General features: G+C 41.5%; 108 protein-coding genes, 1 tRNA gene and 1 pseudogene (2 of these 110 running past the window's edge). 67 read left to right on the top strand and 43 right to left on the bottom strand.

Features of this window, described 5'->3' with window-relative positions:
• Window positions 1-1,159, top strand: the 3' portion of a protein-coding gene (locus tag AC3KVK_RS03395) for a sensor domain-containing diguanylate cyclase (RefSeq protein ID WP_490310801.1). Its footprint begins 788 nt before the window's first position; the window shows 1,159 of its 1,947 coding nt (coding positions 789-1,947); its start codon lies beyond the left edge, outside the window; its stop codon occupies window positions 1,157-1,159.
• 37 nt (window positions 1,160-1,196) lie between these two features.
• On the opposite strand, the gene AC3KVK_RS03400 is transcribed toward AC3KVK_RS03395, so the two are convergent.
• From AC3KVK_RS03400 to AC3KVK_RS03415, 4 genes are all read right to left on the bottom strand, one after another.
• Entirely contained in the window at window positions 1,197-1,634 is a 438-nt protein-coding gene (locus tag AC3KVK_RS03400) for a DUF4426 domain-containing protein (RefSeq protein WP_490310802.1), read from the bottom strand.
• Window positions 1,635-1,727: 93 nt separating this feature from the next.
• The gene (locus tag AC3KVK_RS03405) at window positions 1,728-2,261 is read right to left on the bottom strand and encodes a YggT family protein (protein ID WP_490310803.1); all 534 of its coding nucleotides are present in this window, start codon (window positions 2,259-2,261) and stop codon (window positions 1,728-1,730) included.
• Between the two features lie 9 nt (window positions 2,262-2,270).
• Window positions 2,271-3,089, bottom strand: a complete 819-nt coding sequence (proC, locus tag AC3KVK_RS03410) for a pyrroline-5-carboxylate reductase (protein WP_490310804.1) — start codon at window positions 3,087-3,089, stop codon at window positions 2,271-2,273.
• Between the two features lie 11 nt (window positions 3,090-3,100).
• Window positions 3,101-3,835, bottom strand: a complete 735-nt coding sequence (locus tag AC3KVK_RS03415; RefSeq protein WP_490310805.1) for a YggS family pyridoxal phosphate-dependent enzyme — start codon at window positions 3,833-3,835, stop codon at window positions 3,101-3,103.
• Between AC3KVK_RS03415 and AC3KVK_RS03420 the strand changes: the two genes are divergently transcribed.
• From AC3KVK_RS03420 to AC3KVK_RS03430, 3 genes are all read left to right on the top strand, one after another.
• Window positions 3,834-4,886, top strand: coding sequence for a type IV pilus twitching motility protein PilT (locus tag AC3KVK_RS03420; RefSeq protein ID WP_490310806.1), 1,053 nt, complete (start codon window positions 3,834-3,836; stop codon window positions 4,884-4,886). The two genes, AC3KVK_RS03415 and AC3KVK_RS03420, sit on opposite strands and share 2 nt — an antisense overlap.
• Window positions 4,887-4,895: 9 nt before the next feature.
• Complete coding sequence (locus AC3KVK_RS03425; protein ID WP_490310807.1) at window positions 4,896-6,026, top strand: PilT/PilU family type 4a pilus ATPase; 1,131 nt, start codon at window positions 4,896-4,898, stop codon at window positions 6,024-6,026.
• 141 nt (window positions 6,027-6,167) lie between these two features.
• Window positions 6,168-7,064 carry a hypothetical protein gene (locus tag AC3KVK_RS03430; RefSeq protein WP_490310808.1) on the top strand — a complete coding sequence of 299 codons (897 nt, stop codon included), beginning with the start codon at window positions 6,168-6,170 and terminating at the stop codon, window positions 7,062-7,064.
• Here AC3KVK_RS03430 and ruvX read toward each other — a convergent pair.
• The 4 genes from ruvX to rsmE all read right to left on the bottom strand — a co-directional run bounded on the left by ruvX (window position 7,061) and on the right by rsmE (window position 9,876).
• A complete protein-coding gene (ruvX, locus tag AC3KVK_RS03435; protein ID WP_490310809.1) occupies window positions 7,061-7,510 on the bottom strand; it encodes a Holliday junction resolvase RuvX in 450 nt (149 codons plus the stop codon). The genes AC3KVK_RS03430 and ruvX overlap by 4 nt on opposite strands.
• A 29-nt stretch (window positions 7,511-7,539) precedes the next feature.
• Window positions 7,540-8,097 carry a YqgE/AlgH family protein gene (locus AC3KVK_RS03440; RefSeq protein ID WP_490310810.1) on the bottom strand — a complete coding sequence of 186 codons (558 nt, stop codon included), beginning with the start codon at window positions 8,095-8,097 and terminating at the stop codon, window positions 7,540-7,542.
• 30 nt (window positions 8,098-8,127) lie between these two features.
• Window positions 8,128-9,075, bottom strand: coding sequence for a glutathione synthase (gshB, locus tag AC3KVK_RS03445; RefSeq protein WP_490310811.1), 948 nt, complete (start codon window positions 9,073-9,075; stop codon window positions 8,128-8,130).
• A 69-nt stretch (window positions 9,076-9,144) separates the two neighbouring features.
• Window positions 9,145-9,876, bottom strand: coding sequence for a 16S rRNA (uracil(1498)-N(3))-methyltransferase (gene rsmE / locus AC3KVK_RS03450; protein WP_490310812.1), 732 nt, complete (start codon window positions 9,874-9,876; stop codon window positions 9,145-9,147).
• Between the two features lie 166 nt (window positions 9,877-10,042).
• Between rsmE and AC3KVK_RS03455 the strand changes: the two genes are divergently transcribed.
• From AC3KVK_RS03455 to AC3KVK_RS03465, 3 genes are all read left to right on the top strand, one after another.
• Window positions 10,043-10,948, top strand: coding sequence for an ABC transporter ATP-binding protein (locus tag AC3KVK_RS03455; RefSeq protein WP_490310813.1), 906 nt, complete (start codon window positions 10,043-10,045; stop codon window positions 10,946-10,948).
• A complete protein-coding gene (locus tag AC3KVK_RS03460; protein WP_490310814.1) occupies window positions 10,941-11,942 on the top strand; it encodes an ABC transporter permease in 1,002 nt (333 codons plus the stop codon). Before AC3KVK_RS03455 ends, AC3KVK_RS03460 begins: the two co-directional genes overlap by 8 nt.
• A gap of 250 nt (window positions 11,943-12,192) precedes the next feature.
• Entirely contained in the window at window positions 12,193-12,645 is a 453-nt protein-coding gene (locus AC3KVK_RS03465) for a globin family protein (protein WP_490310815.1), read from the top strand.
• Here the strand turns inward: AC3KVK_RS03465 and AC3KVK_RS03470 are convergent.
• Entirely contained in the window at window positions 12,635-13,528 is an 894-nt protein-coding gene (locus tag AC3KVK_RS03470) for a DUF350 domain-containing protein (protein ID WP_490310816.1), read from the bottom strand. The two genes, AC3KVK_RS03465 and AC3KVK_RS03470, sit on opposite strands and share 11 nt — an antisense overlap.
• Window positions 13,529-13,646: 118 nt before the next feature.
• Between AC3KVK_RS03470 and glnE the strand changes: the two genes are divergently transcribed.
• On the top strand, window positions 13,647-16,439 hold the full coding sequence (gene glnE, locus AC3KVK_RS03475) for a bifunctional [glutamate--ammonia ligase]-adenylyl-L-tyrosine phosphorylase/[glutamate--ammonia-ligase] adenylyltransferase (RefSeq protein ID WP_490310817.1): 2,793 nt from the start codon (window positions 13,647-13,649) through the stop codon (window positions 16,437-16,439).
• 66 nt (window positions 16,440-16,505) lie between these two features.
• Here the strand turns inward: glnE and AC3KVK_RS03480 are convergent, their stop codons facing one another.
• The 3 genes from AC3KVK_RS03480 to tolC form a co-directional block, all read right to left on the bottom strand.
• On the bottom strand, window positions 16,506-17,081 hold the full coding sequence (locus tag AC3KVK_RS03480) for a TcpQ domain-containing protein (RefSeq protein WP_490310818.1): 576 nt from the start codon (window positions 17,079-17,081) through the stop codon (window positions 16,506-16,508).
• A 131-nt stretch (window positions 17,082-17,212) separates the two neighbouring features.
• Window positions 17,213-18,139, bottom strand: coding sequence for an LpxL/LpxP family Kdo(2)-lipid IV(A) lauroyl/palmitoleoyl acyltransferase (gene lpxL, locus AC3KVK_RS03485; protein WP_490310819.1), 927 nt, complete (start codon window positions 18,137-18,139; stop codon window positions 17,213-17,215).
• A gap of 99 nt (window positions 18,140-18,238) precedes the next feature.
• Window positions 18,239-19,600, bottom strand: a complete 1,362-nt coding sequence (gene tolC, locus AC3KVK_RS03490) for an outer membrane channel protein TolC (protein ID WP_490310820.1) — start codon at window positions 19,598-19,600, stop codon at window positions 18,239-18,241.
• 183 nt (window positions 19,601-19,783) lie between these two features.
• On the opposite strand from tolC, the gene nudF reads away from it, so the two are divergent.
• From nudF to AC3KVK_RS03540, 10 genes are all read left to right on the top strand, one after another.
• Window positions 19,784-20,416 carry an ADP-ribose diphosphatase gene (gene nudF / locus AC3KVK_RS03495; protein ID WP_490310821.1) on the top strand — a complete coding sequence of 211 codons (633 nt, stop codon included), beginning with the start codon at window positions 19,784-19,786 and terminating at the stop codon, window positions 20,414-20,416.
• On the top strand, window positions 20,410-20,862 hold the full coding sequence (locus AC3KVK_RS03500; RefSeq protein ID WP_490310822.1) for a DUF1249 domain-containing protein: 453 nt from the start codon (window positions 20,410-20,412) through the stop codon (window positions 20,860-20,862). The genes nudF and AC3KVK_RS03500 overlap by 7 nt, the downstream gene beginning before the upstream one ends.
• A complete protein-coding gene (locus AC3KVK_RS03505) occupies window positions 20,849-21,640 on the top strand; it encodes a metallophosphoesterase (RefSeq protein ID WP_490310823.1) in 792 nt (263 codons plus the stop codon). Before AC3KVK_RS03500 ends, AC3KVK_RS03505 begins: the two co-directional genes overlap by 14 nt.
• A complete protein-coding gene (locus AC3KVK_RS03510; RefSeq protein ID WP_490310824.1) occupies window positions 21,622-22,185 on the top strand; it encodes a YqiA/YcfP family alpha/beta fold hydrolase in 564 nt (187 codons plus the stop codon). Before AC3KVK_RS03505 ends, AC3KVK_RS03510 begins: the two co-directional genes overlap by 19 nt.
• A 109-nt stretch (window positions 22,186-22,294) precedes the next feature.
• Window positions 22,295-24,190: a DNA topoisomerase IV subunit B gene (gene parE, locus AC3KVK_RS03515; protein WP_490310825.1), complete on the top strand. Its 1,896-nt coding sequence runs from the start codon at window positions 22,295-22,297 to the stop codon at window positions 24,188-24,190.
• Window positions 24,191-24,236: 46 nt separating this feature from the next.
• Complete coding sequence (locus tag AC3KVK_RS03520; protein ID WP_490310826.1) at window positions 24,237-26,162, top strand: GGDEF domain-containing protein; 1,926 nt, start codon at window positions 24,237-24,239, stop codon at window positions 26,160-26,162.
• A 57-nt stretch (window positions 26,163-26,219) separates the two neighbouring features.
• The gene (parC, locus tag AC3KVK_RS03525) at window positions 26,220-28,526 is read left to right on the top strand and encodes a DNA topoisomerase IV subunit A (RefSeq protein WP_490310827.1); all 2,307 of its coding nucleotides are present in this window, start codon (window positions 26,220-26,222) and stop codon (window positions 28,524-28,526) included.
• Between the two features lie 174 nt (window positions 28,527-28,700).
• Window positions 28,701-29,420 (top strand): 1-acylglycerol-3-phosphate O-acyltransferase, encoded by a 720-nt coding sequence (locus tag AC3KVK_RS03530; protein ID WP_490310828.1) that lies wholly within the window; start codon window positions 28,701-28,703, stop codon window positions 29,418-29,420.
• Entirely contained in the window at window positions 29,420-29,755 is a 336-nt protein-coding gene (rraB, locus tag AC3KVK_RS03535) for a ribonuclease E inhibitor RraB (protein ID WP_490310829.1), read from the top strand. The genes AC3KVK_RS03530 and rraB overlap by 1 nt, the downstream gene beginning before the upstream one ends.
• Window positions 29,756-29,936: 181 nt before the next feature.
• A complete protein-coding gene (locus AC3KVK_RS03540) occupies window positions 29,937-31,169 on the top strand; it encodes a cyclic di-GMP phosphodiesterase (RefSeq protein WP_490310830.1) in 1,233 nt (410 codons plus the stop codon).
• On the opposite strand, the gene AC3KVK_RS03545 is transcribed toward AC3KVK_RS03540, so the two are convergent.
• Window positions 31,147-31,440: a hypothetical protein gene (locus AC3KVK_RS03545; RefSeq protein WP_490310831.1), complete on the bottom strand. Its 294-nt coding sequence runs from the start codon at window positions 31,438-31,440 to the stop codon at window positions 31,147-31,149. The two genes, AC3KVK_RS03540 and AC3KVK_RS03545, sit on opposite strands and share 23 nt — an antisense overlap.
• A gap of 357 nt (window positions 31,441-31,797) precedes the next feature.
• On the opposite strand from AC3KVK_RS03545, the gene AC3KVK_RS03550 reads away from it, so the two are divergent.
• Window positions 31,798-33,057: an outer membrane protein transport protein gene (locus AC3KVK_RS03550; RefSeq protein ID WP_490310832.1), complete on the top strand. Its 1,260-nt coding sequence runs from the start codon at window positions 31,798-31,800 to the stop codon at window positions 33,055-33,057.
• Window positions 33,058-33,142: 85 nt separating this feature from the next.
• Here AC3KVK_RS03550 and AC3KVK_RS03555 read toward each other — a convergent pair whose 3' ends face one another.
• Genes AC3KVK_RS03555 through pepA form a run of 3 tightly spaced genes read right to left on the bottom strand, consistent with a single transcriptional unit; the run spans window position 33,143 to window position 38,002 of the window.
• A complete protein-coding gene (locus AC3KVK_RS03555) occupies window positions 33,143-35,989 on the bottom strand; it encodes a valine--tRNA ligase (protein WP_490310833.1) in 2,847 nt (948 codons plus the stop codon).
• A gap of 24 nt (window positions 35,990-36,013) precedes the next feature.
• The gene (locus AC3KVK_RS03560) at window positions 36,014-36,454 is read right to left on the bottom strand and encodes a DNA polymerase III subunit chi (RefSeq protein ID WP_490310834.1); all 441 of its coding nucleotides are present in this window, start codon (window positions 36,452-36,454) and stop codon (window positions 36,014-36,016) included.
• Between the two features lie 36 nt (window positions 36,455-36,490).
• Complete coding sequence (gene pepA, locus AC3KVK_RS03565; protein WP_490310835.1) at window positions 36,491-38,002, bottom strand: leucyl aminopeptidase; 1,512 nt, start codon at window positions 38,000-38,002, stop codon at window positions 36,491-36,493.
• A gap of 156 nt (window positions 38,003-38,158) precedes the next feature.
• Between pepA and lptF the strand changes: the two genes are divergently transcribed.
• Together lptF and lptG are read left to right on the top strand one after the other, a co-directional pair.
• Complete coding sequence (gene lptF / locus AC3KVK_RS03570; protein ID WP_490310836.1) at window positions 38,159-39,271, top strand: LPS export ABC transporter permease LptF; 1,113 nt, start codon at window positions 38,159-38,161, stop codon at window positions 39,269-39,271.
• Entirely contained in the window at window positions 39,268-40,329 is a 1,062-nt protein-coding gene (gene lptG / locus AC3KVK_RS03575) for an LPS export ABC transporter permease LptG (protein WP_490310837.1), read from the top strand. Before lptF ends, lptG begins: the two co-directional genes overlap by 4 nt.
• 36 nt (window positions 40,330-40,365) lie before the next feature.
• Here the strand turns inward: lptG and AC3KVK_RS03580 are convergent, their stop codons facing one another.
• Window positions 40,366-40,863 (bottom strand): RDD family protein, encoded by a 498-nt coding sequence (locus AC3KVK_RS03580; protein WP_490310838.1) that lies wholly within the window; start codon window positions 40,861-40,863, stop codon window positions 40,366-40,368.
• Window positions 40,864-41,183: 320 nt separating this feature from the next.
• Between AC3KVK_RS03580 and AC3KVK_RS03585 the strand changes: the two genes are divergently transcribed.
• The 3 genes from AC3KVK_RS03585 (at window position 41,184) to AC3KVK_RS03595 (ending at window position 43,149) form a co-directional block, all read left to right on the top strand.
• Window positions 41,184-41,269, top strand: a tRNA-Leu gene (locus AC3KVK_RS03585).
• 711 nt (window positions 41,270-41,980) lie between these two features.
• Entirely contained in the window at window positions 41,981-42,640 is a 660-nt protein-coding gene (locus AC3KVK_RS03590) for a thioredoxin domain-containing protein (protein WP_490310839.1), read from the top strand.
• A gap of 2 nt (window positions 42,641-42,642) precedes the next feature.
• A complete protein-coding gene (locus tag AC3KVK_RS03595) occupies window positions 42,643-43,149 on the top strand; it encodes a GNAT family N-acetyltransferase (protein WP_490310840.1) in 507 nt (168 codons plus the stop codon).
• Between the two features lie 77 nt (window positions 43,150-43,226).
• Here the strand turns inward: AC3KVK_RS03595 and AC3KVK_RS03600 are convergent, their stop codons facing one another.
• Window positions 43,227-45,728, bottom strand: coding sequence for a S8 family serine peptidase (locus AC3KVK_RS03600; RefSeq protein ID WP_490310841.1), 2,502 nt, complete (start codon window positions 45,726-45,728; stop codon window positions 43,227-43,229).
• Window positions 45,729-46,137: 409 nt separating this feature from the next.
• On the opposite strand from AC3KVK_RS03600, the gene AC3KVK_RS03605 reads away from it, so the two are divergent.
• From AC3KVK_RS03605 to AC3KVK_RS03630, 6 genes and pseudogenes are all read left to right on the top strand, one after another.
• Window positions 46,138-46,626: a curlin subunit CsgB gene (locus AC3KVK_RS03605; protein WP_490310842.1), complete on the top strand. Its 489-nt coding sequence runs from the start codon at window positions 46,138-46,140 to the stop codon at window positions 46,624-46,626.
• 21 nt (window positions 46,627-46,647) lie between these two features.
• A complete protein-coding gene (locus AC3KVK_RS03610; protein WP_490310843.1) occupies window positions 46,648-48,156 on the top strand; it encodes a curlin in 1,509 nt (502 codons plus the stop codon).
• Window positions 48,157-48,189: 33 nt separating this feature from the next.
• Window positions 48,190-48,585, top strand: coding sequence for a CsgE family curli-type amyloid fiber assembly protein (locus AC3KVK_RS03615; RefSeq protein ID WP_490310844.1), 396 nt, complete (start codon window positions 48,190-48,192; stop codon window positions 48,583-48,585).
• 8 nt (window positions 48,586-48,593) lie between these two features.
• Complete coding sequence (locus tag AC3KVK_RS03620) at window positions 48,594-49,016, top strand: curli assembly protein CsgF (RefSeq protein WP_490310965.1); 423 nt, start codon at window positions 48,594-48,596, stop codon at window positions 49,014-49,016.
• Window positions 49,016-49,783, top strand: a pseudogene (locus AC3KVK_RS03625) (CsgG/HfaB family protein); the annotation flags it as partial. The gene AC3KVK_RS03620 and the pseudogene AC3KVK_RS03625, both read left to right, overlap by 1 nt.
• Window positions 49,784-49,912: 129 nt before the next feature.
• On the top strand, window positions 49,913-50,251 hold the full coding sequence (locus tag AC3KVK_RS03630; protein WP_490310966.1) for an OmpA family protein: 339 nt from the start codon (window positions 49,913-49,915) through the stop codon (window positions 50,249-50,251).
• Between the two features lie 590 nt (window positions 50,252-50,841).
• On the opposite strand, the gene AC3KVK_RS03635 is transcribed toward AC3KVK_RS03630, so the two are convergent.
• On the bottom strand, window positions 50,842-51,450 hold the full coding sequence (locus AC3KVK_RS03635; protein ID WP_490310845.1) for a PEP-CTERM sorting domain-containing protein: 609 nt from the start codon (window positions 51,448-51,450) through the stop codon (window positions 50,842-50,844).
• A 615-nt stretch (window positions 51,451-52,065) separates the two neighbouring features.
• Window positions 52,066-53,670: a response regulator gene (locus AC3KVK_RS03640; protein ID WP_490310846.1), complete on the bottom strand. Its 1,605-nt coding sequence runs from the start codon at window positions 53,668-53,670 to the stop codon at window positions 52,066-52,068.
• A gap of 225 nt (window positions 53,671-53,895) precedes the next feature.
• Here AC3KVK_RS03640 and AC3KVK_RS03645 point away from each other — a divergent pair, with 225 nt between their 5' ends.
• From AC3KVK_RS03645 to AC3KVK_RS03660, 4 genes are all read left to right on the top strand, one after another.
• Window positions 53,896-54,846 (top strand): porin, encoded by a 951-nt coding sequence (locus AC3KVK_RS03645; RefSeq protein WP_490310847.1) that lies wholly within the window; start codon window positions 53,896-53,898, stop codon window positions 54,844-54,846.
• A 252-nt stretch (window positions 54,847-55,098) separates the two neighbouring features.
• Entirely contained in the window at window positions 55,099-55,788 is a 690-nt protein-coding gene (phoB, locus tag AC3KVK_RS03650; protein ID WP_086744350.1) for a phosphate regulon transcriptional regulator PhoB, read from the top strand.
• Window positions 55,789-55,883: 95 nt separating this feature from the next.
• Window positions 55,884-57,200: a phosphate regulon sensor histidine kinase PhoR gene (gene phoR, locus AC3KVK_RS03655; RefSeq protein WP_490310848.1), complete on the top strand. Its 1,317-nt coding sequence runs from the start codon at window positions 55,884-55,886 to the stop codon at window positions 57,198-57,200.
• Window positions 57,201-57,312: 112 nt separating this feature from the next.
• On the top strand, window positions 57,313-58,281 hold the full coding sequence (locus AC3KVK_RS03660; RefSeq protein WP_490310849.1) for a PstS family phosphate ABC transporter substrate-binding protein: 969 nt from the start codon (window positions 57,313-57,315) through the stop codon (window positions 58,279-58,281).
• A gap of 116 nt (window positions 58,282-58,397) precedes the next feature.
• On the opposite strand, the gene AC3KVK_RS03665 is transcribed toward AC3KVK_RS03660, so the two are convergent.
• The 8 genes from AC3KVK_RS03665 to sfsA form a co-directional block, all read right to left on the bottom strand.
• Window positions 58,398-58,640 carry a hypothetical protein gene (locus AC3KVK_RS03665; protein WP_490310851.1) on the bottom strand — a complete coding sequence of 81 codons (243 nt, stop codon included), beginning with the start codon at window positions 58,638-58,640 and terminating at the stop codon, window positions 58,398-58,400.
• A gap of 15 nt (window positions 58,641-58,655) precedes the next feature.
• Entirely contained in the window at window positions 58,656-59,507 is an 852-nt protein-coding gene (gene panC / locus AC3KVK_RS03670; RefSeq protein WP_490310852.1) for a pantoate--beta-alanine ligase, read from the bottom strand.
• The gene (gene panB / locus AC3KVK_RS03675) at window positions 59,507-60,301 is read right to left on the bottom strand and encodes a 3-methyl-2-oxobutanoate hydroxymethyltransferase (RefSeq protein WP_490310853.1); all 795 of its coding nucleotides are present in this window, start codon (window positions 60,299-60,301) and stop codon (window positions 59,507-59,509) included. Before panB ends, panC begins: the two co-directional genes overlap by 1 nt.
• A gap of 39 nt (window positions 60,302-60,340) precedes the next feature.
• The gene (folK, locus tag AC3KVK_RS03680; protein WP_490310854.1) at window positions 60,341-60,826 is read right to left on the bottom strand and encodes a 2-amino-4-hydroxy-6-hydroxymethyldihydropteridine diphosphokinase; all 486 of its coding nucleotides are present in this window, start codon (window positions 60,824-60,826) and stop codon (window positions 60,341-60,343) included.
• Window positions 60,827-60,828: 2 nt separating this feature from the next.
• Window positions 60,829-62,202, bottom strand: coding sequence for a polynucleotide adenylyltransferase PcnB (pcnB, locus tag AC3KVK_RS03685; RefSeq protein WP_490310855.1), 1,374 nt, complete (start codon window positions 62,200-62,202; stop codon window positions 60,829-60,831).
• 198 nt (window positions 62,203-62,400) lie between these two features.
• Complete coding sequence (gluQRS, locus tag AC3KVK_RS03690; protein ID WP_490310856.1) at window positions 62,401-63,300, bottom strand: tRNA glutamyl-Q(34) synthetase GluQRS; 900 nt, start codon at window positions 63,298-63,300, stop codon at window positions 62,401-62,403.
• Window positions 63,301-63,311: 11 nt separating this feature from the next.
• A complete protein-coding gene (dksA, locus tag AC3KVK_RS03695; protein WP_490310857.1) occupies window positions 63,312-63,755 on the bottom strand; it encodes an RNA polymerase-binding protein DksA in 444 nt (147 codons plus the stop codon).
• A gap of 132 nt (window positions 63,756-63,887) precedes the next feature.
• Entirely contained in the window at window positions 63,888-64,598 is a 711-nt protein-coding gene (sfsA, locus tag AC3KVK_RS03700) for a DNA/RNA nuclease SfsA (RefSeq protein WP_490310858.1), read from the bottom strand.
• Window positions 64,599-64,689: 91 nt separating this feature from the next.
• On the opposite strand from sfsA, the gene pepB reads away from it, so the two are divergent.
• Together pepB and AC3KVK_RS03710 are read left to right on the top strand one after the other, a co-directional pair.
• Window positions 64,690-65,985, top strand: coding sequence for an aminopeptidase PepB (gene pepB / locus AC3KVK_RS03705; protein WP_490310859.1), 1,296 nt, complete (start codon window positions 64,690-64,692; stop codon window positions 65,983-65,985).
• Between the two features lie 208 nt (window positions 65,986-66,193).
• Window positions 66,194-66,757, top strand: a complete 564-nt coding sequence (locus AC3KVK_RS03710; RefSeq protein WP_086744362.1) for a phosphoribosyltransferase — start codon at window positions 66,194-66,196, stop codon at window positions 66,755-66,757.
• A gap of 75 nt (window positions 66,758-66,832) precedes the next feature.
• Here the strand turns inward: AC3KVK_RS03710 and AC3KVK_RS03715 are convergent, their stop codons facing one another.
• Window positions 66,833-67,489 carry a Crp/Fnr family transcriptional regulator gene (locus tag AC3KVK_RS03715; protein ID WP_490310860.1) on the bottom strand — a complete coding sequence of 219 codons (657 nt, stop codon included), beginning with the start codon at window positions 67,487-67,489 and terminating at the stop codon, window positions 66,833-66,835.
• 267 nt (window positions 67,490-67,756) lie between these two features.
• On the opposite strand from AC3KVK_RS03715, the gene AC3KVK_RS03720 reads away from it, so the two are divergent.
• Window positions 67,757-67,987: a uroporphyrinogen decarboxylase gene (locus tag AC3KVK_RS03720; protein ID WP_490310861.1), complete on the top strand. Its 231-nt coding sequence runs from the start codon at window positions 67,757-67,759 to the stop codon at window positions 67,985-67,987.
• 99 nt (window positions 67,988-68,086) lie between these two features.
• On the opposite strand, the gene AC3KVK_RS03725 is transcribed toward AC3KVK_RS03720, so the two are convergent.
• The 3 genes from AC3KVK_RS03725 to pdsR all read right to left on the bottom strand — a co-directional run bounded on the left by AC3KVK_RS03725 (window position 68,087) and on the right by pdsR (window position 72,701).
• Window positions 68,087-69,733 carry an amidohydrolase gene (locus AC3KVK_RS03725; RefSeq protein ID WP_490310862.1) on the bottom strand — a complete coding sequence of 549 codons (1,647 nt, stop codon included), beginning with the start codon at window positions 69,731-69,733 and terminating at the stop codon, window positions 68,087-68,089.
• 131 nt (window positions 69,734-69,864) lie between these two features.
• Window positions 69,865-72,012: a proteobacterial dedicated sortase system histidine kinase gene (gene pdsS / locus AC3KVK_RS03730; protein ID WP_490310863.1), complete on the bottom strand. Its 2,148-nt coding sequence runs from the start codon at window positions 72,010-72,012 to the stop codon at window positions 69,865-69,867.
• Window positions 72,012-72,701, bottom strand: a complete 690-nt coding sequence (pdsR, locus tag AC3KVK_RS03735) for a proteobacterial dedicated sortase system response regulator (protein ID WP_490310967.1) — start codon at window positions 72,699-72,701, stop codon at window positions 72,012-72,014. Before pdsR ends, pdsS begins: the two co-directional genes overlap by 1 nt.
• Before the next feature lie 209 nt (window positions 72,702-72,910).
• On the opposite strand from pdsR, the gene pdsO reads away from it, so the two are divergent.
• From pdsO to AC3KVK_RS03750, 3 genes are all read left to right on the top strand, one after another.
• Window positions 72,911-73,678, top strand: a complete 768-nt coding sequence (pdsO, locus tag AC3KVK_RS03740) for a sortase-associated OmpA-like protein PdsO (protein ID WP_490310864.1) — start codon at window positions 72,911-72,913, stop codon at window positions 73,676-73,678.
• A 118-nt stretch (window positions 73,679-73,796) separates the two neighbouring features.
• On the top strand, window positions 73,797-75,830 hold the full coding sequence (locus tag AC3KVK_RS03745) for a marine proteobacterial sortase target protein (RefSeq protein WP_490310865.1): 2,034 nt from the start codon (window positions 73,797-73,799) through the stop codon (window positions 75,828-75,830).
• Window positions 75,824-76,396, top strand: a complete 573-nt coding sequence (locus AC3KVK_RS03750; RefSeq protein ID WP_490310866.1) for a class GN sortase — start codon at window positions 75,824-75,826, stop codon at window positions 76,394-76,396. The genes AC3KVK_RS03745 and AC3KVK_RS03750 overlap by 7 nt, the downstream gene beginning before the upstream one ends.
• Here the strand turns inward: AC3KVK_RS03750 and AC3KVK_RS03755 are convergent.
• On the bottom strand, window positions 76,393-77,316 hold the full coding sequence (locus AC3KVK_RS03755; RefSeq protein ID WP_490310867.1) for a DMT family transporter: 924 nt from the start codon (window positions 77,314-77,316) through the stop codon (window positions 76,393-76,395). The two genes, AC3KVK_RS03750 and AC3KVK_RS03755, sit on opposite strands and share 4 nt — an antisense overlap.
• A gap of 147 nt (window positions 77,317-77,463) precedes the next feature.
• On the opposite strand from AC3KVK_RS03755, the gene proB reads away from it, so the two are divergent.
• The 8 genes from proB to AC3KVK_RS03795 all read left to right on the top strand — a co-directional run bounded on the left by proB (window position 77,464) and on the right by AC3KVK_RS03795 (window position 87,348).
• The gene (gene proB / locus AC3KVK_RS03760; protein WP_490310868.1) at window positions 77,464-78,576 is read left to right on the top strand and encodes a glutamate 5-kinase; all 1,113 of its coding nucleotides are present in this window, start codon (window positions 77,464-77,466) and stop codon (window positions 78,574-78,576) included.
• A gap of 20 nt (window positions 78,577-78,596) precedes the next feature.
• Window positions 78,597-79,838: a glutamate-5-semialdehyde dehydrogenase gene (locus AC3KVK_RS03765; protein ID WP_490310869.1), complete on the top strand. Its 1,242-nt coding sequence runs from the start codon at window positions 78,597-78,599 to the stop codon at window positions 79,836-79,838.
• 88 nt (window positions 79,839-79,926) lie between these two features.
• A complete protein-coding gene (locus tag AC3KVK_RS03770; RefSeq protein WP_490310870.1) occupies window positions 79,927-80,919 on the top strand; it encodes a GGDEF domain-containing protein in 993 nt (330 codons plus the stop codon).
• Between the two features lie 54 nt (window positions 80,920-80,973).
• Entirely contained in the window at window positions 80,974-81,333 is a 360-nt protein-coding gene (locus tag AC3KVK_RS03775) for a glutathione S-transferase N-terminal domain-containing protein (RefSeq protein WP_490310871.1), read from the top strand.
• A 178-nt stretch (window positions 81,334-81,511) separates the two neighbouring features.
• The gene (locus tag AC3KVK_RS03780; RefSeq protein ID WP_490310872.1) at window positions 81,512-83,497 is read left to right on the top strand and encodes a methyl-accepting chemotaxis protein; all 1,986 of its coding nucleotides are present in this window, start codon (window positions 81,512-81,514) and stop codon (window positions 83,495-83,497) included.
• Window positions 83,498-83,649: 152 nt separating this feature from the next.
• Entirely contained in the window at window positions 83,650-85,137 is a 1,488-nt protein-coding gene (gene gltX, locus AC3KVK_RS03785; protein WP_490310873.1) for a glutamate--tRNA ligase, read from the top strand.
• A gap of 151 nt (window positions 85,138-85,288) precedes the next feature.
• The gene (locus AC3KVK_RS03790; protein ID WP_490310874.1) at window positions 85,289-85,987 is read left to right on the top strand and encodes a DUF3581 family protein; all 699 of its coding nucleotides are present in this window, start codon (window positions 85,289-85,291) and stop codon (window positions 85,985-85,987) included.
• A 116-nt stretch (window positions 85,988-86,103) separates the two neighbouring features.
• Complete coding sequence (locus tag AC3KVK_RS03795; protein WP_490310875.1) at window positions 86,104-87,348, top strand: DEAD/DEAH box helicase; 1,245 nt, start codon at window positions 86,104-86,106, stop codon at window positions 87,346-87,348.
• Window positions 87,349-87,438: 90 nt separating this feature from the next.
• Here the strand turns inward: AC3KVK_RS03795 and AC3KVK_RS03800 are convergent, their stop codons facing one another.
• On the bottom strand, window positions 87,439-89,088 hold the full coding sequence (locus AC3KVK_RS03800) for an FMN-binding glutamate synthase family protein (protein ID WP_490310876.1): 1,650 nt from the start codon (window positions 89,086-89,088) through the stop codon (window positions 87,439-87,441).
• 154 nt (window positions 89,089-89,242) lie between these two features.
• On the opposite strand from AC3KVK_RS03800, the gene AC3KVK_RS03805 reads away from it, so the two are divergent.
• Both AC3KVK_RS03805 and AC3KVK_RS03810 read left to right on the top strand, forming a co-directional pair.
• Complete coding sequence (locus AC3KVK_RS03805) at window positions 89,243-89,821, top strand: mechanosensitive ion channel domain-containing protein (RefSeq protein ID WP_490310968.1); 579 nt, start codon at window positions 89,243-89,245, stop codon at window positions 89,819-89,821.
• Window positions 89,822-90,017: 196 nt separating this feature from the next.
• Complete coding sequence (locus tag AC3KVK_RS03810; RefSeq protein WP_490310877.1) at window positions 90,018-91,889, top strand: TonB-dependent receptor plug domain-containing protein; 1,872 nt, start codon at window positions 90,018-90,020, stop codon at window positions 91,887-91,889.
• 52 nt (window positions 91,890-91,941) lie between these two features.
• Here the strand turns inward: AC3KVK_RS03810 and rimK are convergent, their stop codons facing one another.
• Window positions 91,942-92,847, bottom strand: coding sequence for a 30S ribosomal protein S6--L-glutamate ligase (gene rimK / locus AC3KVK_RS03815; RefSeq protein ID WP_490310878.1), 906 nt, complete (start codon window positions 92,845-92,847; stop codon window positions 91,942-91,944).
• A complete protein-coding gene (locus AC3KVK_RS03820; protein ID WP_490310879.1) occupies window positions 92,844-93,287 on the bottom strand; it encodes an ATP-dependent zinc protease family protein in 444 nt (147 codons plus the stop codon). The genes rimK and AC3KVK_RS03820 overlap by 4 nt, the downstream gene beginning before the upstream one ends.
• Window positions 93,288-93,403: 116 nt before the next feature.
• Between AC3KVK_RS03820 and AC3KVK_RS03825 the strand changes: the two genes are divergently transcribed.
• Window positions 93,404-94,372: a zinc transporter ZntB gene (locus tag AC3KVK_RS03825; protein WP_490310880.1), complete on the top strand. Its 969-nt coding sequence runs from the start codon at window positions 93,404-93,406 to the stop codon at window positions 94,370-94,372.
• Between the two features lie 547 nt (window positions 94,373-94,919).
• Here AC3KVK_RS03825 and AC3KVK_RS03830 read toward each other — a convergent pair.
• Window positions 94,920-96,557, bottom strand: a complete 1,638-nt coding sequence (locus AC3KVK_RS03830; protein ID WP_490310881.1) for a methyl-accepting chemotaxis protein — start codon at window positions 96,555-96,557, stop codon at window positions 94,920-94,922.
• Window positions 96,558-96,671: 114 nt separating this feature from the next.
• On the opposite strand from AC3KVK_RS03830, the gene AC3KVK_RS03835 reads away from it, so the two are divergent.
• The 3 genes from AC3KVK_RS03835 (at window position 96,672) to AC3KVK_RS03845 (ending at window position 99,007) form a co-directional block, all read left to right on the top strand.
• A complete protein-coding gene (locus AC3KVK_RS03835) occupies window positions 96,672-97,178 on the top strand; it encodes a DUF3087 domain-containing protein (RefSeq protein WP_490310882.1) in 507 nt (168 codons plus the stop codon).
• 207 nt (window positions 97,179-97,385) lie between these two features.
• Window positions 97,386-98,246 (top strand): TIGR02285 family protein, encoded by an 861-nt coding sequence (locus AC3KVK_RS03840; protein WP_490310883.1) that lies wholly within the window; start codon window positions 97,386-97,388, stop codon window positions 98,244-98,246.
• 89 nt (window positions 98,247-98,335) lie between these two features.
• Window positions 98,336-99,007, top strand: a complete 672-nt coding sequence (locus tag AC3KVK_RS03845) for a phosphoglycolate phosphatase (RefSeq protein WP_490310884.1) — start codon at window positions 98,336-98,338, stop codon at window positions 99,005-99,007.
• 17 nt (window positions 99,008-99,024) lie between these two features.
• Here AC3KVK_RS03845 and AC3KVK_RS03850 read toward each other — a convergent pair whose 3' ends face one another.
• From AC3KVK_RS03850 to AC3KVK_RS03870, 5 genes are all read right to left on the bottom strand, one after another.
• Window positions 99,025-100,470, bottom strand: coding sequence for an FAD-dependent oxidoreductase (locus AC3KVK_RS03850; RefSeq protein ID WP_490310885.1), 1,446 nt, complete (start codon window positions 100,468-100,470; stop codon window positions 99,025-99,027).
• 88 nt (window positions 100,471-100,558) lie between these two features.
• On the bottom strand, window positions 100,559-101,743 hold the full coding sequence (locus AC3KVK_RS03855; protein ID WP_490310886.1) for a vWA domain-containing protein: 1,185 nt from the start codon (window positions 101,741-101,743) through the stop codon (window positions 100,559-100,561).
• 8 nt (window positions 101,744-101,751) lie between these two features.
• On the bottom strand, window positions 101,752-102,591 hold the full coding sequence (locus tag AC3KVK_RS03860) for an AAA family ATPase (RefSeq protein WP_490310887.1): 840 nt from the start codon (window positions 102,589-102,591) through the stop codon (window positions 101,752-101,754).
• Window positions 102,592-102,664: 73 nt separating this feature from the next.
• Entirely contained in the window at window positions 102,665-103,126 is a 462-nt protein-coding gene (locus AC3KVK_RS03865) for a hypothetical protein (RefSeq protein ID WP_490310888.1), read from the bottom strand.
• A gap of 87 nt (window positions 103,127-103,213) precedes the next feature.
• On the bottom strand, window positions 103,214-103,441 hold the full coding sequence (locus AC3KVK_RS03870) for a DUF1653 domain-containing protein (protein ID WP_490310889.1): 228 nt from the start codon (window positions 103,439-103,441) through the stop codon (window positions 103,214-103,216).
• A 126-nt stretch (window positions 103,442-103,567) separates the two neighbouring features.
• Between AC3KVK_RS03870 and AC3KVK_RS03875 the strand changes: the two genes are divergently transcribed.
• From AC3KVK_RS03875 to rpoS, 11 genes are all read left to right on the top strand, one after another.
• On the top strand, window positions 103,568-104,044 hold the full coding sequence (locus tag AC3KVK_RS03875) for a DUF2947 domain-containing protein (RefSeq protein ID WP_490310890.1): 477 nt from the start codon (window positions 103,568-103,570) through the stop codon (window positions 104,042-104,044).
• A gap of 88 nt (window positions 104,045-104,132) precedes the next feature.
• A complete protein-coding gene (locus AC3KVK_RS03880; protein ID WP_490310891.1) occupies window positions 104,133-104,759 on the top strand; it encodes a hypothetical protein in 627 nt (208 codons plus the stop codon).
• Between the two features lie 12 nt (window positions 104,760-104,771).
• Window positions 104,772-105,053: a cell division protein FtsB gene (gene ftsB, locus AC3KVK_RS03885; protein WP_490310892.1), complete on the top strand. Its 282-nt coding sequence runs from the start codon at window positions 104,772-104,774 to the stop codon at window positions 105,051-105,053.
• Window positions 105,053-105,751 carry a 2-C-methyl-D-erythritol 4-phosphate cytidylyltransferase gene (gene ispD / locus AC3KVK_RS03890; RefSeq protein ID WP_490310893.1) on the top strand — a complete coding sequence of 233 codons (699 nt, stop codon included), beginning with the start codon at window positions 105,053-105,055 and terminating at the stop codon, window positions 105,749-105,751. The genes ftsB and ispD overlap by 1 nt, the downstream gene beginning before the upstream one ends.
• Entirely contained in the window at window positions 105,748-106,227 is a 480-nt protein-coding gene (gene ispF, locus AC3KVK_RS03895) for a 2-C-methyl-D-erythritol 2,4-cyclodiphosphate synthase (RefSeq protein WP_490310894.1), read from the top strand. The genes ispD and ispF overlap by 4 nt, the downstream gene beginning before the upstream one ends.
• Window positions 106,224-107,255 (top strand): tRNA pseudouridine(13) synthase TruD, encoded by a 1,032-nt coding sequence (gene truD / locus AC3KVK_RS03900; protein ID WP_490310895.1) that lies wholly within the window; start codon window positions 106,224-106,226, stop codon window positions 107,253-107,255. The genes ispF and truD overlap by 4 nt, the downstream gene beginning before the upstream one ends.
• On the top strand, window positions 107,252-108,016 hold the full coding sequence (gene surE / locus AC3KVK_RS03905; RefSeq protein WP_490310896.1) for a 5'/3'-nucleotidase SurE: 765 nt from the start codon (window positions 107,252-107,254) through the stop codon (window positions 108,014-108,016). Before truD ends, surE begins: the two co-directional genes overlap by 4 nt.
• Window positions 108,006-108,644: a protein-L-isoaspartate(D-aspartate) O-methyltransferase gene (locus AC3KVK_RS03910; protein WP_490310897.1), complete on the top strand. Its 639-nt coding sequence runs from the start codon at window positions 108,006-108,008 to the stop codon at window positions 108,642-108,644. The genes surE and AC3KVK_RS03910 overlap by 11 nt, the downstream gene beginning before the upstream one ends.
• Window positions 108,645-108,684: 40 nt before the next feature.
• Window positions 108,685-109,263, top strand: coding sequence for a YqaA family protein (locus AC3KVK_RS03915; protein ID WP_490310898.1), 579 nt, complete (start codon window positions 108,685-108,687; stop codon window positions 109,261-109,263).
• 18 nt (window positions 109,264-109,281) lie between these two features.
• Window positions 109,282-110,109: a peptidoglycan DD-metalloendopeptidase family protein gene (locus tag AC3KVK_RS03920; protein ID WP_490310969.1), complete on the top strand. Its 828-nt coding sequence runs from the start codon at window positions 109,282-109,284 to the stop codon at window positions 110,107-110,109.
• 63 nt (window positions 110,110-110,172) lie between these two features.
• On the top strand, window positions 110,173-111,171 hold the full coding sequence (rpoS, locus tag AC3KVK_RS03925) for an RNA polymerase sigma factor RpoS (protein ID WP_490310899.1): 999 nt from the start codon (window positions 110,173-110,175) through the stop codon (window positions 111,169-111,171).
• A 109-nt stretch (window positions 111,172-111,280) separates the two neighbouring features.
• Here rpoS and mutS read toward each other — a convergent pair whose 3' ends face one another.
• On the bottom strand, window positions 111,281-113,863 hold the full coding sequence (gene mutS, locus AC3KVK_RS03930; RefSeq protein ID WP_490310900.1) for a DNA mismatch repair protein MutS: 2,583 nt from the start codon (window positions 113,861-113,863) through the stop codon (window positions 111,281-111,283).
• A 27-nt stretch (window positions 113,864-113,890) separates the two neighbouring features.
• On the opposite strand from mutS, the gene AC3KVK_RS03935 reads away from it, so the two are divergent.
• Entirely contained in the window at window positions 113,891-114,379 is a 489-nt protein-coding gene (locus tag AC3KVK_RS03935) for a CinA family protein (protein WP_490310901.1), read from the top strand.
• Window positions 114,380-114,446: 67 nt separating this feature from the next.
• Window positions 114,447-115,343 carry the 5' portion of a recombinase RecA gene (gene recA, locus AC3KVK_RS03940; protein WP_490310902.1) on the top strand. The gene runs 156 nt beyond the window's last position, so only the first 897 of its 1,053 coding nucleotides appear in the window; it begins with the start codon at window positions 114,447-114,449; the stop codon falls past the right edge of the window.

Raw genomic sequence — 115,343 nt, forward strand, 5'->3', positions numbered from 1 at the left:
ACAGCATGGGGAGTTTCAACTGGCAATTGAGATAGCGCTTGAGCAGCTAAGTATTACCTATAATTCGCGTTTTTTAGACATTCAGGCGCAGTTACAAAAATTATTAGCGGATGCCTATTTACAGCTTGGAAAAATGCGAGAAGCTTATATTTTTTTAAATCGCTACCATTTAACGGTTGTAGCCCTTGATGAGCAAAAACGAAACAATAAAGTGCTGCAGCTTGAAGCGCAGCTCAACACTCGATTGCAACAACAGCAAATACGTTTACTTGAGCAAGAAAATAAACTTCATGCAGCTCAAATCCAGCAGCAAAGCTTACAGCAACAGCAGCAACAAAAAGAGCACGAACAGACAAAAAAGAAGTGGGGCTTTTTTGCGGTGCTTATCATGGTATTTGTTTGGATTTTGTATCGCCGCTTTATTACCCAGCAATATTTAGCCAGATTAAAATCAGAAGTAACAAAGCAAACATTGGAATTAGCAGAAAAAAATAAAGAACTCGAACAGCTCAGTTATAGCGACAGTTTGACAGGGCTTCATAATCGACACTACTTTACGAATATAATTGAGGATGAGGTAGCGTTAGTCGAGCGAGCGTTTTCATCAACGAAGGCTGATGAACCCTACGGACTGTCGTTTGCCTTAATCGATATTGACTATTTTAAGCGCATTAATGATCGCTTTGGTCATGGCGCAGGAGATGAAGTGCTTAAACAGTTTTCGTCGATTTTAAAAACGGTCATTCGAGAGGGGGATTTTGTTATTCGCTGGGGTGGCGAAGAGTTTTTGATTGTTTTTCGTCATGCATTGCGTGATGACGTACCTGCAATTGTTGAGCGCCTAAGAGAGAATGTAGCCCTTAATACTTTTAACCTTGAGCAGGCTGAGTCTTTGCAAGTCAGTTGTTCAATTGGCCTTGCTACCTTTCCATTTAACAAACAAGATGTGACAGCGTTTAGTTGGCAACAAGTACTCGAATTGGCTGATTTAGCATTGTATGGCGCGAAAAAAAGTGGCCGTAATGCGTGGGTTGCGCTTGATTATCAAGCTCAAAACCATCAGAGTTCAGAGTTATTAATTCAAGAAGGGTTGGCGAAAGCTGTGGCTTCAAAGGTTATTTCTGTACGCTCAAACTTAACTCAGCCTTTGCACTTTTAAAACAGAAGGTCGTGCCTTCTGTTTTAAATAATCATGATTAGTCTACGTAGAACTTTTGCTGGAATTTTAATGTGTGTTGTTGGCGACCTTGTTTTAAACCAATGTTAAAACGATAAATTTCTTCATTGGTAAACTTAATTGGTGCAATGTAATAAACCGCGTCTCCTTCAACCACTTCTTTAAAACTAAGATCAATAGTATTTCCGAGTAGGTTTCTGGCTTGGCCTACAATTTCGACTTGCTGTGCTGGTTTGTCTTTGTGACGGCTATCTAATACAGAGATATTGATAACACCACTATATTTACTGCGCTCAAGACCATAGTGTTTAGCAATGTTTGGCTGTAAAAAAGTAGAAGGAAAAGCAATGTAATGGACTTCCCAATCGCCAAGCTGTTTAAATTGTCCGCCTTGGTCGTTGGCAAACACAGTCCCACTAAAAAGTAGCGCAATAACAGTTAGAATACGGGCTAGCATAGGGTTTCCTTTTTGAAAAAATCAATCGAGCGAATAAATAAAATAGCGAGTTAAGCCCGAACTAAAGTGGGCTTAACTCGATAATGTTCGTACTTAACGAAACAAATCCATAAATAGAATTTGTAAAAACTGTAGTGCCACAATAAGCACTAAAATTGACAAATCTAAACCACCTAGCGGAGGTAAAACTTTACGAATTGGACGCAGCATTGGCTCAGTTAACTGATGGAAAACTGCCTCGATAGGGTTATGGCCTTGGCTAACCCAGCTTAAGATTGCTCTGATGATGAGCACCCAAAAAACTAAGTTAAGTGCCTCTTTAAACAGTGTGATAACACCCCCGACTAATGCATTAATCGGATCCCAACCGTTAAAGAAAAGTAACATCACAGTGCTTATTTTGGCAAAGGCGATGATGAAAGCAAGAAACAAAGATGCTAAGTCAAAGCCGCCAAAACCAGGGATGATTTTACGCAATGGGTTTACTAATGGTGAAGTGGCTTTAATGACAAATTGACTCAATGGGTTATAAAAGTCGGCTTTGGCTAATTGCAGCCAAAAACGCAGTAGTACAACCATTAAAAATAAGTCAAACGCGATTTCTATTAAAAATTTAAAAGCATTCATGGTAGCTCCTTAAAGTTCTTGTTCCATTTGCACTGCGCGAGCAATGCAGGCATCCATCGCATCACTGACTGTTTGCTCTAAGCCATTTTGTTGAAGGTGCGCAATCGCTGCGGCTGTTGTGCCGCCTTTTGAAGTCACATTGCTTCGCAATTCACTCACTTCAATTTGCTGATTTTCAACCATCATTGCAGCGCCCATCGCGGTTTGCTGAACCAGTTGACGTGCTTGCTCTGCACTAAAACCCAACGCTTTGGCTTTTGTTTCTATCGCTTCCATAAAGAGGAAGAAATAGGCCGGTGATGACCCAGTTACGGCAATGATGTCATTAATTTGGGATTCTTTTTCAAGCCACATCGCAATGCCTGTTGAACTAAAAATATCCGTGATTATGGCATTCTCTTGTTCGCTGATTCCTGCTGCAAACAATCCAGATACACCTTTACCAAGTAACGACGGTGTATTGGGCATGCAACGCACCAGTTTTACATCGTGTTGAAGCATTTCGCGCAAACGAGCAACCGTGATCCCTGCAGCCACTGAGACAAAAACTTTGCTGCTCAAATCAATGCCTGAAACGGCAAATGTTTGGCATAAGTCGGCCATCATCTGTGGTTTGACTGACAGCACTACAATGTCAGCTTCAGCAAGGGCGACTAAATTATCGGTTTGAGTTTGCACGCCAAAATCATTGGCTACTTTGTCGAGTTTGCTTTGATTGCGATTGGTTGCAATGATGTCTGAGGCACGAAAACCACTATTGATCATGCCACCAATAATGGCATAACTCATATTTCCAGTACCAATAAATGCAACTTTTGCTTGAGACATACGAAACCTTTTTAATGTTGTTGTGTCGGGTAATCGCGGGCACCAAAGATATCGGTGCCAATGCGAACCATGGTTGAACCTGCAGTAATTGCCGCTTCGACATCACCACTCATCCCCATAGATAAAGTATCCATAGTAGGATATTGGGTTTTAAGTGTATCAAAACAAGCCCTTAATTGGCTAAAGCTTGCGATGAGCTCGGCTTCACTATCTGTTTGGGCGGGGATGGTCATTAAGCCTCTAAGGGTTAATTGGCGAGATTGAGCAATAAACTCTGCTAATTCAGCAACTTCTTCGATTGGACAGCCTGATTTTGCTTCATCTTTTGAAATATTGACTTGGATGAGCACATTGAGTGGCAGTAAGTTATTAGGGCGTTGTTTGTTCAATCTGTCGGCGATTTTTATGCGTTCGACACTTTGAACCCATGAAAAGTTTTCTGCGATGGGTTTTGTTTTATTTGATTGAATCGGACCAATAAAATGCCACTCGATATCTCGGTGAGGCAGTTGCTTGATTTTATCGACCGCTTCTTGCACATAAGACTCGCCAAATTTTCGGTGACCTGCTTGATATGCATCTATGATTAATTGAACTGGCTTGGTTTTGCTAACAGCAAGCAAGCTCACACTTTGCGCTGGTTTTTGTGCTTTTTTCTCTGCAAGCGCAATTCTTGCGTAGGCGGATTTAAGTCGTTCTGCTATTGTAACCATATAATTATCAGATAGTTGTGGAGTTAAACTCATGGATATTACCGAATTACTTGCCTTTAGTGTTCAGCATAAGGCGTCCGATTTACATTTATCATCAGGTGTATCACCTATGATACGTGTTGATGGTGATGTCAGACGCATTAATATTCCAGTGCTTGAAGCTAAAGATGTCAACGGTTTGGTGTATGACATTATGAATGATAAACAGCGCAAAGAATACGAAGAAAATTTAGAATGCGATTTTTCATTTGAAGTGCCAAATTTAGCGCGATTCCGTGTGAATGCTTTTAACTCTAATCGAGGCCCTGCAGCGGTGTTCCGTACTATCCCAAGTGATGTTTTAACACTCGATGATTTAGGCGCACCAGATATCTTTAAAACCATCTCAGATAATCCGCGAGGCTTAGTGTTGGTCACTGGGCCTACGGGTTCAGGTAAATCAACCACGCTCGCTGCGATGGTTGATTACATTAATGCAAATAAACACCATCATATTTTAACTATCGAAGATCCAATCGAGTTTGTGCATCAAAATAAATTGAGTTTGATTAATCAGCGAGAAGTTCACCGCGATACTAAAAGTTTTAGTAATGCGCTCAGAAGTGCGTTACGTGAAGATCCCGATGTCATATTGGTTGGTGAGTTACGTGACTTAGAAACCATCCGACTCGCCATGACCGCAGCCGAAACGGGTCATTTAGTGTTTGGCACTTTGCATACCACTTCAGCACCAAAAACCATTGACCGTATCATTGACGTCTTCCCAGGTGAAGAAAAGGATATGGTGCGCTCAATGTTGTCTGAATCATTGCGTGCGGTTATCTCACAAACGTTGTTGAAAAAAATTACCGGCGGGCGAATTGCCGCACATGAAATTATGATTGGTGTGCCAGCGATCCGTAACTTAATCCGTGAAGATAAAATAGCCCAAATGTATTCATCGATTCAGACTGGAGCATCTCATGGCATGCAAACCATGGATCAATGTTTATTAAACTTATTGAACCGCGGAATTATTAGTCAAGCGCAAGCGCAAGCCAAAGCCCATGATAAAGGAGCATTTGGTGGTATGGGCACAATGTAAGAGAATATTATGAGTACTTTAAATAGCTATTTAAGCCAAATGATTGAACGTAGTGCCTCAGATTTATTTGTATCTACGTTTATGCCTGTCAGTGCAAAAATAAATGGTGAATTAACCCATTTAGATGACCATGATTTAACGGAAGAAGAAGCCCTGTCTCTCGTTGAGTCAGCGATGTCTGAAAAACAAAAAAACGAATTTCATGAGTCAAAAGAGTGCAACTTTGCAATCGCGACAGATCAAGGGCGTTTTCGTATTTCTGCATTTTGGCAGCGTGATAAAGCGGGCATGGTTATTCGTCGCATCGTGAGCACCATTCCGGATGTGAACGATTTAGGCCTTCCGCCAGTATTAACCGATGTCATTATGGCAAAACGAGGTTTAGTGCTGTTTGTTGGTGGCACGGGAACAGGTAAATCAACTTCACTTGCAGCATTAATAGGTTATCGTAATCGTAATCAACGTGGACATATTTTAACCATTGAAGATCCCATCGAATTCGTTCACGAGCATCAAAAAAGTATCGTCACACAACGAGAGGTAGGCTTGGATACAGACAGTTTTGAGTCGGCTCTGAAAAGCTCTTTACGTCAAGCTCCTGATGTTATTTTGATTGGTGAGATCCGTTCTCAAGAAACGATGGAGTATGCGTTGAGCTTTGCTGAAACAGGACACCTGTGTGTCGCCACACTCCATGCGAATAATGCTAACCAAGCAATTGATCGTATCATGCACTTAGTACCAAAAGAAAAACACGATAAGTTAAAGTATGATTTGGCACTTAACCTACGTGCGATAGTGGCACAGCAGCTTATCCCGACAGCGGATGGTAACGGCCGAGTCGCTGCGATTGAGGTGCTACTAAACTCTCCAATGATTGGAGAGTTAATTAAGAAGGGGGATATTGGTGGTATTAAAGAAACTATGTCGAAGTCCCGTGAAATGGGCATGCAAACCTTCGATCAGGCCTTGTTTGAACATTACCAACGCCACCGTATTAATTATGCTGACGCACTGCATCATGCTGATTCACCTAATGACCTGAGGTTGATGATTAAATTACGTAATAATGAACAGCAAGGTGCTGGATTCTTGCAGGGGGTGACGATTGACGGTTTGGGTGGAGATAAACCAGATTAAGATTGCGCTATTTCATCGCTAAAAATGCAGCTTAGGCTGCATTTTTATTACCTCTAAAAGATAGTTGTATGGGGCATCAGTTCGCTAAATAACACTACGACGGTTATAATTGCTGTGTGTTGTATCTATTTGGTTTGAAGTTTGAAAACATATCCTATTTTATATTTTTTCTTAACGACTTGTTTGTTGAGTATATTGACTCAAGCGAAGGCAGAATCATCGGACAATAAAAAAGTCATGCTTTATTTACGTGATGATGTTTATGATGATTATATGACGTTTTTGGCTGGACGTGATCCGCTGGAGATTACAAGCTTTATCGGGCCTAAAATCCGCCGCGATGTTGTTGATATGATAATTGCGCAGCAAGCACTAAAATTGGGTGGTTATACAAAAAAATTCACCTATAAAGTAGGTAAAGTTAATTTTCGTAATACTAAGTTGATTGAGCAAGGAGCGTTATTGATCAGCTTTGATAGCTATTGGCTCTCGGATGCAGTGCTTTTACAAAATGATGTATTTATTTCTGAACCGGTGATCCGCAGAGGGGAGTATTTTGCAGGAATATACGCAAACCCAGATCATCAAACCGTGTTTAATATTCAGTCTTTATCTGATTTACACACTATGACATCGGTTTCTACACCTAGGTGGAGCACTGACTGGAGCACATTAGAAAGTTTAAATCTCAAAGAGTTATTTGTAGAAGATGAATGGCTAAGTCAAATTCGGATGGTGCACTTGAAATGGGCAGACTTTATGTTAATGCCATTTATGCCCGCTTTAAATAACTATTATAAATTGGGGAATGTTGATTTAAAGGCGGTACCTAATTTAGCTATCGTACTTGATGATAGTCGTCATTTTGTGGTTAGTCGCAATCATCCCGAAGGAGAGGCGGTGTTTACCGCATTGCAACTTGGCTTAAAACAATTACGTCTACAAGGGCGAGTTAAAAAAGCTTATTTTGAGGCCGGATTTATACCAGATTTAAGCACCACTAGGGTGCTTAATCAGGGACTTATAAAGCCAAATTAGTCTCCATAACGGCTTTCAAAATAACTTTCCAAAATTATTTGGGCAGATTTACTATCGACATTACCTTTGGTGAGCTTTTTATAGCCCCCGCTCGCAAATAATTGTGACTTAGCATCGGCAGTTGTTAATCGTTCATCCTGTGTTTCGACCACCAAGCCCGTTTTGTTATGCAGGCGGTTGGCAAATTTTTTCGCCTGAAAGGTCACTTCTTGATTAGAGCCGTCCATGTTCAGAGGTAGCCCTACGACGAGTAAATCAGGTTGCCACTGTTGCACTATATCTAAAATGTCCTCCCAATTTGGGATCCCGTCTCTGGCTGCTACCGCTTTGACGGGAGAAGCAGAGCCTGTAATTTCTTGACCTACAGCAATGCCAATGCTGCAAGTTCCAAAATCAAAACCTAGTAATGTACGTTCGCCTATTGGTGTTGATGGCTTTTTTGCCATAAATGAAAATACCTATTTCTATAGTTGATTTATGCATGGCCAACTTGATGACTAAGCATCGCTAAATCAATGCCTAACATTTCAATGGCTTTTTCCCAACGTAAATGTGCTGGGGTATTAAAGATGATCTCAGGATCGGCTTGAATGGTCAGCCACGCATTTTGTTGTAATTCAGATTCAAGTTGTCCGGCGCTCCAGCCCGCATACCCTAACGTAACTAAAAAGTTATCTGGAGATTCAGAAGTTGTCAGACTCGCTAAGACATCTTTAGAGGTGGTGATCATGATTTGCTCACTTAAAGTCGAGCTGGTAGTGAATCCGTATTTTGTACTGTGTAACACAAATCCGCGCTCTGTATCTACAGGCCCACCAGCAAACACTAAAGTTTGTGATGAGGCGGTAGATTTGTCATTATCGATTTCAACTTTATCGAGTAATTGGCCCACAGTAAAATCGGTGGGGTGATTAATGACTAACCCCATCGCACCTTCATCATTGTGTTCACAAATATAGGTTACCGATTGCTTAAAACTAGGATCAAGCATGGTGGGCATAGCGATTAAAAAGTGATTTTCTAATGATTGCATCCTGTTTCTCCTCATTTTAAGCCTTCAGGCTTACGCTAGTTTTTCTTCAATGGCATCAAATAAAATACCAGTAATGGAGATATCATAGGCCGCTTGAATCTCTCTGACACAGGTTGGGGCTGTCACATTGATTTCGGTCAGTTTGTCACCAATCACATCTAAGCCGACAAAAATAAGCCCTTTCTCTTTGAGTATAGGTGCAATTGCATTGGCAATCTTAAAATCTGATTCACTTAAAGGGCGGGCTTCGCCGCGTCCACCAGCCGCAAGGTTGCCGCGAGTTTCACCGCCTTGTGGAATTCGAGCCAAACAGTAAGGAATGACTTCGCCATTAACCACTAAAATGCGTTTATCGCCTTCTTTAATTGCGGGAATATAGTTTTGCACCATGGCAAAACGGCTGCCGTGTTCGGTGAGTGTTTCACAGATCACACCAATGTTTGGGTCATCTTGTTTGACCCTAAAAATAGAGGCGCCACCCATGCCGTCCAGTGGTTTAATGATAATGTCTTGATGCTCAGCAAGAAAGGCACGAATTTGAGTTTTATTTCGTGTTACTAAAGTATCGGGAGTATGCTCACTAAACCAAGCTGTGTAGAGCTTTTCGTTTGCATCACGTAAACTTTGAGGTTTATTAATGATCAATGTACCTGCTTGTTCAGCGCGTTCAAGAATGTAAGTGGCATAAATATACTCGGTATCGAAGGGCGGATCTTTGCGCATGAGAATAACGTCTAAATCAGCGAGCTTGACGGTTTGCTTTTCTTCAAGCTCATACCAATGCGTTGCGTCATTAAATACTTTGGCAATAGCGGTGGTGGCATAAGCTTCGCCTTGGCGCAAAAACAGATCATCCATTTCCATATAATGAATTTCATAACCTCTATTTTGCGCTTCTTCCATCATCGCAAAACCGGTGTCTTTTTTGATGTTAAAACCTGAAATTGGATCTGAAATTATGCCGAGCTTAATTGCCATGGGAGTATCCTTTAAATATTCTATTTTTCATATATGGGGATGATTGAGTAAAAACCAATTTATTGTAAATTAGGCTAAATCACCAAACTGTAACTGCAATGCACTTAAGACCGTCAAAGCCGCTGTTTCAGTTCGTAAAACTCGCGGCCCTAAACGAATATCAATAAACGCACTGTTTTTAGTTGCCAGCATTTCTGCATCGGTAAAGCCACCTTCCGGTCCAACAATAAACCTTAAACCATTTGCTGGCGCGGGAATGGTTTTGATGCTGTGCTCAGCCCTTGGGTGCAAAGTCAGTTTCAGTTCTTCGCTCGGTTGGCTCAGCCATTGTTCAAGTTTAATGGGGGGGTGAATGGTCGTGATAAAGTTCCGACCTGATTGCTCGGCTGCAGCGATGGCTATTTTTTGCCATTGCTGATGCTTTTTCTCTAAGCGATCGCCTGAAAGTTTCACTCCGCAACGTTCTGTAAATAAAGGTGTGATTTCAGTAACACCCAGCTCGACTGATTTTTGAATCGTAAAGTCCATTTTATCACCACGAGACACACCTTGGCCTAAATGAATGTGTAATGGTGACTCGACATCTTTATCAATAAAGCTTAACACTTTAACGCTGACATGTTTTTTTGATATCTCATAAAGTTCGCAGAGATACTCACCCCCTTGACCATTAAAAATACTGACATGCTCGCCAACAGACATGCGTAAAACGCGGCCGATGTGACCTGCAGCATCCTCTTCGAGGGAAATAATTTGATTGAGTGTAATGTCGCCTGGTTGATAAATGTGAGGTACGCGCATGGAGTGCCCTTTTTTCGAATAGATACAACTGAAAGTGTTGGCTCTATGGTATGAAAGGGTGCAGACCTTGGCAATGAAAAGCCACGATTGTCAGGTTTTATTTGATAAATAGTATTTTTCCCTAACAGCAATGTGCTAATTTGACGGCAGAATACAAGGAGAAAACATGGCTATTATTTTAGACGTTGCCAATTTAACTCGCTCATTTGGTCTAATAAAGGCGGTTGATGGGGTGAGTTTTTCTGTTGAGCAAGGCAGTTGTTTTGGTTTGCTCGGTCCAAATGGGGCGGGAAAAACAACCACAATAGAAATGCTTGAAGGGATAGTTAAACCATCTAGTGGGGCGATTTTGTACCAAGGTTCGCCGATTAATGACGCTATTTATCAGCAACTAGGCATTCAGTTCCAGCATACGGCCATTCAAGATCATTTAACTGTGTATGAAACACTTAAAATGTTTGCTGCTTTTTATGAGCGAACCGTACCACTTGAACAACTGATCAGTCTGTGTCAGTTAGACGAGTTTTTAAAGCAAGATCATCGTAAGTTATCGGGTGGCCAAAAGCAGCGACTTTTATTAGCGCTGGCATTAATTAATGACCCACAACTTATCTTTTTAGATGAGCCGACTACAGGGTTAGATCCACATAGTCGTCGACTTTTTTGGGATTTAGTCAATCAAATAAAGGCACAAGGTAAAACAATCATTTTAACCACGCACTATATGGACGAAGCTGAGTATTTATGTGATGAAATAGCGATTATGGATAAAGGCCGAATCATAGCTAAAGATACGCCAGATAATTTATTAAAACAGCACTTTAGCGGGGCATTAATTAAACTTAATGCAGGTGCCGTCTCTACTCAAGAAGATGCTTTGCCGTTTGATTATCAAATCGTAGCCGATAAAGTGTTAATTCAAAGTGCTGATATTCAACAGACACTAATACAACTGATCGATTTAGGGGTGTCCTTGCAAGGGTTGCAAGTTAAATCAGCAAATTTAGATGATTTGTTTTTAAAGCTGACAGGGCATGGACTGAATAACAAAGAGGAGATTCGGCATGTTTAAGCGTTTTTATGCTGTATTTCAAGCGAGAAATTATGAGTTCTTTCGAGATAGAGCCGCATTAGGTTGGAATATTATGTTCCCTGTTTTATTGCTGGTTGGTTTTGCGTTTATTTTTTCAGGTTCTGGTAAATCATTATATAAAGTTGGGATTGTTGGGAATGATGAACAACAAGCATTCACTCAAATTAAGCACATTGAGTTTGTTGAATATGCAGAGCCTACACTCGCACAAAATAAGTTAAGGCAGCATAAGTTGGACTTGTTGGTTGATTTTGATCATCAACAATATTGGGTAAATCAATCTTCAGCGAATGGCTATATCATTCAAAAGTTATTGTTAAGTATTGAACCAAGCTTTAAGCAACAAGTTATAAATGGTCGAGAAATCCGATATTTAGATTGGGTGGTTCCCGGTATTTTAGGCATGAATATGATGTTTTCATGTTTATTTGGAATCGGTTATGTAATTGTTAGGTATAGAAAAAACTCAGTGCTTAAGCGGCTCCATGCAACGCCTTTGAAGCCGATTGAGTTTTTGACTGCACAAGTTTGTTCTCGGTTGTTTATTGTTTTAGCTTTAAGTAGTGCCATTTATATTGGCTGTGATTGGATGTTTGACTTTTATATGGTCGGCAGTTATCTGGACTTATTTATTATTGCGGCTTTGGGAGCTTTTTCACTGATTTCGTTAGGCTTACTGGTGGCTGCTCGCTCAGAGTCGGAGGAATTCACTGGCGGCTTATTGAATCTCACGTCTTGGCCGATGATGATGCTCTCTGGAGTCTGGTTTTCTTTAGAAGGCAGCCCTGATTTTATTCAACATTTTGCTCAAGTGTTTCCGCTCACTCATTTGCTTGAAGCTGCCCGTCAGGTGATGTTGGAAGGCGCGACATTATGGCAAGTAAAACAGCATATTTTATCGTTAATTTTTATGAGTGTCGTCTTCTTAGCCCTTGGTTCAGTCTTCTTTCGTTGGCAAGGCCAAGCTCGATAAGAGCAAAAAGCAAAGGTGGGTGAAGCTCTTTTTCAGGGGGGGATAAATATCCGCCAAATTTTTCACGAATTAGCCAAGCTGAATTGGCTAATTTTTTAGGGATTACTCCTGTCGCTCTGAGTCGTATTAAATCTAGAAATAAACAAGCTACACTGACTTAGTTTAATTAGAACAATATTTTACCGGATTCGTTAATTCTATGGTCTAAACTAAGTGGACACTCAATGTTCGTTTAGTCAAGGATTAAAGCATGACCCCAGTACAAGTGGAGCTTGTTCAATCAAGTTGGGAAAAAGTGGTTCCAATCGCCAAACAAGCAGCTGATTTATTTTATGGGCGCTTATTTGAACTCAACCCTCAGCTGAAGCATTTGTTTAAAGATGATATTGAAGAACAAGGTAAAAAGCTCATGCAGATTTTAACGACGGTTGTACGTGGGTTAAAGCAATTTGAGCGCTTAGAAATGGCGGTGTGGCAACTGGGTAGGCGCCATCAAGTTTATCGGGTTTCGGCAGAAGACTTTAACACAGTTGCACAAGCGTTGTTATGGACCTTAGAGCAAGGTCTACAAAGTGCGTTCACGCCTGATGTTAAGCAGGCGTGGGTCGAGGCTTATACGATAGTTGCAAAGGTGATGCAAGACGGAATGGCCTTTGATTATGCAAATTTTGATAAATGGAAAGCAGCACAAGCTAAGGATTGAAAACAGCAATTAGAACTAAACCAATCGCGAGATAAATTGCCAGCTCGACGCTTGCAACACCAATATTATCTTGCTGATCGACTTCTGTTTCAGTATTGACTTTTGGTAAGGCTAAACGGGTAAAAAGGGCGCTTGAGACTTGCTGAAACAGGATAAACACCGCGCAGTAAAATAATGCGGTGAGGATATTATCAACTACAACTCCTGAGACATAAGGTATAAAAGACAAAGCGGCGTAAATAGTCATGCAGACAGATAAAGTCTGACTACTATACTTCAATCCAAGAGCCGTATTATCAAAGCTTAGATACTCTTGCAGTGAACTACCTTGATTTGCTTTTGCAAATGAATGTTCTTGCCATCGACTGTGAAATAATAAATACAGTTGAATCGCGGCAAAGGTAAGGGTAACAATGATTAATCCGTCAAGGCTTTGCGTGTGAGACCATTTATATAACCCTAAAATCACCAGAGCATTACCAAGTAAAGCACTTGATTCGACTAAGGCTGCAGATACATTGCGTTTTAAAATTTCCTGTTCTTCATTAAAGCGGCTAAGCACCCATTTATTATGAATTTGTTTGCCTGCATAGCTAAAGCTGATAGCGAGACTAATCAAGGCCGCAGCGTAGATTAAATCAGCTTGAATATCAGTGAAGCTTAAATGGCGGATTAAATAACCGACAATGAGTGTGATGGTAAAAATACGTGCTGCATAACTGATGCCTACAGCGAAGTTATCTTTTTGGGATAGCTCTTTGACTAAACCAATTTCGCTTTTTTGATTGGCGCGAAACCGCAAGAATAAAATAGCCACAAAAGTGATCAAAAAAGTCACAGTTAATGCAATTAACACTTGTTGCGACAGGGCGTTATAAGTCATAGTCAATATTGTTATCTCACTCGAATGTACTGGAGTATTCCTAACCGATTAAGGAATATAGTGAAGTATATTGAACAAAATTTAAAGTTTATATTTAAGATTCTGCTAGGACATCTACATGAAATTATCGCCTTCACTTTTGCAGCTTGGTCACCTTCGCTTTGAAACGCTATATTCAGGCGAACAGGTTGACGCTGGGATCGTCGCATTATTAGCACTGAGCGACTTTGCATTTAATGTGTTGAGCGCCGAGCCGACTTTAAAAACATGGTTACTTGATGCAAAGTTATTAAACAGTCGCGAAGTCTTACCGGTCTTTGAGCAAGATATAACGCAAATAGAAGAGCGAGAATGTTTTTCACTGTTGCGCCAATATCGGCAGCGATATTGGTTAAAAGTGGCATTTTTAGATTTAATCATGCGAAACGACATAGCCGATAGTATGGCCTATATTTCGAAACTATCAGATCAGCTTATTCATGATGCGTATCTATGGGCATACGAGCAGGTCGCTAAAAGCTGTGGTAAACCGCTCGATAAACAAGGGAATGCTTTACCTATGCTGATTCTTGGTATGGGGAAACTCGGTGGCGGGGAGTTGAATTATTCATCTGATATCGATCTTATTTTTAGTTACCCATATCAAACAGATACACAAGGTGGTCGGAAGGCCGTTGAGGCGTCAGTCTTTTATAATAAGGTTGCGCAAAAATTGATAGCGGCATTGAATCAAGTGACGCCAGAAGGGCAAGTTTTTCGAGTTGATATGCGGTTGCGTCCCTTTGGCGATAGTGGTCCGTTAGTGATGAGTTTTACAGCTATTGAAGAATATTACCAAGAACAAGGTCGCGACTGGGAGCGGTATGCGATGCTTAAAGCGCGCCTTATTGGTCAAAGAAATCAATATTGGTCGGAGTTTTATGCATTGCTTAAGCCTTTTGTTTATCGCCGATACATCGACTTTTCAGTAATTGAGTCATTACGAAAAATGAAAGCGTTAATTGCGCAAGAAGTAAGGCGCAAAGGTTTAGTCGATAATATAAAATTAGGCTCAGGTGGGATCCGCGAAGTTGAGTTTGTTGTTCAAGCATTTCAGATGATCCGCGGGGGGCGAGAAGCGGGGTTGCAAACTCAGTCTTTACTTACTGCTTTGGCTCAGCTGGTTTCATTAGGTGAAGTTGCTAACCATAATGCTAAACAGCTCCAAGACGCATATTTATTTTTGCGCAAAATTGAGCAGTATCTGCAAATTTTTGATAATGAACAAACACAAACGTTGCCCAGTGATGAGTTGAATCAGCAGCGGTTGTGCTCACTTTTATCGGTTGAAGATTATCAACAGGTTCGTTTGCTCATCGCTCAACAAATGACTAATGTGCATCAGGAGTTTCGCTTAGTTGTCGGAGAAGAAAAAGAGCAAGATAATCAAGATCTAATTGCGTTTGAAAGTTTGTGGGAGCAAGGAGACTTTGAATCATTGAAGTTGGCATGGTCAGAAGATGATTACCAACTTTGGCAGTCTCAGTTAATGACGTTTAAAGAACAAATCAATAAAAAACGTATTGGCTCCCGAGGTCGGGATATCATGGATAAGTTGCTGCCTCCGATGCTGCAGCATATTACAGCGCAAACGTCAGAGGTGAATGTACTTGCACTTACATTAGCGGTTATTGAACAAGTGGCCTCTCGTACCGCCTATCTAGAGCTTCTGTATGAAAATCAAGGAGCGCTGAAGCAATTAATTAAGTTATGCAGCCACAGTCAATGGATTGGCGAGCACATTGCGCGCTACCCGATTTTACTGGATGAATTAATCGATCCAGCCATTTTATATCGACCATTGTCTTTAGGTGCTTATCAGCGTGAAATTCGCCAGTATTTTCTGCGTATTGAGCCGGATGACCTTGAGTTACAAATGGAAGCATTGAGACAATTTAAGCAAACCCATCAATTACGTATTGCAGCGGCAGATGCAACGCATGTAATTGATATTATGAAAGTGAGCGATCACCTCACCGCGTTGGCTGAAGCGATTGTAGAGCAGAGTGTTGAGATTGCCTGGCACCAAATGGTGGCCCGCTTTGGATACCCTCAAGGCACCGATGAACAAAATAAGGGCTTTGCAGTGATTGCTTATGGCAAAGGCGGAGGGTTGGAACTGGGATATGATTCTGATCTAGATTTAGTCTTTGTTCATAATAGCGATGCGACTTCTGTCACTAACGGCGCGAAACAAATTGATTCACGTCAGTTTTATTTAAAATTAGCGCAGCGTCTAATGCATTTATTTAATACTCGCACAAGCTCAGGTATGTTGTATGAACTTGACCCTAGGTTGCGCCCTGAGGGGGCTTCAGGCTTATTGGCTATCAATATTGAGACCTTTGGGCTGTACCAAAATGAGCAAGCTTGGACATGGGAGCATCAGGCACTTGTACGAGCCCGTATGATTTATGGCCAAGCAAGTTTGCAACAACGCTTTGCGGATATCCGTCATCAAGTGTTATCCAGAGTTCGAGAGACTGATGAGCTTAAAACGCAAGTACGAGAAATGCGCGAAAAAATGCGTACACATTTAGCCAAAGGTGATCAGCATCTTTTTGACTTAAAACAAGATGTTGGTGGAATGGCGGATATTGAGTTTATCGCTCAGTTTTGTGTTTTGGCCAATGCCTACCGGTTACCAAAAATGACAATGTGGTCGGATAATATTCGTATTTTTACGGTCGCGAGTGAGCTCGGTATTATGGAACAACAACAGGCCACTCAGCTGATTGAAGCGTATTGTTTTTATCGTGAGCAATACCATATTTTAAGTTTACGCCAAGAAAGTAAATTAATTTTGACTCAAACAGTCACTGAGCACCGTAAGCATGTGAGTGCTGTCTGGCAGCAATTGTTGATATCATAAATAACGGGTTAATTTAAATAACATTGGTGTGATTGAAAAGGCCGCTAAAATTAAGCGGCCTTTTTCTTAGTGTGTATTAGCTAAAATGCAGTTATCTCTAACATATTGCGAAGGTTTTTCAGTGATAACCGCAGCTCGTTGATTGTGGCAAAAATAGGCTTTAACTTCATATTCAAAGTCGCTATCTATGGCTTTACCCAATTGATAAAGGGTAGCAACAAAGTTATCTTCAACGCGAAAATTATGTTTCACTACATAGTCTTTATGTAAATACCACAAAAACTCAATACCTTCTTCATCAGCATAACGCTTCATGATGGTTTTAAGGGTTTCACCTTCCACAAAGCGTCGACTTTTTACCTCGCCACGCCATTTGGTGGTAGAAGGTTTGACTGACTTGCTGCGCTGTTGCAATACAGAGTTTAAATCCGTGCTAGGCATTTCTAATTCGATGACGTATTCATCTTCACTTGAGGAGCGCTCTGCTGCTGCACGAATATTGGCATAAAACTGTGATAAGCCATCAGCGGCGGCGTTCGTTTTGTCTGACTTTTTATAAACAGGCCCATCACCTAATAAAAAGTATGCTGCGGCAGCAATTAAAATAAAAGCCAGCGATAAGTGCTTAATCCAAAACCACATAATGAATCTCTTTTGATCATGACGGTTCATCTTAAACAGTTTTTACGATTTGATCTAGCGTGACGTGTTTGAATCGAAGGGCAAACAAACAAAGCCGTAAGCACAAAATTTGTGCTTACGAAAAATGGTGATTATTTATAAAGAGATGGACTCTCAGGGTCGGGCCTTGTTTTAAAGCGACGGTGTAACCACATATATTGTTCTGGCGCATTAAGTACCGCAGTTTCAATAGCTTGATTAACCAAAGTCACATCGTGTTGGTCATTGCCACTTGGGAAATCTTGGGGGAATGGCTTTATTTCTAAATAGTATTTCCCATCTTCATCACGTTTGCTCATAAAACTGACAGTTTCACAATGCTGGCTCGAGGCAAATAAAGTTGTGCCAGTCGTAGTCGCAGCATCCTTGACCGCAAAAAATGGTACAAACTCAGCACGTTTACGCCCATAATCCTGATCTGGAAGGTAATAACACAATTTAGTGTCTTTGAGCGCTTTAAGTAACCCTTTGACATCGCGCTTGCCAATCAAGTATTCATTAGAGCGAAGTCGACCACGGGTCATTAAAAACTCCATCAAGGCATTATTATGAGGTCGGTAAAAACCAATACCTTGTTGTGTTATCCCCATTATTCTGCCAGCCATTTCAAGGTGTAACATATGTGGCACTAGCATCAAAACGCCTTTCCCTTCGTTTTGAATTGCTTGAATATGCTCATATCCTTTGATTCCACCGAAGTGGCGCTGTACACGCCATTGCGGCCACCACCATGCCATGCCAGATTCAAAAATGGCGATACCCGTTTGTTGCATATTTTTGACAACTAACTGGGCTTGTTGTTCAGCAGGCATGTCTGGAAAACAAAGTTGGATATTCACTTCAGCAATTTTTCTACGCTTTTTAGCGTAGCGATGAACTAACAAACCTATGGCTTTACCGAGTTGTATTTGCATAACAAAAGGTAACCAAGATAGGGCATATAGGACAAATACACCCAGCCATGTCGGCCAGAATTTAGGGCCTAAAAATGCGAGTTTAAAAGGAGGATTCTTAACCACAAAGTATGCTCATCAATAAAAAGGAAAGGTATCTTAGCGGATTTTCAGTAAAAATAAAAAACCAAGCGTTTGCTTGGCTTTTTTATTTAAAAGTAAAAGTTAATTTAGACCTTGATTGATCGCACTCACATCTTCTTGATTTAATGTCCCTGCAGCTTGTTTTAAGCCTAAAGTAGAGACAACGTAGCGATAACGTACCGCAGATAAATTACGTTTAGCATCGTATAAGTTACGTGTGCTGAGTAACACGTCTACAATCGTACGGGTTCCGACTTCAAAGCCTGCTTCAGTGGCTTGCAGTGCACTTTCGGCTGAAACCACCGCTTGCTCTAATGCTTTATATGTAGCTATATCTGAAACAACTTGGTTGTATGACGTGCGAACTTTTTTGCTGACTGAGCGGTGTGAAGCTTCTAAATCTTCTGCGCTTGCGACATAAAATGCACGGGCTTGATTGACAGCTGCTTGTGTACCACCACCAGAATAAAGCGGTAAAGCAAAGTTAAGACCAACACTCGTTTGGTCGCTGCGCGGTTGATTGTTTGAGCTGCTTGATTGACCTAATACACGTGCAGAACCATCTGCCAAGGTATCGCCGTAACTTGCACTCAATGTCAGAGTCGGGAAGTGTCCGGCCTGTGCTAAATCAATTTGTTGTTTGGCGATGTCAAACGTCACTTTAGCGACTTGTAATTCTATATTTTTGTCTTCAGCGGTTTTGATGAAGTCAGCGGAGTTTTGCGTTGGTTTGACCGTTGAGAACTTTGTTGTGTTTAGTGCATTTAGCTTCTCGTGGTATTTACCTGTAATCTCACGCAAATTTTCACGCGATGTTTCAACATTATTAGTGGCAACAATTTCACGCGCGACCGCATTATCGAACTGTGCTTGAGCTTCGTGTACATCAGTAATTGCGGTTAAGCCTACAGCAAAGCGTTGTTTAGTTTGTTCTAATTGGCGTTCAATGGCGCGTTTTTCAGCTTGAACAAATTCAAGGTCATCGAGTGACGACAAAACGGCAAAATAGGCATTGGCTACACGTACAATTAATTGTTGTTGTGCTAAGTCGTAGCTCGCTTGTGCTTGCAGCGATTGTTTTTCAGCAATATCAAGGCTGCGCCATGAAGAAAGGTTAAATAGTGACTGCTGTAAAGAAATACCTCGGCTAAATGTATCTGAATCACTGTCAATTTGATAATAAGGTGAACTAGCATTGTCTCGGTCAAAGGAAGTGCTGTCTACCTTGTTGTACCCCATAGTCATTCCAAGCTGTGGCAGTAAGCTACTCATTGCTCGATCGATTTGGTAGCTCTGAGCTTCACGATTTGCCTTGGCTTTTAATACGGTCGGATCGTTCGCTAAGGCGATTTGATAAACTTGGAGTAAATCTTCAGCATAGCTTGAGCTTGCTGCAAATGTTGCACTTAAACCGAGTAGCGTGCAGAGTATCTTTTTCTTCATGGGGTATAACGTCCTTAAGACTATTATTCTTAAATTAACTTGATGGTAAACTGTTTTTAATTAAAGCAAAAAGGCTTTTACGTAAATTAAGTTGTTCAAGTGTAACAGAATATAAATTGTTCCTGTTGATCACAGTTGAGAGTAAACTAATTGACCTTAAAGGTCACTTTATCTGAGTAATATATGATTAATATTTCAACTTTCAATGACAAAGATGTCGAAGTGATAGAAAAAACGTCGTTGTATCGAGGTTTTTTTAAAATAGAAGGGTATGCCTTTAAGCATCGTTTGTTTGCTGGTGGCCACTCTAAGACAATTCATCGCGAAATATTAGAGCGCGGACATGCCGTAGCTGTTTTACCTTATGACCCTGATACTGGAAACGTACTGCTGATTGAACAAATCCGTATTGGTGCATTGGCATCTAAAAAAAGCCCTTGGTTGCTTGAGTGTATTGCTGGGATGGCCGATGGTTCAACCGATTATGAAAGCGTAGTTAGGAAAGAAGCGCAAGAAGAAGCGGGTATAGAGCTTGAGCAGCTTGAATTCATGATGTCGTATTTGTCTAGCCCAGGCGGTACAACTGAACGCTTGTTTTTATATGCAGCGCGCGCTGATTTATCACAAGCTGGAGGGATCTTCGGTTTAGCTTCTGAGGGGGAGGATATTAAGGTTCATGTTCTTCCTTTACAGCAAGCGCTGGAATTGCTCGCCGATGGTACAATTGATAATGCAGCTACTGTGATTAGTCTACAATGGATGGCATTAAATCAAACTCGGTTAATGGCACAGTGGGCAAATCAAACAAAATGTTAAATAGTGCAGTCAAATATCGGCAAAACTTACCTGCTTTTATGACGCTGTGTGAGCAAAATTATTTTCGAATTATGCGTTTGATGCCAAAAGATGAAATTGTGGGAGAAACGGTTGATATTTTAGTGGCCAATTTTTGTTATCAACTCGAAATTACAGCATCGGCTAAATTTACCACTGAAGTCAGTTTTCGCCAGAACAAAGGTGACATCATGGGATTTGTCAGTCCTAAATTAATGGTGCGTGTCTATCACGATGCACGAGTGGCTGAAGTGTTTTGTTTGAATTACCCGAATCGTGTTAAGCCTTCTTACCATTACCCAAATCCGCAAATGCGCCACAAAGACGAGAAGTATCAAATAAATGCTTTTTTGTTTGATTGGTTAGATTTTTGTATTAGTCATGGTCGCTCGACATTACATTGGGATGTCAATAATGGCTTGGTTTGATCAGATACTGATACTCGACAAAGCAGAATTAAAGATAGCTCATTTTACGGATTGCCACTTATTCTCTGAGCTTTCAGGGCGCTATTTTGATGTCGATTGTGCGGCGAATCTACGAGATGTACTGATGGATATCGCTAAGCAGAGTTGTGACTTGGCAATCTTTGGTGGTGATATTACACAAGATCACAGCCTGAAATCTTATGTGCAATTTTTACGATTGGTGGAGCAAGCTAAGTTGGGGTGTCCTGTCGTGTGGTTGCCCGGGAACCATGATGAATTGGCATATTTTGCACAAGCATTTAACGGGGTTAACCCCAATATTATTCATCCAGCCAAATGGCTGACTACTCCTAATTTAAATATTGCTTTGTGCAATAGCAAAAGCGATACCCCAGCTGGTTGGGTGAGCGATACACACATTGAAGAGTTTCAACAAGCACTTGAGCAATTCCCTAAGAAAACCCTGGTTTTTTGTCATCATCACCCTTTACCCATTAAGGGGTACTTAGATAAACACATACTCGAAAATGGCGCGCACTTTTTAAAAGCGCTTACGCATACACCTTATGTTAAGCATGTATTTCATGGGCATGTTCATAATGATTACCGCAGCCGTTTTGAGGACGTGTCTATTTATGCAACCCCAGCGACTTGTATTCAATTTGTTAAACACTGTGCCGAGTGGAAACAAGAAGATAAGGGGCCCAGTTATCGGCTTATCAATATTGACTCATTTTCAAGGTTAACAACACAGATCCGATGGTTAAAAAACGTGTAATTTATATCCATGGCTTTAATAGCTCTCCTTTGTCTGCAAAAGCGCAATTATTAGGAGAATTTTTAGGCCGTTTTAATGTTGATTATCAAGTACCTTTACTCAATCACCAACCTCTTGAAGCTTTAGTAACGATTGAGCGCATGATAAACTCACACACAGTGTTGGTCGGGAGCTCGCTCGGCGGCTTTTTCGCGACGTACTTATCGCAAAAATACCGTCTGCCAGCGGTGTTGATTAATCCGGCAGTCGCACCGCATGAGTTAATGAACTCATTTTTAGGTCGTCAGTATAATCCTTATCAACAATACCATTATGAGTTAACCCCGATGCATGTTTTACAACTCAAGCAATTGTACTTAGCAAATCTGCCGAAGGCTGAGTTAGTGCTGTTGCTACAGCAATCAGGGGATGAGGTTTTAGATTTTCAACAAGCGGTTCGATATTATAAAAACAGCCCGCAAGTCATCGAATTTGGTGGCAATCACAGTTTTATTGGCTTTGAGCGTTATTTTGCAAGGATTGTAGAATTCCTCAAAATAACGTAAAACTAGAATTCAAATTTAGTCACTTTGTATTTTGCCGAATCTGCATACAAAGTTACGCCTGTACTACCATTTAGTACCGATGCATATATAAGAGAAAGAACAGCATACTATGAGTAACCAAGATTATAATGCAGAATCCATTGAGGTCTTAAACGGCCTCGACCCCGTCAAACGTCGTCCCGGTATGTACACGGACACCACACGACCCAATCATCTAGGACAAGAAGTGATTGATAATAGTGTGGATGAAGCATTAGCTGGGCATGCCAGTAAGATTGATGTGATTCTGCACGAAGATAACTCACTCGAAGTGCAAGATGATGGTCGTGGTATGCCTATCGACATTCACCCAGAAGAAGGGATCCCAGGTGTTGAACTGATCTTAACGAAATTACATGCGGGTGGTAAATTTTCGAATAAAAACTATCAGTTTTCTGGGGGGTTACACGGGGTAGGAATATCTGTGGTTAACGCGCTTTCAACCCGTGTTGAAGTCACCGTTAAACGTGATGGTCAGCAATATCAAATAGCGTTTGAGAACGGTGATAAAGTCGAAGATTTATCGATAACGGGCACCGTTGGAAAAAGAAATACCGGTACGTCAGTGCGTTTTTGGGCGGATGCGAGTTATTTTGATTCAGCCAATTTTTCTATTTCGAAGCTCTCTTATTTGCTGAAAGCCAAAGCAGTATTGTGCCCCGGACTAAAAATTCGTTTTATTAATAAACAAACCAAAGAGACAACAGAATGGTTTTATGAGGCTGGCTTAAAAGATTATTTAAAAGAGTCAGTTAAAGGGTTTGTAGCGTTACCAGAAGAACCGTTTACAGGAGAATTTAAAGGAACAACCGAAGGGGCGGATTGGGCGATTTGTTGGTTGCCTGAAGGGGGCGAAGGGATTAGTGAAAGCTACGTAAACTTGATCCCAACCGCACAGGGCGGTACACATGTAAACGGGCTACGCCAAGGCCTACTTGAAGCGATGCGTGAATTTTGTGAGTTCCGAAATTTGCTGCCGCGTGGGGTAAAATTGACCCCTGATGATATTTGGGACCGTTGTAACTACGTACTTTCAGTAAAAATGCAAGATCCACAGTTTGCAGGTCAAACTAAAGAGAAACTCTCATCTCGTTCGTGTTCTGCATTTGTCTCGGGTGTGGTCAAGGACTCTTTTAGTTTATGGTTGAATGAACACACAGATAAAGCTGAATTGCTTGCTGAACTGTGTATCAATAATGCGCAAAAACGGATGCGTGCAGCTAAAAAAGTAGTGCGTAAAAAAATAACATCAGGCCCAGCATTACCCGGCAAACTGACTGATTGCAGCACCAGTGAAACGCACCGAAGTGAAATATTTTTTGTGGAAGGGGATTCTGCTGGTGGTTCTGCTAAGCAAGCCCGTGATCGTGATTTTCAAGCAATTATGCCGCTTCGAGGAAAGATACTTAATACCTGGGAAGTTGAATCAGGACAAATATTGGCCTCTCAAGAAGTCCATGATATTTCTGTTGCATTGGGAATTGACCCTGATTCTACCGATATTTCAGCCTTACGGTATGGGAAAATATGTATCTTAGCGGATGCTGACTCTGATGGACTCCACATTGCTACCCTCTTGTGCGCATTATTCGTAAAGCACTTTCCAACCTTAGTTGAGCAAGGTCATGTGTATGTGGCAATGCCGCCATTGTATCGAATTGATGTGGCCAAGGATGTTTATTATGCGCTCGATGAAGATGAGAAAAATGGTATTTTAGAACGCATTGCCGCAGAGAAAAAACGTGGCAAAGTCAATGTACAGCGCTTTAAAGGGCTAGGTGAAATGAATCCATTACAGTTGCGTGAAACCACCATGGATCCCAATACTCGTCGTTTAGTGCAACTGACCTTTGAACATAAAGAACATACGATTGAAATGATGGACATGTTATTGGCTAAGAAACGTGCGTCAGATCGTCGACAATGGCTCGAAGATAGTGGTGATAAAGCAGAAGTACAACTATAAATTGTTTTATACTTTCTCTAAATAATACTTGTTTAAGTAGGTGACTTTGAAATCAGTAATCAAAAAACTGGAGCAATACTTGTCAGTTAATAACATGCTTTTTGCGATGTTGTTATTGATTTCTGCCGCTTTTTCGTCGGGCGTATATGCCTCAAATGTCCATCCTGATTGGTTAAAAGAAGCTTTAGCGGATGCTAAGGAGCTTGATAGAAAAGATCCGTATTTAGCCTTTGAGTTTTTAGATAAGGTGAGGGCAGCGCGTTTTGAACAAATGAACCACTTTGGTAAAGCAACTGTATTGAATAAATTAGCTCTGTACAAATTGTACTTAGGCGATTTCAAATCAGCACACCAATTGAACTCAGATGCGAAAAACTTTTTTCCTGAAATAAAAACAGAAACGGGGATCAATATTTTATTGCTTGAAGGTAATTTACTCGATATTACCGGTCAAACCGAACAATCCCTTGCTAAGTACAAACAAGCGATGGCACAAGCAAAACAAGAAGAAAACAATCAACTCTTAGCTGAAAGCTATAGTGCAATGGCCCTTGCACATAGTAATAGTTATAACGATGTTGAGGCCATTCAATATTATCAGCAAGCTTATTCAATAATTAGCACGTTAAATGATGAACTAGAGATGGCATACCTAAAGACTCATTTAGCTAATACCTATGCGAATTTACACGATTATGATAAGGCTATAGCGCTACAAAACGAAGCTATTCAATACTTTTCAAGTAACGAATTGCATTACGATGAAATGCAGGCTCAAATGAGCCTATCTTTTTCCCACATCGCAGAAAAGCAGCATGATAAAGCAACATTATGTTATTTAAAAATGTTAGAGCTATCACAATATGTAGGTGAAAAGCGCTTTGTCTACTTTGCCCACATAGGGCTCGCCAATGTAAAAATAAAGCAGGGACAATTAGATCAAGCCACCGAGCAAATGGCGCTAGCCAATCAATATTTCAGCTTTATTCAAGACCCTTATGGGCAAGCTAATCATTATTTACTTGAAGTTGTATTAGCTAATCATCATCAACAGAGCAAGCGGGCACTTGATGGAATTGAGCGGGTGGAAGGGTTAATAGGTCAATTAGATAAAGAAAAAAATATTTATTTGTTTGTACGCCTGTCAGATCAAAAAGCGAAAGTCATGGCTTTACTTGGCGACTATGAAAGTGCATTTAATGAAAAAGTTGCCAGTGAAGCTTTACTTGCTGATTATTACTCGCAAGAGCGTGAAGATGCGCGCTCAAAATACAAAGTGATGTTTGACACCGAACAAACTGAATTAGAAAACAAAGTATTACAACAAAGCCGTTTAATTGATCAACTCGCTTTAGAAACTGTAAAAAAAGAACAAGAGTTTCAACGGCTTGTTCTCGGCTTATTTGTCGTGGTATGTATTTTATTGGCTGTGTATGTTTATCGGCAAATACGCCATAGCAAACGATTAAACCGTCTTGCAAATACAGATGCTTTGACCCAACTGGCCAATCGTCGTTATACCTTTCATTTTGCAAAAAATGTATTTAAAGAAGCGCAAGTTTCAGAGCTCCCCCTTAGTATTGTGATTTTTGATATCGATCATTTTAAAAATATTAATGATAGCTATGGTCATCCATTTGGTGATGAAGTATTAAAAGGTGTGTCAGATGCCGCACAATCAGGACTGAGAGAGCCTGATTTATTAGGTCGAATTGGTGGTGAAGAATTTATGGTGGTGCTTAAACATACTGAATTAGCTCAGGCCATAGAAATAGCGCAAAGAATTCGGCTGCTGATTGAGCAACGCGAGTTTACTTTTAAAGAACAAGTCGTGAATGTATCAGCTAGTTTTGGTGTGTCGTCGTTTAATCCGTTAGTGGATGACTTTGAAAGTTTATTCCAACATGCTGATGAGGCGTTATATCGAGCAAAAAATGAAGGACGAAATCGGGTTGTGAGTAAAGTCGATTAATCTTTGTTGCGTTATACAACGCATCGTTAAAATTAAAACAAAAATTAGGTAGCTTGAATGAGCGATTTAGAAGCTCTGTCGTTGCAGGGTATAGAACAATTATCAATGGGGCGTTTTACTGAAGACGCTTATTTGAATTATTCCATGTATGTCATTATGGACCGCGCCTTACCGCATATTGGTGATGGATTAAAGCCAGTTCAGCGGCGTATTATTTATGCGATGAGTGAGTTAGGCTTATCAGCTGCAGCCAAGTATAAAAAATCTGCGCGTACAGTCGGTGACGTACTGGGTAAATATCACCCTCATGGTGATAGCGCGTGTTATGAAGCAATGGTTTTGATGGCGCAGCCATTTTCATATCGTTATCCGTTAGTTGATGGCCAAGGGAACTGGGGTGCCGCTGATGATCCTAAGTCATTTGCAGCAATGCGATATACTGAAGCGCGTTTGTCTAAGTTTTCCGAAGTGTTACTGCAAGAATTAGGGCAAGGTACGGTCGATTGGACGCCGAACTTTGATGGCACGATGGATGAGCCATTAGTGCTTCCTGCGCGTTTACCGCATATTTTACTTAATGGAATTACCGGAATAGCCGTTGGGATGGCAACGGATATTCCGCCTCATAACGTACGTGAAATAGCGAATGCCTGTTGTTTATTACTCGATAAACCTAAAGCGGAGCTGAATGAGTTGCTCGAGCTGGTGCATGCGCCTGATTACCCGACAGAAGCTGAAATAATCACGCCAAAAACCGAAATCCAAAAAATTTACCAAACAGGGAAAGGCTCTATAAAAATGCGTGCTATTTACACGCAAGAGCAAGGTGATATCGTCATTACGGCTTTACCTCACCAATGTTCAGGTGGCAAAGTTTTGGAGCAAATTGCGGCTCAGATGCAAGCGAAAAAACTGCCGATGGTTGCAGATTTACGTGATGAGTCAGATCATGAAAACCCGACTCGCATAGTGATTATTCCCCGTTCAAACCGCATCAAAGTCGAGCCTTTGATGGCGCACTTGTTTGCCACCACTGATCTTGAAAAAAGCTACCGCGTAAATTTGAACATGCTTGGTCTCAATGGTCGTCCGCAAGTAAAAGATTTGCATACTATTTTATCAGAATGGCTGGTGTATCGCCGCGAAACAGTACGCAGGCGTTTACAATATCGACTCGATAAAATTCTTGCGCGCTTGCACATTTTAGAAGGTCTATTAACCGCTTTTTTAAACATTGATGAAGTCATTGAAATTATTCGTTCTGAAGATAAACCTAAGCCTGTTCTTATGGAACGCTTTGGAATATCCGATATTCAGGCCGAAGCAATTTTAGAATTAAAACTACGTCATTTAGCTAAACTAGAAGAAGTGAAAATCCGCGGTGAGCAAGATGAACTTGCCCAAGAGCGTGATAAATTAGAGCAAACGTTAGGATCAGACCGACGCATGTCGACGTTGATCAAAAAAGAAATTCAACAAGCCGCTGAGTTGTATGGCGATGATCGCCGTTCTCCTGTCGTAGAACGTGCAGAAGCCAAAGCATTGAGTGAAAAAGACCTCATCCCCAGTGAAGCAGTTACGGTTGTGTTGTCAGAAAAAGGTTGGGCACGGTGTGCCAAAGGCCACGATATTGATGCTTCGGGTTTAAGCTATCGAGCAGGTGATGAGTTCAAAGCATCAGCCAAAGGGCGAAGCAATCAACCTGTGGTGTTTTTAGATTCGAGTGGCCGGGCATTCTCGACCGATGCACATAGCCTGCCTACAGCACGAAGCCAAGGCGAACCCATGACTGGGCGCTTTAATATGGCGGCTGGGGTTAATTTTGAGCACGTAGTGATGGGTGACAACGAACACCTATTTTTAATGGCTTCTGACGCTGGTTATGGCTTTGTGACTGGGTTTACCGATTTGGTCAGTAAAAATAAAAATGGTAAAGCGTTAGTTAGTTTATCGGCTGAAGCGCATTTAATGCCTCCGATTAAAGTTAATGAGATCAGTACAGACTATTGCTTGGCTATTTCAAATGAAGGGCGGATGTTGATGTTCCCGCTTAGAGATTTGCCTAAATTAGCCAAAGGTAAAGGAAATAAGATTATTTCGATACCTTCGGCTCGGGTCAAATCGCGTGAAGAATTCGTTACTGTGTTGGCGGTTGTGCCGCAAAATAGTTCGGTTACTTTACATGCAGGGAAACGAAAGCTAACCCTGAAATCAACAGATCTAGAACATTATTATGGGGAGCGGGGCCGCCGAGGAAATAAATTACCACGAGGCCTACAACGTGTTGATGCAATAGAGATAGATAATGTCGAAGTTGGGGGCGTGGAGCCCTCGGATGAGCTTCAGGATTTTAAGCTTGATTAATTCACTGATACACATTCTCTAGAATTGTAAAAGCGCCCTTTAGGGCGTTTTTTATTGGTATGCGCGAACTGAATATGTCGCAATGATGAATATTGGCTTACAGTTGTGCGCTAAAATAGGATTTGCAGACGATAAGGTTTATAATGCGCGCACTTTCATTCGAGGAGTCCAGCTTTGCTTGCTGTAATTAGATTACTTTTGATTGCGCTGTTTATTTTATTCAGCGGGGTATTTGGATTATTACTGTGCATCTTTGTGCCGTTTCATCCTAATCATGTGCATCGTTTTGCAACTTGGTATGGCAGTATCACTAAGTTGCTGGGAGTCAAAATAGACATAAGAGTCTCACCTGATGTTGGAAGTGGTCCGTACGTTTTTGTTGCTAATCATCAAAATAGCTATGATATTTTTACGATTACCAATGCTGTGCCCGAACGAACCGTAAGTATCGGTAAAAAAAGCTTAAAATGGATCCCATTTTTTGGACAGCTTTATTGGCTGTCGGGCAATATTTTGATTGATAGAGCCAATCGCTCAAAAGCTGTAGGAACGATTTCAAAAGCAGCCGATAAAATAAAACATAAGCAATTGTCTGTCTGGATGTTTCCTGAAGGCACACGCAGTTATGGCAAAGGTCTATTGCCTTTTAAAACGGGAGCCTTTCATACGGCTCTACAAGCCGAAGTACCGATTGTCCCTGTGTGTATGAGTACCACGCATAACACAATTAAGCTCAATCGTTGGAATAATGGCACGATTTATATTGAGTTACTTGCACCGATTAAATTGCAGCAAAATAGCAGCATTCGAGAGCAAGCCCAAAACGTCCATGCTATTATGGATGACAAGATCAAACAGTTAGATGCGAAAGTCGCAGAACAAGAGAGTAAATAATGGAAAACTGGCGCGAAATTAGTGAAGACATTGTTGAGTCATTATTAGAAGATGGCTCAAATCCAGAGATTTTATATGAAGTGGAACATCACTTTGTCAGTGAAGATTTTAAACAGTTAGAAAATGCAGCCTTACAAGCATTTAAGTTAGGTTATGACGTTGAAGATCCAGCTGAGTTAGAGTTGGAAGATGGCACTAAAATTTGGGGCTTTGACGTGGTAGTTGAAGCTGAATTAGATGTTGATGTCATTATGGAAGATGTTGATAAACTTGCTGCACTGGCGCACGAATGCCAAGTCGAGTACGACGGCTGGGGTACATATTTCCAAGAGTAACCTGCTTTGTGGTGGCTAATTTTTATATTTAGTTACCACGCCTTCTCATCAAATTAACCACCTAAAAATCCATGTAAAAGTTGTAATTTTAATACAATTAACAAACATTATTCATGATAAATATCGCTATTTATGTTAATTGGGTGTAAGTTTTATGCCTTTAATGTAATGAATGCCGTATATGTTAAAAGTAATCAATATTGCCGATCTAAAACCGGGCATGTATGTCACCCAGATCTTAAAACAAAAATCAGATTTAAAAATTAAAACCGGCATTGTTCGCAGCCAACCATTAATTGATACCTTGATGCAACGCGGGGTTAAAAAATTAGAGATTGATCTTAAACAAAGTGAACAACCCTTAGCTGAAGAATCCGCGCCAGTCCAGTCTAGCGAGCAGAAGCTGCCTCCCAAGGCCCCAGATAACAGTCAGGTTAATAAGAAGACTCTTTCACATGAAAAAGAGAGTCTTTCTATTGAGCAAGAATTTCGTCAAGCTTCAGCTGATTATGATGCGGGGCTACGAAAAATGACCACGCTGCAATGTGATTTGATGATGGGTCAAAGTGTGAATATTGCAGTGCTTGATGATGTGGGACAAACAATTTTAGCATCGGTATTTCGAAATGAAAGTGCGATGGCGGTGTTAACACGCTTACGAGATAAAAACACCTATGCGTTTAGACATTCTATCAATACTTCAATTTTAGTGACCATGTTTGCAAAGTATTTAGGTTTTCCAAAAGAGCGTATTATTGAATTGACAATGGGGGCATTGTTACACGATTTGGGGCAAGCCAAAGTGCCACAGGGTATTTTGACTAAACCGACAAAATTGAGTCCTTTAGAGCGCAAAGCTGTGCAAAAGCATGTTGCTCATAGTTACCAACTTGCCAAACAGTACCCTAAATTAACACCCTTAATGGTCGATATGATCGTCAATCACCATGAACGATTAGATGGCAGTGGGTATCCTCGAGGAGTCACAGAACAAAAGTTGAGTACGGCAGCTAAAATTATTGCAATTGTAGATGTCTATGATGCTCTGACAGCTGATAGACCATTTAAAAATGGTATCGAACCTATTGCGGCATTACGGTATTTGATGAGCCAACCGGCGCTGTTTGACGCGGTACTTGTACAAAAATTTATTCGTTGTATTGGGGTGCATCCTGTGGGGTCAATTGTAAAGCTCACAGGAGAAAAGCTTGCATTGGTGCTAGAAGGAAACCGCTCACAACCATTACGTCCAAAAATTCAGGTGTTTTATAATGCAAAACACCAGCATTATATTACGCGCAAAAAGCTCTGCCTGTCAGAGAATGCCACTTCGCTGAAAATACTCGGCAGTGTGCAGCCGCAAGATCATCAAATAAACTTAAGTCGTTTACTTAAAGAGCAGTTGAGCGTTTAACGCGTTCGAATTTCAGTAACTTTGCAAATGGTAAGCAGATGACCACATAACTAGCAAGAAGCATTAGCAGCCATATAAAGGTACCAAAAAAACTATCAAATAAGTATGTACACATCAGTTGGGCTATCACAGCCAGAATAATCGCAACAAACCAATACTGCGTTAGCCTCTCATCAGCATGTATTTCATCAGTATCAGCATATTGATTACTAATTAATAGTGCTTTAACAGCAATTAAGCAGAACAAAAAAGCAAGGACGAGTATTAGCATCTGTGTTTATTCCCTATTGGCTAATGAGAGTTTAAGCATATCAAAAAAAAATCAAATGTAAATGATATTTATTATCATTTAGGTGTTTTTAAAATGGCGCTCTAAATGTGATTGATTAATGAGCAAGGTGTTGATTTTTAAGCGAGAGAACAAACTTAATTACAATTTAAATGCTGAGTTATTACTCTAAAAAAGTTAGAGTATATGCTCAGTAATAAGTAGTGATTACTTGTTACCAAGATCTTGGCGATCCTCGCCAAGATGCGCCGTGCAAATAACGCTGTCGTTAAGATGTTTAGACATGTGATGACAGACAGCGACGCGATGATGTATCGCGAAAGACAACAAGAGAACACCATGAATTTTAAAAAAACGCTACTGGCAGTGAGTTTAACTTTAGTTTCGCAGCAGGCTTTTTCTGCTGCATTCCAATTAGCTGAACATAGCGCCTCCGGCTTAGGTCGTGCATTTGCTGGTGAGGCTGCGATTGCTGAAAACGCTTCAGTGGTTGCACGCAATCCTGCTTTAATGACTCAATTTGATACGATGCAATTAAGTGTGGTTGCTACGTATGTAAAACCAGATGTCAGCTTAAAAGGCGAAAGTGCGCCTTATGGTTTAAGTGCCGATGTAATCAATGATGACAGTATCGCGCCCAGTGCGGTTATTCCGGCGGCTTATTTTGCAATGCCTATCAACGATGACTTTGTAATTGGCTTTGGTGCTTTTTCTAATTTTGGCTTAGCCACAGAGTTTAGTGATGATTATGCCGCGGGGCAGTTAGCGGGCCAGACAGAAATCACAACAGTGAACTTTAATGCCAGTATTGCTTATCAAGTGAGTGATGATTTTTCTGTTGCAGCTGGCGTGAACTATATCTATGCGGATGCGGCTATTAAACGTCATTTTGGTGTGTCACCATTACCTATACCTGCTCAAACTGAAGCTGTAAACCTTGAAGGGGATGATACAGGATTAGGTTTTAATATCGGGTTAGCTTATGAAGTAAAGCCGGGTCATCGGTATGGCCTCCACTATCGTAGTGAAACCGATATTACGTTTGATGGTACCTACTCAAACCAGCTTCCGGCTCAATTAGGTGGCTTGGCCGGGCAAAGTCTTCCTGGCTCTGTTGCTATCACGTTACCGGCCATCGCTGAGTTTTCAGGTTCTCATCAATTGAATTCTGCTTACGCTGTGCATTATTCTATTTTATGGACCGGATGGACGAGCTTCGATAAATTAGAAGCTTACGTAGAAGGACGTGATGCACCTGTATTTAGCAAAACGGAAGATTTCACAAGTTCATTTCGAGTGGCTTTAGGGGGAGATTATCAGTTTAATGAAGCCCTCAAGCTTCGCGCAGGCTTAGCGTATGATGAGTCTCCTGCTGAGCAAAGCCATTTATCTATTTCTATTCCAGATACTAATCGCTTATGGTTGAGCGCAGGTTTAACCTACCAGTTAGATCCGCAATCAAGTATTGACGTGGGTATGAGTGCCTTGCGTGGTGAAACACAAAACTTTACTGAAAGTGATAATTTAGGTCAGGCTTGGGGATTTGAATCTAAAGGGCATGCTTATTTAGTGGGCGCTCAGTATAACTATCAGTTTTAAATGGCTTAAACGCACATGATTCGGGCAATTTAAAAATTAAAAAACGCGAGCAGTGCTCGCGTTTTTTAATGGCAAAAATAGAATGCTATAAACTTTCTATTTTTGCTTTTTGCTCTAGTAGCTTAGTTTGCGCATCGGTAAACTCAGCGAGTTTTTCGTGCTCTTTGGCCAATACGGCTTCAGGAGCGTTATTAACAAACTTTTCATTCGCCAGCTTATTTTTTACTTGAGCGAGGCCTTTTTCAGCTTTTTCAAGTTGTTTGGCGATACGCGCAAGCTCTGCATCGACATCGATCAAGCCAGCCATTGGGATTAACACTTCAAGATTCCCTACCAATGCAGTGGCAGAAGCTGGCGCTTCATCATGCTCACCTAACACTGTAATCGACTCAAGTTTAGCCAAAGAAGCTAAGAAAGCTTGGTTGTCATCTAATCGGCTTTGATCTTCTGCTGATACATTTTTAAGTAATACATTCAGTGGCGTATTCGGGCTAATGTCCATTTCACCACGGATATTACGGATCGCAAGAATGAATTGTTTGACCCATTCTAAATCGGCCATCGCTTTTGCATCGACCTTACTTTCATCGTAACAAGGGTAAGCTTGCAGCATAATCGTATCTGCATTAATGCCCGCAAGTGGTGCCACACGTTGCCAAATGGTTTCGGTAATGTAAGGTGTTAATGGGTGCATGAGGCGTAACAAGCCTTCAAGCACAGTAACAAGCGTTTGGCGTGTGCCGCGTTGCTCTGGTTCAGTACCTTTGAATAATACTGGTTTAGTGAGCTCCAAGTACCAATCGCAGAACTGGTTCCAGGTGAATTCGTAAATAGTATTGGCAGCTAAATCAAAGCGGTAGTTATCTAAATGATCTGTGAAGGTTTTAACTGTGGTTTCAAATTGACCCAAAATCCAACGGTCTGCGAGTGAATACTGCATCTCGCCGCCATTAAAGCCGCAATCTTTCTCTTCAGTATTCATCAGCACATAACGGCTTGCATTCCATAACTTGTTACAGAAATTGCGATAACCATCAAGACGATTCATGTCCCAATTGATATCACGACCTGTTGAGGCCATAGCTGCAAGGGTAAAGCGAAGGGCATCTGTACCGTGCGCTTCGATGCCATCAGTGAATGTTTTACGGGTATTTTTCTCGATTTTCTTAGCCAGCTGTGGCTGCATCATGTTCCCGCAGCGTTTTTCAACCAAGCTTTCTAAATCAATACCGTCAATCATGTCGATAGGATCAAGGACGTTCCCTTTTGATTTCGACATTTTATCGCCATTTTCATCACGAATAAGACCGGTTACATACACCGTTTTAAAGGGCACTTGTGGTTTGCCATTGTCATCTTTAATGAAATGCATCGTCATCATAATCATGCGTGCAACCCAGAAGAAGATAATGTCAAAACCTGTAACTAACACGTCTGAAGGGTGAAATGTTTTTAAATCATCGGTGTTTGCAGGCCAACCTTGCGTTGAAAACGTCCATAGCGCAGATGAGAACCAAGTGTCGAGTACATCTTCGTCTTGGCTTAATATCACGTCATCGGCAATATTGTTTTCGGCGCGTACTTCGGCTTCATCGCGGCCAACAAATACGTTACCTTGCTCATCATACCAAGCTGGAATACGGTGTCCCCACCAAAGTTGGCGTGAAATACACCAATCTTGAATGTCGTTCATCCATGCGTTATACATGTTTTCGTATTGCGCAGGGACAAACTTGATATCACCATTGGCAACGGCTTGTTTTGCCGGCTCAGCCAGTGGCGCAACACGAACATACCATTGGTCTGTTAAAAGCGGCTCAATTACCACACCAGAGCGGTCGCCATAAGGAACGGTTAAGCTATGATCATCAATTTTTTCGAGTAAACCCAGTTGTTCAAACTCATCGACAATGAGTTTTCGTGCATCAAAGCGATCTAAACCGTGAAAACGCTCTGGAATTGGCGCGTCTATTTCAATAGGTTTGCCGCTAAAATCATACCCTTCGCCAGCTGTCAGAACTGCAGCATCTTTATCAAAGATATTAATCATTGCAAGCTGATGACGTTTGCCCACTTCGTTATCGTTAAAGTCGTGCGCAGGGGTGATTTTTACACAGCCAGTGCCTTTTTCCATATCGGCATGTTCATCGGCAACAATTTTAATGCGACGATTAACGATAGGTAGGAGCACTTCTTTACCGATGAGGTCTTGGTAACGCTCATCATCCGGGTTTACGGCTACACCCGTGTCACCCAGCATGGTTTCAGGACGAGTGGTGGCAACAATGATGTAATCTTTGCCATCTTTTGTCATTAAGCCATCAGCCAGAGGATAACGGAGGTTCCACATGTGGCCTTGTTTATCTTTGTTTTCGACTTCTAAATCAGAGATAGCAGTATGAAGTTTTGGATCCCAGTTTACTAAGCGTTTACCGCGGTAAATCAAATCTTCTTTGTGAAGGCGAACAAACACTTCTTTTACCGCTTCAGATAAACCTTCATCCATTGTAAAACGCTCACGGTCCCAGTCGACCGATGCACCTAAACGACGAAGTTGCTTGGTAATTGTGCCACCTGATTCGTTTTTCCATTGCCAAATTTTATCAATAAAGGCATCGCGGCCTAAATCGTGGCGAGTTTTACCTTCTTCGGCAGCGAGTTTTCGCTCTACAACCATTTGAGTTGCAATACCCGCGTGGTCGGTGCCCACTTGCCATAAGGTGTTGTTGCCTTGCATACGCTTAAAACGCGTTAAGGTATCCATGATGGTGTCTTGAAACGCATGACCCATATGCAAGCTACCAGTGACATTGGGAGGTGGGATCATAATTGAATAGGCTTCACCTTGGCCTGATGGCTTAAAGTAGCCTTTTTCTTCCCAATCTTGATATAAAGACTGCTCAATATCTTGCGGATTATAGGTTTTATCCATTACACAGAACCTTTTAAATAATGCTTACTGTTCAATATCACGTGTGGTCATGTTGGCCCCAAGCTGGCGTAGCTGCTTATAGCGCTCTCTGGCCGCTTGTTTTTGCTCAGTGTGCAAAGGGACAAAATCAAACACTTGATTAAATCGTCGAATGAAATCTGGCACGGTTTGCGCCAAATTAATTAAAATTTTTCGGTTGCCAACCGGAGTTGAGTCGCCAATCTCAACCGGTGCGCCCATGGCGGGGCCTTCACCTTGAAGGTTATGCGGTACAAAGCTATCGGCTTCAAATCCCCATAAATGTTCATCGATTAAGTGAGCGTCGTTTTTATTGTCGGTATAAATAAAGACGCGCTGACCTTGGCGGTAAAAATCAGCTGCAATACGTGCAGCTAGATCAAAATGAGCCGGGATAGGGTTATCCGGCTCATTTTCTTGTTTTTGAACGTAAAACACTGCGTTCATTTTTGCCTCAAAGCATTGCTTAGGTGCAAAAGTAAATTATGACTCTTGCACTGGGGTTACATCAGCACGGTTTAATAAGTACTGAGTTAACATCGGTACAGGGCGGCCTGTTGCGCCTTTGTTTTTACCACTGCGCCATGCGGTTCCTGCGATATCTAAATGAGCCCAATTGTACTTTTTGGTGAACTTAGATAAGAAACACGCTGCGGTTATCGTCCCAGCTGCACGGCCTCCTAGATTAGTGAAGTCAGCAAATGGGCTTTCAAGTTGATCTTGATAATCATCCCATAATGGCAACTGCCATGCGCGGTCTCCACTTTGCTCGCCAGACTTTAATAAATCGTGAGCCAGTGGGTTGTGGCTAGAGAGCAATCCAGTCGCATGACTACCAAGGGCGATTATACACGCACCAGTCAGGGTAGCGACATCAATAACTGTTTCTGGGTCAAAACTTTCTACATAAGTGAGTGCGTCACATAAAACGAGGCGGCCTTCTGCATCTGTATTAAGGACCTCAACCGTTTGCCCAGACATAGTGGTGAGAATATCACCTGGGCGATACGCATTGGAGCTTGGCATGTTTTCACAACCCGCCAACACACCAATTACATTGATAGGCAAGTTCATTTCGGCGAGGGCGCGCATTGTTCCAATGACGCCCGCAGCGCCGCCCATATCATATTTCATTTCGTCCATGGCTTCGCCTGGCTTGAGAGAAATACCACCTGAATCAAATGTGAGGCCTTTACCTACTAATACGATAGGAGCTTGGCTTTCTGGCGCACCGTTGTAGTGGATTACCGACATAATGGATTCGTTTGCACTGCCTCGACCTACCGCGAGATACGAGTGCATCCCGAGTTCTTCCATTTCTTTCTCGCCTACCAAATTAACGGTCACTTTATCGAACGTTTCTTCGAGTAATTTGGCTTGTTCGCCTAAATAAGCAGGATTACAAATGTTCGGTGGCATGTTCGCGACATCTTTACACAGCTTCATACCTGCAGAAATGGCCAAGCCATGTTCAATGGCGTTTTCACCAATTGCTAATTCACGACGAGTCGGGACGTTAAAAACAATTTTACGTAATGGACGACGGGTATCGCTTTTTTTACTTTTCAACTGATCGAAAGTGTATAGACAATCTTGGGTCGTTTCGACTGCTTGGCGCACTTTCCAGTATGTATCGCGACCTTTTACATGCTGTTCAGTCAAAAAGCAGACAGCTTCCATTGAACCAGTTTCGTTAAGTGTGTTGATCGTTTTTGAAATGATTTGTTTATATTGTTTATCGTTTAATTCGCGCTCTTTACCACAGCCAACCAATAAAATACGTTCGCTTAATACATTTGGCACGTGGTGCAATAAAAGCATTTGTCCGGGCTTTCCTTCGAGATCTCCACGGCGCAATAAATTTGAAATATAACCATCACTGATCCGATCCAGCTGTTCACCAATAGGTGACAAACGACGAGGTTCGTAAACGCCGACTACAATACAAGCACTTCTTTGCTTTTCTGGGCTACCACTTTTTACGCTGAATTCCATAGCGACTCCTAAATGAATCTGCTCACTATTTGTGCCATTAATAACTTTTAGGTTTATAAAAACCTGCAATGACATATAATTAAGTTGTGAAAATAACAAGTTTACTTAAAATTTCTGACTATTCCAGTGAAAAGACATGTTTTATAGGGGCACATTTTGCTTATTTTTCGTTATTTAACTGCTGAAGTGCTGAAATCGCAGTTGGCGGTGTTCCTTACTTTAATGACAATTTTTGTCAGTGAAAAGTTTGTTCGTATTTTAACCGAGGCGACAGATGGTTCTTTGCCTGCAAAATTAATTATTTCAATGCTTGCGCTTAAGTTGCCGCAATTAGCCTCGTTTATTTTACCTTTAAGTTTATTTTTAGGGATTATTTTAGCTTATAGCCGAGTCTATGCTGATAGCGAAATGACGGTTTTAAAAGCGTGTGGTGTCAGTGAGTGGTATGTAGTTAGAGTGACTTTGGTTTCAAGTTTTGTGATGGCGATGTTTGCAGCAGCTTTAACTCTTGTTGTTGCGCCGTGGGCGAGTGAGCAAGAATATCGCTTAGAAGAAAAAGCTAAAGCTGAATCTGGCTTGTTTAGCTTACGCGCAGGTCGTTTTCAACAAACCGATAACGAAAAAGCCGTGGTGTTTGTGCATGATATTAGCCAAGGTGGGAAGGAGCTCAATAAAGTGTTTGTCGCGCAATTTTCTGATGATAAAACCGCGCCGGAAGCTCGCATTGTTTATGCTGAAAAGGGCGTTGTTATTGAAGAAGAAGATGGTGAGCAACAGCTGAATTTAAGCCATGGTCAACATTATGAAACCAATGGCAACCAACTTGATATTAAGTTAACTGAATTTGATGGTTATCAAGTTCAAATTCAAGAGCAAGCGATTGAACATAAACGCCGTAAATTAGAAGCGGTGAGTAGTTTGGCACTATTGAAAATGGATTCATCAGAAGCCGCAGCTCAGTTCCAGTGGCGTTTGGCGATCCCACTGTCTATTTTGATTTTAACTTTTATTGCCGTCCCACTTAGCGAGGTTAACCCTCGACAAGGTAAGTTCGCTAAGTTAGTGCCAGCAATTGTCATTTATTTGGCTTACTTTATTTTACTCAATGGCGCAAAACATGCCATTGAAGGTGAAAAAATTCCCACTAATATCGGTTTGTGGTGGATTCATATTAGCGCATTATTTATTGGTGTATTACTCATTTTACGAGGTCGAGCGTCTGGTGCGATGCTAAAAGCAATATTTAAGAAAAGGGAGCAAGTGAGTTGAAAACCTTAGATTGGTATTTAGGGCGCAGCATCCTCCAAACAACAGGGTTTGCACTGCTTGTTTTAGTCGGCATCAGTACATTAATTAAGTTTATTGAGCAACTTAAGTATGTTGGCCGCGGGACCTATGATGTCACTACGGCTGGCCTTTATACTTTGTACAGTATTCCGGGGGATGTCGTGACCTTTTTTCCGATGGCCACACTAATAGGTGGCTTAACTGGGTTGGGAGCACTGGCATCCAATAGTGAGTTAGTGGTGATGCAGGCCGCCGGTATGTCGCGCTTTGCTATTATTCGTTCGGTGATGAAAACAGCTTTGTTCATGGCGCTGTGTGTAATGGCGATGGGGGAGTGGGGCGTACCAGAAGCACAAAAACAAGCAAAAGAACTGCGCACATTTGCTGTTTCAGGTGGGAATGTCTTTAATGCCCGTCAGGGTGTGTGGGCTAAAGATGGGGATGTATTTTTAAATATCGATAATGTCGATGAATCAGGACGACTCGATGGTTTGAAAATGTATCGATTCAATAAAGAGCTCGACTTAATCGAAGTGACCAATGCGCAAAGTGCGGTTAGCCACTCAGAAGGGTGGATGCTCAAAGGGGTCAATCAATTATCTTTAGGTGAGGAAGTCACTTCTCGACAATTTACAGAGCAGCTATACCCCTCAAACCTAACACCCGATAAATTAGGAATAGTGTCACTAAAAGCTGAATCACTTTCTTTTAGTGGATTAATTGGCTATTTAGATTACCTAGAAAAAAACGACCAAGACAGTAGCGCGTATGAGTTGGCGTTGTGGCGAAAACTGATGCAGCCAGTATCAATTGCGGTGATGTTGTTAGTTGCCTTGTCGTATATTTTTGGGCCGCTACGTTCAGTGACGATGGGAGCACGGATTGTGATGGGAGTCGTAACGGGGATTGTGTTTCACTTAAGTGATAAAATTTTTGGGCCTATTGTACTTGTTTATGAATTACCTGCGTTTGTTGGAGCAACCCTTCCGAGTGCTATTTTCATTGTATTTTCGGTTTATTTAATTAACAAACGCAGCTAATTAGCTGCGTTTGTTAGAAAAGTGGGTCGGTAAAGTTTAATCGAGAGATTTATAAATCCGTTTGTTTTCGTCTTTGGTCAGAGTCACAATTTCAGTGCCAGCTAAGTAGTCTTGCAAAGCTCTGGGTTGTTTTAAGTTGGCTATTACTGCAACATTTCCCAAACCACCAAAAGCCGTAACAGCACGAATGATGGCTTGCTTGATGGTAATACGAGTGCCCCCAACTTGTTGAACCTTTAGTCGCCATGCCCGCATGCCAATTGTTTGACCACCGCGCGTCCAAAAGTAAACAAAAAAGCCGATGCTCACAATAATCAGCAGCGCAGTTCTAATTGTTCTTAAAATAGGATCTTGTTGAATTAAATCGGAGACATCAGCAGCTTGGCCTAAACTCAGGACTTCAAAAGAGAGCAATGATTGAATAAATAACAGATAAAGCACGGTAGTGAGCATGGCAAACGCAATAATCACTAGGGCATCATAAAGCCAAGCAGCAGCACGACGCCAAAAACCAGTACGAGGAAAGTCAGTCATAACGAGCCTATAAAGTTGAATTGGCCATATTCTAACAAACAAAGTTAAAAACATGAATCCATCCGCAAAGGTGGTTTTTTCGTCAGAACTCAATGTGATGTGAATGTAAAACCACCGTAAAAGAGCCGTAAATAAGTAAATTGATTGATTGCTGAGCAGTTGTTCAGTTTAAGGTAAAAAAGCGCTTGCCCAGCACTGCTTTCTTTGTATAATGCAAAACCAAGAGACAAAAGCACCTTTTATAAGTTTTTGCTCATAAGTGGTTTTTCTTTATTTTCTCAATCATCTTAGATGGCGTGAGAGGATTAAAGAAAAATTGTGCCAGTGTGATGAAATTGGTAGACATAGGGGATTCAAAATCCCCCGCTGAATAAGCGTGGCGGTTCGAGTCCGCCCACTGGTACCACTTTTTATAACCCTTACCATTTGGTAAGGGTTTTTTTATGCCTGAAATTTAAAAAACTGAGCATTTTGTTATTTTCTTGCTGGGAGCTGGAAAAGAGAGGGGATTCACTTTCTATACTCGGCCCCACTGAATAAGCGTGGCGGATAGTATGAAATCAAGCCCACTGGTACCTCTTTTTATAACCCTCTCCATTTGGAGAGGGTTTTTTTATGGCTGAAATTTAAAAAACTGAGCATTTTGTTATTTTCTTACTGGGAGCTGGAAAAGAGAGGGGATTCACTTTCTATACTCGACCCCGCTGAATAAGCGTGGCGGATGGTATGAAGTCAAGCCCACTGGTACCACTTTTTATAACCCTTACCATTTGGTAAGGTTTTTTTATGCCTGGTGACTCATAAAATAGAAGTTTCGAATTATTTAGTCATAATATTGAATCAGCAAATAGGGGATTCATTCTCTATCATCTGCCCCGTTGAATAAGCGTGGCGGTTCGAGTCCGCCCACTGGTACCACTTTTTACAACTCTCTCCATTTGGAGAGGTTTTTTTTATGCCTGTGACTTATTCAGGCTAGACTTTTCTCCAAACGAAATAGAAATGCAATCTTTTCAAGGCTCGCAGGGCTGTTTAACAGTAAGTAAAATTAACCCCTGCTATTTTGTTTAAATTATTTTATGATCAGGTCACTTTTTTAATAATAAGAATCATCAAGATGAAAAAAATTCTGCTCGCCAGTGCGATATCACTTTTATTCGGTCTAACTGCGTGTTCAAAGGTTGAGACGCCGGCGAATCCTGCAGCAAAGGCTGAGAGTGCACAATCACAAACTCAAGCACAGTATCAAGAGGGCGTGCATTATCGTATTGTCACAGGTATCGATGCTGAGCAAGCGCAAGTTCCTTTTATTGTTGAATACTTTTGGCTGGGCTGCCCGCATTGCCAACATTTTGAAGCGCCGTTACAGGCATACAAAAGTCAACAGCCTGAGTTGGGTTTTGTCCGTAAACATGCGATTTTGAATGAAAGCTGGGCGAACGACGGGCGTATTTTTTATGCCTTACAGCAAACTAATAATATGGATCATTTTGCTGAATTATTTGACCTATATAAAAACGGCATGACTCAGCAAGCTTTTGATGATTTCTTTACGCGAAATGACATCGATAAGGACGCTTTTTTAACCACCGCAGGGCAGGACGCAACGGTCATTGCGAAGATGCAGCAAAGCCTCAAAGAAATGACCGATAACAAAATACACAGCGTGCCAGCAATTGTCGTCAATGGTAAGTATTTGGTCTTACCCCATGATGACATACGTTCTAATGACGCGTATTTCGCTTTAGTCGATTACCTACAAACTCTAGCGCCATAACGATGGAAATAATCTGCTGCGATGATCTCAATTTGTACCGCGAGGAACTCACTGACTTATTGATTGAGACCGTTGCTGATGGAGCATCAATTGGGTTTATTGCTCCAGTCACGTGTAGTGATGCGACAGCTTATTGGCACAATGTCAGTGTTCAGTTGTTAGATAAAACGCAGTGGGTGTGGCTAGCTTTTGAAGCAGGAAAATTGCTCGGGACTGTTCAATTGTCTGTTTGTAATAAAGCCAATGGCAGTCATCGCGCAGAGGTCGAAAAGCTAATGGTTGCCAAAGCGGCAAGAGGTAAAGGGGTGGCCAAAGCATTGATGAGAGTGCTAGAAAATTGGGCGCTAGAACATCAGTTGCGTTTATTAGTGCTTGATACTAAACAAGGCGATGTCGCCTCTTTTTTATATCCGAAATTAGGCTATCAAATTGGTGGGATTATTCCAGAGTTTGCGAAAGATGGCTTAGGTCGCATGGCGGCCACGGTATATTTTTATAAGCAGCTCTAACATGTCACTGTGAACACTCGCTGTTAGGCAAAATAAAAAAGGCGCTCATAGAGCGCCTTTGTCGTTAGGGGTGGAACTTAGAAATTAACATTGACTTCGTTTGAACAAATATCCACTGACTGGCAGATTTTGTACGTGAAGGCGTTTTCTTCTACTTTACGTTGAATATCGCGATAAACACCTTTGTTTTCGACCGTGTTTAATAAATCGCCATTACGGTAAATATCTACAGTGCCTTGCGCAGCTCCTTGCCACGTCAGCTCGACACGCATATAACCAGTCCGCGATTTATTCGCTCGTTTCACTGCAAGTTCAATGTTCACTTCAGAGACTTGAACTTCTTGCGTTTTAGTGTTGCTCAGACCTTCAGAATCAACCGTAGTAAGTGATACTGAATAAGTGCCTGCAGCAGCATAGCTGTGCATTGGGTTCGTGTCTGTTGATGTGTTGCCATCACCAAAATCCCATGAGCGCGAGACAATATCACCGTTTACATCGGTGCTGGTATCAGTAAAACTGACGTTTAGGAAGTCACGCACATACGTGAAACCAGCGATTGGGGCTGTTGGGCCGACTTCACCTAAGCCTGTAAATGTGACAGACCAGTTGTTTAGTGTGCCAGTGTCTTCAGCATAGGTATCTTCAATACTTAAAGTCCAATCACCAGTTGCCACTTCTCCGTCAAAGACAGATGAAGTGAAGGTTGCAACGAGATCATCTGCTGAACCACCCGCTTGATTATGTAACGTAGCGACAGAGCCTGATGGCGAAGTCAGTTTGACAATTAAATCACCAATGTATGTATGGCTAATATCCACGGAAGCAGAAGTACCAAATAAAGTGATATCGTCAGGAACGTTAATCACAGAAGTGATACCTGTAGGATCGTTATCAGGAATGGCAACACTGTTGTCATTGGCGTAAGTGAAGTCATTTAAGCCTTGCGGATAAACATATAAACCAACCGTTGCATCTTTGGCTAACTCGCCGCTAGTTGCGTTGACAGTGAAGCTGTAATCACCCCAGTTTGTTTCAGATGTTGTTGGCACTGTAAGGGTCACTGTATCACCTGGCATGGCTGATGTTGCAGATAGATTTGCACCTGCGATTGCACTATTTAACGCCAGCGTGACGGTATCATTCCACTCTGCAACCGATGCGACCTCAAACGTGTAGGTTGCGGTATCGCCAGCAGTAATGGTTTGATTTGTTGGTGTAACTTTGAGTCTAAAACCAGGCTCTGGGTTAGCATCTTGAAGGGCATTGAGCACGTTTAAGCGTTTACCCGACACTGTTTTACCGGTCAGTGCGCTGTTATCATCGCCTGAGTTCATCAGGAGATCTTTTAGTTCTTGGAAGTTCAGCGCAGGGTTGACTGATAAGGCTAATGCCGCGGCACCTGCAACATGCGGTGTTGCCATTGATGTGCCTGAAAAACTTGAATAGCCGCCGCCAGGGACTGTTGATAAAATAGCCGAACCTGGCGCACCCATATCAACTGTGGTTAAACCCCATTGAGAGAATCCAGACATCGCATCGTTATGATCAGTACTGGCCACAGAAAGAACACTATTGTGCTCGTAGTTTGATGGGTAGCTCGGGTTAACATCATTATCTACTGCATCATTACCTGCCGCTGCAACAAATAAGATATTAGCTTGTTCGCTTGAAGTAATGGCATCAGCCAATGCTTGGCTCTCACCACCACCACCCCAACTATTATTTAAAACTCTAACTTCAACACCTGCGTTACTTAAACCAACCATGTAGTCGATACACTTAATCGCATCAGACGTGCTGCCAGTACCTGAAGCTTCTAAAAACTTACAGCCGACAATAGAGACATTATGATTCACACCCGCCACACCGTTGGCGTTATTGCCTGATGCACCGATAGTTCCTGAAACATGGGTGCCGTGGCCTTGGTCATCCATCGGATCGCCCGAGTTTGTCACTGCATTGATCCCGTGAACATCATCTATGTAGCCGTTATTGTCATTATCAATGCCATCGCCAGCGATTTCATTGGGGTTAGCCCACATATTTGCGGCTAAATCAGGGTGAGAATAATCAACGCCAGTATCAATGACACCAACAATTACCTCGCGGCTACCTGTTGAGATATCCCACGCTTCTACCGCATCGATATCTGCATCTGCTGTTCCGCCAGTTTGTCCTGTGTTGTGTAAACCCCAAAGCTCGCCAAAGCGAGAGTCATCGGGTACACCCAGCGCTTTTACTTGATAATCGGGCTCGGCATATAACACCGCAGGGTGAGATTTAAGTTTTGCAATGGCATCTTTTGCATGAGTTTTATCGAGTGTGTATTGAGCTAATCGACCTGAAAGGACGTTTTTAAACCGATCATCAACTTCATCGAGGTTGATATCGGAAATTTTTGCTGCAACAAGTTTACGGGCTGAAGCGCGGTCAGTACTTTTAGTGCCTTGTTTGTAGACAACAATCACTGAATCAGCTTTGTAATGTGGCTCTGCTTTTTTAGCTGGAGCAATGCCTGGGTTTGCACTTGCGAATAAAGGGAGCAAGGCAAGTGATAACGTAGAAAGTTTTGCTTTCATTTGTGAGATTCCATTTTGACTTTATTGTCTTACTCAGGACATGCCTGAGCCCTTGGGCCTCAATTTCAAGCAATCTAAATATATATTAAATCAATCAGCAACCTATTAAGAAAACGCTCATTTTTAGTTTTAGGCAAGTTAAAAGTTTAAAAAAAGAACGTTTTTTTTCAACTTGTTGTTTCAATTGTATTTTATAATTTTGAACAATGCAAAGAGCGATAAATAGCTACATAAAATCTCCCCATACTTTTTTGTTAGTTGTATTCATGTTTTTTTAGTATTTCGATTTTTATTTTTTTAACTTGTTGATTTATAGGTGTTTATAGAAAGAGTAATAATGGCCGATAGGCGTTGACCAGTAAATATAGGTAGATTAAAGAGGTTGAGTCCCTGATAAAGATAATAAAAAATGACCACACACAAAAAAAATGCACACTACCTAACGATTGCCTTGATGGCTTTATTGTCTTCAAGTGCATTAATGGTGAGTCAGCCAGCTTTTTGTGGTGAGTCTTTAAGCCAATCTGGTCAGGATCTCATCGAATCTCCTCTTTCTCTCAGTCTAAATCCTTCCCTGCAATACCGAGATGGTGCGCAACAGCATCACGTAGTTGTCACTCAGTATGGGATATTAAATAAAGCAACAGTCAACCAACACAATGGAAGTTCGAATGAGGCCTATGTGGTGCAAAATGGCAGTAATAATGTCGCCTCTTTTTTGCAAAATGGTTCGGATAACCTCATCAACCTGTCACAGCAAGGTAATAACAACCAAGCTGAAGTATTTCAACAGGGTGATGCCAACATAGCCAATATTTCACAAATAGGAGAACAAGCATTCAAAGTCACGCAAATTGGTAACGATTTGGTGGTGAATGTCTCGTTTTCTAAACAATAACAATATTCTAGGAGAAACCCAGTGAAATTAAATAAATCTCTGGTTACATGCGCTGTCGCAATGGCTTTAAGTTCAACAACGGTATTGGCAAACAGCAAAGACTTAAGTGAATCAGTCCACAGTAAAAATAAAGTACAAGTCGTGGGTAATTCAATGGTCATTCACCAAACATCTGGTACAGGTGTGACATGGGGAAATGATTTAAGAGCACTTCAAGATGGAGACCTACATCAACTTGAAATTACCACTAACGGTGAAGCAAATAACACAGAAACCGTTCAAGTTGGGCAAAGTAATTTATTGCTTTTGACTACTACAGGTAATGAAAATAGCCAAGTCTATATTCAAAATGGTGAGACCAATGGTGCGCTAACTGAGCTAACCGGTAGCGGAAATGAGATTGCGGTTACTCAGTCTGGCTCAGGATTTTTAGGCGCTAACAATGAAGCGATTAATGTCATAACGGGTGATAATAATGAAATCACCGTCGAGCAATCAGATGGCGGTCACTGGGCATATAACAAAGATATGCAAGGCAATAGCAATACTGTGTCTGTATCACAAGCTGGTGCATGGAGTGAGGTTCATTTAGACAAAGTGCAAGGTGATGCGAACAGCATTGATGTTGTGCAAGATGGCCTTTGGAATACACTCAAAGTGAATGAGTTAGTCGGGGATGCGAATGAACTCAATGTAGAGCAAGTGGGTGATTTCCAAGTTGCGACCATCGGGTTGATTGATGGTTCAGATAATGATATTTCGATTGATCAGCAAGGCGGCAGCAATACTTTGACAGTTGCAGCTATTGAGGGGAATGATAACACCCTCATGCTCGATCAAAATGGTGATGATAATGAAATCATCAGTGATATTTTTACGGGCTCAGATAACGAAGTTGCGATAAATCAGCAAGGTGATACTAATAAAGCGTCAGCGGATGTGATTGGTAACGATAATGACTTCAAAGTCACCCAATTGGGTAACGACAATGAATCTTATTTGGGTGCATTAGGGGATAATAATGACTTTACCCTTATGCAGACTGGTAATGATAATAGCAGCCACATTGCAAACTTTAATGCGGCAGATAGTAATGTCACTGTGTCTCAAGTGGGTGATTCGAATGCAAGTTTGGTGCAATCATCTTATCCTGATGTATCATTGACAAGCTTTAATAATGAGGTACTTGTTTCACAAATGGGCAATGAAAACGAATCAACGGTGACCTTCAGTAGTATTCTTGATAGTAATAACAGCAATGTAGATATTGCTCAAAATGGTGATTTAAATTCACTGGATATGATGATTGAGGGTAGTGGTCACAATATTGATATTGCTCAAACCGGTAACTACAACATGATTGGTGGTATCGGTGGCGATCCGCTTCTTGTTGGCGGTGGTGATATTACACTTAGTATTAATCAAATCGGCGATGGCAACTTAGTCGAAGGTTCGATTATTAGCGCCTCGGGTAATATTTCAATCACTCAAGTGGGTGATTACAACAGTGCAACGATTGTTCAGCAATAATTGTGCGGGGAGGGGCCTTATGGCCCCACTTTTATGAGCCAATCTAAATATCGTATTTTTCTGTTAATCAGCGTTTTATTCTTTTTCATTCCTAAAGCTGCGTACTCAGAAATTGAAATTAGCGGTTTGTTACTCGACAGGACTATAAGTCGTTCAGGTCATGAATTTTATAATAAATTCAGTTTATTATGGCAGGATATGCCAAATACCGTTGGCACGAATGTCGTGATAAAAGAAACCGTGGTGCCTAGGGCGGGAACTCGGCTGGTGGTCGAAATGAATAATACCGTTATTTACGCCACGTATATGGGCCGACGAATTGAACCAGTTGAAGACAAAGTAGAGCAAGCAATTTACACCACAATTGATGCGATAGCACGTTCGCAATTTATTGAACAAAGTGAAGATTTAGCTAGTAGTGGATGGTAGTAATGACAATGTTAAAAACAATAATAATCAGTGCAGTGATATCGATTTGGTTATCTCATGCCTATGCCAGTGAATTAGTTTACACCCCGATTAATCCTAGTTTTGGTGGAAGTCCTTTAAATGGGTCAATGTTGCTCAATAAGGCCCAGTCACAAAATAAGCACAAAGCCCCCATCAATGAAAAAACGTATGCAGAAAAATTTCAAGACTCTTTGGAGCGAGCTTACATTAATCGCATGGTGCGAGAAATAACGGATCTCGCTTTCGGTGAGGGAGTCGATGACAGCATTTTTAATCAAGATTCAATTTTTATGAGTGGTGATTATGAAATTCAGGTGCTGACCAGTGGCGTGGATTCGATTACCGTACAAATAACCAATACTGTGACCGGCGAAGTGGTCGTGGTTGAAGTACCGAGGTTTGGCGGATGATGAAACACAGTATTTTATTAGTCTTCGTGCTGATTGTATCGGGTTGCTCAGTGGTTAAAAAAACCTTACCCCCTGATCTTGAAATAGCGCAAGCGCTTGAAAAAACTGATACGTTTAACGAGTTGAAAAACTTACCCGCTCCGGCAGGAAGTGTCGCGGTTTCTGTGTATTCATTTCGCGATCAGACCGGGCAATATAAACCACAAGCTAACGTCAGTTCTTTTTCAACTGCGGTCACTCAAGGAGCAAACTCCATTTTAGTGCAAGCGTTGCATGAGTCTGATTGGTTTACACCAGTTGAACGTGAAGGGCTGCAAAACATTCTGACTGAACGAAAAATAGTGCGTGCGTCACTCAAAGATAAAGAAGAAGAGACCACGCAATTGCCGCCCTTAATGACCGCAAAAGTCATTCTAGAAGGCGGGATTATTAGCTATGACTCGAATGTTAAAACCGGTGGCCTCGGCATGGAGTATTTTGGTATTGGTGCATCAGAGCTATACCGCGAGGATGTTATTTCAATTTATTTACGTGCAGTCGATGTGCGTACAGGGCAAATTTTGCTGTCGGTAGCGACCACGAAAAAAGTGCTCAGCCAAGAGATCCGAGCAGGTTTTTTCCGTTATGTGAGTTACAAGCGTTTAGCAGAAGCTGAAGCGGGGTATAGCGAAAATGAACCCATGCATATTTGTGTGAAACAGGCGATAGAAAAAGCGTTATCGAGTCTTGTTATTAAAGGAATCGATAAAGGTATCTGGACAACAAAAGAACAAAAAAGAATAGCCCTCGAGCAGGCTCGAGCTAAACAAGCAGCTGCATTTAAGCAGCAACAAGCTCAAAAAGCACAGCAACTGGCAACGCTTGCTCAGCAAAGTGTCAGCGAATTAAGTTTTGCGGTGCAATTTAGAACCGGCACAGCTCAAGTGGAATCGCTTTATGTGGATCAGCTTAATAGTATTACTCAGCTGCTCAGTAATGACCTGCGGTTAAGCGTGCAACTGTATGGCTATGCCGATCAACGTGGTCAAAATGACGACAATAGCCAGCTTTCACTCGCTCGCTCGCAAAACATTGCACGTTATTTCGTGCAAAACGGTATAGCAAAGAGCCGTATTGCAATTGCTGGATTAGGTGAGGAAAACGCACAATTTCAACTGGATGATCCAGAAGGGTTATTCTTTGATCGTCGTGTAATTATAAAAGTGAATGACTTCCCAAATAAACAGAGTCTCTAATTAGCCTCAACATTGAAAAAGCTATTTAGAATTAAAAGGACTTATTTAATTTGAGAGCTAAAAAGACTACAAGATGAGCTAATAATACTTTTGATCCAATGTTGCAAACGCTGATAATTACACCGTGAGACAACGTTACTGACTAGTATTGAGATCTGTTATTAAGGCAATATGACTGTTAAGGTTGCGCATAAGAAGATCAAGTTTGATCATAACAGAGTATCGAATTTTGTTTCTAAGCCTTAAAGTTTCTTCGAACTCGATGCTTTAGGCTGATCATTGCCGATTAAGCTAATTCTTCTTAAGATACAAACATTATTTGAATGCGGAAACAAAGATTGGAATCAAAAGCTTATTTAGTAGGATTGTTTATCTGATAGGGCTTCTTTGATTTTACAATATATTTCTTAGCTTTCTAAAACAATGTGGATGAAACGCCCCATATAAGTATAGCTCGTCGTTATTACCGTGTTGATGTTTTAAAACCAATAAAAAAGGCTGTATCGATAATCGACTCAGCCTTTTTAATAAAAAATTACCATCTAACTGAAATATAATAGCTTTCTTTTTTAGAAAAATTTCAATCAGATTTAGATATTTTTGTTCTTACGACGAGAAAAACCAAATCCAGCTAAGCCTAAGCCTAGTAATGCCAAAGACACAGGCTCTGGAACTGTAACTTGACAAGGTTGGCCTGGCTGCGGGACACAAACTTGGTTTCCACCATCAAGGCTTAAAGTCGATTTTGCTAGTGTCACTAACCAACTCGGTTCAATTTTAATTTTAACTTGTAAGCCAGCATTTAATTCATTTGCTAACCAAGTGGTAGAGCTTAACATTGAAGTTAAATCAAATTCTGTAAAACTCCAAGTTTGATTGTTACCTTTTAATTCACCAAGGCTAAACCAATTAGAGCCAGTCCAAATCGAAATTAAATCATTCTCATAAGGGGTATCAACATCAAAAGCTGAAATGTTTAACACCGCTGATGTAAATGTGCCTGATACTGAGTTGTGTTGCCAAGACCAACTTTGAGATGATCCTCTATAATAAGGGCTTTCATTTTTATTTGCATCAGTATCAACGAAAAACTCTGAGTTTGAGTTGTTACTGTGATTTTTTACATCTGTAATTGGAGCAGCTTGAGTTACAGAGACAAAAAGTAAGGTTGCTAATGATAAAAAGTTTTTTATTTTCATGATTTTATAACTTTCCTGTTGAATATTACAAGTGTTGAACCTTCCCTAAGCATAAGTCGAGCCAATATTTTTTAATTGTTAAAAAACAATAGGTTACTTTGTTTTTGTTGTGTCTCCATAATATTTATGTAAAATATTTCGACATGTATGCTTTGCCTTGTTGGTTGTTTTAAGTTGGGGTGTTTCACGTTGTATTCTCCTATCAACTTTAATTATTTTAGAACTAAGGTTTACCTAGTTGTTGTATGGGAGTTTTTTAGTCAAGCCCGTTAAATGGGTCGCTAAAGCAAAAGCGAGAGCTTTCTCTTTTTTGGATCATTTTTTTATTAAGGATTCAGATCGCGGATCAGATTTATATCAACAGGGATCAGATCTTAACTAACTTAGATCGAAGTGCGGTCTTGAAAGATCATAATTATACTAAGTGAGATCGGGATAAGCCGTGTATAAATAGAACCAAAAGGCGCAATCTTTACTTTTTGTGTTCAATAAAACAGCAGTTTTTGCCTTTGAGCGGATGAAATTCCTCTTAATTAGTAAAATATTGATCTCTAAAAATGAGTTGGATCAGGACTTAGTAAGATTTTGATCTCACGCAAAATAGGCTATAGCCTCTTATGAGGCTAATTGTGTCAAGCGCTGTTGTTGTGCATGAGTCATTTTTAGCGCCTTGGCATCAACTAGTAATTGGGATTGCTGGTAGCGCCAAAATTTGCTTAAGTCTAAACTTTGCATAGTGTTAAGTAAGTTCAGTAAATAAACGGGGTGGGTGGGTGCTAAAAAATGCGCTTTCGCAAAAAACTCCAGCGCGCGATAACGCTGTGCTTTGTCTTGCCGCTCGATGGCCCACGTATTGAAACAACTGGCTTTATGCTGCTCGTCTAGACACGCACTATCAAAAAGTTTGTGAACAAAATAGTCAAACGCTAAACTTTGCGCGCTACTATCCATCATGCCGTGTAATTGTATCTTTTGTCTGACTAATTCCAGCGCTATGTCGGTCTGCTTTAATTCAACGGCACAGGCCAAGCAAATTAGCTGCTCTGATGAATGATGCACACGTTTACAAAGCACACTAAGCTGCGCAGTTCGCTTATGCACGTCAATGGGAATGTCATTTTGAATATCTTCGAGTACTTGTAAATAAAAGCGTAAAAAGGGTAAACAACTTTGGTTTATTTCATTGTTATTTAAAGTCATCAGATTTTTAACGAGTGTTTTTATTTGGTAAGTCGTTTTATCTGTTTTTAGGCGTGAATGTTGTGATGAGAGGCATTGCTCAAGCATGATGAGCTGGATCATACTCATTAAAATTAAGCCTAGATAATGCTCATTCTCAAGGGTCGTTTTTAGTTTTTTTTCTAAATACTCAAGTGCATTTTCAATCCCTTGAGTTTCATAAATACACACCGCTTTGAGCTCTGCTTCATGAGCACTTAAATTAAATTCTGGTAATTGATTCAATACTACAAGGCTTTGATAAAATTCGTTATATTGAAAAAAATGCTTCACTGAAAATAAGGTTTGTTTTTTTGTGAGTACATTCAATGACTGCATTTTTAGTAGCGTGAGTTTGAGTTTTTTCTCATCGCCGATCAAGCTGTAAATAGCTAATTGCGCACTGGCTTGCTGACTGGCTTGTGTGATGGATTTCACACAAGCCAGTGCTTCATTAATATGGTTAAGCTTAAGATAATAAGCGGCTTTTATTAATTGTAATTCATTGTTTTGATTAGGGCTTAAGCCGATAAAAGTCACGTGAGATAAAATAGCCAGTTGTTGTTCTGCATTGGCGTGTCGCAACTGATTAAACATGATTTTAAGCCGCTGACATGACTCGTTATATTGTGCCAACAGCGCTTTTAACTTTGGCTGACTAACGGGTTTTTCTAGTACATCAGTATTGGTGTAACGAAAGGCTTGATCGCAAAGCGCTCGTTCGCATTGATCAGATAAAAATAACACTCTGCAATGATCCGGGATCGCTTTGAGTGAGATCAAGTAACGGATGAAATCATTTCCATTGCTATAGTGCTCGGTATCAAAATCCATCAGCAAGACATCGATCGATCCTGTTTTCAGTTGGTTTATCACTTCTTTAACTGTTTTTGCTGTTGACACTTTGTTGCAGCCGAGTTTTTTGAGTAGCGATACTAAATGGGTGCGCACGTTTAATTGTGATTCGAACAACAATACGTTGATTTTTAATGCCGAGTGCATGATGAGCTTTTTATTTTTATTTTCTTTGGAGTTTACCTATTTATTTTATCTGATGAAAGTAGTGCTACTTGCTCGGTGTGGGTTAAATCACTTGATATATTGTGCGAAATTTTGCCTTTAACTTGATCTTGTTTGTTTTATGGTCGATTTTTAAATAAGACAAAAACAATGCTTCTATATCTGAGTTGATGGATTTGGGAGTTGCTAGCGATTAAAGGTCATACTATGAAAAAAATGGTAAAAAGTGCAGTGTTACTGGGCTCAGCATTTCTTAGTTTAGCGACTGTGGCACAAGATTTAAAGGTGTATGGGCGAGCCCACCTTGGCATTCAAAGCTCTGATTATGGTGACGGTCGTAAAACAGATATCGAGTCCTATGCCTCTCGATTTGGCGTCTTAGCAAATCATGAAATTAGCGATGAATTAGAAGCTGTGTTTCGGTTTGAGTGGGATGTTAACGTTACAGAACAAGATAATGATGGTGCTAAAAAGGAAAACTTAACTTCCCGGGATCAATACATGGGGCTCAAGGGGAGTTGGGGTGAAGTGATGATTGGTCGTATGGATACCACCATGAAAAAGTCTGAAAACAAAGTCGATGTCATGAATGACTTTTCATCGGACATTAAATATTTATTTAATGGGGAAAATCGTTTAGGAGACTCACTACGTTATGAATCTCCTTTAATGGGCGAATTTAAAGTCATGTTTACTTATATTGCCAAAGAAAATAGTAAGCAAGATGACGAAGATGGTTTATCAGCCGCAATTACCTATGGTGATATTAAGCTTAAACGTACTAAAGTGTATTTGGCACTTGCGCGTGATGAAGAAGTGGCGGGGTTTAATATCACTCGACTCACAGGGCAGTGGCAAATTGGCGATTTAATGTTAGGTGGCATGTATCAAGATAGTGAGCGAGAGTCAGATGGGAAAGATGGCGATGGCTATTTAATTAGCGCAGCTTATAAAATCAGTGAATACAAATTGCTAGCGCAATTTCAATCGAGTGATATGGATTTTGGTAAACTTAAAGATACCGGTGAAGCGATGTCGATTGGTCTCGAAAGAAAACTGAGTAAACAAGCAAGAATGTATCTTTTATACAGCATGTTTGACTTAGATAATACGGAAGATCAAGATCATCTCGCAATGACGCTACGCTACGATTTTTAGTGTCCACCCTCTCCTTTTAAAAAACAGCAAAGTTATTTGCTGTTTTTTTTGTGTCCAAATTGAAATATTTATGATCTTTTAACTTATATTTATTTATAATTTAACTTATTTAAATCATTGAGTTAAATTAAATGTGATCTATTTATTTAGATTGTGTTTCACATTTACCCCCAAAAGACGCGTTTTTTCATAAAACTGTCATAATTAGTCATAATAATACTTGCAGTTTAAAACACTGAAGAGAGTTAAAGGATGTCACGTAGAATACTTGTCGTTGATGACGAAGCACCAATTCGCGAAATGCTGGTGTTTGTTTTAGAGCAAAATGGATTTCAAGCTATCGAAGCTGAAGATTATGACTCAGCTATCGCATCATTGATGGAACCTTATCCAGACATGATTTTACTTGATTGGATGCTACCCGGTGGTAGCGGTGTGCAAATAGCTAAAAAAATTAAGCAAAGTGAATATACCCGCCATATCCCAATCATAATGTTAACTGCTCGCGGTGAAGAAGAAGATAAAGTAAAAGGCTTGGAAGTGGGGGCTGATGACTATGTGACTAAGCCATTCTCACCTAAAGAGCTGATGGCACGGATCAAAGCCGTGATCCGTCGAGTTTCACCTACTTCGCTAGAAGAAGCAATTGAAGTTCATGGCTTACGCCTTGATCCCATTTCTCATCGTGTGACCTCAGCGGGAAGTGAACTTGATATGGGGCCGACTGAGTTTCGCTTGTTGCACTTTTTTATGACACACCCTGAGCGAGTTTATAGCCGTGAGCAATTACTTGATCATGTTTGGGGTACTAATGTCTATGTAGAAGACCGAACTGTGGATGTCCATATTCGCCGTCTTCGCAAGGCTATCGCGCCAATGGGGCACGATAAGCTAGTGCAAACAGTTCGTGGTTCAGGCTATCGATTCTCGAGTAAAGTGTAATAAAACTGTAGAAAGATCGTAACAATAGATGCCGAAGCTAGATTAGATAGTGTATCTTTAAGGTCTTGACGATACAGCATAAAAAGAGCCGATTTATGTATCGAGTTATTAATAAGCGGACTTTAACAAAACGTTTATTTATTTATTTTTTACCTCTTCTATTAATAGGAGTCCTAATAGGGGCTCCTTTTTTGCTCTTATTTCTAGGCGCAAGCTCCTTGATGTTTTGGCATTATCGCCAGTTATATCGCTTGAGTGATTGGTTAATCAACCAACGGAGCTTTAACCCGCCAGAAGGAGAAGGGACGTGGGAGCAAATTTTTGAAGGGATCTACCGTTTACAGCACCGTAACCGTAATAAACGCAATGAATTGGCTGAGCTAATTCGTCGTTTTCGTGAGGGGGCTGAAGCGGTGCCAGATGCCGTTATTGTGTTACAACGTGACATGAGTATCGTCTGGTGTAACCAACTAGCTCTGCGAGTTTTAGGATTAAAGTGGCCTGCCGATCATGGCCAACGACTTGATAATTTAATCCGTCACCCACTATTTTCTCAATATATGACCGCGAAAAGTTTTGACGAGCCACTTGAGCTTCATTCTCCAATGGGGTTTGAGCAAGTTTTAGAGTTTCGTGTGATGCCTTACGCAGATGCACAGTTAATGATGGTTGTAAGAGACGTTACTCGGCTCAAACAGCTTGAACAAATGCGTAAAGACTTTGTGGCAAATGTATCCCATGAATTGAGAACACCATTGACGGTTGTGGCAGGCTATTTGGAAATGATGGATTCTGATGATTTACCGCCGGCTCGGGTGTGGGAAAAAGCACATGGTACGATGCTCGATCAGTGTAAACGCATGGATAGTTTAGTGAATCAGCTCCTAGCTTTATCTCGGATTGAAGGCCTACGTCGCCCCGATCAAGATAAGCCTGTTGATATAGCCAAAATGTTGAAGTTAATTTTAACGGAAGCGCAGGCACTGAATCGAGAAAAGCAACATGTTATTACACTTACTGCGGATGAAAACCTGCAAGTCCTTGGTGGTGAAGATGAGTTGCGAAGCGCTTTTTCTAATTTGGTCTTTAATGCAGTTCATTACACACCAGCACAAGGTGACATTAAAATTTGTTGGCAATTACGAGATAATAAAGCCTTGTTTAGTGTGACTGACAATGGTGATGGAATTGCGCCTGAGCATTTGCACCGTTTAACTGAGCGTTTCTATCGTGTAGATAAAGCACGCTCGCGAAAAACAGGTGGTTCAGGGTTAGGGTTAGCCATTACAAAACATGTTTTGTCGCGTCATGAAAGTGAATTAGTGATCCGCTCTGTCGTTGGGCAAGGCTCGTGCTTTTCATTTTCATTTGATGCCAACCGCATTAAACACCTCGAGCCAGCAGCTTTATGACAAATAGATTAACGCAGTCATTTAATTGTCATATTTAGGTCATGTTATTGTCACGTAAAGATCTGAAAATGACCCTAATTAAAGAAGATACATTCACCCTGGAGTTATCCGAATGAAATTTAAAAACTTAGCCGTTGCAACTGGTTTAGCTGTAACAACTTTTATCTCAGGCCAAGCTGCTGCAGTTGAACAGGCGATGCCTGAATATCAAAAAATTAGTGGTATCTCAGGTAACTTCTCATCAGTAGGTTCTGATACGCTTGCAAACATGATGACGTTTTGGGCTGAGGAATATAAACGCCAATACCCTAATGTAAATATTCAAATTCAAGCCGCAGGTTCATCGACTGCACCGCCAGCATTGACAGAAGGCACCGCTAATTTTGGCCCTATGAGCCGAAAAATGAAATCAAAAGAAGTCGAAGCGTTTGAGAAGCGTTTTGGTTATAAGCCAACAGAAATACGCGTTGCAATTGATGCGCTAGCGGTGTTTGTTCATAAAGATAACCCCATTGAAGGCTTACGCATTGATCAAGTTGATGCGATTTTCTCTTCAACACGTAAATGTGGGGCAGAAAAAGACGTCACACGTTGGAGCGATATTGGCCTAACAGGTGATTGGGGAACTAAAGATATTCAGCTTTATGGCCGTAACTCTGTATCAGGTACATATGGTTACTTTAAGAAAAAAGCACTGTGTAAAGGTGACTTCCGTAATAATGTAAATGAGCAGCCGGGTTCGGCTTCAGTTGTACAATCTATCTCTGCGTCAGTGAATGCGATTGGTTACTCTGGCATTGGTTATAAAACTTCAGGTGTTCGCACAGTACCTCTATCTAAGAAAGGTGATAATTTTGTTGATGCGACTTTAGATAATGTTGCAAGTGGTAAGTACCCACTATCACGTTTCTTATATGTTTATGTAAACAAGCACCCGAATAAAAATTTATCACCTATCGAAGCTGAGTTTTTGAAAATGGTTTTATCAAAAATGGGTCAAGAAATTGTAGAAAAAGATGGTTATGTACCGTTATCTGCAAAAATGGTTGAAAAAGAATTAATGAAATTAGGCTTAAAATAAGTTCGCCTCTTTCATTAAAAAGCCAATCTGACGAGATTGGCTTTTTTGTGCCTATTTTTAGGCATAAAAAAGCTCGCTAAATAGCGAGCTTCAATCATTGTAAAACACGATCAACTTTATTGTGCTTGTTCTGCTTGTATAAGTGTTTCAGCTTGCTTTTTACATTGGTTATGGCGCTCAGTACATTTAATTTCACACACTGATTGAACTAGCCCTTCGCCAGAGCTTTTCATTTCACAGTTTTGTTGACACTGAAAGAGCTCTTGACCACAGCGGTTAACTTCCTGATTGCTGCTTTGACAACCAGAGAGAACCACAGAGCTCAGTGCGAGGATGAATCCAAGAGTTATTTTTTTCATAGTAGTCCCTGTTGTTTAATCCAAATTTATTTGTAAATTATCAATTAACCTGACTGTACCAAGAAATGCAGCTGCGAGGATAATTAATTGCGTATCAGATTTTGTCGCTGGTTTAAGTGTTTTTCGAGCAACAATATTATAGTAATCTGGTGTTAAACCTGCTGCCGTTAATTGTGATTTAGCTGTTTCAGTTAATGCAGCGATATCTGTTTGACCCGAAGTGAGTGAGCGTGCAGTTTCGTTAAGCACTTGATACAAGACTTGTGCAGTGTCTTTTTGCTCATCGGATAAATACCCATTGCGAGAGCTCATCGCCAAACCGGTTAGTTCTCGTTTGGTTGGAACGGCAATGATTTCAATAGGCATAGACAAATCTTCGACCATAGTCCGGATCACTTGCAGTTGCTGAAAATCTTTTTCACCAAAGCAGGCATAATCTGGTTGCACTAAATTAAACAGCTTGGCCACGACAGTAGCAACACCACGAAAGTGCCCGGGGCGACTGCCACCACAGTGGCCTTCAGAAACTCCCATTACTTCAATGTAGCTTTGCTCATCTAAACCTTTTGGGTAAATGATATCTGGGGTGGGCGTAAACAAAATGTCGGTATCTAGGGCTTCAAGGCCTTGTTGATCTTGTTCAAGTGTACGCGGGTATTTATCTAGATCTTCATTCGCACCAAATTGCATTGGATTAACAAAAATACTCACCACTACTTTGTCGGCAACATTTTTGGCTTTTTCTACCAGACTAAAATGTCCTTGGTGAAGGTTGCCCATCGTTGGAACAAACGCGACACTTAACCCTGCTTGTTTCCAAGCTTTGATTCGACTACGTAATGATTGAATTTGCGAAACTGTTTGCATTAATTAAACTCGTGCTCTGTGCCTGGGAAATCTCCCGAAGCTACGTCATCTATGTATTTTTTTACCGCAGCAGGCATATTGCCTGTTTCGAGTAAAAAGTTCTTTGAAAATTTTGGAATATAACCAGCTGATATGCCCACTAAGTCGTGCATCACTAATATTTGGCCATCGGTTAATTTTCCTGCACCGATACCAATTGTAGGAATAGACACGCTTTGCGTAATTCGTTCAGCCAGTGCTGATGGGATGCATTCAAGGACTAGAAGCTGTGCGCCCGCACGCTCTAGTGCTTGAGCATCATTAATCATTTTTTCTGCTTGCTCGTTTTCGCGACCCTGAATTTTAAATCCGCCAAATACATGAACCGATTGGGGTGTTAAACCTAAATGGCCACACACAGGGATCCCTTGTTGGGTTAAGGCTATAATGCTCTCATAGAGCCATTCGCCACCCTCAAGCTTGACCATATTAGCGCCTGAACGCATCAATTCAGCGGCATGTTTGCACGTATCAACGACATTGGAGTAGGTCATAAAAGGCATGTCAGCAATTACAAACGTGTCTTTTGCGCCAGCGCGCACGCATCGAGTATGATACGCGATGTCTTGGTTCGTCACTGCCAGGGTATCTGAACCACCTTGTAATACCATACCTAACGAATCGCCAACTAATAAGACATGAACCCCATTATCTTGAAATAACTGCGAAAAACTGGCGTCATAGGCTGTAAGCGCGGCAATTTTTTGGCCTTCTTCTTTCATTTTTTTTAAGGTAGAAACTGTAATTTTTGCCATAAGGTCCTCAGATGATGTGTTTTGCACATCGTATTATTATTATCGTTGGATTGCGGTTAGGCCATTGATAGGCACGAAATCGAGTAAATCAGCAATAGCTTGGCCATTGGGTAAGCGTAATTTGGGTGCAAGTTCAAAAAGCGGATAGAGCACAAATTCGCGTAAATGTAAGCCGTAGTGAGGAACGGTGAGACGGTCACTGTCTAGTTGCAGATCATCGTAAAGCAAAATATCAATATCTAATGTCCGCGGCCCCCAGCGTTCAGCTTTACGGACGCGACCATATGCCAGTTCAATTTCTTGGGTTTTATCGAGCAATGCCAACGGTGACAAGTTGGTACTCACTTTTGCAACAGCATTGACATAATCAGGTTGATCTTGAGGGCCCATCGGTTTACTGCTGTAAAACGAGGAGACCGCAATATTGTCATCAGACACTAATTGTTTTAGGGCCGAAACGGCCTTATCGAGTTGTTGCACAGGCTGGTTTAAATTCGCCCCTAAACCTAAATATACAATCGCCATAATTAACTATCCGATGACTGAGGCGGTTTTTTACTAGGGTAACGACGGCGAGGCTTGCGACGACGAGATGGTGACTTCTCATTTGGTAGCTCTTTGACCATCTGCTTTTGACCGACGTTTTCTTTTTTCTGATACTCAGTCCACCATGTCGCCAACTCTTGCAATGGGCCGGGTGTCACTTGTGCACGTAATAACAAAAAGTCATACGCAGCTCTAAAGCGTGGCTGCTGAGCGAGACGATACGCGCGTTGCCCACCACGTTTTGGCAAGCGTAGCTGAATTTGCCAGATTTCACGGGCGCCAAGTGTAAAGCGTTTCGGCACCGCTATTTGCTGTGCGTTAATTGCGACAACTTCATTGCCTGCTTGTGTATATGCTTCGTATTCATCCAAGCGGTTTTCTTGCATTAATTGTTCTGCTCGTTGCACCAACGGATACCAAAGTAACGCGGCAAACACGAATGCAGGAGTGACCTTTTTATCAGCATTAATACGTAAGTCAGTGTTGATGAACATTTGCGTGATAAATTTAAGTTCTTCACCAGTAGTTGATTGCTCAAAAATTAAATCTAATGCAGGGAAGAGTTGTTTGAACAAGCCATATTGGCGCAGTGCTACAAAATTAGCTTCTGCTTTGCCATTTAAAAATAGCTTAAGCACTTCTTCAAATAATCGTGCTGCAGGAATGTTTGATAATAAATCTGCCAATTCATAAATGGGGGCTTCAGTTTCTGGTGCAATTTTCATATCGAGTTTGGTTGCAAAGCGAATAGCACGCAGCATCCGAACCGGATCTTCGCGGTATCGTGTTTCTGGGTGACCAATTAACTCAATACTGCGATTTTTAATGGCTTGCATGCCATTAGCATAATCATGGATACTAAAGTCGTTGATTGAGTAATACAGCGCGTTGATAGAAAAATCACGGCGCTCCGCATCTTCATCGATGGTGCCATAAACGTTATCGCGCAGCAGTTGCCCTTCGGTACTTGATTGGCTAATTGGGTTTTTACTTTCGTTACCTTCATGATGACCACGCATGGTGGCGACTTCAATGATTTCACGGCCAAAAACAATATGTGCTAAACGAAAACGACGACCAATTAAACGACAGTTACGAAATAAGCGCTTCACTTGTTCTGGCGTCGCGTTTGTCACAACATCAAAGTCTTTCGGTTCGACTCCCAGTAAGACGTCACGAATGCAGCCTCCGACTAAGTATGCGTCGTAGCCGCCATCTTTAAGGCGATACAGGACCTTAATCGCGTTCGGGCTAAAATTTTTGCGCGATACGTTATGATCAGAGCGGCCAATGATAAGCGGTGAGCTATTGTTGTTATGTTTTTGCACTGTGTTCACGCTTTTTTTACCGGTCATGTTTCGACAAAAGTTAATTAGTTTGGAAATAATAACGTGTCTCCTAAGCTGTATCTTGGTACGTATTCCAATTTAGGCGGCTATGATATACCAGCGGCGGCAAAAACTTAAGAGTTCTGCACTGTTAACTCTACTTTATTAAGCGGATATTCATCGTTCGCCGCGATTCTGGCGTTTTTAGAGGGAAGCTTAATTTAACTAGGCTGTTAAAAGGATTTCTGTTTGTTTGGGAATGTCGTCAATCTGCCAATGGGCAATGGCCCAATCGAGGATGGTTTCAGGCGGACTCGAAAGCAGTTCTTTCGGAGGTTGCAAGCCTAAAAAAACCAGCGCAGCCACGAGAGCAGGGGACGGATCTTGGTTATTAACTGCAGGGGCATGGTTCTGTTTCGAAAGTTTAAACCCTGGCTGTGTAACGGCCAGAGGTAAGTGGGCAAACTGAGGAGTCGGCTGATTTAATAAGTGATACATACTGATCTGTCTTACTGTTGGTTCGAGTAAATCGGCACCACGAACAATATCGGTGATCCCTTGGTCGATATCATCTAAGACAACCACAAGTTGATACGCAAACAGCCCATCTCGACGTTTGACGATAAAGTCTTCATTAGCAAACTCAGGACTTACCTGAATTGAACCTTGAATGCGGTCGACAAATGTTGTGACAGGGAGCTGCTGTTTAAGCCTAAGCGCATTAGATTGCAGGGTAAGTGATAATTCTCTGCAATGATTATTATAGACACCGCCAATTGCTTTTATTTGCTTGCGTGTACATTGGCAGGCATAAATAGCGTGCTGTTGATGTAAATGATCTAGGGTGTGTTGATAAAAGTCATGTCGTTGACTCTGATAAACAATTGCGTCATCCCAATGCAAAGCAAAGGCGTCTAACGTTCGTAAAATAGCATCAGTGGCGCCGGGGACAACACGAGGAGTATCAATGTCTTCGATGCGAAGTAGCCATTTGCCTTGGTGAGCTTTGGCGTCTAAGTAGCTGCCCAGAGCGGCAATGAGCGATCCAAAGTGGAGAGGACCTGAAGGTGAAGGGGCAAATCGGCCTCGATATACCCCTACTTCAGAATCAAAAGCTGGATCCATAATGCAGTCTATTAACCGCGACCTGCTTGTTTTTCTTTGATTTCAGACAGTGTTTTACAATCGACACATTGATCGGCAGTTGGACGCGCTTCTAAACGGCGAATACCTATTTCAATGCCACAAGAATCACAATAACCGAAGTCATCGTTTTTGATTAATTGTATTGTCTTTTCAATTTTCTTGATCAGTTTACGCTCACGGTCACGAGTGCGTAATTCAAGTGAAAACTCTTCTTCCTGTGCAGCACGGTCAACTGGATCTGGGAAGTTAGCAGCTTCATCTTGCATATGTGTTTTAGTACGATCAACTTCTTGACGTAACTGGTTGCGCCATGCTTCTAGGATTTTCTTAAAGTGAGCAAGTTGCGCATCATTCATGTATTCTTCGTTTGGCTTTTCTTGGTACGGCTCAACACCCGCCTCTGCCAGTAACCCTAATCTTTTTTGCTCCGGCATAACTCTCTCCTAATCCTTACTTTCAATCCCGGTCAAAGTCGGCGGGTATAAATACCAGAATCTTATACCCTAGGCAAACAATTTATAATTTAATTCGTTCGTGTCGTTTGCTTATCTACTCGAGGGGGTCGACTAAATTATAGTAAATGGTAGTGCTTTATTTAGTATGATTGCATCATTGCTTATCAGAGTGTTGTAACACAAAACTTCTACCCCTGCAGCAAGGGCTTGCTTTATTCCTTCATTATATTTGTGGTCTATGTGGGCTGCTGGCGATAAATGGCTGATCCCCTGATGCTGCACTAAAAAGAATAACACAGCACGATGCCCCTGTTTTTTCATTTCAATCAGTTCACGAATATGTTTAAGACCGCGAGCTGAGACTGCATCTGGAAAATACCCTTGCCCATTATCGGCTAATAACGTGACAGATTTAATTTCGACATAACATAAAGTGCCGTCATCGTTACTCAGTAAAATATCAATGCGGCTATTTTCTTGACCGTATTTGACTTCTGCTTGAATGTTTGGGTAACCAGTCAATTCTGAGACTTTTTGGTCATTAATTGCTTCAAATACTATTTTGTTCGCCAAAGCGGTATTGACACAAATTAAGTGTCCGAATGAATTTTGGGTTAGCTCTAAACTATGGGGGTATTTGCGTTTGGGGTTATCGCTGGTGGAGTAATAAGCTGTAAATCCTTCATCGGCACAGCCTGTCATTGCGCCAGTATTGGCACAATGAATTGTTGTGAGCTGCTGATTGGGTAATTCAATATCCACTAAGAAGCGTTTATAGCGTTTGATTAAGCGAGCTTGCTCTAGTGGGGTATTAAATTTCATAGTTAGATTTGGCCTTTTTATCTCAATTAGTTGGGTCTATGACGGGGCTATAGTAGACTCAAGGCAACATAAAAACGCAAGAGAAAAGCACATGTCGAATCAATTTATCGTTCGTTTAAGTGAAGAAGCAGCGCAAGGTCACTGGGGTGAAGGTGCTCAGCTTTCATTTGACCAGCAAGGCGCATTTATCCATTTGAGCCAAGATGAAACACTGAAAAATATTCAAAAAGCCGGTCGCGCTATCGCAGCTCAAGGCATCAAAGCGGTGCAATTAGAAGGTGATTTGTGGTGCACAGAAAGTCAGTGGGCTTTTTATCAAGGTTATGTCAACCCAAAACAGCTTGATGGCGTCACATTTGTTGATAATGCCCAGTCGGATTTAAGCGAGTTGGCTTATTTACAGCAAGCGGCGACGTGGGCACGTTCAATGATCAATGGCACCGCGGATGACATTTACCCTGAGTCGCTCGCTGAAAAGGCCGCTGAGTTTATTCAATCTTTGGCGCCAGAACATGTGAGCTACCAAATTATTAAAGGGGATGCCTTACTTGAACATCAATGGGTCGGTATTCATGCTGTGGGTCGTGGCAGTGATCGTAAACCTGTTTTATTAGAACTTGATTACAACCCAACTGGCGATGCCAATGCACCAGTGTCTGCAGCACTGGTGGGCAAAGGAATTACCTTTGATTCGGGTGGTTATTCAATTAAACCATCTGAAGGTATGTTGGGCATGAAATGTGATATGGGGGGGGCGGCAACAGTAACAGCTGGTTTAGCTTTGGCTATTAGCCGTGGCATTGAAAAACGCATCAAACTATTTTTATGCTGTGCAGAAAACTTGATCTCGGGTGGCGCTTATAAGTTGGGCGATATTTTAACGTATAAAAATGGTACCACTGTTGAAATCGTGAATACCGATGCTGAAGGGCGTTTAGTGTTAGCTGATGGTTTAATGGCCGCAGGCGAAACCGGTGCGCCGTTAATCATTGATGCTGCGACTTTAACAGGTGCAGCTTTAATGGCCGTTGGCACACAATATAATGCGCTGTTTGCACTTGATAAACCACTCTCACGTGAAGTGGAAGGATTTGCGGCGGATGAGTTTGAAGCTGCTTGGCCTTTACCACTTGAAAAGTGGCATCAACAACAATGTCCATCCCCTTACGCAGATACAGCTAATAGCCGTGCTCAAAAAGGTGGCGGCTTTGGCGGAGCGTCTAATGCCGCTGGTTTCTTATCGCGCTTTGTGCCAAATGAAGGACAAGGTTGGGTACACATTGATTTAGCAGCATGTTTCCAAAATAGCGCAGGCTCACAATGGGCTGCCGGAGCGACGACTATGGGGATGCGTACAGTCGCCAGAACTTTGCTTGAAAAAGCGTAAGCACAACGCTTTGTCGTAACAAGCTCACTGATGTGGTCAGTGAGCTTTTTTTATAACCAAACAATCTGAAAAACATGGTTGTTAGTATTTTTACTCTAATTATTGCTTAACTTGATAAATCGGTGAGCAAAGTCCACGCTTTTACGTTAAGATCCGCGACCAATTTTTAAACCCGTATCATACTTGTTCTGAACAATGGGGAGTACACATGTCAGATAAACGCTATATCACCGCTCAGCAATTACTTGAAGATTCATTTCGAGTTGCTGCGCAAGTATATGAAGATGGATTTCGTCCAGATTTCATAATCGGAATTTGGCGTGGCGGTGCACCAATCGGTATTGCAGTGCAAGAATATTATGATTTTAAAGGGGTGGAGACCGATCATATTGCGGTGCGCACTTCTTCTTACTACGGCATTAATAAACAATCGAAAGATATTAAAGTACATGGCTTGCATTATATTATTGAGAATGCCAACGCCAATAACTCATTATTAATCGTTGATGATGTTTTTGATTCTGGACGCAGTATCTTTGCGTTAAAAGAAAAGCTTACGGAGTTAATGCGTTTAAACATGCCGGCAGATGTCCGTGTTGCGTGTCCATATTACAAACCGAAAAATAAAAAAGTAGACATGGTACCAGACTACTTTATACATGAGTCCGATGAATGGCTGGTGTTCCCGCATGAGCTATCGGGTTTAACGCCAGATGAAATTATCGCTGGCAAAACTGATTTAGTTAATATTCAAGATTTGTTAATTAAATAACAGCTTACAGAAAAAAGGCCTCAATCGAGGCCTTTTTTTCTGAGGTGAATTCGATAGTTTAAATGTGTCAATGAGTTAGCGTTGCAAAAAATGTTCAATAAAATCCTCAAGCTCTGCTTCATCAACTGGCTTTAGGCCATCCTCAGTTCTATTCACTAGGCCTTTTTCGACCAGTTCACTGACCACGCGGCGGTATGCGCGCTCAGTGGTGGCAAAGCGCTCGGCTTCCGCATTCACTGTTTGATAGGGTCGCAATGTGGTCGGTCCGCTGTGTTGTGCTCGTGTTAAGCAATCTTTGGCGATGTTGTAACTCAAAGGTAACAGCAGTTTATCTAAGTTCACTTGTTGGTTTTCAGCAAATTTAGCTGCGATACTTTGCGCTGTATAAAGGCTGAGTTCTGGTTGGCTTAGCAATAACTCACGCCAATGTTTTAGCTCAATTAGGTTGTAACACACGTCACTTTTGGTGGTCACTGTGTAGATGCAAGGTTTGTTATTGAGGGCTTCAATTTCGCCAATTAAGGTGTTGTTACAATCAAGTTGACCGAGCAAAAGACGACGCCCATTGCCAACATCATAGCTAAATGACACGGTTCCTGAGCGAACTAACAGCAACTTCGTAAATGGCTGCCCCTGGTGCAACAAGGCTTTTTCTTTCTCTTGATTAAAGCTATTGCCAGCAAAAGACAATAATTGCTCGACCAAATTAGAGGAAAAATGATATTGAAACATAGCGACAGAAGCTCTCTTACTTAGCGTTAGGACAATTGTCCTTCAATTCAAAACCGACAAACCTTACCATCTTTGGCAATTTACACCAATCCACAATACAAAGAAAAAGCCTTTATTCTATATTTAATGCAGCTTAGGTTGTTTTAATGAAGAGTTATCCCGTGACTGGACTCCCCGCATACAAAGGCAAAGAATTCAGTGGGCTATTTAGTGGATTGGTCTTTTTATTCATGTTCTATCTGAACATACATCAATAAGGGCACGAGAATGAGTTGGGAATATTTAGGTTACTTTGCTTCTGTATTACTTGTAGCCTCTTTGATGATGAGCAATGTCACCAAGTTGCGTTGGTTAAACTTGGCAGGATGCATTGCGTTCACGATTTATGGTGTTGCGATTACCGCGTGGCCAGTAGCCATCACTAACGGCCTGTTAGCGGTAGTCAATTTGTATCACTTATTTAAATTACATCGCTATGAAAGTGAACAACAAAGCTAACACCTGCAATGCGTTGTGTGAGCTAGGCTGTTGATAGCTCACTTTATCTTAATGTGTGCGGCAGCCTAACTAACAATGAGGTGTCTCACCCCCCCAGATTTAACGCTTAAATTTTTGCTCGCCCGCAATCCACGTTTCAAGTACTTGAGTTTGGTAAATGTGTACTGCATCGACGGTAAAAATATCCTGATCAATCAAAATAAAGTCGGCCCATTTTCCTTGTTCCAAAGAACCTATTTTGAACTCTTGATGCGCAGCATAAGCGGCATCTAGACTAAACGCTTTAAATGCATCTTTACGACTAAGCGCCTCAGAAGGGCGCCAGCCTTTCTCTGGTTGCTGTTTATGATCCATGCGCGTGATGGCCGCATACAAGCCATGAAAAATATTGGCGAGTTCAACTGGAAAATCAGAACCTGCGGCAACTCTAGAGCCTTGATTCAAAAAACTTTGCCATGCATATGCGCCTTGAAGCTGCAATGTATTGAGGCGTTGCTCTGCCATATGCATATCAGAAGTGGCATGCACAGGCTGCATCGAAGGGATAATCGATAAACTTTTAAAGCGGGGAATATCGTTTGGTTGTACTATTTGTGCATGTTCGATGCGATTGCGCAGTAACTTACCGCCATGTTGCTTAAATGCATTTTCATAAGCATCTAACACCGTGCGATTTGCCATATCACCAATGGCATGAGTATTGGCACTAAAGCCATGCTGAAAGCTTTGTGCAAAGAGCGCTTCGAGCTGGGTTTGGCTTTCGAGCATCAAGCCTTTGTGACCACTGCGATCGGCATAGTCATCGACTAATGCGGCGCCACGGCTACCTAACGCACCATCTGCGTAAATTTTAACACTTCGAATTGATAAATAATCGCGTTGGTTTTTATAAATTCCGGCCTTAAGCATGGTGGCTAACTTTGCGTCCGTTGCGCTGAGCATGGCAAAAATTCGTAGTGGGAGTTGATTGTTTTCATCCCGTTGTTTGTACAATTGCCACGTCGCATAATCAATACCGGCATCGTGGGTTGAGGTGATCCCTAAGCTTAATAAGTGCTGTCCGGCGGCATCAAGAGCAAAACCGAGCTCGTCCGCACTGGGGCTTGGTACGTGGAGGCGAATTAAATTTTCGGCTTTATCAATAAATAGCCCACTGGGTGCTTGATTGCTCAGACGAAGTATTTCGCCACCGGCAGGTGCTTTTGTGTTGGGGGTGATCCCTGCTAGTTCCATCGCTTTGCTATTGACCCAGATGGCGTGACCGTCTACGCGTGAGAGCATTACAGGGCGATCTTTCACGTATTTATCAAGATCGGCGGCAGTGGGGAATTGTCCATCAGACCACAGCTCTTGGTTCCAACCGCGGCCAATAATCCAGCCTTTTTTATCTTTTGCATACTGTACTAAGCGCTCGCCAACCTGCTGCTTTGATGTGGCTCCGCGTACATCAAGTTGCACTAAGTTTTGCCCAAGGCCAATAATATGGCCATGAGCATCAATCAGCCCTGGTAGCATCACTTTTTGTTGGCCGTTAGTTTTTTTTGCTTTGCTGTAGGTTTTTAATAAACCTTCATCTCCGGTGCGCACGACTTTGCCATCTTTAAATACTAAGGTCGAAAACGTTTTTAAATCGCCTTGGCGAGTCAGGGTGTACCCTTTGACGTTATGAATAAGTTCAAATTCGGCCAAGGCTGAAAAGCTGCAGCTGAGAAGTAGGCCAAATGCGAGGAGTCGTTGTGTTGTCATAATGATTCTCGTTGTTGTTTTTATCCACAGTAACAAGATTACTCATTTTGGCACAACTCTTTTGTCTGTATCTCACTGAATTAACAATTTTTTAAGCAGGGTCACTGTGCATAAATTTTTCTCTAACAAAGTCAGCTCTTTGCATCGTGTAGGGGGAATGTAATGATCATTTTGACACCTTGGTTATCAGGTAAGTTAGTGGCACAGATCCGGCCAAAATGGAACTCTGTAATTAAGCGAGCAATGTATAACCCTAACCCAAGGTGCGGTTGCTTTTGCATCGCTTGGCTGCGCACCGATACCATTGAATCAAAAATATGTTCGCCAATTTTTTCCGGTAAACATGGTCCATGATTGCTGATGCTGAGCGTCGCTATTTTATCGTCACGTGTGAGTGACACAGTAATTGGGGTTTGTGGGGTCGCAAATTCAAGCGCATTATTAATTATTTTATCGAGTAATTGAGCAATGAATTCGGGTACACCATCGAGTTCAATAGGTTGCTCAGTTAGATCTAAACAAAAAGCCTGCGTAGGGTAAGTTAATTGATAACCTTGCATGCAGCCGCTGACAACTTGATTTAAGGTAAATTGCTGACGCTCGGCATGTGCAATACTTTGCTCTAGGCGAGTTGCTTCACTCATGGTGGTGATGATTTTATTGAGTCGATTCACACCTTCAGTAGCGCGTTCAATATACTTTTGTTGTTCTTCATTAAGTTGTTCAAGCTGCAAGCTTTCTAACGAAGAGCGCACAACCGCCACAGGTGTACGTAATTCATGGGATAAACGGGAGGACATATTCTCAAGGTAATGTGTATACCCTCCTAATCGGCCGACTATATTGGCGAAACTTCGAGATAAGTCGCCAATTTCATCTCCTGCTTTTGAGCTTTCTATGTCTCCTAAAACACGCCCTTGTGGGTCGATAGCTTGTTCGGCTAAATCGCGCAATCGTCTGATCCGAGATGAAATCCGAGTAGCGAAAAAGAACAAGGTGACGGTTCCTATAAGCATCACAGCTAAGATTACAGTGAACAGTTTTTCGAGCGCTTTATTACGAATTGAGCGGACGCCATTGGTGGTTTCTTCTGCGATTACTGCGCCCATCACTTGGTCATCAATCCAAATCGGGTAAGCTGCAGATAAAATCACGGCTTTTTTATCGGGAGTTAAGCGCCAGTGAGAATGAGCTTGTCCGTTGAGAGCAGCCCGAATATGTGGGCCTTCAAGGGCCGCGTTATCGTAGGTTTCATCAATAAACTCATCCGCAGGGCGAGTTAAAATTAAATAATATAATGGATGAAGATAGGTTTGCTCGAGGGTCTCCCACCACGAACTCGATTGCTGGGCCTCTTCTAAACTATTGGCCCATACGCCATCGGCATGTTTGATATCGCCTGACTGTGCCAATACACGATGATGATTATCAACCACCCAAATACGACTACCTGAATGGCCCATTCCTTTGACAATGCGCTCAATCTCGGGGGAGGGGACTAACACACTGCCAAGCTGGGTTAAGTCATTTAAATTAGATGTCGACATGGTTTTGACTGCGCGATCTTTTCCATCCCAATCAACAATCGCAAATCCGAGTTTTTTATCTAACATGGTCAAAGGTAAACGCAGCTCAATATTGTAACCCAAATCGGTATGCTGAAAGTGGCCTTGAATTTGTGGTGTGGGCCGTAAATCGGCTTCGTCATAAGCGGTGATCCAGCCATCATTTTTTGGGGCAATGATGTATGTTTTAAGTTCACCAAGCTCATTTTGAAAAGCGAGTTTTAGGTGATCATTACGGGTGACACTTAGGCTATTGACTGGACGATAAAAGAGCTGATCATCTTGAACTTCAAAAATGGCATATAAATAGCGTTCAAACTTACCCACCATATGTGAAAAGGATAAATCGTTTGCTTGGTGTTGTGGGTTGTCATGCTGTAAGTAGGTATGGTCGTAATGCCAAAATAGCGGGCGGTATAATTGCCATTCATTAAATTGGCCATCGAGTTTGATTGGGCCATTAATGTTATAGGCATATAAATCTCGCCCTTTGACTACTTGTTCTAAAAAGCTAGCTTGGCTATCGAACAGCTTGGGGCGCTCATGCAAAGCCGTTGCCAGTGCGCGCGTTGTGCCTACTAAGGTTTTTTCTTGCCCTTTACGTAAATATTTTTCCATTTCCCATACGTATTCGTAGCCAAGCCAAGGTAAGAGTAATAAAAAACTCGATAGCAAAATGACTTGGCTGCGTAAGCCAAAGCTTGCTCGGCGCATTATTTATGCTCCCAGCGGTAACCCATCCCATAAATGGTATCAATACAATCAAACTGGGCATCGACCTTGATAAATTTTTTACGAATACGTTTAACGTGAGAAGTGATGGTCGAATCATCGACGAAAATTTTTGCATCACTCATTAAGTCATTGCGGCTTTTAACGTGACCTGGGCGCTGAGCGAGGGCGTGCACCATCCAAAATTCGGTAATGGTCAAATCAATCGGATGGTCGTGCCAGCTCACTTGCATGCGATTAGCATCAATTTTTAACGGACCGCGGTTGAGAATATTTTCGACGACAACAGGCGCCTCTAGTGCGGCCATCCGACGAAACAATGCCGCAATTCGCGCGGCTAAATGTGGCAAGCTGATATCTTTGGTTAAATAGTCATCCGCCCCCATTCGAAGTCCACATACGGTGTCTATTTCGCTATCTCTAGCGGTCAAAAAAATGATCGGTAAGGTTTTAGACAGCCCGCGTAAAGTCTGACATAGAGTAAACCCACCATCAATTTCATCGCCAAGGCCAATATCAACGATTGCTAAATCAGGGAGTTGCTGCGCAAAGGCAAGCTCCGCACTGTGGCGATCGCAATACCCAGAAACTTGATATCCTTGTTTGGTGAGCATCTCACTGTAGTTTTCTCTAATGGCGGTTTCATCTTCAACGATGGCAATGTGTTTAATCATGAAATACGGTGTGTTTATTAGCAATAACTGCACTATACCTAAAAAAATCTTCTTGTAAGTAGCAAAACTGCGATTGCCATTTTTTTGCCACAATTGATCGGCACTTTGCCTTTTTTGCTCCCTTTTATGGCCATTCGATTGGTGTTTAATGAATTCCATCAAAACAAACAACCTCAACCAAGGTTTTACTTTTTAGGAATATCATTATGAAAAAATCAATTATTACTTTAACGCTTGCTGTTGTGTTATCTGCTCCTGTGATGGTGCACGCTGAAACGAGTCAAGCAACCACGAAAAAAACGATGAATACCGAACAAGCGATAGGAATGGGGTCTGGCGCTTTACTTGGCGCAGCGGTTGGTGGGCCTATTGGTGCGTTTGTGGGGGCGTTAACTGGGGGGCTGATTGGGCAAAGTGAGTCAGATAAAAAAGTGATTCAGGCACAAAATCAGCTGGTGGCTCAGCAACAAGGTGAATTAGTGGCCCTTGAGCATAAAGCACATAATTACCAAAAGCTGGTCGCACAGAATGAACAGCTCGAAGATCGACTCAATGATATTGAACGTGAGAAAAACCGCCTACAGCAACAACGAATCGATAACCTGATGGCGATGACGGTGCAATTTCGGACCGGCTCAAGTTCAATTGAAACACATTTTGCCAGTCAGCTCGATGCACTGGCGCAGTTATTACTGCAAAGTTCAGATATAGAACTTGATTTACATGGCTTTGCTGATCAACGAGGTGACGAAGCAGCGAACTTAAAGTTGTCGCAAGCGCGGGTAACAAACGTGAAAGCCTATTTGATCAAGCAAGGTGTGGCTGCGTCACGCCTCAATAGTGATGCCTTTGGTGAGCAGCATGCAATTGCTTCGACTCACGATTTTGAAGGGGATTTTTTTGACCGAAAGGTGACGGTGAAAGCACGCTCAAAGCCACATTATACCGCGACAGCTCAGCATCAATCTTTTTAAATCAAGGTGTCATTAAATAGCTGAATCATTCTCCTTGCTTTACCTGTGCGCGAACCCATTAAATGCCGCTATTCATTTAATGCACAGGTAAAGCCTTTTAAATATCAAGGAACGAGCGATGTCTTCATTGTCTTTTATTTATCGCTATACAACGCCTTTGTTTTGCGCCGCGGCTTTACTTTTGGCCTGTTTACCTAAACCGCTAGTAGCCGGGCCCAGTGTCGGTAGCCCGAAATTAGTGCTAAGTGACCATTTAGGAGTCGAACAAGCGCAGGGGTTATTTGTCCAATCACAGACCCGTATGTCGGTGACGGGATTGATCAATAAGGTAACTGTTAAACAAACATTTAAAAACCCGACGGATAAAGTGCTAAATGGCCGTTATGTGTTTCCACTACCTGATGAAAGTGCTGTGTACCAACTTATCATGCGGGTCGGGGAGCGTGAGATTATTGGTAAAATAGAAGAAAAACAACGCGCGCAATCTCAGTATGCTGATGCTCAGCGACAAGGTAAAAAAGCCAGTTTAGTCACGCAAAAACGGGCGAATGTATTTGTGAGTCAAATTGCCAATATTGAGCCGGGTCAATCGGTGAGTGTTGAGCTGGTTTATCAAGAGTTGCTTCAGTATCAACAAGGGCAATTTAGTGTCCGTTTTCCTATGGTGGTAGCGCCGCGTTATCAACCGACTCATCTGGTTTATGATCACGATTTAACAGGCAACTGGCCTTCACTACAGCAGTCTGATCCGCTGACCGAGTTAGAAAACCAGCTCAAACAGGTGACAAAGCATTCACAGTCGCTGCTGACTCAACAGATTGAAATCGATTTAAATTTAGGGTTTGCACTGGAGGATATCCATGCTCCTTTTCATCCGATTACGCAGCGTAAGCAAAATGGGCAGTATCAGATCAGTTTGGTAAATGAGGTAACACAGGCCAACCGAGATTTTGTGTTACGTTTTCGCCCTGCTGCGCAAAATGCGATCAGCGCCGCAGTGTTTAAAGAGCAAGTCGCTGGCGAAGAGTATGCGTTAGTCATGCTGATGCCGCCAAGTTCAGAGTTTCAACAACAGCAACGCATCGCACGTGAAGTGGTGTTTGTGATTGATACCTCAGGCTCAATGCATGGTAGTTCGTTAGAGCAGGCGAAAAGTGCATTATTTTTTGCGTTGGCTCAGTTAGATCCACAAGATAGTTTTAATATCATCGCGTTTAACTCAGATGTGAATACTTTTAGTCAACAGGCCCTGCCCGCAAATGACTTTAATTTAAGGCGGGCACGTACCTTTATTTATGGTTTAGAGGCGCAGGGCGGTACAGAAATAGCCGCGGCATTTAATGCGGTACTTGATGGTCAGTCACATTCTGGTTTTTTACGGCAAATAGTCTTTTTGACTGATGGCAGTGTGTCTAATGAAGCGCAGCTCTTTGCACAGATCAAACAATCCTTAGGGGACAGTCGGATTTTTAGCATTGGGATTGGTTCTGCGCCCAATAGCTATTTTATGAGTCGTGCCGCTCAGTTAGGCCGGGGAACATTTACCTTTATTGGTGATGTTAGTGAGGTGCAGTGGCAAATGAAAAATCTGTTTAACCAATTAGCGAATGCCGCATTGAAGCAATTACAAATCGTCGATAACCAAGGCAAGGCTCTCGATTTTTGGCCGCAACCTATTCCTGATCTGTATTTTGATCAAGCAATGATGGTGGCTGTTAAGTTAACGCCCGGGCAGTCTGAACTTCGTGTTACGGGTTTAAAAGCGAATGGGCCTTTTAGCGCAACGTTTAAATTGGCCGAGGCGGCAAGTGGCGATAATATTGCCAGATTGTGGGCGAGACAAAAGATAAAAGCCTTGCAACTCGACAGTGCAGGCAAGATAGCAGAAGAGGAATCAACCAACCAACAAATATTGTCGCTAGCGTTACGCCACCAGTTATTAAGTCCTTTTACTGCGTTACTTGCAATTGAGCAATCCCCGAATAAGTCGCAAGTGGCAACTGGTGAAACGGTTATTACGCCGATGGCTGTGAAAGGGTGGACACCGTCTTTGCCACAAACCGATGGCCAAAGTATCTGGCAGCTTATTTTTGGTGTGTTGTGTTTGTTGTCTGGCGTGGGGTTATGCCGAAGTAGGCGTCAACAGTGCTAGTGCAGGTGAAACAAGTTGTAATTTGGTTGTTGATTGTCGCAGGGGTTGTCTTTATTGCAAAAGGGACTTATTGGCAAGGCAAAGCAGCTCTTGCGCAGTATTTGATTGCCGATGCATGGCAGCAAAGTTTGGTGAGTCAGCAGCCTGTTAAGCCTTGGTTTTATGCCGATACCCATCCGGTTGCTCACCTTGTTGTGCCGGCACTTGCTCAGCAACAATATGTATTGGCTCATGCTGATTTAGCCAGTTTGGCGTTTGGGCCTGCAGTGTTTCAAGGTGGGGCGCCGTTAAGCGAGGCTGGCGCGAGCTTACTGGCTGCACATAATGATAGTCACTTTGCTTTTTTGGCAGATGTATCTTTAGGTACAACTATAAAATTACAACTACAAGATGCACAATGGCGCGATTTTGTTGTCACGAACATAGAGATTATCGATCAGGAACACACCACATTCTTACAACAGTTCTCAGCTAAAAAACGCGTATACCTATCAACCTGCTACCCATTTAACAGTGTGGTAGCAGGCACAAACCTGCGTTTACTGATCACAACTGAGCAAATCTAACGTTTACACGTTGGTGTGTCGGTCTGCTCAAACTCTCCTAAGGGATCATCATCGTCACGTATCTGAGAGTGGTGACGCTGGCTGATCACAACGCCTAAAAACACGACTGCAATACTGAGCCACTGGGCGATGGTAAGCACTTCATGCAAAATAATCGCGGACAGTAATAATGAAAATATAGGAATGAGGTTTGAAAATGCGGCGGCTGTCAGCACTGAAATCTTACTAATTGCGTAATTGTACATGCCGTATCCTCCCAAAGTGACAAAGGTGCCCAGATATAAAATGCTTAACAGCGCTGTGTGGTTGGCGTGTGTTGGCATTTCAATAAAAAATAAAAACGGCGCAAAAAATACGGTACCACTGAGCCCTTGCAGTGCAATTAAAGACAGTGGCGAATACCGAGCGCAGAGGTGTTTTACGCTCACCGTGTAATAAGCGGCGCAAATCATGGCGAGAAATTCTAAAAAATTTCCTAACAGTGGGTTAGGGGCTTGATCTGAATGTGGCGATACTAAGGTCAATAAAATACTGCCCCCAATACACAAAGAAAAACCAACTAAAATGGCCTGAGTTAAACGCTCTTTGAGCATATAAAAAGCTAAAAAGGCCACAATAATTGGTAAACATGAGACCAACACCCCAGCCTGAGACGCTGAAGTGTACTCCATTGCGTGACCCTCGAATAAAAAATACAGGCAAGGCTCAGCCAGTGACATGCTGACTAAATATTTCCAGTCACCCGTTTGGTATTCAAACTGTTTGACCCAGCGCCACAAAAATACACAGACAGTCAGGGTTGTGAGCATGCGTAAAAAAATCACTAAAGCAGGATCATAAATGGCCACAGCATATTTTAATGCAATAAATGAGCTACCCCAGAGAAAGGTGGCAATGATTAAACACAGTGAAGCAGGCATACATACGGACTAAAAAATTAAAGGGCACAAATAGTAGCATTTGATGGTTTAAATAACAGCGTTGAGATTGGTGTTTTACATTGATTAAAGCTTGTGCAAAGTCATTGTTTTGATATAACTATCCTTCACTGAGAATGAGGGAAATCAATGAATAGCAGTAAAACCATAGTGGTGAAACTGGGGACCAGTGTACTAACAGGAGGCAGTTATACTCTTGATAAAGCGCACATGGTTGAACTGGTTCGTCAATGCGCACAATTGCGCCAACAAGGCCACAAGGTCATTTTAGTTTCAAGTGGTGCGGTTGCCGCTGGCAAAGAGCATTTGCACATGAGTTGTGATCTCAATAATTTGGCTAATAAACAAATGCTCGCAGCTGTTGGGCAAAGCCAGTTGATCCTGACGTGGCAAACGCTCTTTAATATTTATGGGATACATGTTGGGCAGATGTTACTGACTCGCGCCGACTTAGATGACCGAGAGCGTTACCTTAATGCGCGCGATACCCTCGGCGCTTTGCTTAAACACAATATTGTCCCGATTATTAATGAAAATGATGCAGTAGCAACCGCAGAAATAAAAGTGGGAGATAACGATAATTTGTCGGCGTTAACGGCTGTGTTAGCGCAAGCGGATCATCTGTTATTACTCACCGATCAGCCAGGATTGTTTACGGCCGATCCACGTAATCACCCCGAAGCAACACTGATTGAAGAAGTCGATAAAATTGATGATCGCATTCGTGCTTTAGCAGGCGGCAGTGGCACAAATCTAGGGACTGGCGGCATGGCGACTAAATTACAAGCTGCGGATATTGCTCGTCGAGCTGGGGTTGAAACTATCATCGCAGCGGGTCATCGACCCAATGTCATTATTGAAAGTGTGAACAAAACCGCAGTTGGCACGCGGATCAAACCATTAGGCAGTCCAATAGAAGGGCGAAAACGTTGGTTACTAGCCGGTCCTGTTAGCAGTGGCAAGTTGCGTTTAGATGCAGGTGCTACCGATGCCGTGGTATTACAAGGTTCGAGTTTATTGGCCAAAGGGATAAAACAGGTTGATGGTGTGTTTCATCGTGGTGAGTTAGTTGAGCTTTGTAATGAACAAGGCGAGATCATTGCGCGTGGTTTATGTCGTTATAGCAGTGATGACTTATCACAAATTCAAGGACTTCACTCTGAGCTTATCAATGCAAAGTTGGGATTCGATTACGGCAAAGCAATAGTGCACCGAGATGACTTAGTGCTGCTTGATGATTAATTAAACAATAAGGTTCAGGTATGTTAGAAGAGTTAGCAAAACGATCAAAAAATGCGAGTTATCAATTAAGTGTTGCAACAAGTGCCGATAAAAATAACGCATTAGCAGCAATCAGGGGTCAAATAAAAGAGCAAGAATCTGCGATTTTAGTGGCTAACCAGCTCGACATTATCGCAGGCCAAGAACAAGGGTTAAGCGAAGCCTTACTGGATCGTTTATTATTAACCCCTGAGCGGTTAGCCGATATTTGCCAAGATATTGCTCGTTTAATAGGAATGAGCGATCCGATTGGTGAGGAGTATCAAGGCCGACAGCTTGAAAATGGCCTGTATTTAAAAAAACGAACAGTACCACTTGGCGTAATTGGGGTCATTTATGAAGCCAGACCAAACGTCACGATAGATATAGCCTGTTTAGCATTAAAAACGGGGAATGCTGCAATTTTACGTGGTGGGAAAGAAACCATACATTCAAATAAGAAGCTGGTGGCGATTATTGGTCAGGCATTGGAGAGTGTCGGGATCAATCGTGATGCAGTGCAACTGATCGCTGACCCTGATCGGGTGTATATTTATGAATTACTAAAACTTGATAAATATGTCGATATGATAATTCCCCGTGGTGGGCAAACTCTTCAGCAAGTCTGCATAGAAAACAGCACGATCCCTGTAATTACTGGTGGGATAGGTATTTGTCATTTGTATGTGGATGAGTCGGCTGATTTTGATAAAGCCATTGCAGTGATTGAAAATGCAAAAGTGCAACGACCGAGTGTGTGCAATGCGCTCGATACCGTATTGATTCACCAAGCGATAGCGCAGGATTTTTTACCTAGTTTAGCTTTAGCTCTCAGTAAACAAGCAGTCATACTCAAAGGGTGTCCACAAAGCGTGGAGATTTCACCGCAAATAGCTCCCGCCGGCTTGGAAGATTTTGATACGGAATGGTTAAGCTTAACCTTAGGCATCAAAATAGTGGCGCAGCTTCAAGATGCAGTCGCGCATATCCGCACTCATTCCACCGCTCACTCTGACGGCATTTTAACACAGAGCCTAAGCGCGGCAGATGAGTTTGTAGCGAGCGTGAATTCTGCAGCGGTCTATGTGAATGCTAGTACGCGTTTTACCGATGGCTCCCAGTTTGGTTTAGGAGCTGAAGTCGCGGTTTCAACTCAGAAATTACATGCACGCGGGCCAATGGGTCTTGAAGCCTTAACGACCTATAAATGGATTGGTCAAGGTGATGGATTGATCCGAAACTAGCGAGAATACTAAAAGCGTATATGCTTAAGGCTGTACGCTTTTTTACGCAAAAAGCCCGACTTAATCAGCCTAGTTGAAGAGAACTTTTTTGACATCAAACCTTGTTTACCCTTGTGCACATGAGTGGATAATTTCTCTTACGCAACAAGAAGATGAAAAGCAGCTCGATCATATCTTAATTACTGCGTTGCAATCTATCTTATTTGGTTGTCAGATAGGTGTGTATATTTGTAAATTTATTAATGAAGAGTTGGCGCCTCAGCATATTAACCCTGGGCACGATTCAATCACTCTGACTCATCAACAATCTTTAAAATATTTAAGTAAAGTTAAAAAAAACACGTTGCAATTGAGCGAAAAGCTGCACGAAGCAACCGTTATTATTCCGGTCTACCACTTTGGAAAAGTCATTGGCTTTGTGGTAGCGAAAGGTGCGACAGCTCGGTGTTTTGATAAAACGACTGTAGCTGTTCATATCTTAAATATTTATGCCAACCACTTATATTTACTTCACCGCAGCCAACTAGATCCTCTCACTGAGTTACTTAATCGGCAAACCTTTGATTTAAAATTACTCGAAATGATCACCGAGCAAGGGTATAAAAAGCGTCGCACTGATTATCAAGACAGCCGAATTTGGTTTTTTGCGATGCTTGATATTGATTTTTTTAAGTCTGTGAATGATAACTTTGGCCACATGATTGGCGATGAGGTCTTACTGCTGATTGCTCGAATTATTAAACATCATTTTAGGAGCGAAGATTACATTTTTCGTTATGGCGGCGAGGAGTTTGCTGTTTTATTTCAGTGTCAGAAAATTGAATTTGCAGCTGAAATGTTAGAAAAATTGCGTGAAAAAGTGGCTAAATTTAATTTCCCTCAAGTACAGCATGTGACTATTAGCATTGGCTTTACTCCGTTAACACAATTTGAAATGGTACCATCTTTAGTGCAAAAAGCCGACCAAGCGCTGTATTTCTCTAAAAGTCATGGTCGTGACAGAGTGTCAAACTTTACGGATATCGACCCCATAACACTGGCTAAGCACCAACATGGCGATCAAGAACCTGAATTGTTTTAACGCTTAACTAGCTTGTGGTAAAGTGCGCGCCATAAATTGCTTTGGAGCGTAAATATGAAGTTCGTTCGTTGGGTACTAGGCCGCATTATTTTATTAATTGATTTTATTTTTAGTCCAAAACGACAGCAGCGAGAGCCTCAAGCGCAAGCTGCGATAGATCTGCAAACTCAGGCATTAGCCTTGTATCAATTTAACGCGTGCCCGTTTTGTGTCAAAGTTCGCCGTGCTATGAAACGTCAGAATTTAACTATTTCACTACGAGATGCAAAAAATGACCAAACCTATCGCCAAGAATTAGCTGAGCAAGGCGGAAAAGTTAAAGTGCCGTGCCTTCGGATCGCAGAAAATGATCGAGTGACATGGTTGTATGAATCAAATGATATTATCCAATATTTAGAACAGCGCTTTCCTTGATTGAGTTTTTTAAAATAACTTGTTAGTAGAAAAAAGCCCTCATTTAAAAAATTAGGGCTTTTTTTAGCTGTATATTTTTCTTATTGATTTAACTCAACTATATCTTATAAGAGTCGATATAAAGTGCTCCTGCCTTCAGGTTAAACACTTTTATAAGTATTAAAAAGAGGAATGTACTTTGAAATTATCAATAGGAAGAGTGTTGTATTTATCTTTTAGCACAGTATTAGTGCTAATGTTTATTGCTAGTTTAGTGGTATGGCAAAAGCAAAATACTTCCGTCAACATTGCTACGGAAGTGGCAGAAGATGATGTCCCAGGGGTACTTCTGTATCTACAATTACTTGATGAAATGGGGGATATGACCACAGAAGCGATGGCTTACACATTAGGACGTCCTAACTCTAAGTCAAAATTCGAAGCGAATTATCAAGAGTTTAAACAGTATCATCAGCAACTTGTACCATTGGAATCAAGTACCCCCGCTCAGCGCCAGCTGCTCGATAAAGCGATCACCAATATAAAAAAATACAAGCAGGAAATCGAAAAAAATGTGTTTGATGTGTATTCATATCAACGAGAGGTGGATGCATTAGCCTTGTATCAAACCACCCGCTTTGAAGTTGGTGGGCAACTTAAAGCATTATTAACAACGCAAAAAAATGCGGCTCTTAACTCTGTGGATGAGCAATTAACGAAAGAGAATGTTGAACTACTCAGATATATTCTCGAGATTGAAGATGAAACTGATGATTTATTGACCTATTTAGGAAAGTATGTGACAGGGGATGATGGGGCAAAACAAGATTTTGAAGAAGACGCCAGAGAATATCAACGTTATCTTGATAAACTTCAAGGGTTAATCTCGCCTCAGACATTTCAATCTATCGTGAGTTTAAAGCAAACTATCATTCAAAATTCACAAGAAGTTTTTTCTACTTTAGTGCCTTCAGCAAAGATAAATGCTCAACAAGCATTATTTAAAGCGGGTAAAGTCTATTTAGCAGATATTGAAGATGAATTAGAAGCGGCCTCAGATGATGAAATTAATGAAGCCAAAACCGGTGTTGCGACTTTAAAAGAGGCGCTTAGCACTGCAACAAATACACTTTTTATTACCACCTTTTTGGCGATTCTAATCGGTTGTGTGATCGCTTGGAAACTGTCAACCAGCATTACCTTTAGGTTAAAACGCTTAACGAATCATGCGGGTCAAATTGCAAAAGGTGACTTGTCCTTAACGGCGATTGAAGTTACGCATGAAGATGAATTAGGTGAACTGGCGATTTCGATTAACGACATGCAAAGTGCGTTACAGCGTTTAATTAAAGAAATTAGCTTTGTGGCTCAAGGGGTATCAGAGGCCAGCCAAACCTTGACCAATTCGAGTCAACAGATTAATGCAGGGAGCCAAGAGCAAGCTTCAAAATCTCATCAGATAGCTGCAGCGTCTGAGGAAATGACCGCGACAGTGAATGATGTTGCAACACAAACCCAAGAAGCGGCAGGTCAAGCGAGTGAAGCCGGTCGTGCTGCCTCTGAAGGCGGTGTAATAATGAGCAATGCCGTGCAAAGCTCGCAGCGCGTCGCTGATTTGATGGAAGAAATAGCCAATACAGTGAGTAGCTTAGGCGAGAGAAGTGTTGAGATTGGTCAAGTTATCAGTGTTATCACCTCGATTGCAGAGCAAACCAATTTGTTAGCATTAAATGCGGCAATTGAAGCCGCTCGGGCTGGTGAGGCTGGCAGAGGTTTTGCGGTGGTAGCAGATGAGGTCCGGGGTTTAGCAGAGCGTACAGCCAAAGCGACTAAAGAAGTCTCTGATTCAATCACAGCTATACAACAAGAAACTGAAACCGCAGTATCACGGATGCAACGAGGTACGGAAGCCGTGTCTGAAGGTGTTGAGCATAGTCGTGCTGCTGGCGATGCGCTAGGCCGAATTGTAGAGCTTGCGGCAGTTGTCAATGATATGATCCAATCTATTGCCAGTGCAGCAGAGGAGCAAACTGCGGTCACTAAAGAAATAACCCAAGATATTACAACTATTAGTGATATCGCGAATGACTCCGTCAACCAAACTGCAAGTGCAGAAAAAACTGCGATTGCATTAGGTGGTAAAGTGAAGCAATTAGAACAGCTAATTGCTGAATTTAAAGTATAATTGAGACTTAAGCTAATTCAGCCGCAATGTCTATATTGCGGCTTTTTTGTGCATTTTAAAATATATAGTGAGTCGTAATATCTCTACGATTTTATCGGACTTTATGCTACTCTTCGCGACCAATACAGACTTACTTTTTAGAGATTTAAAAGATGACTATTCGCACTCGTGTTGCGCCATCCCCAACAGGTGACCCGCACTTAGGCACAGCCTATATTGCACTTTTTAACTACTGCTTTGCAAAACAGCAAGGTGGAGAGTTTGTGCTTCGCATAGAAGATACAGACCAAGTTCGCAGTACTCGAGAGTCAGAGCAAGCGATTATGGATAGTCTCAAATGGTTGGGCCTTAATTGGGATCATGGCCCTGACGTAGGTGGTGAATTTGGTCCTTATCGTCAGTCTGAACGCAGCGATTTATATAAAAAGTATGCACATCAATTAGTTGAAAATGGCAAAGCGTTCTATTGTTTTGCAACGAGCGAAGAGCTAGATGCAATGCGTGATGCGCAAGTGGCCGAAGGTCTTCGCCCCCAATACGATGGTCGTGGCTTAAGGCTTTCTGAAGATGAAATTAAAGCGAACTTAGCAGCGGGTAAGCCGTATGTTATACGCATGAAAATCCCGACAGAAGGCACTTTTGTTTTTGAAGATTATTTACGCGGTGACATTGAAATCCCTTGGGAAAATGTTGACATGCAAGTGCTGTTAAAAGCAGATGGTTTCCCCACTTACTTCTTAGCCAATGTGGTTGATGATCACCACATGCAAATCAGTCATATCTTCCGTGGTGAGGAGTGGATTAATTCTGCACCAAAATTATTGAAGTTATATGACGATTTTGGCTGGACACCACCGACTTTGGGTCATTTACCTCTGCTCCGTAACCCTGATAAGTCAAAGTTATCCAAACGTAAAAACCCGACGTCGATCAATTATTACAAAGAAATGGGCTTTTTACCTGAAGCTTTATTGAACTACTTAGGCCGTATGGGTTGGTCCATGCCTGATGAACGTGAAAAGTTCTCGTTAGCGCAGATGATTGAGCATTTCGATATGAAACGTGTCTCTCTAGGTGGGCCTATTTTTGATATCGATAAATTAAATTGGCTAAATGGCTTGTGGATCCGTGAAGACTTGAGCGATGAGCAGCTAATGCAGCGTTTTTTCGAGTGGAAATATAACCCTGAATTAATGGCTAAAGTCATCGGTCAAGCAAAAACGCGTATTAATACGTTATCAGATATGGTTGAGCTTGCAGGTCATTTTGTTGCAGGAATGCCAAGTTATGATCCTGCTCTATTAACTGCAGGTAAAGTAGAAGAAGATGTAATCCGTGAAGCACTCCAAGTTTTTATTTGGGAACTTGAAGTTTTAAGAGTTTGGGATAAAAGTGAGATCTTTGCTATTGCTAAGCAGGTAGCAACGCACCATGAACTGAAAATCAAAGATTTCTTAGAGCCTATTTTTGTAGCCATAACAGGCAAAACATCATCGACTTCGGTGGTCGATGCGATGGAGATTTTGGGTTCAGATATGTCTCGCGCTCGTTTACGTGTTGCATTAGGACATATTGGGGTTTCGAAGAAGCAAGCAAAAAAACTTGAAAAATCATATCAAGCTTACTTAGCTGCAAAATAAAAGAAAAAAAGCGATGTTTACATCGCTTTTTTTGTGAATAAACAGCGCTGCTACTTTAATCAGTAGCTGAGGGCTTGATTAACAGATTCGACCTCTTTGCAGTCAGATGGCTGTTAGAATGCGTCGGTTATAAATTATGAAGTAGTAATGTATGTTAAGTAGCTATTATCAGCAGTCAGGTGATCGTATCACTATTAGTCGCGAGCAAGGCAGCCGCTTTGCGAAGCGCGTCGCAGATGACTTTAATCCATTGCATGATGTTGATGCGAAAAAGTTTTGTGTTCCTGGGGATTTATTATTTTCATTGATACTTAATAAATTTGGGATCAGTGAGAAAATGCACTTCACTTTTTCTGGGATGGTCGATGAAACTGTTGAATTGATTATGCCGCAAGGTGCTGATAAATTTGATTTAACCGATGGTGAAAAAGTGTATTTATCGGTCGAGCGCTCAGGTGCAACATCGACCTGTAATGCACTTACCGACAGCCTTATTAAAAACTATGTTGAGTTTTCAGGCACGACCTTTCCTCACGTAATCATCCCTTTGATGGGGAAACAGGATGTGATGATCAATCCATCACGACCAATGGTGATTTATGAATCTATGTCGATAGATTTAAATCATCTGAATATTAAAGCTCCTACGTTAGAATTCGCTGACCCGCAGTTTGAACTCAATGGCAAGCGAGGGAAAATATTGCTTCGTTTTAATTTGCTAGAAAATGGTGAGCTAGTTGGCACTGGTGAAAAACGCATGTTAGTGTCGGGAATTCGTGAGTATTGCCAAGATACGGTTGATGAGTTAATCGCTTTTTATAATCAACGAAAAGAAACACTTAAGCCGTAATGTTTTGTTAAGTGCTCCATTCTATAAAAAAGGCGCGAAGAGCGTCTTTTTTGTCGCTGAAAACCTCACTTTATCTGTTAAAATGACATTCAATTAGAATTTCAAATAAGTTAGCTATGTCATTTGCAGCATTAGGATTAAACCCTGAGTTTTTAACCGCATTAACAGAATGTGGATACCATGCTCCAACCCCGATCCAAGCCGAAGCTATTCCAAAAATATTAGCCGGTAAAGATGTAATGGCCGGTGCGCAAACAGGCACAGGAAAAACAGCTGCATTCGCATTACCCATTTTACAAAAACTATCAGAGCAAGCATTGCCAGATTCACAGCTGCGGGCGTTAATCTTAACGCCAACCCGTGAACTCGCCCAGCAGGTGCAAGCAAGTTTTGAAAAGTATAGCCAGCATAGCAAGCTAAACACCACACTTGTTTATGGTGGGGTGAGTATTGGTGAGCAAATCAAAGCTGTTAAATCTGGTGTTGATGTGCTGGTCGCCACTCCTGGGCGATTACTCGATCATTTGGTCAAGGGCACTGTGAGTTTAAGTCAGATTCAATATTTAGTCTTTGATGAAGCCGATCGTATGCTGGATATGGGCTTCATTGATGAAATTAAGAATATTTTGCGTCGTTTACCAAAAAACCGTCAAACCTTATTATTCTCAGCCACGTTTGATAACGCTATTTTTGCATTGAGTAAAACATTGCTCAAAGAACCCGTGTTAATCGAGGTCGACCAACGTAACACCGCAGCAACAGAAGTTGAGCAAATTGTTTATGCTGTTGATGCGGATCGGAAACGTGAGCTGATATCGCATTTGATCGGCGCTAAAAATTGGCAGCAGGTATTAGTGTTTACCCGTACTAAGCAAACCGCTGACGAATTGGCCAAAGAGATGTGTAAAGATGGCTTGAAAACTCTGGCGATTCATGGCGATAAGTCCCAAGGTGTACGTGATAAAGCGCTCACTGAATTCAAAGAAGGTAAAACACGTGTGTTGGTTGCGACGGATGTCGCTGCGCGAGGAATTGATATTCAGCAACTACAATATGTTATTAATTATGAGCTTCCATACATTGCCGAAGATTACATTCATCGTATTGGTCGCACGGGCCGTGCAGGGGAAAAGGGGACTGCGATTTCTTTATTAAGCGTTGATGAAAATTGGTTACTCGAAGAGATTGAAGCGGTGCTAGATCAACGGTTACCTCAGCAATGGCTTCCTGGTTACGAACCTGACTTAACAAAAGCCCCTGCTGACGATCGTAAAAACACTAAATCTGCGCAAAAACGCCGCGCTAAGAAGCGCAGTTTTGGTCAAAAAACAGGAAACCGCGCGCGCAGAAATAAACCATAAATTGTTTTTAGTACATGCAGGCTCCTACCTAAGTCGATAGGCTGCCATTGCTATCCTAATCATTGATATGACGGGTAAGCGGTCAGTTGATTATAGATGTTCTCTGATATCTATCTTCGGGGGTTTAAGCATATCGCATTCATCAACTTTATATTGCTCGCTCGATGCATTAGGCCACCATTGTGACCAGGGATAATCGAGAGGTGTATTATTAACGAATGCCTTATCTTTTAAAGTCGGAACGAGCGCGCCGTATGAGAGTAGTAAACCATTTTGAGTGCGCCTTTTAAGCATCTCAGGAGAGAGTTTGTTCGGGCTATCAAGCCCCATACTAGCGACTAATTCAAAAAAGTTATGCAGCGTATTACGTTGAAAGTTAGCAACCCGTTGAGATTTGACTGGGACATCAATTGCCTTGCCGCGGGCATCATCTTGTGTAGCAATGCCAGTTGGGCACATGTTGGTATTACAACTTAATGATTGAATACAGCCCAAAGCCATCATCATCGTCCGCGCAGCATTTACAACATCGGCGCCTACTGCAATTTTTGATAAAATATCAAAGCTTGAAGCTGTTTTTCCTGCCCCAATTAAAGTAATTTTATCGCGAATACCGCAACCAATGAGTGCGCTATTGACCAAGTATAAACTCTCTAAGCATGTTAAACCTAGCCGGTTTGAAAACTCGACAGGTGCGGCTCCAGTACCTCCTTCAGCCCCATCAATAGTAATAAAGTCAGGAAAAATTTGAGTTTCAAGCATCGCCTTACAAATAGCAAGAAACTCTGCAGGATTACCAATGCACAACTTAAAACCAATCGGTTTTCCTTTACTCAGTTCACGCAGGCGTTTTACAAATGCCAATAATTCTTTAGGGGTTTCACATGCAGGATTGACAGCGGGAGATACGCAATCTTGATGGGTATTGATACCTCTAATTTTAGCGATCTCAGCTGTGATTTTTGCCTTGGGTAGTACTCCTCCATGGCCAGGTTTTGCACCTTGGCTGAGCTTTATTTCAATCATTTTTATTTGCGGCTTGAGTGCCATAGCAGTGAACTTTTCGCAATCAAATTGTCCTTCGTCATTACGACAGCCAAACATCCCAGAGCCAATTTGCCAGACTAAATCTCCTCCATGTTTGAGGTGATAGGGGCTAACCCCACCTTCACCTGTGTTGTGATAAAAGCCGCCAATTTTGGCTCCTAAATTGAGTGCTTCGATTGCATTTGCACTTAAAGCACCAAAGCTCATGGCTGAGATATTTAAGTAATCAGCGCAGTATGGTTGCAGGCAGTCAGGTCCACCGATGAGAATTCTGCGGTGTTGCTCGCTGACTTTAGTGGGGCTAAGAGAGTGCCACAGGCTTAAATAATTGGTGGCCATTAAATCTTGCTGTGTGCCAAACGCAATAGTATCTCTAACATTTTTTGAGCGCTGATAGACAAGTGAGCGTTGTTCGCGATTAAAAGGTGTTTCTTCTGTGTTACTGGCAATAAAATATTGTTGGATTTCACCTCGAAATGATTCAAGGAAATAGCGGATATAAGCTACTACAGGATAAAGGCGGTTTAAGCTGTGTTTACTATATTTAAGGTCGTAGAATCCGACTAGCGAATAAGTCATAGTGAAAAATAAAAGCAGGGCGGTGGTTTTACTTGGCCAGTACCCAAAAAATGAAAGCGTGAGTATGTTTCCTAGACTGAGTATTACATAGTACACACGTTGCATTAATGTCATAAATCTAAACTCGGGTTGTTTTTATCCAGTGTAGATTTATTTATAATTAAAAACAAAAGCTTATTTTATTTAAATTCGTCATTTTATATCATGATTAGTGTTTAAAAGATTATAATCAACCTCTATAAATTATTGGGTATTGCTGCGAATGTTTATGACACTTGTTGAACTTGTAATTGAGCAATATAAATTGTTAGTTACTATTTTTGCACTCTTACTTTTTCCGATATTGGTCAAGTTACAAAAAAACCTTTTAGCCAATATGGTTAAGGGGCGGATCGATCCTCATCGCCAATACCGGGCAGAATTGTTGCTTACAATTATTTTGGCCTTTGTCATGATGTGCTTAGTGTTGGTTTTTTGGGGAATTGAGTTACGGGGCTTATTAGTCTTAGGTTCCTCTTTATTTGCAATGTTAGGAGTTGCTTTATTTGCAGCTTGGTCGCTACTAAGTAATTTAACGTCGTTCTTATTAATGTTTATTCAAAATGATTGTCGAGTTGGTTATTGGGTGAGAGTAATCGATGGTGCTAACTTTGTTGAAGGTAAAGTGGTTGAGATGGGATTGATGAATGTAATTTTAGAGCATGCAGAAGGGCATCGAATTTTATATCCGAACAACTTATTTGTCGTCAGACCTGTGATGATTCTCAATCGAACCCCTAAAGTGGTAAAAAAGCCCTATGTGAATCAGCTCATTGAGAAGAAAAGGGTCAATAAGTTGAATAAATAGCGTCATGCATCTGATTAACTATCTCGTTTTACTTTTAATGTTTGATTATTGTTAAATTTTTGATACTTTTTAATTAAGTGTCGTTTAAGAGGTTGCAGTTATTAAAGCACTCATCATTTTTCCTTTATTGTTTCCCGCTCTTTGCCTAGCCTCATCTGGTACAGAAGATATTTTTGATCTTAGTTTTGAGCAGTTATTGGACGTCAATATTGATTTGGCCAGTAAAACAAGTGAAACGCTGCAATCAGTTCCTTCTTCTATTACTGTGTTTTCTAAACAACAAATAGAAAACTTAGCAGTGAATAATGCGTATGATTTGATTAATTTTATCCCCGGTTTTCAATCTACCCGAGGTGATTGGGTCGGAGCCGTACCTAAAGATCATGCAAGAGGGGTGTATTTAGACAGCGGATACATCTTAATGATGATCAATGGTGAACGGTTAAACGAAGTCTCATTTGGTAAAGCATCGGTTTACACGCCATTTATTCCAACCGCAATAATTGAAAAGGTCGAGTTTATTCGGGGGCCGGGCTCTGCGTTGTATGGAAGCAATGCATTCTTGGGAGTGATGAACATTATTACTCAAAAGCAAGCAAATAATGTCAACTTAGGAGTTGGGGAGCATGGCTTGTGGCAAGTCTCTGCAAATTGGCATCAGCAACTCACTCAGGATGCAACAGCATTTGTTAATTTGGCACTTGATCGCCAAGCTGGAGAACAGCACCAAGGAGTACGTGACCCTTTAGAATCTGTGTACGCAGAGTTGGGGGTGACGGTCGGGCAGTGGCAGATTAATGGGCGATTTAATCAAACACATTTAGAGCAGTTTATTAATTTAGGTGGTTACTCTGAAGATAATAAACACAAAAGTGAAAATACTTACTTAAGTGTGAATTATCATTGGTGGCAAGACGAAGGGTCGAGCTTAACCTCTAAGATTTTTTATGGTCTACATGAAATAGCGAGCTTAGGCATGGTTTTGCCTGCAGAGGCTGGTGTAGTGGATCATGATTTTTTAGTCGGTCCGTATTGGCGAACCCGAGAACTGACAGTTAGTAGTGACTATACGCGAAATTTAACTGGATCTTTGGATCTCGCCGCTGGGTTTGAATTACGAAAAGCGGATCAATTTCAAGCTGGTGTTTATAGTAACTATTTTGATTTAGAAAATGGTCAAATTACGTTGTCAGAGCAATTTTATCATCCGCAAGGTCAAAAGATCCAAGAATTCAGTGATTATGAAATGCTCAAACAAGCCATCGACCAAAATAGTCTCTATGGCCAAATAAAATGGCGCTATAACAAAGATTTAACCGTTTTCTTTGGTGCTAGGTTTGATGATGTACTTGGCATAGAAAGCAATGTTTCACCTCGTTTTGCTTTTGTATATAGTGGCTTGCAACAGCATACCTTAAAGTTACAGTATGGTGAGTCGTTTAGAACCCCGGTAACAAATGAGCTGTATTCCAATGACGATGTGACAACGGGCAATCCTAATTTGACCTCTGAGTTTGTTAAAACAACAGAATTAGTTTGGCAATTTAACGACACAACATTCAGCGCTGAGGTGGTCGCATTTCAAAATAACCTCACTGATTTTATTAATAAAGTTCCTGCACCGAATAATGATGCCGAGTTTACGTTTGCGAACTCGATAGATAAGCGAATTCAAGGGGTTGAAAGTACCGTCTCTTGGCAGTTTTCGAGTGGCTTAGAGTGGGGGATAAATGGGACTCATTTGTTAGATGAGCCAGAGAATGCGAGTTTTAAAAACTTTGCTTCTAGTTTTATTACGTATCGATTTGATAATTTACTTATGAGTTTGAATGCTAATTGGCGCGATAGTGTTGACGTTGAGCTTGAACAAGGGGGGCGGTTTGAGCAATCGAGTTATCTGCTGTTTGGAGGGAGTATTCAATGGCAGTTGACGCCAGTGCATAAAATCAGCTTAAAAGGGATTAATTTACTCGATAAGGGTTATGTTGTGTTTGATCCCCGAGTTAAAAATGGCGAAGTTCCAGGGCACGGAAGGCAGTTGAGGTTAACCTATCAATATAAATTTTAGGATGACAATAAAAAAGGCCCTCAGGCCTTTTTTATTTTAAATTTTTGGTCGATTAGCCTTTTCCACGCGTCGCCGTTTTTTTCGATGCGGCATTTTTTACGATAAAGTCGATGACCATCCCAGCGATATCTTTTCCAGTAGCTGTTTCAATACCTTCAAGACCCGGAGAAGAGTTTACTTCCATCACTAAAGGCCCTCTGCTTGAACGAAGGAGATCAACACCTGCAACATTTAGCCCCATTGCTTTTGCAGCATCAACAGCCGTTTTGCGCTCTTCAGGGGTGATTTTAACTAACGAGGCGCTACCACCTCGGTGAAGATTTGAACGGAACTCACCTTCTTGTGCTTGGCGTTTCATTGCGGCAATTACTTTATCACCGATAACGAAACAGCGAATGTCAGCGCCGCCCGCTTCTTTAATGTATTCTTGAACCATAATATTAGCTTTAAGCCCCATAAAGGCTTCTAACACACTTTCTGCCGCTTTTCGTGTATCAGCTAATACCACACCGATCCCTTGGGTACCTTCTAGTAATTTAATAACCACAGGTGCACCACCGACCATAGACAATAAATCTTTAATGTCATCGGCTTTACTCGCAAAGCCAGTGACTGGCATGCCAATACCTTTGCGAGAAAGAAGTTGTAAAGAACGTAATTTGTCACGAGAGCGTGAAATTGCGACTGATTCATTGACTGGGTAAACGCCCATCATTTCGAATTGGCGTAATACGGCACAGCCATAGAAAGTGATTGATGAACCAATGCGTGGGATAATCGCACCAAAATCAGTGAGGTTTTCACCTTTAAAGTGAATTTCAGGCTTATCGGAATTAATGTTCATGTAGCAACGCAGTGCATCAATAACTTTAACTTCATGGCCTTTTTGTTCTGCAGCTTCGATTAAGCGGCGAGTTGAATAAAGGTTTTTATTACGAGATAAAATACCTATTTTCATAGTGTTTGTTCCTTAAATTGAGTGAGGTAGGAAGCGTGAGGATCAACGGTTATTTTACCGTTCATTGCTGTGCGTCCTAATAGCATTCTAAACATCATGTTTTCTCTATTAGTCAAAGTTATTTCAATAGGAAAAGATTGATTGTTAATGTGTAAATCTGTTGATATTACAAAGCGATTCTCGGTATGTCCGCCGGAATCTGTGACCTCTCGAATATCAATGACTTTTGCTTCGGAGACGATTTCAAAAGTCGTATCTTGTTGATTTGGATGTAACCAAAAACGGACCCATTGTGAGTCATCTTTTTCAAAAGGCTCAACTTTAAATGCATGTAAGCAAGATGTACGGGCACCTGTATCAACTTTAGCCTTAATTTTTGTAATGCCTAAATGTGGTAAAGCGACCCATTCACGCCAGCCAACCATAAATTTATCATTCATGCCGAATCCTCTTAAAAGTATGAAACATAAAAATTATCTGAAAAAACTAGGCGTTTTGACTTACTAGAGTATAACTTAGAGAATGTTGTTTATGTATTTAATTTAAAGGAAGAATAATGACATCGAGTCTGGTGCATGCATTATTGTTAAATGGCGATGGTGGCGCTGTAGAGTTAACAGCGGACCAAGTGGAACGTTGGCAGCCCTCGGATGGTAAGTTATGGCTGCACTTCGATTATGGGCAATCTGATAGTACTTATTGGATTAGGGAAAAGCTACAGCTTCCCTCGCTGGTTCGTGACTCTTTACTTGCTGGAGAAACACGACCTCGTTCGATAATAACAGATCAAGGCTGTTTATTATTTCTACGAGGAGTAAATTTGAATCCCGAGCAAACGCCTGAAGACATGGTGTCTATCCGCATTTATGCCGATGAACATAAATTAATCAGTACTCGAAAGCGGCGTTTATTGTCAGTTAATCATTTAAAAGAAAAGCTACTATCAGGTGAAGGACCTCAGTCAATTTCACAAATAATCAGTCAATTGTCGCTGGGATTAATCAGTCGAATGGAAAATGTAATCGATAACCTAGATGAAAAACTAGATAGCTTTGAGCAAGAGCTAGTTACTGGGCAAAGTAGCCATTCACATCAAGAGTTATCACAAATTCGCCGGCAGACAATTACTTTGAAACGTTACATCAAACCGCAACGGGATGCATTGAAGCAATTTTTATCTGCTAAACACCCTTGGTTTGATGCAAATGAAGAGCAGCATTTGACTGAAAGTATCAATCATCTAACGCGTTTTATTGAAGAACTAGATATGGCCATAGAAAGAGCACAAATTGTATATGAAGAAATTGCGAATGTAATTTCTGAGCAAGTGAATAAACGTATGTACATTATGTCAATTGTCGCGGCTATTTTCTTACCTTTAGGTTTTTTAACTGGTTTATTAGGAATAAACATTGGCGGTGTTCCTGGGGTGGAAAACCCATACGCATTTACAATTTTTGTTGGCTTACTGGTGGCGCTTACTTTAGGGTTGGCGGGGTATTTTCGTTTTAAAAAATGGATTTAGTTTATTTAGCATAAAAAACGCAAGCGTTTGCTTGCGTTTTTTATGCTGTAAATCTGTTTGTGTTTAGTTGCTTTTAAGCCATTTTACAAACAGTCGCGCTTCACTTGTCGAAGCAAATCGAGTGTTTTTTTGTCCCGATTTATCAGCAAATATTACATTGCTTTTATTTACAGAAATTGATTGCACTGGATGTGCTATTTGGATCAATGACCCGTTATATGTATATGACATAGAAAACTCACAATAAATATGCTTTCAGCAATATGGCTGAACAAAATTTTAAAATAAGCTTCAATACAGTTTTGACGATCTTTCCAAACACCGTAGTGTTCTCTAACATGGATTTTATTTAATAACGAACGATGCGTTACTATTTTTCGCCGTACAATAATTCAGCTTTTCGATTTTTTAATGCTGGCTTACTGGATCAGGGTAAGAAGGGGCATTACAACTAGATTTTAACACTGAGAGGTAGTAGTGATAAACCAAGGATGAGAATTTACCTGTTCGTCTTCGGTAATGCAAGTTTTTTATGTGATTTTAATTTTTAAAACAATTCGGGTTGCTGGTGAGATAAGTTACCCGTTAGGTTGTTAACCATCTTCTGTAAGTCTGAAGTGGCGTTTTCAACAGCGTTGCTTACTGTGTCACTTTGGGCGATGCTGGTGTAGCTTTCAGACAACTCCTTTAATAATTTTAGGTTTTGGTTGAGTTGTTCGCTAATGGTAATTTGTTGGCCGGCGAGCTGTGCCACCCCTTGATTGTCCTGTGTCATGGTATTCATTTCGTTGATTATATCGCCTAAGGCTGTTTTAGCGTGTGCAGTTTGTGCTGCATTTTTTTGACTGATGACGACCTCTTGTTCCATGGCATTAACGGCTTTTTGAGAACTCGACTGTAACGATAAAATAATGGTATTAATACTAAGAGTTGATTCTTGAGTTTTTGTTGCAAGGCTGCGGACTTCGTCAGCAACGACTGCAAATCCACGGCCTGCCTCTCCGGCTCGTGCCGCTTCTATGGCTGCATTGAGTGCGAGTAAGTTTGTTTGCTCGGCAATAGAGGTAATAACTTCTAACACACTACTAATACCAATCGTTTGTGACTCTAACTCTTTAATTATTTTGGTTGTTTCTTCCATCCCACGGACTAAGTTGTCCATACCCGAAACGGTTTGATCGATGATTTGATCACAGTTTTGCGACATAGCCGTAACTTTTTGTGTCGATGCCATTGAGCTTTGACTGCTTTGTTCGAGTTTACAGGCAATATCCATAAGACCAAGCATTGCTTCTTCCATATCTTGGGTGCAAATCATTTGCGCTTGAGCGCCATCAGATATTTGAATGCTTATTTTTTCAAGTTCAGAAAAAGCTTCTTCAACTTCTTGCTTCACGATGGAGATATTAGAGACAGATTCGCCGATGTGGTTTTTAATCTCATTGCCCGCATTTCTAAGCTGACCGAGTTCATCGTCTTTGTTATAGCTAATCACAATGTCATATTGCCCTTTAGCAATCTGGTTCATATTTTCAATGAGGCGGCTCAGCGGAGTGATAATTGAGCGTCTTAAAATTACGATTATACAAGTGATAAAGAGAATAGATAATACGATGCTAATGGCAGGGATTATAATAGTTATTAGTATTTGCTGAGATTTGAGTTGGGCTTTTTCAGCATTCACCTGCTGGTGAATTAGTTGATTTGCTTGTGATAAAAGTTCGCTGGCAGTGCGATCTTTTCCCCTAACTAGCGCATCGGACTTTTGGGTGTTTTTATGAGTCGAAAAATCCTGATATGCACTTTGATAGGCGATAAATATATTTTGATGCTCTGTTGAAAAAGCTAAAAGTAGACTGGTGATGTCTTCTTGTGTGCTTTGATTAACCGCTAGTTGAAGGTTTCGAGTAATCATGCTGTTCAGTTGCGTGACTTGCTGCCAATATCGCTGTGCTTCTTTAGTATCTTGACCCCTTATCAATAAATTTTTCCATGCTTGAACTTGGTCTTTAAAAGTGAGGTGTAAATTGGAAATCGCTTCTGCTTGAGTTACTTGTTGACTGATAAGGCTACGATATGCAAAGAGTTGATCTTCGAGCTTGAAAATACTAAAGAAGGTAACAGCTAAAATACAACTGATCCCTGCAATAATGGGGACTGTGATTTTTTGGCGAAGGTTTAGCATCTAACGGCTCACATTTTGGCATGTTTACTTAGTCTTGGTTAATGTGTGGTATTTGTCTAATCTCAGGTTGCTTTTAAGGTAGAATAGTTCGTTATTTATAAAAGAGAGAGTTATATGCAACTACAAGAAATAGATAAGCCCCGGTATAGAAAGCACCTAAATATTGTAATCGTAATGGCTATTATTGGGTTGTCGGCATTGAGTTTATCAATTTCCCAACTATTGATTGCGCTGTTTCCATCTCCCGAAGGGACACATTTTCATTGGAATCTCACTGGTGTGATTTGTGGGTCTTTGCTGATAGGCTTATTTATTCGTACTTATAAACATCATACGTTTATGGCTGAAGTGGTGTATGTTTGGAATTTAAAGCAAGCGCTCAATCAAATAACCCGTAAATTACAAAAAGTAAAAGATGCGGTTGCAAAAGGAGATGTGTCATCAATGCACGCGTTACACTTTTATTACTCGGGAAATCGCCAATTGTGGCAACTTGATGATAATCTAATTACGATGGATGAATTGGCTATTTGGCAAGCTGAACTGGACGTACAAGCTGCTAAATACCACGTAACTCTGGATCTTACACTCTATGATCCGCTCACTTTAAAAGCTTTATAGTCAATCAGTTAAATGCATGTGATTGAGTTGATCCTCCTCTAAGCGATAAACATTGCTAAGCAAGTACTTTATGCATGTAAAGTACTTGTTCCTTATTGTTACTCATTATTTTTTCTGTATTGTCGATTTTTTGTATAAAAAATTATCACTTTTTGCCTAGTTATGTTATCAATTTAATAAGCTTATTTTTTAATCTGGATTAAATTGATGTCTTGGCATCGTTGCTATATCCCATATATTTATCTGTGTATATTGCTATTTTCTTGCTTTGTGAAGGGGCAAGAGCAGATTATTTGGCAGTTAAATCATGCCCCACCTTCCACAATAGTTCACGGTCCATATAAGCAGCAAGGGTTTATAGATTTAATTCTGAGTCAGATTATCAGCGATATGCCTGAATATCATCATTCCATTGAAGTGAGTAGTCTTGCTGGGTCTACATTTGAAATTCGTTCACAAAAGAAAGTGTGCCTACCAGCACTGTTTCCTTCTAAAGAACGTGAGAAATTTATGGTATTTTCACAGGCTAGTATTGTCCATCCAAGTAATCGATTGGTTTTCTTAAAAAATAATCGTAAAGGAATAACGGGCCAGCGCTTAGACTTAGCAAGCTTATTAGCGAGAGAGGATTTGTACCTTGGGCTAGATAAATCTCGTTCCTATGGGGCTGTGGCAGATAAAGCACTCACAGATGTCGAGCCAATGAGTCATGTTTATCGACGGGCTTCAGAGTCACCCAATGGTTTAATAGAAATGGTGGCATTAGGGCGACTAGACTATACGATTGCCTATCCATTTCAGGTGCAATATTATTTGCAAAGTAACCATTTGGTGGAGGAAAATCCACTGCAAATGGCTCAAATTGAAGGGCAGGCTGCTTATTCGATGGGGCAAGTTGCTTGTCCAAAAAATGAATGGGGACAGCAAGTAATTAATCGCGTCAATCAAGTGCTAAGTAAGTTAAAGCCGACTCAAGACTATAAAGATGCCATGACGCGTTGGTGGCAAGAAAGTGCACAAGACCCTAATTTCATCGCATTTTATCAGCAACAATTTTTAAATCATTAAGCTCACGATGAAATACATGCGCCGCATATTCCATGATGAGATTATCTGTATAATAGGCTGTAATTATACCTAGATTTAGAGAGCAAACTGTGAAGTTTGAACAGAAAACCCTCGTTATTTTTGATTTAGATGGCACTTTACTCGATAGCGCCCCTGATCTGGCTTTAGCCATCAACATGATGCTTGCAGATTTAAATTACGAAGCCGTTCCGGAGCCTGTGATACGTAGCTGGGTAGGTAATGGTGCACAGACGCTCGTATCGCGAGCGTTACAGCACTCTGGTTGTAGCAGCTCGCAAGAATCAGCTTACTTTAATGATGCCTTGGCCATCTTCTTGACCCATTATCAAACTCATCTCAGTACCAGTAGTGTTTTATATCAAGGCGTGTTAACGACTTTAAAGCAACTTAAACAAAACGGATTGCAGTTAGCGTTAGTGACCAATAAGCCACTGCGATTTATAGAGCCTATCTTAAGCGCTTTCGAACTAAAGGATATGTTTTTGGTACAGTTGGGAGGGGATAGCCTAACAGTTAAAAAACCTCACCCTGAACCGCTTTTACATGTTTGTGAACTGTTAGGTGTGACGGTTGAGCAAGCTGTGATGGTGGGAGATTCTAAAAATGATATTCTAGCGGCTAAAGCTGCAGGTATGCACTGTGTCGGTTTAACATACGGTTATAACTATAATCAGGCGATTTCTTTGCAAAATCCGGATGTAACATTAGATGAATTCAGCCACTTATTGAATTACTTTTAATGCGTGGCTGAACTTAGTTAATTTGCGAATGCAAGCTCTATTGGATAATTGCGTTCTTGTGCTAAACGTTGTGCAAGTTCGCTGACTTCTTGGTAATTTACTGCTTTGGTATGTGGAAATAAGTGACCTTGACTCAGGGCTTTTTTATCGAGCAAACCTTTCGACACTAAATCTTTGACTATCTCGTCACTGGCGCGCAATGCTGAAGAGGCTTTAACAATTTCAGCTCGTACGTAATTGTGTTTTTCAAATGAGACATTAGCCGCTCTTAGAGTTGGGTCGTCTCCTGGTATTTGTTGTGCGCCGTAAAGCGGTTTACCAGCTGGCATGGCTGTTGCGAACTGGGGTAAAAATTGTGCTAGGTGACTAATTGACTTTTTACTGCGCTGAGTAACTTCAAAGTCTTGCCATTTGTGACGAGCCATATTCAGCAGGTTGTCGGGTAACTGTGGTTGCGCGCTGTGTGAGGAATTTTTCACTAAACCATGCTCAAATAATGTGATGTCTTTTGTCATGCCATGAAGCTGAAAATACCCTCCTGGATAGGGAGTCAGTTGTGCCATGCCTTGTGGTGTTCCGCGTTGACCTAAAAATATCACTTCGGGCCAATGGCCGATTGCATTAGGCCAATGGGTTACATAGGCCGCTTTAAACTCAACCATACGTTCACGTGTGAGTGAAGCCATATCGTCAATTTCACCGGTTTGAAACCCTGCAGCATTAATTAAATAATCAAACTGATGATGACCTTGGTTGGTCGTGACCTGCCATTGCTGATTTTTAAATTGCACCTGCTGTACTTGGCAATGAGTCTGGATATTGCAATTAGGCATTTTCTTAAACGATAAACTGGCAATTGCGGCAAGGCGAAATGCACTGAGGCCGTATTCTTGCACTAAAATTATAGGCCATTTTAACTGGTCAAAATCTAAGTGCTTAGTAACCGGAATAAGCCAATCATCAAGTGAGTTGATTGAAATTGGAATATGTTTTTTTGCTAATGAAAGAGCCTCGTCACGTGTAAATAAACGGTAGTAATCACTAGGTTTGCCAAGCACTTGATTGGTCGGATCTTGCTCGACTAATTCTTGGTAAAAGGCTTGCAGTTTGCTCAATCTTGGTAAGTAGTCCAAAGGAGAGCCTAGGTCATGCTTGGGCACAGCTATAACGGTAGGGCGAATATTAGCACTCAGCGGGTAAACTTTTAATGTATCGATAGACTGCTGAAGTAAGGTTAGGCACTGGTGCTCAGATATTTCACGGTATAAATTACCGCCTGCATGTAAGTGACAAAACGGCGGGCCGTTGACTAAACTAGGACCTTGCTCTAACACCGTGACATTAACACCTATTTCACCTAAGCGCAGGGCGATGGTTGACCCCGCGACCCCACCGCCAATCACACCTACTTTAAATGGCGGCAGTTGTGTATTTGCAATGGAATTAGGTGCATTCATGGTCATATATTAAGTCTAATAAGGTTAGAAATCCCGCGCATTCTAGAGCAAAGCTCGTGCGATTTCATCCCTTAAATCAGTGTGGGTATGAGTCTTATAGTGCTTTTATAGCTGCACTGATCCCATCTAAAGTAAGTGGATACATTTTATTATTCATTAATTGCTGCATCATGCCGATGGAGTGGTAGTACGACCAATGTACTTCGGGCTGTGGGTTAAGCCAGACGACATTATCAAAATGATCCGTTATTCGTTTTATCCAAACGCTGCCCGCTTCTTGATTCCAATGTTCGACACTTCCGCCTGGGTAGCTAATTTCATAGGGCCCCATCGTTGCATCACCGACAAATATTACCTTGTAATCTTTACCAAACCGATTGATTAATTCTGTGGTGCTATGTGTTTCTTGCCGACGACGAACGTTGTCTCGCCACACATATTCGTACAGACAGTTATGGAAATAGTAAAACTCTAAATGTTTAAATTCAGTTTGAGCTGCACTGAATAGTTCTTCACAAGTATGGATATAATCATCCATTGATCCGCCGATATCAAAAAACATCAGTACTTTAACTGCGTTATGGCGTTCAGGTTGCATTTTTACATCCAGCACACCTCCTTGTCTGGCCGTCGCGCTGATCGTGTGGTTCAAATCAAGCTGTTGCGAAGCCCCTGAACGAGCGAATTTACGGAGTTTTTTTAGCGCTAACTTGATAGTTCGAGAGCTTATAACAGCCTGACTATCGAAATTTTTGAACTCTCTTTTGTCCCAGACTTTAACAGCTTGGCGATGATGGTTACTGGCTTGGCCAACACGAATACCTTCGGGGTTGTATCCATAGGCTCCAAAAGGTGATGTACCACCAGTTCCGACCCACTTATTGCCTCCTGCATGCCTTTTTTGTTGCTCTTTAAGTCGCTGCTTGAGAGTCTCCATTAATTTTTCAAGGCCACCAAGTGCCTTTATTTGATCTTTTTCGGCTTGGGAAAGGTGTTTTTCAAACTCTTTTTTCAGCCAATCAGCGGGGAGTGTGTGCTGCCGTTCGAGTAAGTCGAGGACGTCAAGCTCAGAGGTTCCCGAAAAATAGTGAGCAAATGCTTGATCAAAACGATCGAACTGCGTTTCATCTTTAATCAAAATAGTGCGTGACAGGTGATAAAAGTCATCAATATTGGCAAAAACAATTCCTTTTTCTAAAGCATGAATAAGGTCGAGTAATTCGCGCATGCTGACCGTGAGTTGATATTCCTTTAACTTGAGAAAAAATGAAATGAGCATCAATAGCCTCAGCGATTTTTAGACATGAAAGCAAGCTTTTCGAGTAAGCTAATATCTTGCTCATTTTTAAGCAGTGCGCCGAACATTGGCATTAAGCCTCCTTGGTGATGCGTGTCGTGTAACGTCAGGGCATCGATGTCATCAGCCATCAGTAATTTCAGCCAATCGAGTAGCTCACTGGTCGAAGGTTTTTTCTTCAGGCCAGGCACATCTCGCAGATCAAAAAAGACTTCAAGGGCACTTGTGACTAAGCTTTGTTTGATATTTGGGTGGTGTACATCGATAATTTGCTGCATTTGTTGCGCGCTTGGGAAGTTGATGTAATGAAAGAAACAGCGCCTTAAAAAGGCATCTGGCAGTTCTTTTTCGTTGTTTGAAGTGATAATGACGATAGGACGCTGGACTGCTTTAACCCGTTCATCGGTTTCATAGACATGAAATTCCATTTTATCGAGTTCTAATAACAAATCATTAGGGAATTCTATATCGGCTTTATCGATTTCGTCGATCAATAATACAGGTCGCTTATTGGCGCTGAAGGCTTGCCACATTTTGCCTTTAATAATGTAATTACTAATATCGTGAACTTTAGCGTCACCTAATTGACTATCTCTGAGGCGAGACACCGCATCGTATTCATACAAGCCTTGTTGGGCTTTGGTCGTGGATTTGATGTGCCATTGGATAAGTTCTGTATCAAGCGCTTTGGCAAGTTCTTCAGCGAGGAGGGTTTTTCCTGTGCCGGGCTCACCTTTAATTAAAAGAGGTTTTTCAAGCATCATTGCGGCATTGACCGCTAACGTTAATGGCTCGCTTGCGATATAAGAGTCAGTACCTTTGAAGGACATATTGTTCAACTTATTAAATGGTCAGATGAGTCTATCTTCCCACAAGCGCAAGCAAATACCAATATTGCAGACTCTAAATCGCGTGATGTTTTTGCTGAGGTTTAAATTGACAGTGCTGAGCGTCCACCGCGTTAATTGTTACTTTACTGGCCTCACGTACAAGGACACATTGGCCAGGTTTTATGGTGTTGTTTTCACGTATAATAGAAAAAGCATGCTCATTAGCGGCAGTTAATTGATATTGATACGCTTGATCGCTGCCTTCCACAATTGACATCACAATACCTGAGAATAACGCTCCTACAAGTGCTCCTGAAATCATATCTTCATGGTTGCCGTCGAGGTTTTCAATTAAGCCGGCCGCTCCTCCGACTGCCATCGCTGATTGAGTGTGTGATGCTAAGGTGACATGCGCGATGTTGTCGACTTTTGCATAGTATTGTTTGATGACCAGATTGCTATCATTTCTATCGATACCTGACGTAGTACATCCCGCCAAGAGTGCCATGGCAAGTAAGCTAAAAATCGGTTTCATACTGTTCTCCTATCGTTTTTAACAGTATAGGGTGCGCGATTGTAAGCTTCTTGCAGAACTGTGTAGAAAAGTGTCAAAAAATGTAGCTCATTTTGTTGCTTCTAAGGGTTCGATTAATTTAAAGCGAGCCTGTTGTTGGCCATCAATCTCAACGGTTTCAATGAACATGCTTAATGGTCGTGCCCAGATGCCAAACTCGCCATAGAGGGCTTTGTATATAACGAGTTGTTCTTGAGTCTCACTGTGAGTTGCAACAGATAAAACCTGATATTTAGGGCCTTTATAATGCTGATAGATCCCTTTCGTTATGACCATTTTGGATACCTTTGAATAATTATGAGTTTGAAACAGGCATTTCTAGTTGTTTGTGGCTATAAAAGCAAGACCTTGCTAGGTTATACTGTGCTTAATTAGGCAAAAAAAGCCCGACATTGAGATAATATGAATTACATTCCTTTAGAGCAATTTAAACAAGCATGGGTATTTCGTCATAAAGACTTACCGATCACCTCAGAAGATTTGGCGTTGATTAAACCTATGACTGAAGCACGTGCCGCTAATGTGTGGTGTACGTTTATTAGCAACGAGAATGATCACCCTGACTTTTTTACAGATAAAGACTGGCCTGGACAAAAGGGCAGTTGGTCACAGAGTGTGGATTGGGAAAAAGCGTGGGAAAACGAAGAAACTCACTTGCCACAAGAGCTACTCACGCATTTAGATTGGGATAATAATACGGTCGTTTATTTTTGCTTATCGCGTGGGAGTGTGATTGAAACGCGTTGGGATGTATTTAAACGCTGCTGGCAAAATTTCTTGTTCATGAGTGATGGGGTTATTTTATTGGGTAAAAAGCGCCAACAAGTGGCTCAATTTATGGCTTCTGGGCAAGTGAAATTAGGGCAAAAGCCACAGTAGTGATCGAGGTGGTTTATTAGACAAAAGTTTTCCCTCTTAATTCTGCTATGGTATAAAAACATAGCGATGAAATTGATAAGGAAAAGCTTTGTTTAATCAGCCTGATCAGCAGCCTGACTTATGGCAAGATGTTGAAAAACATCGCTTGCATGCTGAATTGTGCAATGCGTTTTATGCCCGTGAGATTTTAAGATTAAGCAAAGAAGAAAATAATACGCGGCTATGTCGGATTTTAGCGAGCTTACCCTATTATATTGAACGCGCTGCGGGGCATATTTTATCAGGTAACAACCCATTGCAGCTCGATAGCCAAAATGGAAGCTGGATTGCAAAACAAGCAGTCAAGATTCCAAGTAAGGATGCTAAGACAGACGTTTATTACTGTAAAAATGCAAAAGTAGGCTTGATAGTACCAATTAAATTGCAGTTAGAAGATTTTGAGATAATTAAACTCGACTGTATTGATGAAGTCAACGGTATGGCAGTTCATTGTAATGAACATGGTTGGTTTTCATTCTCAGGGCAAAGTAATGACTTGCCAAACAGAGAGTTATGTAAACCCACCAAAGCGATGATGACGTCAGCTTGCTGTGGCCATGGTTGGTTGCAAGGTAAGCGAGCCTCGCCGAGGCGCTTATCTTTACGAGAAATGTTATTAGCAGCCAATGTTAATTGGCAAAATTTTGCCCAACCACTTATCACCAATAGACGATAAAATGGAGAGAAAATGCGTCTTTTTCAATTGGCTCTGATATGCCTATTGGTATTTATTCAATACAAATTATGGTTCGGCCATAATGGTGTGAAAGACTATACCCGTTTAAAATTAGCGGTAAACGAACATCGGCAAGTGAATGAGGATTTATTAAAACGAAATAAATTACTCAAAGCCGACGTTGATGATTTGAAAATTGGTCTGGATGGTATCGAAGAACGCGCTCGCAATGAACTTGGGTTAATAAAACCCGGAGAAACTTTTTATCGTGTTTTACCAGGCAAACGAAAATAATGAGACCAATAAAAATAGCCGCCATTATTCCCGCAGCGGGAATTGGCAGCCGCATGCAATCTGCGATTCCAAAACAATATTTATCGATTAACCAAAAAACCATTTTAGAACATACGCTAGCACGTTTGGCTTGTGTGAGTGAAATTGAGCATATTTGTGTTGCAATTAGCCCCGATGACACCTGGTTTAGTGATATAAAACTCGAATCGGTGAGGTTTTCTCAGGTTTTGGGTGGGAAGGAACGCGCTGATACAGTATTTAATGCATTAACTCATTTGAAAAAACAAGGTTTCGATTGGGTATTAGTTCATGATGCAGCTCGTCCATTGGTACAGGTCGAGGATATTAAGCGACTGATCACTCAATGTATCTCTCATAACCAAGGAGGGATATTAGCTGCCAAAGTTAAAGATACCATTAAGCGCGGCGATACTTGTATCCAAGAAACGGTTCCGCGAGATGATTTATGGCAAGCATTAACGCCGCAAATGTTTAAACCTGATGAGCTGTATTTGGCGCTTCTTAACGGAATAAATAAAGGTGCTGTGATTACCGATGAGGCGTCGGCCATGGAACTCTTGGGCCACGAGGTGATGCTGGTAACTGGTCGTTCAGATAATATAAAAATTACCACCCCTGAAGATTTAGCCTTAGCAGAGTTTTATTTAAAAAATTCAAAAGATTTGGAGAAAAGATGATCCGTATTGGTCATGGTTTTGACGTGCATAAGTTTGGTGGGCAGGGCCCATTGACGATAGCTGGAGTAAAAATAGCGTACCCACAAGGTTTTTTAGCACACTCTGATGGTGATGTTGCGATACATGCGTTATGTGATGCAATTTTAGGTTCGCTTGCACTGGGCGATATAGGTAAACATTTCCCAGATACCGCTGCGGAATTTGAAAATATCGACAGCCGAATTTTATTACGCCATGTCGTTTCTTTAGCAATTGAGCGCGGTTATCAATTAGGTAATGCAGATATTACGATAGTAGCGCAAGCCCCAAAAATGTTGCCCCATATTGATAAAATGCGGGCTATTTTGGCACAAGATCTTCAAGCTGATATTAATCAAGTGAATGTGAAAGCAACGACGACAGAGAAACTGGGTTTTGAAGGACGAAAAGAAGGTATTTCAACTCATGCAGTGGTGCTAATGAGCAAACTTAAATGAGTGAGCTGAATTACCTTTATGGTAAGCCGTTATCAATGGCTGATTTTAAAGCGCAACCCGAAGATTTTATGGTTGACGAAATACTCGGTTTTGAGCTCTCTGGTGAGGGAGAGCACGTTTGCTTACAAGTTGTTAAAAAGGGTGAAAATACACAATTTGTTGCCAAACTTATTGCAAATCATGCCGGTGTGAACCCTCGAGATGTCAGTTATGCGGGGTTAAAAGATCGCCATGGTGTATGTACACAATGGTTTAGCGTACCTGTGCCTATAAAAAAACACATAGATTTTCGCGAACTCAATAGCGAGAGTGTGTTTATCGTACAACAAGTTCGTCATGGGCGAAAATTACGTACTGGCTGCCACAAGGCTAATAAATTCACGATTCGACTACGCAATGTTAGCCAACCACTGGATGTTTTTTGCCGTATCAACGCACTGAGAAGTGGGGTGCCTAATTATTTTGGGGAGCAGCGGTTTGGTCGAAATGGCCATAATTTAGAAATGGCGAAACGGATGTTTGCAGGAGAACGCATCCGAGATAAAAAATTACGAGGGCTGATTATTTCAGCAGCACGTTCGTATGTTTTTAACCAATTTGTCAGCTTAAGAGTGAAAGAACATGGTTTAGCAAAGACCATGCATGAAGAAGTATTCTTACTCGATGGCAGTAATGCCTTTTTCAAAGAGTCAATAAATAGCACGAACCTCGATCGCTTAGCCGCTGGCGATATTGCTTTATCGGCACCGATGATTGGTAAAGGTGATGAGGCATTAACGGAGCAAGAGTTGCTTTGGCTGAACGATTATCAAAGTTGGCGAGATGGGCTAGTGGCACTTGGCTTAAAAACAGAGCGGCGATTAATTCGCTTAATTCCGCACGGGCTGACAATCAAAGAAGAAGATGAACAAACATTAATCATTGAATTCAGTTTAGCTAAAGGCTGTTTTGCCACAGCGCTATTACGTGAACTGGTTTTATATCAAGACGTCTCACCTACGAATAAAGAACAAAAGGACTCGGTATGAAAATCTTGTTAAGTAATGATGATGGAGTGTCTGCAAAAGGGATTGCGGTCTTATATAAGGCGCTCAGTGAGATAGCGACAGTGACTGTGGTTGCCCCTGATCGTAATTGCAGTGGTGCAAGCAATTCATTAACACTCTTAAATCCGTTACGTGCCACTGAACTCGAAAATGGCTTTATTTCTATCAGTGGCACTCCAACAGATTGTGTTCAACTCGGTTTGAATGAATTAATTGATGAGCCACCTGATTTGGTGGTTGCAGGGATCAATAATGGAGCAAATTTAGGAGATGATACGTTGTATTCAGGCACTGTGGCTGCGGCGACCGAAGGTCGTCATATGGGGCTACCGGCTGTTGCGGTCTCGTTATGCTCTAAAGATGAAAAGCACTATGAAACGGCCGCCGCTGTCGCGGTTAAAATAATCTCACAGCTGAGCACACACCCTTTAGCGCAAGACCAAATAATTAATATAAATGTGCCTGACATTCCATTAGAGGAGCTTAAAGGGATCCAAGTCACACGTCTAGGATCTCGTCATAAAGCAGAAACAATGACCAAACAACGTGATCCCTGGGGGCGAGATATTTATTGGTATGGCACATTAGGTGCGGAAGCTGATGCGGGGCCGGGAACTGATTTTTATTCTGTCAATCAAGGGTTTGCTTCAGTTACACCGCTAACTGTTGATATGACAGCTCGAGATAGTCTAGAAAAAATGCGCGACTGGGTGGCCAGCTTGGAGTTTAATCGTGCTTGCTAATTACAGTCGAAGTGCGCAGCAATTAGCGAGCAAATTAAGCCAAGAAGGGATCACCCATTCTGGCGTGCTGGCAGCGATAGCACATACCCCACGACATTTGTTTGTGGGTGACGTGTTACAGCATAAAGCATATCAAAATACCGCATTGCCAATTGGTTTGGGGCAAACAATTTCTCAACCTTATATCGTAGCAAAAATGACCCAGTTGTTATTGGAATTAGGTGTAACAGAAAGCGTGCTTGAGATTGGGACAGGATCGGGGTATCAAAGTGCCATTTTGGCTCAGCTATTTAAGCAGGTGTACTCAGTTGAGCGAATTAAATCATTGCAATGGCAAGCAAAACGGCGGTTACAAAGCTTAGATCTCTACAATGTTTCAATGAAGCATGGAGATGGCTGGCAAGGCTGGCAATCAAAAGCACCGTTTAACGGTGTGATCGTTACAGCGGCTGCTGCGACGGTTCCCGAAGCATTATTAGCCCAACTGGCTGATAATGGAGTTTTAATTGCGCCGATAGGAGCAGAAGAACAGCAATTGATGGTCTTCCAGCGTCAAGGTGGCAACTTTTCACAGCAACGCATTGAAAATGTAAGATTTGTTCCATTAATTAATGGTGAAATCGAATAAGGTTCAATGTATCTAATAGTTTAATTATTATGGAGTTCTTTTGAAACTATTTACTAAGTTATATGACATGGCGCTAACGTGGGCGCGTCATCGCCACGCGGTTCGTTATTTATCAGGGATGAGCTTTGCTGAATCTGTTTTTTTCCCAATACCACCAGATGTAATGCTGGCTCCAATGGCATTAGCTAAACCTGACAAAGCATGGGCTTATGCGTTTTATACTACTTTAGCTTCAACACTAGGTGGGGTGATTGGGTATTTATTAGGTTATTTATTGTTTGACTCATTTGTACAGCCAATCATTACGGATTTTGGTTATCAAGATAAATTTGATCATGCTCTGACTTGGTTTGAAAGCTATGGTGTGTGGGTGGTCTTTTTAGCAGGCTTTTCACCAATCCCATATAAAGTATTTACTTTAGGAGCCGGTGTGATGCAAATGGCTTTTTTACCTTTTTTACTAGCCTCTATTATAGGTCGCGGTGCGCGTTTCTTTTTAGTGGCTGCATTAATGAAATGGGGTGGAGCAAAGATGGAAGCAAAGCTTCGTGATTATGTTGAATGGATGGGCTGGGGGGTTGTTATCTTGGCAATTGTCGCCTATCTCATTTACCGCTAGAAATGGAAAGGTAACGTGATCCATCGGTACATAAAATTAAGTTTTATTATTTTTTGCACCTTGTTGTGGGGGTGTACAGCTCGCACAACGCCGGCTCCCGTTACCAACCTCACATCAGGTAAGACCTCTTCGCAACAAAAAATTCAACAGTTAAGTTCGGGTTATAAAGTCAAGCAAGGAGAAACGCTTTATTCGATTGCTTTTCGCGCAGATATGGATTTCAGAGAGTTAGCGAAAGTCAACAATATTCAAGCCCCGTACACGATCTTCCCTGGGCAATTATTACATTTTAGAGCGAGTGCACAAAAAAATAAAAAGGCGACAAAATACCCAAAACAAACTCATAAGTCTACAGTTTCGCAACAAAAAAATTACAAAAAAGCAAAAAAACAGCTTGATCAGCCAAAACAACGGGAGTATGGTCAAAAACAAGCCACTAAAAAGCAAGCTACAGATTTAACGTTAGCTGCCGATAAGATCGTGTGGCAATGGCCAGTCGATGGAAAAGTCACCCGTACTTTCTCTAATAAAGACAACGGCTACAAAGGAATATATATAATAAATAAAGCTAACACAGCAGTGACAGCAGCGGCTAATGGTACGGTTGTCTACGCTGGGAACGCATTAAGAGGATATGGCAATTTAATCATAGTGAAACACAACGATGATTATCTAAGTGCTTATGCTCACAATGACAAGTTGTTAGTTAAAGAAAAACAGGATGTAAAAGTAGGGCAAAAAATCGCAGAGATGGGTCGTACTGATGAAAAATCGATTGGATTAAGGTTTGAAATCCGATTTCGAGGTAAATCAGTTAATCCTGTGAAATATTTGCCTAAGCATTAGGGGCGCAAATCGTGTTGGAACAGTAATGTAACACATTACTAAACTTAGCTCGGGAGAATGCTTATGGTTCGCACAGTAAAACATGAAACCGTTACGGAGACAGCTATGGATAGCAAAGTTGCAAATGTGATGGATGATGAAGTTCAAGATGAAATGCTCGACGAGGTTGAAGATGTCGAGGAAGTCGATGAAATCGAAGAAGAGATTATCGCCAAAGAGGCCGTTGCAAAAAACTTAGACGCGACTCAATTATACCTTGGTGAGATTGGTTTTTCGCCATTACTGAGTGCAGAAGAGGAAGTTTACTTTTCTCGCAAGTCTCTAAAAGGTTGTGAAGCTTCTAGAAAGCGCATGATTGAAAGTAACTTAAGGTTAGTGGTTAAAATAGCCCGCCGTTACAATAATCGCGGCTTAGCGTTACTCGATCTAATCGAAGAAGGTAACCTGGGTTTAATCCGTGCCGTTGAAAAGTTTGACCCTGAAAGAGGCTTTCGTTTTTCAACTTATGCAACGTGGTGGATCCGTCAAACGATTGAACGAGCCATCATGAATCAAACTCGTACCATTCGTTTACCTATTCATGTTGTTAAAGAGTTGAATGTCTATTTACGTACTGCCCGTGAGTTAACGCAAAAGCTCGATCATGAGCCAACAGCGGAAGAAATTGCAGAGAAGCTCGATCGTCCAGTTGAAGATGTCACAAAAATGCTTCGTCTCAATGAAAAAATTACCTCGGTCGACACCCCAATTGGTGGTGACTCTGAAAAAGCATTACTCGATATTATTGCCGATGAAAAAGGCGGTGGCCCAGAAATGTGTATCCAGGATGATGATATTAAAGATAATATTGTCCATTGGCTAGAAGAGCTAAATGCTAAACAACGAGAAGTGTTAGCGCGTCGCTTTGGATTGCTTGGTTATGAACCGTCAACCCTTGAGGATGTAGGTAAAGAAATAGGCTTAACTCGTGAGCGAGTAAGGCAAATTCAAGTTGAAGCGCTCCGTCGACTTAAAGAGATATTGATGCACCAAGGTCTCAATATTGAATCACTCTTTCAATAAATTTTGTTAAAAAGCCGCTTATAGCGGCTTTTTTCTTGTTATTTAAATGTATTCACAGTTTTAAAATCTGGTGTACGCAATTCTAAAACCATATCTGTAGTCTTTAATGTTATTCTCGAGAAATACTTTTGAGTGTATAAATTAATTCGAGTGCTTGTTTTGGAGTTAGCTCATCTGGATTAATTGTATCCAATTGAATCTCAAGCTTACTCGGTGCTGCTGGGCTGTCCGTGGCTTCTAATAATTCGAGCTGCGGGGAAGCACTTAGCACTTGATGATTTTCTAGCATCATTAACTTTCTTTTTGCTTGCTTAATTACTTGCTTTGGCACACCAGCAAGTGCTGCGACTTGTAAGCCAAAACTTTTGCTGGCTGGGCCATCTAAAACTGTGTGTTTAAATGCGATGGTATCATTATGCTCGATAGCATCAAGGTGTACATTAACAAGACCTGGCACTTGCTCGGCAAGCTCTGTTAATTCGAAATAATGCGTTGCAAAAAGAGTTTTAGCGTTGATTTGGTGAGCTAAATATTCAGCTGTTGCCCAAGCAAGCGATAAGCCATCATAGGTACTGGTTCCACGGCCTATTTCATCCATGAGTACTAATGAATGCTCCGTGGCATTATTTAAAATATTCGCTGTTTCAGTCATTTCTACCATGAATGTAGATCGCCCTGAAGCCAGATCGTCACTGGCGCCAATTCGGGTGAAAATTCGGTCGACTAATCCAATATCCGCAGATAACGCAGGGACAAAGCAACCAACATGTGCCATCAGTACTATGAGTGCTGTCTGGCGCATATAGGTTGATTTACCGCCCATATTAGGACCGGTTATGATGAGCATCTTACGTTTAGGGGATAACTTTATCGGGTTGGCGATAAACGGGTCGCTCATTACATGTTCAACTACGGGGTGGCGACCTTGCTTGATATTGATTGCTTGATTATCTGTCAGGGTTGGACGAGAGTAATTGAGTGTTTGTGCACGTTCAGCAAAGTTATTCAATACATCTAGTTCACTTAGACTGGCTGCCATGTTTTGAAATTGTTTTAAATGAGGTAAGAGCTGATCAAATAATTGCTCATAGAGTTTCTTTTCAAGCGCCAGCGCTTTCGATTGGCTACCAATGACTTTGTCTTCATGCTCTTTAAGCTCAGGAATAATATAGCGTTCATTATTCTTGAGAGTTTGTCGACGAACATATTCTGGCGGCACTTGATCTGCATATGCTCGGCTGACTTCGATGTAATAGCCATGTACACGGTTGTAGCCAATTTTTAATGTGGCAATGCCTGTGCGCTCTCGCTCTTGTTGTTCAAGTGCTTCGACAACATCTGTTGCGCCTTGACTTAAGGCGCGCCACTGATCGAGCTCTTCATTGTAACCAGGTGCGATCACACCGCCATCTCTAATTAATACAGGAGGATTTTCGATGACCGCTTGTTCTAATAAAGACTGTATTTCAGGCATCACCGCTGATTGTTGTTGAATTTGCTTTAAACGTTCAGCGGATGTGCTACCTAATAATGAGTGCAATGCATGTAATTGTTGAAGCGCATTACGCAAGCGAGATAAATCACGAGGGCGCGCACTTCTGAGAGCCAGGCGGGCGACAATTCGCTCAATATCACCAATTTGCTTGAGTACGTCATACAAGTCATAGAATAAACCTGTTTCGATAATATCAGAAATGGCATTGAGCCTAAAATTTAGCTCCTTATGACAGCGAGTAGGCGTATGTAGTCGGCGTTTTAATAACCGAGAACCCATTGGTGTCGCTGTTTTATCAAGAACTTGCGCTAAGGTGTTCTCGGCTCCACCAGATAAGTTAAGTGTTAACTCGAGATTTTTTCGTGTAGCCGCATCTAAAATGACGTTTAGTTCATTTTGTTCTAAAGTGATGGCATTAATATGAGGGAGTGCCGTGCGCTGCGTATCTTTTACATACTGAATTAAGCACCCTGCAGCTATTAATCCTGCTTGCGCTTGTTGAACGCCAAATCCGACTAAGTCTTTGGTCTCGAATTGTTGGCATAATAAATGGGTTGCTGTATTGAGATCGAATTCCCATTCAGGGCGCCGACGTGCTCCTTTAAAGCCCTCAATAAGATAAAGTGCATCAAAATTTTCAGGATACAGTAACTCAGCGGGTTGGATGCGCTGTAAAATTGAGTGGCAGGCCTCTTCATCGTTTGCCTCAATAAGGTTAAACCTGCCTGAGTTGATATCTAAATAGGCAATGCCAAAATGACCGTCTTTATGATGGTAGATAGCGGACAAGAAATTATCATGGCGCTCTTTAAGTAGTGCTTCATCGGAAATTGTACCGGGGGTGACGATCCGCAATACCTTTCTCTCTACTGGGCCTTTACTGGTTGCAGGATCGCCAACTTGTTCACAAATCGCGACTGATTCACCCATTTGAACTAGGCGCGCCAAATAATTTTCTACGGCATGATAAGGAACGCCAGCCATCGGAATGGGCTCCCCGCCTGCTCGGCCTCGATGTGTTTGCGAAATATCAAGCAGCTGAGCGGCCCTTTTGGCATCATCGAAAAATAATTCATAAAAATCACCCATCCGATAAAAGAGCAGGATGTCGCGATGCTCCGCTTTAATTCTTAGATATTGCTGCATCATCGGTGTTTGTTGGCTTATAGTATGCTCAGAAAACAGATCTAGTGACATAAAAACTTAATTACCCAAAGGCTTAATATGGAATTACAACAAGAGATTTATCAACTTGCTGCTGAGTTGGGGGCTATTTTATCGGATAAAGGGATTTGGATCACTACCGCTGAATCCTGTACGGGTGGCGGAATCGGCTATGCCTTAACAGATACACCTGGTAGCTCTCGTTATATTGATCGTTGTTTTGTAACCTATAGTAATCAGGCTAAGCAAGATTTAGTTTCTGTAAAGCAAGAAACACTCAATCAATTTGGTGCGGTGAGTGAGCAAACCGTTTTAGAAATGGCTGAGGGGGCGGCAAAAGCAGCCAAGGCAGATCTAGCCATTAGTGTTTCGGGTATTGCTGGCCCTGGTGGCGGAAGCAAAGAAAAACCAATCGGGACAGTCTGGTTTGCTATTTATTTTCGCGGTAAAGCGCAGTCTTTTCATCACTTATTTAAAGGTGAAAGGGGGGAGATAAGATGCCAAGCTATTGTTTTTGCTTTGAATAAGACGTTAGAATTAATAAAATAAAAATTTGCCTTGATACTGTTAATCTATACAGTATAATTAAGCGCATTAGACAGATTCGGAGAATCCCATGAACGAAAATAAACAAAAAGCACTGAGCGCTGCGTTATCTCAAATTGAGCGTCAATTTGGTAAAGGCTCTATTATGAAATTGGGCGATAGTCAGGCCTTAGACATTGAATCTATTTCGACAGGGTCTCTTGGAATCGATATTGCGTTGGGGATAGGCGGATTGCCTGCGGGTCGTATCGTAGAAATTTATGGACCTGAATCATCAGGTAAAACGACGCTGACACTGCAAGTAATTGCTGAAGCGCAGAAAAAAGGCAAAACATGTGCGTTTGTTGATGCTGAGCATGCCTTAGACCCTGTCTATGCTGAAAAACTAGGTGTTAATGTTAATGATCTTTTAGTTTCTCAGCCAGACACAGGTGAGCAAGCTTTAGAAATTTGCGATATGTTAGTGCGTTCAGGTGCGGTTGATGTTGTGATTATTGACTCTGTAGCTGCATTAACACCTAAAGCCGAAATTGAAGGTGATATGGGCGATCACCATGTTGGATTGCAAGCACGTTTGATGTCACAAGCGCTACGTAAGCTAACCGCAAACATCAAGCGTTCAAACACCTTGGTTATCTTTATTAACCAAATCCGGATGAAAATTGGTGTCATGTTTGGTAATCCTGAAACAACAACAGGGGGTAACGCACTTAAGTTTTATTCATCTGTTCGTATCGATATTCGCCGCACTGGTTCAGTTAAAGATGGTGATGAAGTTGTGGGTAACGAAACCCGTGTGAAAATTGTCAAAAATAAAGTCGCGCCTCCATTTAAGCAAGCTGAATTTATCATTATGTATGGTGAAGGAATTTCAAAGCATGGTGAGCTACTAGACTTAGGTGTTCAGCACAAACTAGTTGAAAAAGCTGGTGCTTGGTATAGCTACCAAGGCAATAAAGTAGGGCAA

Source organism: Pseudoalteromonas sp. J2K-J979 (assembly GCF_058169715.2).

Bases quoted from the DNA above. Each gene is read 5' to 3' on its own strand.
- AC3KVK_RS03400 (WP_490310802.1), bottom strand. From the start codon at position 1,634: ATGCTAGCCCGTATTCTAACTGTTATTGCGCTACTTTTTAGTGGGACT.
- AC3KVK_RS03405 (WP_490310803.1), bottom strand. From the start codon at position 2,261: ATGAATGCTTTTAAATTTTTAATAGAAATCGCGTTTGACTTATTTTTA.
- proC (WP_490310804.1), bottom strand. From the start codon at position 3,089: ATGTCTCAAGCAAAAGTTGCATTTATTGGTACTGGAAATATGAGTTAT.
- AC3KVK_RS03420 (WP_490310806.1), top strand. From the start codon at position 3,834: ATGGATATTACCGAATTACTTGCCTTTAGTGTTCAGCATAAGGCGTCC.
- AC3KVK_RS03415 (WP_490310805.1), bottom strand. From the start codon at position 3,835: ATGAGTTTAACTCCACAACTATCTGATAATTATATGGTTACAATAGCA.
- AC3KVK_RS03425 (WP_490310807.1), top strand. From the start codon at position 4,896: ATGAGTACTTTAAATAGCTATTTAAGCCAAATGATTGAACGTAGTGCC.
- ruvX (WP_490310809.1), bottom strand. From the start codon at position 7,510: ATGGCAAAAAAGCCATCAACACCAATAGGCGAACGTACATTACTAGGT.
- AC3KVK_RS03440 (WP_490310810.1), bottom strand. From the start codon at position 8,097: ATGCAATCATTAGAAAATCACTTTTTAATCGCTATGCCCACCATGCTT.
- gshB (WP_490310811.1), bottom strand. From the start codon at position 9,075: ATGGCAATTAAGCTCGGCATAATTTCAGATCCAATTTCAGGTTTTAAC.
- rsmE (WP_490310812.1), bottom strand. From the start codon at position 9,876: ATGCGCGTACCTCACATTTATCAACCAGGCGACATTACACTCAATCAA.
- AC3KVK_RS03455 (WP_490310813.1), top strand. From the start codon at position 10,043: ATGGCTATTATTTTAGACGTTGCCAATTTAACTCGCTCATTTGGTCTA.
- AC3KVK_RS03460 (WP_490310814.1), top strand. From the start codon at position 10,941: ATGTTTAAGCGTTTTTATGCTGTATTTCAAGCGAGAAATTATGAGTTC.
- AC3KVK_RS03465 (WP_490310815.1), top strand. From the start codon at position 12,193: ATGACCCCAGTACAAGTGGAGCTTGTTCAATCAAGTTGGGAAAAAGTG.
- AC3KVK_RS03470 (WP_490310816.1), bottom strand. From the start codon at position 13,528: ATGACTTATAACGCCCTGTCGCAACAAGTGTTAATTGCATTAACTGTG.
- glnE (WP_490310817.1), top strand. From the start codon at position 13,647: ATGAAATTATCGCCTTCACTTTTGCAGCTTGGTCACCTTCGCTTTGAA.
- AC3KVK_RS03480 (WP_490310818.1), bottom strand. From the start codon at position 17,081: ATGTGGTTTTGGATTAAGCACTTATCGCTGGCTTTTATTTTAATTGCT.
- tolC (WP_490310820.1), bottom strand. From the start codon at position 19,600: ATGAAGAAAAAGATACTCTGCACGCTACTCGGTTTAAGTGCAACATTT.
- nudF (WP_490310821.1), top strand. From the start codon at position 19,784: ATGATTAATATTTCAACTTTCAATGACAAAGATGTCGAAGTGATAGAA.
- AC3KVK_RS03500 (WP_490310822.1), top strand. From the start codon at position 20,410: ATGTTAAATAGTGCAGTCAAATATCGGCAAAACTTACCTGCTTTTATG.
- AC3KVK_RS03505 (WP_490310823.1), top strand. From the start codon at position 20,849: ATGGCTTGGTTTGATCAGATACTGATACTCGACAAAGCAGAATTAAAG.
- AC3KVK_RS03510 (WP_490310824.1), top strand. From the start codon at position 21,622: ATGGTTAAAAAACGTGTAATTTATATCCATGGCTTTAATAGCTCTCCT.
- parE (WP_490310825.1), top strand. From the start codon at position 22,295: ATGAGTAACCAAGATTATAATGCAGAATCCATTGAGGTCTTAAACGGC.
- parC (WP_490310827.1), top strand. From the start codon at position 26,220: ATGAGCGATTTAGAAGCTCTGTCGTTGCAGGGTATAGAACAATTATCA.
- rraB (WP_490310829.1), top strand. From the start codon at position 29,420: ATGGAAAACTGGCGCGAAATTAGTGAAGACATTGTTGAGTCATTATTA.
- AC3KVK_RS03540 (WP_490310830.1), top strand. From the start codon at position 29,937: ATGTTAAAAGTAATCAATATTGCCGATCTAAAACCGGGCATGTATGTC.
- AC3KVK_RS03545 (WP_490310831.1), bottom strand. From the start codon at position 31,440: ATGCTAATACTCGTCCTTGCTTTTTTGTTCTGCTTAATTGCTGTTAAA.
- AC3KVK_RS03550 (WP_490310832.1), top strand. From the start codon at position 31,798: ATGAATTTTAAAAAAACGCTACTGGCAGTGAGTTTAACTTTAGTTTCG.
- AC3KVK_RS03555 (WP_490310833.1), bottom strand. From the start codon at position 35,989: ATGGATAAAACCTATAATCCGCAAGATATTGAGCAGTCTTTATATCAA.
- AC3KVK_RS03560 (WP_490310834.1), bottom strand. From the start codon at position 36,454: ATGAACGCAGTGTTTTACGTTCAAAAACAAGAAAATGAGCCGGATAAC.
- pepA (WP_490310835.1), bottom strand. From the start codon at position 38,002: ATGGAATTCAGCGTAAAAAGTGGTAGCCCAGAAAAGCAAAGAAGTGCT.
- AC3KVK_RS03580 (WP_490310838.1), bottom strand. From the start codon at position 40,863: ATGACTGACTTTCCTCGTACTGGTTTTTGGCGTCGTGCTGCTGCTTGG.
- AC3KVK_RS03590 (WP_490310839.1), top strand. From the start codon at position 41,981: ATGAAAAAAATTCTGCTCGCCAGTGCGATATCACTTTTATTCGGTCTA.
- AC3KVK_RS03595 (WP_490310840.1), top strand. From the start codon at position 42,643: ATGGAAATAATCTGCTGCGATGATCTCAATTTGTACCGCGAGGAACTC.
- AC3KVK_RS03600 (WP_490310841.1), bottom strand. From the start codon at position 45,728: ATGAAAGCAAAACTTTCTACGTTATCACTTGCCTTGCTCCCTTTATTC.
- AC3KVK_RS03605 (WP_490310842.1), top strand. From the start codon at position 46,138: ATGACCACACACAAAAAAAATGCACACTACCTAACGATTGCCTTGATG.
- AC3KVK_RS03615 (WP_490310844.1), top strand. From the start codon at position 48,190: ATGAGCCAATCTAAATATCGTATTTTTCTGTTAATCAGCGTTTTATTC.
- AC3KVK_RS03620 (WP_490310965.1), top strand. From the start codon at position 48,594: ATGTTAAAAACAATAATAATCAGTGCAGTGATATCGATTTGGTTATCT.
- AC3KVK_RS03635 (WP_490310845.1), bottom strand. From the start codon at position 51,450: ATGAAAATAAAAAACTTTTTATCATTAGCAACCTTACTTTTTGTCTCT.
- AC3KVK_RS03640 (WP_490310846.1), bottom strand. From the start codon at position 53,670: ATGCACTCGGCATTAAAAATCAACGTATTGTTGTTCGAATCACAATTA.
- AC3KVK_RS03645 (WP_490310847.1), top strand. From the start codon at position 53,896: ATGAAAAAAATGGTAAAAAGTGCAGTGTTACTGGGCTCAGCATTTCTT.
- phoB (WP_086744350.1), top strand. From the start codon at position 55,099: ATGTCACGTAGAATACTTGTCGTTGATGACGAAGCACCAATTCGCGAA.
- phoR (WP_490310848.1), top strand. From the start codon at position 55,884: ATGTATCGAGTTATTAATAAGCGGACTTTAACAAAACGTTTATTTATT.
- AC3KVK_RS03660 (WP_490310849.1), top strand. From the start codon at position 57,313: ATGAAATTTAAAAACTTAGCCGTTGCAACTGGTTTAGCTGTAACAACT.
- AC3KVK_RS03665 (WP_490310851.1), bottom strand. From the start codon at position 58,640: ATGAAAAAAATAACTCTTGGATTCATCCTCGCACTGAGCTCTGTGGTT.
- panC (WP_490310852.1), bottom strand. From the start codon at position 59,507: ATGCAAACAGTTTCGCAAATTCAATCATTACGTAGTCGAATCAAAGCT.
- panB (WP_490310853.1), bottom strand. From the start codon at position 60,301: ATGGCAAAAATTACAGTTTCTACCTTAAAAAAAATGAAAGAAGAAGGC.
- folK (WP_490310854.1), bottom strand. From the start codon at position 60,826: ATGGCGATTGTATATTTAGGTTTAGGGGCGAATTTAAACCAGCCTGTG.
- pcnB (WP_490310855.1), bottom strand. From the start codon at position 62,202: ATGACCGGTAAAAAAAGCGTGAACACAGTGCAAAAACATAACAACAAT.
- gluQRS (WP_490310856.1), bottom strand. From the start codon at position 63,300: ATGGATCCAGCTTTTGATTCTGAAGTAGGGGTATATCGAGGCCGATTT.
- dksA (WP_490310857.1), bottom strand. From the start codon at position 63,755: ATGCCGGAGCAAAAAAGATTAGGGTTACTGGCAGAGGCGGGTGTTGAG.
- sfsA (WP_490310858.1), bottom strand. From the start codon at position 64,598: ATGAAATTTAATACCCCACTAGAGCAAGCTCGCTTAATCAAACGCTAT.
- pepB (WP_490310859.1), top strand. From the start codon at position 64,690: ATGTCGAATCAATTTATCGTTCGTTTAAGTGAAGAAGCAGCGCAAGGT.
- AC3KVK_RS03710 (WP_086744362.1), top strand. From the start codon at position 66,194: ATGTCAGATAAACGCTATATCACCGCTCAGCAATTACTTGAAGATTCA.
- AC3KVK_RS03715 (WP_490310860.1), bottom strand. From the start codon at position 67,489: ATGTTTCAATATCATTTTTCCTCTAATTTGGTCGAGCAATTATTGTCT.
- AC3KVK_RS03720 (WP_490310861.1), top strand. From the start codon at position 67,757: ATGAGTTGGGAATATTTAGGTTACTTTGCTTCTGTATTACTTGTAGCC.
- AC3KVK_RS03725 (WP_490310862.1), bottom strand. From the start codon at position 69,733: ATGACAACACAACGACTCCTCGCATTTGGCCTACTTCTCAGCTGCAGC.
- pdsS (WP_490310863.1), bottom strand. From the start codon at position 72,012: ATGCGCCGAGCAAGCTTTGGCTTACGCAGCCAAGTCATTTTGCTATCG.
- pdsO (WP_490310864.1), top strand. From the start codon at position 72,911: ATGAAAAAATCAATTATTACTTTAACGCTTGCTGTTGTGTTATCTGCT.
- AC3KVK_RS03745 (WP_490310865.1), top strand. From the start codon at position 73,797: ATGTCTTCATTGTCTTTTATTTATCGCTATACAACGCCTTTGTTTTGC.
- AC3KVK_RS03755 (WP_490310867.1), bottom strand. From the start codon at position 77,316: ATGCCTGCTTCACTGTGTTTAATCATTGCCACCTTTCTCTGGGGTAGC.
- proB (WP_490310868.1), top strand. From the start codon at position 77,464: ATGAATAGCAGTAAAACCATAGTGGTGAAACTGGGGACCAGTGTACTA.
- AC3KVK_RS03765 (WP_490310869.1), top strand. From the start codon at position 78,597: ATGTTAGAAGAGTTAGCAAAACGATCAAAAAATGCGAGTTATCAATTA.
- AC3KVK_RS03775 (WP_490310871.1), top strand. From the start codon at position 80,974: ATGAAGTTCGTTCGTTGGGTACTAGGCCGCATTATTTTATTAATTGAT.
- gltX (WP_490310873.1), top strand. From the start codon at position 83,650: ATGACTATTCGCACTCGTGTTGCGCCATCCCCAACAGGTGACCCGCAC.
- AC3KVK_RS03790 (WP_490310874.1), top strand. From the start codon at position 85,289: ATGTTAAGTAGCTATTATCAGCAGTCAGGTGATCGTATCACTATTAGT.
- AC3KVK_RS03795 (WP_490310875.1), top strand. From the start codon at position 86,104: ATGTCATTTGCAGCATTAGGATTAAACCCTGAGTTTTTAACCGCATTA.
- AC3KVK_RS03800 (WP_490310876.1), bottom strand. From the start codon at position 89,088: ATGACATTAATGCAACGTGTGTACTATGTAATACTCAGTCTAGGAAAC.
- AC3KVK_RS03805 (WP_490310968.1), top strand. From the start codon at position 89,243: ATGACACTTGTTGAACTTGTAATTGAGCAATATAAATTGTTAGTTACT.
- rimK (WP_490310878.1), bottom strand. From the start codon at position 92,847: ATGAAAATAGGTATTTTATCTCGTAATAAAAACCTTTATTCAACTCGC.
- AC3KVK_RS03820 (WP_490310879.1), bottom strand. From the start codon at position 93,287: ATGAATGATAAATTTATGGTTGGCTGGCGTGAATGGGTCGCTTTACCA.
- AC3KVK_RS03825 (WP_490310880.1), top strand. From the start codon at position 93,404: ATGACATCGAGTCTGGTGCATGCATTATTGTTAAATGGCGATGGTGGC.
- AC3KVK_RS03830 (WP_490310881.1), bottom strand. From the start codon at position 96,557: ATGCTAAACCTTCGCCAAAAAATCACAGTCCCCATTATTGCAGGGATC.
- AC3KVK_RS03835 (WP_490310882.1), top strand. From the start codon at position 96,672: ATGCAACTACAAGAAATAGATAAGCCCCGGTATAGAAAGCACCTAAAT.
- AC3KVK_RS03840 (WP_490310883.1), top strand. From the start codon at position 97,386: ATGTCTTGGCATCGTTGCTATATCCCATATATTTATCTGTGTATATTG.
- AC3KVK_RS03850 (WP_490310885.1), bottom strand. From the start codon at position 100,470: ATGACCATGAATGCACCTAATTCCATTGCAAATACACAACTGCCGCCA.
- AC3KVK_RS03855 (WP_490310886.1), bottom strand. From the start codon at position 101,743: ATGCTCATTTCATTTTTTCTCAAGTTAAAGGAATATCAACTCACGGTC.
- AC3KVK_RS03860 (WP_490310887.1), bottom strand. From the start codon at position 102,591: ATGTCCTTCAAAGGTACTGACTCTTATATCGCAAGCGAGCCATTAACG.
- AC3KVK_RS03865 (WP_490310888.1), bottom strand. From the start codon at position 103,126: ATGAAACCGATTTTTAGCTTACTTGCCATGGCACTCTTGGCGGGATGT.
- AC3KVK_RS03870 (WP_490310889.1), bottom strand. From the start codon at position 103,441: ATGGTCATAACGAAAGGGATCTATCAGCATTATAAAGGCCCTAAATAT.
- AC3KVK_RS03875 (WP_490310890.1), top strand. From the start codon at position 103,568: ATGAATTACATTCCTTTAGAGCAATTTAAACAAGCATGGGTATTTCGT.
- ftsB (WP_490310892.1), top strand. From the start codon at position 104,772: ATGCGTCTTTTTCAATTGGCTCTGATATGCCTATTGGTATTTATTCAA.
- ispD (WP_490310893.1), top strand. From the start codon at position 105,053: ATGAGACCAATAAAAATAGCCGCCATTATTCCCGCAGCGGGAATTGGC.
- ispF (WP_490310894.1), top strand. From the start codon at position 105,748: ATGATCCGTATTGGTCATGGTTTTGACGTGCATAAGTTTGGTGGGCAG.
- truD (WP_490310895.1), top strand. From the start codon at position 106,224: ATGAGTGAGCTGAATTACCTTTATGGTAAGCCGTTATCAATGGCTGAT.
- surE (WP_490310896.1), top strand. From the start codon at position 107,252: ATGAAAATCTTGTTAAGTAATGATGATGGAGTGTCTGCAAAAGGGATT.
- rpoS (WP_490310899.1), top strand. From the start codon at position 110,173: ATGGTTCGCACAGTAAAACATGAAACCGTTACGGAGACAGCTATGGAT.
- mutS (WP_490310900.1), bottom strand. From the start codon at position 113,863: ATGTCACTAGATCTGTTTTCTGAGCATACTATAAGCCAACAAACACCG.
- AC3KVK_RS03935 (WP_490310901.1), top strand. From the start codon at position 113,891: ATGGAATTACAACAAGAGATTTATCAACTTGCTGCTGAGTTGGGGGCT.